Source organism: Burkholderia sp. WAC0059 (genome assembly GCF_002870125.1).
In the GTDB taxonomy this organism is placed as follows: Bacteria; Pseudomonadota; Gammaproteobacteria; order Burkholderiales; family Burkholderiaceae; genus Paraburkholderia.
The window spans coordinates 1-115,343 of the sequence record NZ_PNEO01000014.1; the positions used below are offsets into that span (position 1 = coordinate 1).

Annotated in this window: 90 protein-coding genes, 1 tRNA gene and 4 pseudogenes (1 of these 95 running past the window's edge); 42 read left to right on the forward strand and 53 right to left on the reverse strand. The window is 67.4% G+C overall.

The genetic code is table 11. The features are described 5' to 3' along the window. A pseudogene (locus CY652_RS15165) lies at positions 1 to 133 on the forward strand (IS5/IS1182 family transposase); the annotation flags it as partial. A gap of 26 nt (positions 134 to 159) precedes the next feature. Here the strand turns inward: CY652_RS15165 and CY652_RS15170 are convergent. The 4 genes from CY652_RS15170 to CY652_RS15185 form a co-directional block, all read right to left on the reverse strand. Continuing rightward, complete coding sequence (locus CY652_RS15170) at positions 160 to 1,002, reverse strand: alpha/beta fold hydrolase (protein WP_102131544.1); 843 nt, start codon at positions 1,000 to 1,002, stop codon at positions 160 to 162. Positions 1,003 to 1,165: 163 nt separating this feature from the next. Further along, on the reverse strand, positions 1,166 to 2,746 hold the full coding sequence (locus CY652_RS15175) for an aldehyde dehydrogenase (NADP(+)) (RefSeq protein ID WP_102131656.1): 1,581 nt from the start codon (positions 2,744 to 2,746) through the stop codon (positions 1,166 to 1,168). Positions 2,747 to 2,797: 51 nt separating this feature from the next. After that, positions 2,798 to 3,550: an SDR family NAD(P)-dependent oxidoreductase gene (locus CY652_RS15180; RefSeq protein ID WP_102131545.1), complete on the reverse strand. Its 753-nt coding sequence runs from the start codon at positions 3,548 to 3,550 to the stop codon at positions 2,798 to 2,800. 240 nt (positions 3,551 to 3,790) lie between these two features. Then, a complete protein-coding gene (locus CY652_RS15185) occupies positions 3,791 to 4,126 on the reverse strand; it encodes a hypothetical protein (RefSeq protein ID WP_102131657.1) in 336 nt (111 codons plus the stop codon). Between the two features lie 336 nt (positions 4,127 to 4,462). On the opposite strand from CY652_RS15185, the gene CY652_RS15190 reads away from it, so the two are divergent. Then, the gene (locus CY652_RS15190; RefSeq protein WP_180970626.1) at positions 4,463 to 5,287 is read left to right on the forward strand and encodes a helix-turn-helix domain-containing protein; all 825 of its coding nucleotides are present in this window, start codon (positions 4,463 to 4,465) and stop codon (positions 5,285 to 5,287) included. A gap of 579 nt (positions 5,288 to 5,866) precedes the next feature. Here CY652_RS15190 and CY652_RS15195 read toward each other — a convergent pair. The 4 genes and pseudogenes from CY652_RS15195 to CY652_RS15210 all read right to left on the reverse strand — a co-directional run. After that, a complete protein-coding gene (locus CY652_RS15195; protein ID WP_102131547.1) occupies positions 5,867 to 7,204 on the reverse strand; it encodes an MFS transporter in 1,338 nt (445 codons plus the stop codon). Positions 7,205 to 7,303: 99 nt separating this feature from the next. Beyond that, entirely contained in the window at positions 7,304 to 7,978 is a 675-nt protein-coding gene (gene leuD, locus CY652_RS15200; RefSeq protein ID WP_102131548.1) for a 3-isopropylmalate dehydratase small subunit, read from the reverse strand. Then, complete coding sequence (leuC, locus tag CY652_RS15205; protein WP_102131549.1) at positions 7,971 to 9,389, reverse strand: 3-isopropylmalate dehydratase large subunit; 1,419 nt, start codon at positions 9,387 to 9,389, stop codon at positions 7,971 to 7,973. The genes leuD and leuC overlap by 8 nt, the downstream gene beginning before the upstream one ends. Before the next feature lie 55 nt (positions 9,390 to 9,444). Next, positions 9,445 to 10,111, reverse strand: a pseudogene (locus CY652_RS15210) (alpha/beta hydrolase); the annotation flags it as partial. 118 nt (positions 10,112 to 10,229) lie between these two features. Here CY652_RS15210 and CY652_RS15215 point away from each other — a divergent pair. Further along, a complete protein-coding gene (locus CY652_RS15215) occupies positions 10,230 to 11,144 on the forward strand; it encodes a LysR family transcriptional regulator (protein WP_102131550.1) in 915 nt (304 codons plus the stop codon). Between the two features lie 89 nt (positions 11,145 to 11,233). On the opposite strand, the gene CY652_RS15220 is transcribed toward CY652_RS15215, so the two are convergent. Then, positions 11,234 to 12,811 carry a methyl-accepting chemotaxis protein gene (locus tag CY652_RS15220; RefSeq protein WP_102131551.1) on the reverse strand — a complete coding sequence of 526 codons (1,578 nt, stop codon included), beginning with the start codon at positions 12,809 to 12,811 and terminating at the stop codon, positions 11,234 to 11,236. Positions 12,812 to 13,044: 233 nt separating this feature from the next. On the opposite strand from CY652_RS15220, the gene CY652_RS15225 reads away from it, so the two are divergent. From CY652_RS15225 to CY652_RS24070, 3 genes are all read left to right on the forward strand, one after another. Beyond that, entirely contained in the window at positions 13,045 to 13,338 is a 294-nt protein-coding gene (locus tag CY652_RS15225) for a hypothetical protein (protein ID WP_102131552.1), read from the forward strand. A 155-nt stretch (positions 13,339 to 13,493) separates the two neighbouring features. Beyond that, positions 13,494 to 14,198: an MgtC/SapB family protein gene (locus tag CY652_RS15230; RefSeq protein ID WP_102131553.1), complete on the forward strand. Its 705-nt coding sequence runs from the start codon at positions 13,494 to 13,496 to the stop codon at positions 14,196 to 14,198. Positions 14,199 to 14,364: 166 nt separating this feature from the next. Continuing rightward, positions 14,365 to 15,633, forward strand: coding sequence for a hypothetical protein (locus CY652_RS24070; RefSeq protein WP_146010112.1), 1,269 nt, complete (start codon positions 14,365 to 14,367; stop codon positions 15,631 to 15,633). Positions 15,634 to 15,825: 192 nt separating this feature from the next. On the opposite strand, the gene oxlT is transcribed toward CY652_RS24070, so the two are convergent. The 5 genes from oxlT to CY652_RS15260 form a co-directional block, all read right to left on the reverse strand. After that, positions 15,826 to 17,100 carry an oxalate/formate MFS antiporter gene (gene oxlT / locus CY652_RS15240; RefSeq protein ID WP_102131555.1) on the reverse strand — a complete coding sequence of 425 codons (1,275 nt, stop codon included), beginning with the start codon at positions 17,098 to 17,100 and terminating at the stop codon, positions 15,826 to 15,828. A gap of 130 nt (positions 17,101 to 17,230) precedes the next feature. Next, entirely contained in the window at positions 17,231 to 18,847 is a 1,617-nt protein-coding gene (locus CY652_RS15245) for a gamma-glutamyltransferase family protein (RefSeq protein WP_258002330.1), read from the reverse strand. Between the two features lie 260 nt (positions 18,848 to 19,107). Then, entirely contained in the window at positions 19,108 to 19,827 is a 720-nt protein-coding gene (locus CY652_RS15250; protein WP_258002331.1) for a GntR family transcriptional regulator, read from the reverse strand. A 327-nt stretch (positions 19,828 to 20,154) separates the two neighbouring features. Further along, on the reverse strand, positions 20,155 to 20,481 hold the full coding sequence (locus tag CY652_RS15255; RefSeq protein WP_102131557.1) for a DUF4148 domain-containing protein: 327 nt from the start codon (positions 20,479 to 20,481) through the stop codon (positions 20,155 to 20,157). Between the two features lie 178 nt (positions 20,482 to 20,659). Beyond that, entirely contained in the window at positions 20,660 to 21,502 is an 843-nt protein-coding gene (locus CY652_RS15260) for a glycosyltransferase family 2 protein (RefSeq protein WP_102131558.1), read from the reverse strand. A gap of 231 nt (positions 21,503 to 21,733) precedes the next feature. Here CY652_RS15260 and CY652_RS15265 point away from each other — a divergent pair, with 231 nt between their 5' ends. Next, complete coding sequence (locus CY652_RS15265; protein WP_102131559.1) at positions 21,734 to 23,077, forward strand: O-antigen ligase family protein; 1,344 nt, start codon at positions 21,734 to 21,736, stop codon at positions 23,075 to 23,077. On the opposite strand, the gene CY652_RS15270 is transcribed toward CY652_RS15265, so the two are convergent. Further along, positions 23,063 to 24,169, reverse strand: coding sequence for a glycosyltransferase family 4 protein (locus tag CY652_RS15270; protein WP_102131560.1), 1,107 nt, complete (start codon positions 24,167 to 24,169; stop codon positions 23,063 to 23,065). The two genes, CY652_RS15265 and CY652_RS15270, sit on opposite strands and share 15 nt — an antisense overlap. Before the next feature lie 153 nt (positions 24,170 to 24,322). On the opposite strand from CY652_RS15270, the gene CY652_RS15275 reads away from it, so the two are divergent. Continuing rightward, positions 24,323 to 25,345, forward strand: coding sequence for a glycosyltransferase family 2 protein (locus CY652_RS15275; protein WP_102131561.1), 1,023 nt, complete (start codon positions 24,323 to 24,325; stop codon positions 25,343 to 25,345). 74 nt (positions 25,346 to 25,419) lie between these two features. On the opposite strand, the gene msbA is transcribed toward CY652_RS15275, so the two are convergent. Further along, entirely contained in the window at positions 25,420 to 27,204 is a 1,785-nt protein-coding gene (gene msbA / locus CY652_RS15280; RefSeq protein ID WP_102131562.1) for a lipid A export permease/ATP-binding protein MsbA, read from the reverse strand. A 273-nt stretch (positions 27,205 to 27,477) separates the two neighbouring features. Between msbA and CY652_RS15285 the strand changes: the two genes are divergently transcribed. Beyond that, complete coding sequence (locus CY652_RS15285) at positions 27,478 to 28,272, forward strand: glycosyltransferase family 2 protein (protein ID WP_102131563.1); 795 nt, start codon at positions 27,478 to 27,480, stop codon at positions 28,270 to 28,272. Here CY652_RS15285 and dnaE read toward each other — a convergent pair. After that, positions 28,266 to 31,865, reverse strand: a complete 3,600-nt coding sequence (gene dnaE, locus CY652_RS15290; protein WP_102131564.1) for a DNA polymerase III subunit alpha — start codon at positions 31,863 to 31,865, stop codon at positions 28,266 to 28,268. The two genes, CY652_RS15285 and dnaE, sit on opposite strands and share 7 nt — an antisense overlap. Positions 31,866 to 32,128: 263 nt before the next feature. On the opposite strand from dnaE, the gene CY652_RS15295 reads away from it, so the two are divergent. After that, a complete protein-coding gene (locus CY652_RS15295) occupies positions 32,129 to 33,001 on the forward strand; it encodes a sulfurtransferase (RefSeq protein WP_102131565.1) in 873 nt (290 codons plus the stop codon). A 52-nt stretch (positions 33,002 to 33,053) separates the two neighbouring features. Then, positions 33,054 to 34,001, forward strand: a complete 948-nt coding sequence (gluQRS, locus tag CY652_RS15300) for a tRNA glutamyl-Q(34) synthetase GluQRS (RefSeq protein ID WP_102131566.1) — start codon at positions 33,054 to 33,056, stop codon at positions 33,999 to 34,001. Between the two features lie 86 nt (positions 34,002 to 34,087). Here the strand turns inward: gluQRS and CY652_RS15305 are convergent, their stop codons facing one another. Both CY652_RS15305 and purT read right to left on the reverse strand, forming a co-directional pair. Next, the gene (locus CY652_RS15305; RefSeq protein ID WP_102131659.1) at positions 34,088 to 35,539 is read right to left on the reverse strand and encodes a DEAD/DEAH box helicase; all 1,452 of its coding nucleotides are present in this window, start codon (positions 35,537 to 35,539) and stop codon (positions 34,088 to 34,090) included. 712 nt (positions 35,540 to 36,251) lie between these two features. Continuing rightward, positions 36,252 to 37,490 carry a formate-dependent phosphoribosylglycinamide formyltransferase gene (gene purT, locus CY652_RS15310; protein WP_102131567.1) on the reverse strand — a complete coding sequence of 413 codons (1,239 nt, stop codon included), beginning with the start codon at positions 37,488 to 37,490 and terminating at the stop codon, positions 36,252 to 36,254. 195 nt (positions 37,491 to 37,685) lie between these two features. Here purT and CY652_RS15315 point away from each other — a divergent pair, with 195 nt between their 5' ends. The 4 genes from CY652_RS15315 (at position 37,686) to CY652_RS15330 (ending at position 45,940) form a co-directional block, all read left to right on the forward strand. After that, a complete protein-coding gene (locus tag CY652_RS15315; RefSeq protein WP_102131568.1) occupies positions 37,686 to 38,297 on the forward strand; it encodes an META domain-containing protein in 612 nt (203 codons plus the stop codon). Positions 38,298 to 38,478: 181 nt separating this feature from the next. Then, a complete protein-coding gene (locus CY652_RS15320; RefSeq protein ID WP_102131569.1) occupies positions 38,479 to 42,159 on the forward strand; it encodes an FtsK/SpoIIIE family DNA translocase in 3,681 nt (1,226 codons plus the stop codon). Positions 42,160 to 42,554: 395 nt separating this feature from the next. Beyond that, positions 42,555 to 44,411 (forward strand): glycoside hydrolase family 15 protein, encoded by a 1,857-nt coding sequence (locus CY652_RS15325; protein ID WP_102131570.1) that lies wholly within the window; start codon positions 42,555 to 42,557, stop codon positions 44,409 to 44,411. A gap of 248 nt (positions 44,412 to 44,659) precedes the next feature. Continuing rightward, complete coding sequence (locus CY652_RS15330; RefSeq protein ID WP_102131571.1) at positions 44,660 to 45,940, forward strand: polyhydroxyalkanoate depolymerase; 1,281 nt, start codon at positions 44,660 to 44,662, stop codon at positions 45,938 to 45,940. Between the two features lie 90 nt (positions 45,941 to 46,030). On the opposite strand, the gene CY652_RS15335 is transcribed toward CY652_RS15330, so the two are convergent. Then, on the reverse strand, positions 46,031 to 46,675 hold the full coding sequence (locus CY652_RS15335; protein ID WP_102131572.1) for a TetR/AcrR family transcriptional regulator: 645 nt from the start codon (positions 46,673 to 46,675) through the stop codon (positions 46,031 to 46,033). A 247-nt stretch (positions 46,676 to 46,922) separates the two neighbouring features. On the opposite strand from CY652_RS15335, the gene rsxB reads away from it, so the two are divergent. From rsxB to tal, 8 genes are all read left to right on the forward strand, one after another. Then, positions 46,923 to 47,831: an electron transport complex subunit RsxB gene (gene rsxB, locus CY652_RS15340; RefSeq protein ID WP_102131660.1), complete on the forward strand. Its 909-nt coding sequence runs from the start codon at positions 46,923 to 46,925 to the stop codon at positions 47,829 to 47,831. A gap of 26 nt (positions 47,832 to 47,857) precedes the next feature. Then, the gene (gene nth / locus CY652_RS15345; protein ID WP_102131573.1) at positions 47,858 to 48,502 is read left to right on the forward strand and encodes an endonuclease III; all 645 of its coding nucleotides are present in this window, start codon (positions 47,858 to 47,860) and stop codon (positions 48,500 to 48,502) included. A 113-nt stretch (positions 48,503 to 48,615) separates the two neighbouring features. Beyond that, positions 48,616 to 49,050 (forward strand): DUF1841 family protein, encoded by a 435-nt coding sequence (locus CY652_RS15350; protein WP_102131574.1) that lies wholly within the window; start codon positions 48,616 to 48,618, stop codon positions 49,048 to 49,050. 197 nt (positions 49,051 to 49,247) lie between these two features. Continuing rightward, positions 49,248 to 50,090: an AAA family ATPase gene (locus tag CY652_RS15355; RefSeq protein ID WP_102131575.1), complete on the forward strand. Its 843-nt coding sequence runs from the start codon at positions 49,248 to 49,250 to the stop codon at positions 50,088 to 50,090. A gap of 71 nt (positions 50,091 to 50,161) precedes the next feature. Beyond that, entirely contained in the window at positions 50,162 to 50,761 is a 600-nt protein-coding gene (locus CY652_RS15360; RefSeq protein WP_102131576.1) for a GNAT family N-acetyltransferase, read from the forward strand. A 53-nt stretch (positions 50,762 to 50,814) separates the two neighbouring features. Next, a complete protein-coding gene (locus CY652_RS15365; RefSeq protein WP_102131577.1) occupies positions 50,815 to 51,993 on the forward strand; it encodes a vWA domain-containing protein in 1,179 nt (392 codons plus the stop codon). Positions 51,994 to 52,098: 105 nt separating this feature from the next. Next, positions 52,099 to 53,316, forward strand: a complete 1,218-nt coding sequence (locus tag CY652_RS15370; protein ID WP_102131578.1) for a benzoate/H(+) symporter BenE family transporter — start codon at positions 52,099 to 52,101, stop codon at positions 53,314 to 53,316. Positions 53,317 to 53,582: 266 nt separating this feature from the next. Continuing rightward, a complete protein-coding gene (gene tal, locus CY652_RS15375) occupies positions 53,583 to 54,548 on the forward strand; it encodes a transaldolase (protein ID WP_102131579.1) in 966 nt (321 codons plus the stop codon). Positions 54,549 to 54,639: 91 nt separating this feature from the next. Here tal and CY652_RS15380 read toward each other — a convergent pair whose 3' ends face one another. The 3 genes from CY652_RS15380 to CY652_RS15390 all read right to left on the reverse strand — a co-directional run bounded on the left by CY652_RS15380 (position 54,640) and on the right by CY652_RS15390 (position 58,703). Beyond that, entirely contained in the window at positions 54,640 to 55,794 is a 1,155-nt protein-coding gene (locus tag CY652_RS15380; RefSeq protein WP_308410388.1) for an FUSC family protein, read from the reverse strand. A 161-nt stretch (positions 55,795 to 55,955) separates the two neighbouring features. Beyond that, positions 55,956 to 56,912, reverse strand: a complete 957-nt coding sequence (locus tag CY652_RS15385; RefSeq protein WP_102131580.1) for a spermidine synthase — start codon at positions 56,910 to 56,912, stop codon at positions 55,956 to 55,958. Positions 56,913 to 57,155: 243 nt separating this feature from the next. Then, complete coding sequence (locus tag CY652_RS15390) at positions 57,156 to 58,703, reverse strand: tetratricopeptide repeat-containing sulfotransferase family protein (RefSeq protein ID WP_102131581.1); 1,548 nt, start codon at positions 58,701 to 58,703, stop codon at positions 57,156 to 57,158. Positions 58,704 to 59,080: 377 nt separating this feature from the next. Here CY652_RS15390 and CY652_RS24885 point away from each other — a divergent pair, with 377 nt between their 5' ends. Further along, complete coding sequence (locus tag CY652_RS24885) at positions 59,081 to 60,325, forward strand: phage tail tip lysozyme (RefSeq protein ID WP_258002332.1); 1,245 nt, start codon at positions 59,081 to 59,083, stop codon at positions 60,323 to 60,325. Between the two features lie 475 nt (positions 60,326 to 60,800). Here the strand turns inward: CY652_RS24885 and CY652_RS15410 are convergent, their stop codons facing one another. Then, positions 60,801 to 61,163 (reverse strand): HrpB1 family type III secretion system apparatus protein, encoded by a 363-nt coding sequence (locus tag CY652_RS15410; protein WP_102131585.1) that lies wholly within the window; start codon positions 61,161 to 61,163, stop codon positions 60,801 to 60,803. 240 nt (positions 61,164 to 61,403) lie between these two features. After that, positions 61,404 to 62,282 carry a LysR family transcriptional regulator gene (locus CY652_RS15415; protein ID WP_102131586.1) on the reverse strand — a complete coding sequence of 293 codons (879 nt, stop codon included), beginning with the start codon at positions 62,280 to 62,282 and terminating at the stop codon, positions 61,404 to 61,406. Positions 62,283 to 62,412: 130 nt separating this feature from the next. Between CY652_RS15415 and CY652_RS15420 the strand changes: the two genes are divergently transcribed. Beyond that, positions 62,413 to 63,357, forward strand: coding sequence for an AEC family transporter (locus tag CY652_RS15420; RefSeq protein WP_102131587.1), 945 nt, complete (start codon positions 62,413 to 62,415; stop codon positions 63,355 to 63,357). A gap of 60 nt (positions 63,358 to 63,417) precedes the next feature. Here the strand turns inward: CY652_RS15420 and CY652_RS15425 are convergent, their stop codons facing one another. The 3 genes from CY652_RS15425 to CY652_RS15435 all read right to left on the reverse strand — a co-directional run bounded on the left by CY652_RS15425 (position 63,418) and on the right by CY652_RS15435 (position 66,830). Continuing rightward, entirely contained in the window at positions 63,418 to 63,972 is a 555-nt protein-coding gene (locus CY652_RS15425) for a hypothetical protein (protein WP_102131588.1), read from the reverse strand. 71 nt (positions 63,973 to 64,043) lie between these two features. Further along, positions 64,044 to 65,057, reverse strand: coding sequence for a PDR/VanB family oxidoreductase (locus tag CY652_RS15430; RefSeq protein WP_102131589.1), 1,014 nt, complete (start codon positions 65,055 to 65,057; stop codon positions 64,044 to 64,046). 204 nt (positions 65,058 to 65,261) lie between these two features. Then, positions 65,262 to 66,830, reverse strand: a complete 1,569-nt coding sequence (locus tag CY652_RS15435; RefSeq protein WP_102131590.1) for a Rieske 2Fe-2S domain-containing protein — start codon at positions 66,828 to 66,830, stop codon at positions 65,262 to 65,264. A 272-nt stretch (positions 66,831 to 67,102) separates the two neighbouring features. Between CY652_RS15435 and CY652_RS15440 the strand changes: the two genes are divergently transcribed. Then, positions 67,103 to 67,783, forward strand: coding sequence for a GntR family transcriptional regulator (locus tag CY652_RS15440; protein WP_102131591.1), 681 nt, complete (start codon positions 67,103 to 67,105; stop codon positions 67,781 to 67,783). A 125-nt stretch (positions 67,784 to 67,908) separates the two neighbouring features. Here the strand turns inward: CY652_RS15440 and CY652_RS15445 are convergent, their stop codons facing one another. Further along, complete coding sequence (locus CY652_RS15445; protein ID WP_102131592.1) at positions 67,909 to 69,288, reverse strand: MFS transporter; 1,380 nt, start codon at positions 69,286 to 69,288, stop codon at positions 67,909 to 67,911. A 126-nt stretch (positions 69,289 to 69,414) separates the two neighbouring features. Next, a complete protein-coding gene (locus tag CY652_RS15450) occupies positions 69,415 to 70,257 on the reverse strand; it encodes a class II aldolase/adducin family protein (protein ID WP_102131593.1) in 843 nt (280 codons plus the stop codon). A gap of 120 nt (positions 70,258 to 70,377) precedes the next feature. Between CY652_RS15450 and CY652_RS15455 the strand changes: the two genes are divergently transcribed. Further along, positions 70,378 to 71,298: a LysR substrate-binding domain-containing protein gene (locus CY652_RS15455; RefSeq protein WP_102131594.1), complete on the forward strand. Its 921-nt coding sequence runs from the start codon at positions 70,378 to 70,380 to the stop codon at positions 71,296 to 71,298. 48 nt (positions 71,299 to 71,346) lie between these two features. Here the strand turns inward: CY652_RS15455 and CY652_RS15460 are convergent, their stop codons facing one another. Further along, on the reverse strand, positions 71,347 to 72,288 hold the full coding sequence (locus tag CY652_RS15460) for a LysR family transcriptional regulator (RefSeq protein ID WP_102131595.1): 942 nt from the start codon (positions 72,286 to 72,288) through the stop codon (positions 71,347 to 71,349). Positions 72,289 to 72,436: 148 nt separating this feature from the next. Here CY652_RS15460 and CY652_RS15465 point away from each other — a divergent pair, with 148 nt between their 5' ends. Together CY652_RS15465 and CY652_RS15470 are read left to right on the forward strand one after the other, a co-directional pair. Further along, entirely contained in the window at positions 72,437 to 73,816 is a 1,380-nt protein-coding gene (locus CY652_RS15465; RefSeq protein WP_102131596.1) for an NAD(P)H-dependent oxidoreductase, read from the forward strand. 268 nt (positions 73,817 to 74,084) lie between these two features. Then, positions 74,085 to 75,392: an MFS transporter gene (locus tag CY652_RS15470; RefSeq protein WP_102131597.1), complete on the forward strand. Its 1,308-nt coding sequence runs from the start codon at positions 74,085 to 74,087 to the stop codon at positions 75,390 to 75,392. A 23-nt stretch (positions 75,393 to 75,415) separates the two neighbouring features. On the opposite strand, the gene mdeB is transcribed toward CY652_RS15470, so the two are convergent. Then, positions 75,416 to 78,136 carry an alpha-ketoglutarate dehydrogenase gene (gene mdeB / locus CY652_RS15475; protein WP_102131598.1) on the reverse strand — a complete coding sequence of 907 codons (2,721 nt, stop codon included), beginning with the start codon at positions 78,134 to 78,136 and terminating at the stop codon, positions 75,416 to 75,418. A 160-nt stretch (positions 78,137 to 78,296) separates the two neighbouring features. Here mdeB and CY652_RS15480 point away from each other — a divergent pair, with 160 nt between their 5' ends. Next, positions 78,297 to 78,821 carry an Lrp/AsnC family transcriptional regulator gene (locus CY652_RS15480; protein WP_102131599.1) on the forward strand — a complete coding sequence of 175 codons (525 nt, stop codon included), beginning with the start codon at positions 78,297 to 78,299 and terminating at the stop codon, positions 78,819 to 78,821. 134 nt (positions 78,822 to 78,955) lie between these two features. On the opposite strand, the gene dgoD is transcribed toward CY652_RS15480, so the two are convergent. Next, positions 78,956 to 80,116, reverse strand: a complete 1,161-nt coding sequence (gene dgoD / locus CY652_RS15485) for a galactonate dehydratase (protein ID WP_102131600.1) — start codon at positions 80,114 to 80,116, stop codon at positions 78,956 to 78,958. Between the two features lie 50 nt (positions 80,117 to 80,166). Continuing rightward, positions 80,167 to 81,504: an MFS transporter gene (locus CY652_RS15490; RefSeq protein WP_219723746.1), complete on the reverse strand. Its 1,338-nt coding sequence runs from the start codon at positions 81,502 to 81,504 to the stop codon at positions 80,167 to 80,169. A gap of 274 nt (positions 81,505 to 81,778) precedes the next feature. Here CY652_RS15490 and CY652_RS15495 point away from each other — a divergent pair, with 274 nt between their 5' ends. The 5 genes from CY652_RS15495 (at position 81,779) to CY652_RS15515 (ending at position 85,205) form a co-directional block, all read left to right on the forward strand. Continuing rightward, entirely contained in the window at positions 81,779 to 82,846 is a 1,068-nt protein-coding gene (locus tag CY652_RS15495; RefSeq protein WP_102131602.1) for a LysR family transcriptional regulator, read from the forward strand. Between the two features lie 402 nt (positions 82,847 to 83,248). After that, positions 83,249 to 83,503 carry a hypothetical protein gene (locus CY652_RS15500; RefSeq protein ID WP_102131603.1) on the forward strand — a complete coding sequence of 85 codons (255 nt, stop codon included), beginning with the start codon at positions 83,249 to 83,251 and terminating at the stop codon, positions 83,501 to 83,503. Positions 83,504 to 84,307: 804 nt separating this feature from the next. Next, on the forward strand, positions 84,308 to 84,604 hold the full coding sequence (locus CY652_RS15505) for a hypothetical protein (protein ID WP_102131662.1): 297 nt from the start codon (positions 84,308 to 84,310) through the stop codon (positions 84,602 to 84,604). A 79-nt stretch (positions 84,605 to 84,683) separates the two neighbouring features. Next, complete coding sequence (locus CY652_RS15510) at positions 84,684 to 84,899, forward strand: hypothetical protein (protein ID WP_102131604.1); 216 nt, start codon at positions 84,684 to 84,686, stop codon at positions 84,897 to 84,899. Between the two features lie 90 nt (positions 84,900 to 84,989). After that, positions 84,990 to 85,205 carry a hypothetical protein gene (locus CY652_RS15515; protein WP_102131605.1) on the forward strand — a complete coding sequence of 72 codons (216 nt, stop codon included), beginning with the start codon at positions 84,990 to 84,992 and terminating at the stop codon, positions 85,203 to 85,205. A gap of 105 nt (positions 85,206 to 85,310) precedes the next feature. Here the strand turns inward: CY652_RS15515 and CY652_RS15520 are convergent, their stop codons facing one another. Continuing rightward, complete coding sequence (locus CY652_RS15520; protein WP_102131606.1) at positions 85,311 to 85,535, reverse strand: hypothetical protein; 225 nt, start codon at positions 85,533 to 85,535, stop codon at positions 85,311 to 85,313. A gap of 185 nt (positions 85,536 to 85,720) precedes the next feature. After that, entirely contained in the window at positions 85,721 to 85,924 is a 204-nt protein-coding gene (locus CY652_RS15525; protein ID WP_102131607.1) for a cold-shock protein, read from the reverse strand. A 576-nt stretch (positions 85,925 to 86,500) separates the two neighbouring features. Between CY652_RS15525 and rpsU the strand changes: the two genes are divergently transcribed. Beyond that, entirely contained in the window at positions 86,501 to 86,713 is a 213-nt protein-coding gene (rpsU, locus tag CY652_RS15530; RefSeq protein WP_102131608.1) for a 30S ribosomal protein S21, read from the forward strand. A 202-nt stretch (positions 86,714 to 86,915) separates the two neighbouring features. Here the strand turns inward: rpsU and CY652_RS15535 are convergent, their stop codons facing one another. From CY652_RS15535 to CY652_RS15560, 7 genes and pseudogenes are all read right to left on the reverse strand, one after another. After that, positions 86,916 to 87,257 (reverse strand): zinc ribbon domain-containing protein YjdM, encoded by a 342-nt coding sequence (locus CY652_RS15535; protein ID WP_102131609.1) that lies wholly within the window; start codon positions 87,255 to 87,257, stop codon positions 86,916 to 86,918. A gap of 215 nt (positions 87,258 to 87,472) precedes the next feature. Next, positions 87,473 to 87,866: pseudogene (locus tag CY652_RS24890) on the reverse strand (DNA-deoxyinosine glycosylase); the annotation flags it as partial. A gap of 143 nt (positions 87,867 to 88,009) precedes the next feature. After that, positions 88,010 to 88,315 carry a hypothetical protein gene (locus CY652_RS24075; RefSeq protein ID WP_146010115.1) on the reverse strand — a complete coding sequence of 102 codons (306 nt, stop codon included), beginning with the start codon at positions 88,313 to 88,315 and terminating at the stop codon, positions 88,010 to 88,012. A gap of 674 nt (positions 88,316 to 88,989) precedes the next feature. Further along, positions 88,990 to 89,484 carry a DNA-deoxyinosine glycosylase gene (locus CY652_RS15545; protein WP_102131610.1) on the reverse strand — a complete coding sequence of 165 codons (495 nt, stop codon included), beginning with the start codon at positions 89,482 to 89,484 and terminating at the stop codon, positions 88,990 to 88,992. Between the two features lie 20 nt (positions 89,485 to 89,504). Then, a pseudogene (locus CY652_RS15550) lies at positions 89,505 to 90,056 on the reverse strand (chorismate--pyruvate lyase family protein); the annotation flags it as partial. A 141-nt stretch (positions 90,057 to 90,197) separates the two neighbouring features. After that, positions 90,198 to 92,117 carry a molecular chaperone HtpG gene (gene htpG / locus CY652_RS15555; RefSeq protein ID WP_102131611.1) on the reverse strand — a complete coding sequence of 640 codons (1,920 nt, stop codon included), beginning with the start codon at positions 92,115 to 92,117 and terminating at the stop codon, positions 90,198 to 90,200. A 153-nt stretch (positions 92,118 to 92,270) separates the two neighbouring features. Continuing rightward, positions 92,271 to 93,863, reverse strand: a complete 1,593-nt coding sequence (locus CY652_RS15560; RefSeq protein ID WP_102131612.1) for an aminotransferase-like domain-containing protein — start codon at positions 93,861 to 93,863, stop codon at positions 92,271 to 92,273. A gap of 270 nt (positions 93,864 to 94,133) precedes the next feature. On the opposite strand from CY652_RS15560, the gene CY652_RS15565 reads away from it, so the two are divergent. The 4 genes from CY652_RS15565 to CY652_RS15580 all read left to right on the forward strand — a co-directional run bounded on the left by CY652_RS15565 (position 94,134) and on the right by CY652_RS15580 (position 99,679). Then, positions 94,134 to 95,333 (forward strand): aminotransferase-like domain-containing protein, encoded by a 1,200-nt coding sequence (locus CY652_RS15565; protein ID WP_102131613.1) that lies wholly within the window; start codon positions 94,134 to 94,136, stop codon positions 95,331 to 95,333. 56 nt (positions 95,334 to 95,389) lie between these two features. Then, positions 95,390 to 95,854, forward strand: coding sequence for a RidA family protein (locus CY652_RS15570; protein ID WP_102131614.1), 465 nt, complete (start codon positions 95,390 to 95,392; stop codon positions 95,852 to 95,854). A gap of 137 nt (positions 95,855 to 95,991) precedes the next feature. Further along, positions 95,992 to 96,891, forward strand: a complete 900-nt coding sequence (locus CY652_RS15575; RefSeq protein ID WP_102131615.1) for a PhzF family phenazine biosynthesis protein — start codon at positions 95,992 to 95,994, stop codon at positions 96,889 to 96,891. 523 nt (positions 96,892 to 97,414) lie between these two features. Continuing rightward, positions 97,415 to 99,679, forward strand: coding sequence for a putative bifunctional diguanylate cyclase/phosphodiesterase (locus CY652_RS15580; protein ID WP_258002333.1), 2,265 nt, complete (start codon positions 97,415 to 97,417; stop codon positions 99,677 to 99,679). Positions 99,680 to 99,704: 25 nt separating this feature from the next. On the opposite strand, the gene CY652_RS15585 is transcribed toward CY652_RS15580, so the two are convergent. The 4 genes from CY652_RS15585 to CY652_RS15600 form a co-directional block, all read right to left on the reverse strand. Beyond that, the gene (locus tag CY652_RS15585) at positions 99,705 to 100,163 is read right to left on the reverse strand and encodes a CopD family protein (RefSeq protein ID WP_102131617.1); all 459 of its coding nucleotides are present in this window, start codon (positions 100,161 to 100,163) and stop codon (positions 99,705 to 99,707) included. Between the two features lie 122 nt (positions 100,164 to 100,285). Next, positions 100,286 to 102,604 (reverse strand): DNA topoisomerase IV subunit A, encoded by a 2,319-nt coding sequence (parC, locus tag CY652_RS15590; protein WP_102131618.1) that lies wholly within the window; start codon positions 102,602 to 102,604, stop codon positions 100,286 to 100,288. Between the two features lie 34 nt (positions 102,605 to 102,638). After that, positions 102,639 to 104,636 (reverse strand): DNA topoisomerase IV subunit B, encoded by a 1,998-nt coding sequence (locus CY652_RS15595; RefSeq protein WP_102131619.1) that lies wholly within the window; start codon positions 104,634 to 104,636, stop codon positions 102,639 to 102,641. Positions 104,637 to 104,894: 258 nt separating this feature from the next. Then, a complete protein-coding gene (locus tag CY652_RS15600) occupies positions 104,895 to 106,835 on the reverse strand; it encodes an ATP-binding cassette domain-containing protein (protein WP_102131620.1) in 1,941 nt (646 codons plus the stop codon). Positions 106,836 to 107,079: 244 nt separating this feature from the next. Here CY652_RS15600 and CY652_RS15605 point away from each other — a divergent pair, with 244 nt between their 5' ends. Together CY652_RS15605 and CY652_RS15610 are read left to right on the forward strand one after the other, a co-directional pair. Then, the gene (locus tag CY652_RS15605) at positions 107,080 to 107,217 is read left to right on the forward strand and encodes a rubredoxin (protein WP_102131621.1); all 138 of its coding nucleotides are present in this window, start codon (positions 107,080 to 107,082) and stop codon (positions 107,215 to 107,217) included. A 630-nt stretch (positions 107,218 to 107,847) separates the two neighbouring features. Then, on the forward strand, positions 107,848 to 108,996 hold the full coding sequence (locus CY652_RS15610) for a porin (protein WP_102131622.1): 1,149 nt from the start codon (positions 107,848 to 107,850) through the stop codon (positions 108,994 to 108,996). A gap of 140 nt (positions 108,997 to 109,136) precedes the next feature. Here CY652_RS15610 and CY652_RS15615 read toward each other — a convergent pair whose 3' ends face one another. The 6 genes from CY652_RS15615 to bioB all read right to left on the reverse strand — a co-directional run. Then, the gene (locus CY652_RS15615; protein ID WP_102131623.1) at positions 109,137 to 110,810 is read right to left on the reverse strand and encodes an NRAMP family divalent metal transporter; all 1,674 of its coding nucleotides are present in this window, start codon (positions 110,808 to 110,810) and stop codon (positions 109,137 to 109,139) included. An 82-nt stretch (positions 110,811 to 110,892) separates the two neighbouring features. Further along, positions 110,893 to 111,033, reverse strand: a complete 141-nt coding sequence (locus CY652_RS24525) for a hypothetical protein (protein ID WP_180970628.1) — start codon at positions 111,031 to 111,033, stop codon at positions 110,893 to 110,895. Between the two features lie 856 nt (positions 111,034 to 111,889). Then, positions 111,890 to 111,980: transfer RNA gene (locus CY652_RS15620), tRNA-Ser, on the reverse strand. Positions 111,981 to 112,147: 167 nt separating this feature from the next. Then, a complete protein-coding gene (serS, locus tag CY652_RS15625) occupies positions 112,148 to 113,434 on the reverse strand; it encodes a serine--tRNA ligase (protein WP_102131624.1) in 1,287 nt (428 codons plus the stop codon). A gap of 57 nt (positions 113,435 to 113,491) precedes the next feature. Then, positions 113,492 to 114,814, reverse strand: a complete 1,323-nt coding sequence (locus CY652_RS15630; RefSeq protein WP_102131625.1) for a replication-associated recombination protein A — start codon at positions 114,812 to 114,814, stop codon at positions 113,492 to 113,494. A 311-nt stretch (positions 114,815 to 115,125) separates the two neighbouring features. Then, a protein-coding gene (gene bioB / locus CY652_RS15635; protein WP_102131626.1) for a biotin synthase BioB crosses the window boundary here: on the reverse strand, positions 115,126 to 115,343 show its 3' portion. 844 nt of this gene lie beyond the right edge of the window; only the last 218 of its 1,062 coding nucleotides appear in the window; the start codon falls outside the window, past its right edge — the gene reads right to left on this strand; the stop codon is at positions 115,126 to 115,128.

Here is a 115,343-nt window from a genome sequence, read left to right on the forward strand (position 1 = left end):
TGGATGGCTGAACCGCTTCAGGCGGCTGGCACGCGACTATGAGCGCCTGCCTGAAACCCTGGCGGGCCTGCACTTCGTCGTTTTTGCCATGCTCATGCTCGTCCATGCTGTGCCCATTATCCAAAGTGCCTAACACGCTCTAGAAGTGTCGTTTCAATGCTATTTACCAATCTGACGCAAAAAATCAATAACCAAATCATTAAACATCCCCGGTATCTCTACTGGCGGCGCATGCCCACACTCCTCAAGAACTACGAAGTGGGAACCAGGAATTCCGTCGTGTAAGCGTAGCCCTAGTTGCAACGGAGCAACACGATCATGACGCGACTGAACTATCAGTACAGGGCTATTTCCAAGTCGCCCGAGAATAGAATCGAGCATGTCTTCCCGTCTAGCCCACGACTCTGCAATAGAGTTAATAGCCGATCCATCTCTCACCGCAAGCCGTTGAGCGAAAAACTCGTCGACAACCTGATCCGTAACGAAACGCTGATCATAGAACACTGCCTCTAGTAACAGACGTGACTCGCACCGAGTCGCAGGATTCAAGCGCCATAATCCCCCTGGTTGATCCGCGTGCCCGAGATCCCACACATTGTTTACCTCGGTCAACGCGAGCCCGTATCCTGCGTTAACCAGCATCAACCCATCCACAGATGCGGGAAATTCTGCGGCGAACAATCCTGCAACGTGACCGCCCATTGACTGGCCAACTAACACCACCGAGCTGATTTCCAGAGCTTTCAGCATCGGGCCGATCATGTCCGACAGGGTCCGTGGCTTGATCGGAACATTTGGCTTGGACGACTGACCAAACCCCAGATGATCTGGAGCGATGGCACGATAGCCAAGCGCAGCAAGTGCCAACAATGTCTCGTTCCAATTCGTTGCATCGCTCGTCATCCCATGCAGAAAAAGCACGACGACAGCCCCTTTTCCAGCTTCGAGGAAGCTGATCCGTTGCCCCATTACTTGTATTTCTCGACGAGTGATCGCACCCATAAGAACTCCGCTTCTTTAACGTCTCGGCAAACCGCGCTGCTAACCTCGCAAACGGATATGTCGAGCCTGCGCCCCGACGCTACATAGGCATCGAACATATACCAGACCCGCTGGCTGACACGTCGTTCGTGCCAGCGGACCGGTTCACTGCCTGGCAGGAACGTCAGACCTTGGCAAATTCGCCGTCAACCAACCGCCAAATTCCAAGTGGATTGGCTTCCTGAAGTGCCAACGGCAACAGCTTATCGGGTACGTCCTGATAGCAAACAGGCCGCAAAAAACGCTCAATCGCCGATGCGCCTACTGAGGTTGTGCGGCTGTCCGAAGTTGCTGGGAATGGTCCGCCATGCACCATGGCATAACTGACCTCAACACCTGTCGGAAATCCGTTGAACAGGATTCGCCCAGCCTTGCGTTCAAGTGCCGACAGCAGGGTTCGAGCGATGTTTTCGTCGCCTGATTCGTAGTGAAGCGTCGCAGTCAGCTGTCCCGACATGCATTCCGCCACTAATCGCATTTGATCTGTATCCCGACAACTAACGATGAGAGACGCCGGGCCAAACATTTCTTCATGCATTTTCAACTCTGCCAAGAAATGCTCGGCGCTTGTACGAAACAGCACCGCGTGCGCCTCGAATCGGCCGTGTGGTGGCTTGCCATGCGCGACAACTTCCACCCCCGGTAGTTCGTTTAACTGCTTGGCACTACGGCAATACGCTTCATGAATGTCGGGTGTAAGCATCGTAGCCGCTTCCGATGCACCGAGCGCAGCGCCAGCGTGTCGACAGAACACATCGAGAGCCTCCCCTTCGATGGCAATCACTATTCCAGGATTCGTGCAGAACTGTCCTGCGCCGACTGTCAACGACGCGACAAAATCCTTCGCGATCGTTTCGACTCGCAGAGCAAGCGCATTCGGAAGCAGGAACACCGGGTTGATGCTGCTCATTTCTGCGTAGACGGGAATTGGCTCAAGACGTGCTTGCGCAACTTGCATGAGCGCAAGCCCTCCGCGACGTGATCCGGTAAATCCTACTGCCCGGATTGCGGGATGTCGGACGAGCGCCTCACCGCAGACGTAACTGTCGCCATAGAGTAGTGAAAATATGCCGTCAGGCATGTCGGTCGCAATCACCGCGTTTTGGATCGCCTTTCCAACCAACTCCGACGTCCCAAGATGCGCTCGATGTGCCTTGACCACGACAGGGCATCCGGCAGCAAACGCAGAAGCGGTATCTCCCCCCGCCACCGAAAAGGCGAGCGGAAAATTGCTTGCACCGAAGACGGCGACCGGACCGACCGCAATCCTGCGCTGACGCAAATCAGGGCGCGGCAGCGGATTCCGCTGCGGCAACGCTGAGTCGAGTACAGCGCCGTGCCACCGTCCGCTGCGAACCACGTTCGCGAACAGTCGTAGTTGACCCACCGCACGTGCACGCTCATTTTCAAGGCGCGCCTTCGGCAGCCCGGTTTCCAGATTCGCCCGGTCAATTAGTACTTCGCCGAGAGCAAGAACCTCTTCCGCGATCACTTCGAGGAATGCCGCACGTCGTTCATCTGGCAACTGCCTGTACGAATCGAACGCAACTTCCGCGAGCAGACAGGCACGAGCCACATCTTCTTCGTTAGCCATACCGAAACCCGGCTCCATCTGTTCGCCGCTTGCTGCGTTCAAGGCATAGACAACATCGCTCCCGCCTCGGGATGCACGGCGCCCTTCAATCATTTCTCCGGAAATCTGCATCATCTGTAATTCGTTAAAGAATTGGGAACAAATCCGGGGCACGCCAGACGATCAGCCAACAGCAGTCACGCCACCGTCGACAGGAAGGTCCACGCCGGCAACAAAGCTTGCTTCGTCCGATGCGAGAAACAACGCTGCGGCTGCAATTTCCTCTGCCCGGCCAAGTCGACCGAGGGGTACCACAGCCGCGAAGCTAGTGCGAAGCTTGTCTGCCTCTTCAGGGTTCGGTGCGTGTGTATCCAAGATCGGTGTATCGATCGGGCCTGGGCTAATGGCATTGACTCGAATGCCCCGGCTCTTCAGTTCGGCCGTCCAGGTCCGTACGAAGGACCGCACCGCAGCCTTGGTTGCACTGTAGGCGCTATAGCCCGGGATTCCCTTGGCGGTAGCCATGGAAGTAATTGCAATAACGGCTCCCCCATCACTCATCAAGGGAAGAGCCTGCTTGACCGTGAAAAGCACACCCCGTGCATTGATTGCAAAAAGTTTGTCGAAGTTTTCCACGGTCGTCTCTTCAAGAGTCTCATTGCCGACAATCCCGGCATTAGCGACCACGATTTCGACTCGTCCCTTTTCGTCACGAACCTTGGCATAGAGTCGATCAATGTCTTCGACATTCGATACGTCGCCCTGGACTGCTGCCGTTTGATCCCCCAGTGCGGATACGACCTCCTCCAGCTCGGCCAGACGACGGCCAGTTACGTACACGAACGCGCCTTCGGCAATGAAGCGTCTAGCGATAGCCAAGCCAATACCGCTATTACCTCCGGTGACAACTGCTACTTTTCCTTGAAGCTTTGACATGGATTACTTTGTCCTATTGATCAATTATTCGAGCCATATGAAGCTCGAACGAAGTTTTGGTGGAAAATGACAATAGAGGCAGGCACTGCCTGCCGCAATTTGCGCAGCGCCTGCCTCACTTTAGGTCAAAGAGCACCGTAGCCAATCCTCTCTATCGCGCATTTTCTCTTTCGTCACTTCCATCCAGTAGATTAAAAATTAAATTTACTATGGAATGCGAATTATTTTTATCGTTAATTTTTACTTGTATTCGACCAGAATCTCTCGATAAGGCGTGCCTCCTTCGTTGCGGGCACTGTGCGTAACGGGGAACCGGCTCCCCTTGCCGATATCGGACAACACTTCGATATATCCGTCTTCGACCTTGAGGGAATAAACCGCGCCGGTGGGGACTTCGAAAACGCCGATGTCTTCCCCTTTCTCATTGAATATCCGTAGCGGCGCCCCCTCGATTGCGTACCACATGTACTGCCGAGTATGTGTGTGCACTGGGGATTCCTCACCGGGAGCAAGGACAAAGTTCCAGATAGCGACCTTGTCGTTCTCAAATACCTTTTCGTTACCGATGCCAGCCATTATCATCTCCTTAGTTTGTTCGAATACGAAGACGCAGCGCCCTACACTGAAGCCTACCGTCCCGATCCGGACCTAATCGCATTCTGGATGTCTGATACCAGCGGCGGTGCAATGCGAAGTCCGTGCAATGATGGTAGGGAAACAACCCAGTCATTGGTGCCCCTGATCGATGAGAACTTGTCATGCAAGCACGACACTTATCATTCCGGATGATGCTTTTTTCGCTTGAGTCAGTGACGGAGCATTCGTGCCCGCAATCACGTCAAGATTGTGGGAATAACTGACATGTCGGAACCTTTACGCATCATCCACGGACCGTTCGGAAGAATCGCACTCTTGCTGCTCAACAAGAGCATGACTCTTCATGCTCACCGGGTCTCGCATGTCGTCTTCAAGGAAGGGGGACCAGATATTCTGTTCGGCGTGCGCAACCGCGCTATAGCGCTATCGAACAAGAACGTGCTGCTGGTCAATGCATGGGAGCCACACTTTTACGAGCATCAGCCCAACCCGCAGCCCACTATTCTTCTTGCGCTCTATCTCGAGCCGAGCTGGCTCAGAAACCTTGGTGGAAGGCTGGCCTACAGCCTGCACCCGAGATTCTTTACCGAGTCGTCTTTGCCACTTCGACATCGATTGAGTTCGCTTCATGACCAGTTGCTGGACATTCTCACGGACCGGGAAAGCCGCTCGCTAGAAGCGCTGGAGGGGTTGATTGCCGACACAATCGTTGAACTTGCAGGTCCAACTCCACGGAGAGACCCGCTATCGGCGGCGGCTCTGGTCGGTGGCATCGCATACGATGGCAGAATCCGCTTGGCCATCGACGCAATGAGAAGCCTCAGTGGCATCGCATTAGACTTTGACGACTTGGCGTATAAGGTCGGACTTTCGCGTCCGCACTTCTTCAATCTGTTCCGCAAGCAAACCGGGATAACGCCGGCAACGTTCGGCAGCATGCTTCGAATGGAGCGTTCGATCGAATATGTGTCCGATCCGCAGATGCCTATTCGGGACATTGCGGCCGACCTGGGATTCGACTCTCCGGGAAATTTCACCCGCTTTTTTGTTCATCAACAGGGCGTTACCCCTAGTCAATATCGGCGCAGCGTCCAATTCCTCACCGGCCCGCACCTACCGTTCGATCCAGTTACTCGCTGAGTAATTCAAGGGGGGAAACTCCTTAGCGGGTCGTGACAACATTTCAAGATGGCCGACTCGAACAAGCGACGTCATAAGCTTGTGCCAAAGAAGCTACAAAAAGTGCGCTCCGGACGTCGGTGCGATTTCGGCTCACAGCCGAAAGTTCCGGGGGTACATTTAGGGGTACATTTTCCGGAAAAAAACTTCTTTTTACCTGATATAGCGAGATTTTTCGCTCATTTCGATTCCCGCCGGCCCGCGGACATCCGGGGAAGTCCTGAAACCCGCGACAGCCAAGGCTTCGCGGGTTTTTCTTTTGCTGCGCTGGTCCATATTTTTCCATGTCATTCCGGTGCTGCCTGGAGGTACAACCGGGGGGTATAAGCAACCGGATGAGATGGCAATACCGGCCGCTACCCAATACCGGCGAGTGAATTTCGGCCAATCTGCCCGCTTCCGATACGGCACGAAATCTATGGCGTCTTGAAGTGCACGTGTTTCCCCACCTCGGCGCGCTGCCGGTCGGCAATGTTGTGAGCCACCGTTCGTGGACTCCGTCAACGTCTCACGACAAAGCCTACCGACGTCTTCACCGCGTCAACGCGGCACCGCCGTATCGCCTGCCGGTTGCGCCGCGCGCCGGCTGCGCATGCCGAACGAATACGACAGCAGCGCCGAGACGATCAGCGTCGCGCTGACGAAATAGAGCCCGAGAGAATAGTTGCCGCTGATGTCGCGCAGCCGCCCGATCACCATGGGGCCGAACGTACCGCCGATCAGGCTGCCCATCGCATTGATCAACGCGATGCCCGCGGCGGCGGCCGAGCCCGACAGGAACTGCGTCGGCATGCTCCAGAGCGGCGGCTTCGCCGCGTTAATGCCGAAGTTGGCCACCGACAGGCCGACGATCAGGATGAGCGCACTGGACGCGGAACCGGAGACGAGCATACCGACACCGGCCGCGAGACAGGCTATCGCGACGTGGAGCCGGCGTTCGCCGGTCCGATCCGAATTACGCCCCCACAGGACCATCGTGACGACGGCGAACAGGTTCGGAATCGCATTCATGAGACCCAGTTCGATGTAGCCGAAACCGAAGCGATGGATGATCATCGGCGCCCAGATGCCGATGGCGTAGAGCCCGGTCGAAGTCCCCGCATAGACGAGCGAGAGCAACAGCACGCGCGGGTCCCTGATCGCCCCCCAGATGCCCGAGCGACCCTGCGATGCCCTGGCCTGGCGTTCGCGCTGCATCTCGCCGCTCAGCCATTGACGCTCGGCAGGCTCGAGCCATTGCGCGTCTTCCGGCTTGTCGGTAAGGAAAAAGAACGCAATGACGCCGAGCAGGATGGTCGGCGCGCCCTCGACGAGGAACAGCCACTGCCAGCCGTGCAGATGCGCGACGCCGTTCATGCTCATCAATGCGCCGGAAATCGGCGAGCCGATCATGTTCGAGAGCGGCGCGGCCGTCATGAACATCGCGGTGACGAACGCGCGGTGCCGCGCCGGAAACCAGTAGCTCAGGTAAAGGATGATGCCCGGGAAGAACCCCGCCTCGGCGAGCCCGAGCACGAAACGCAGGCCATAAAAGCTGTACGGCCCGGTGACGAACGCGGTCGCCGCGGACAGGACGCCCCACACGACCATGAGCAGCGAGATCCAGCGGCGCGCCCCGACTCGCTGGAGCGCGAGGTTCGACGGCATGCCGGCCACGATATAGCCGACGAAGAAAATGCCGGCGCCGACGCCGAACATGGCCTTCGTCAGGCCGATGTCGTGATTCATCGTGAGGCCGGCAAAGCCGACGTTCACGCGGTTCAGAAAACTGAGGAAATAAAGGACGATGATGAACGGCGTGATGCGCCGGGATATCTTGCGGACGACGTTCGATTCGAGCGTGGCGTCAACGGCCTGCTGACCTGCGGTTGTGTTCATGAATGTCTCCTGCCATTACGTGGAATACCCGAACGGTCTTTATGGAATCGGGGAGCCCGCATCCGCATGGTCGGCGGCGGGCCCGCCCGAAGGCGCCCGTCAGGCAGTGTGGGGTTCCTGCTGTTCCGCTTGTTCGGTTTGCCGGCTTTGTTGCGCCGGCAAGTCGATACGGCACCACGGCTGTGCCGCCCAATGGCGCGCTTCGAACGCGTCGATCGCGCCGGCCTGGCGCAGCGTCAGGCCGATCGTGTCGAGCCCCTCCAGCAGCATCAGCTTCTGACGCGGCGGGATCGAGAACGCATAGCGCCGGCCTGAAGGCGTCAGCACGACCTCGTTCACGACGTCGATCGACAGTTGCCTGTCGCTGCCGCCCTCCACTTCCGCGACGAGCGCCTCGACCTGCTCCGGCGGCAGCGTGACGAGCAGCAGCCGGTTGTTAGCCGAGTTGAAGTAGAAGATCTCGCCGTAGCTCGGCGCGATGACGGCCTCGAAGCCGGCCTGCTGCAAGCCCCATACCGCGTGCTCGCGGCTGGACCCGCAGCCGAAGTTCGAGCCGCCGAGCAGGATCTTCGCGCCGCGATATTCGGGGCGATTCAGCACGAACTGCTCGCGCGGACGGCCATCCGCGTCAACACGCAGGTCGTACAGCAGCCCCCGCGCGAGGCCCGACTTGTCGATGCCGAGTAGAAACTGCTTCGGCATGATCTGGTCGGTATCGAGATTGTTGACCGGCAGCGGCGCGGCGATGCCCGCGATCACGAACGGCTCAGCCATGAGCGAACTCCTTGCGAATGTCGACGATGCGACCGGCGATTGCGGCAGCGGCGGCCATCGCGGGGCTCATCAGATGGGTTTTACTGTCGCGCCCCTGGCGCCCTTCGAAATTGCGGTTCGTCGTCGACGCGCAGCGCTCGCCCGGTGCCAGCACGTCGTCGTTCATCGCAAGGCACATCGAGCAGCCCGGCTGACGCCATTCGAATCCGGCGTCGATCAGCACCTGGGCGATGCCCTCGCGCTCGGCCTGGTCGCGCACCATGCCGGAGCCGGGCACGACCATCGCGCGCACCGTCGAGGCCACCTTGCGACCCCGCACGATCTGGGCAACCGCGCGCAGATCCTCGATCCGCGCGTTCGTGCACGAGCCGATGAACACGCGGTCGATCGGCGTGCCTTCGATTGGCGCACCGCCCGGCAACGCGATGTAGTCGAGCGCCTTGCGCATGGTCGCGGCGTCGAGACCGGAGCCCTCAGCCGTATCGGGAATATGTCCGTCCACCGGCACCGCCTGGTCCGGGCTCGTGCCCCACGTCACGTACGGCGCGACGCGCGCAGCGTCGAAACGATGTTCGACGTCGAACCGCGCATCGGCATCCGAGCGCAGTTGCGACCACGCCGTGCAGGCCGCATCAAGCGTCTTCGCATCGAGGTCGCGCACCTTGCTGCATACATAGTCGAGCGTCGTGCGGTCCGGCGCGATCAGCGCGGCGCGCGCGCCCGCTTCCACCGTCATGTTGCACAGGGTCATGCGCGCTTCGGCGGACAGCGCGGCAATAGCCTCGCCCGCATATTCGACCGCGTAGCCGCGCGCGCCCTGCGCACCGATCTTCGCGATGATCTGTAGCACGAGATCCTTCGACGTCGTGCCCGTCGGCAGCGTGCCGTCCACGACGATGCGCATGTCCTTCGCGACGCGATAGACGAGCGTCTGCGTCGCCAGCACGTGCTCGACCTCCGACGTACCGATGCCGAACCCGAGCGCGCCGAGCGCGCCGTAGGTGGTCGTGTGGCTGTCGCCGCACAGCACGACCATGCCGGGACGGATCAGCCCGATCTCGGGGGCGACGACATGCTCGATGCCCTGCATCGGATCGTGAACGTCGAACAGATGAATGCCCTGCTCCGCGCAGTTGCGGGTGAAATTCGCGGCCTGCTTCGCGGCGTCGACGATCTCGATCGTGCGTGACGGAACGGGCACCGGACGCGTCGGAATCACGTGATCGACAACCCCCATCTGCTGACGCGGGCGGCGCACGCGTAATCCCTTTTCGTGCAGCCCCGCGAATGCCTGCGGGCTGGTGTACTCGTTCATGATGTGCAGATCGGCGTAGAGCAGCACGTTCTCTGCGTCGATGGTCGACACGGTGTGCGAGTCGACGAGTTTCTGGTAAAGCGTTCGTGAGGACATGGTCTGATTAGACTGGAAAGAATCGGGCCGACGAATCAGCGAGAAGGAAACGGCAAGCCAGCGGATCGAAGCGCTTGCCGACCACGCCGTCCGCGCCCCACAACGCGAGGAACGGACGAACGACGCGCCTCGCCGCCGCAGAATCTGTGCGATCGTGCTCGAGGTCGGTGGCGATCGACGCGCGGTAAGTCTTCGCAGATCCCGTGTGCGGCCGCCGGGTCCAACAGGCCGCGCAGATATGCTGCGCAGGCTTCGGGCGTGAACGGTTTCAGCCCTGCGCTACGCGCGCCGATGCGCTGCTTCAGATAGCGATCGGGGTCGGCGTGAATCGGGGTTTCGGGAAACGGCGCCGGGCGCACGAGGAAAAACCGGTGCCAGCCGGCGCGGGCGAAATCGACGGAAGTCCGTTCGTCCATCGCGAGCGTCGGCGCGACGTCGAGCGTCACGAGTTGCGTGACCGAGCCCGGATGATCGAGCGCCATCCCGCGCTTCGAGTCATTCGAATGGCGCGCGGCGCCCGCCGGCTTTCCGCTATCGCCGCAACCGCGCAGATCGGCCGCGATCACCGTGAACCGTTCGGCCAATGCCGGCGCAACCTTGTGCCAGATCGCGCGAGTTTGCGGATGGCCGTGCAGCGGCAATACCGGGCCACGTCCTCCTTTCACTGCATGGATCTCGATGCCGTCGACCGTGGTCGACGCATCGGCAAAGCCTTCGAACATCCTTGTCTCCTGATATGCGATGGATTCTAATTGATACCTTTAGCGATATGGATTCCATTGAATTACTCTTGTCGTAACTTTAAGGAACGAATCGCACGCCGATATCGGAGGAGAAAGGATGGACGGTTTTTCGGATCTCAACCTGTTCACGCTGGTTGCCCGACACCGCAATCTCGCGGCCGCCGCACGGGAGCTCGGCGTCACGCCGCCCGCCGTCAGCAAGCGTCTGGCCCAGTTGGAGAAGCGGCTCGGCATACGCCTGATGAATCGCACGACGCGTCGCTTGACCTTGACGCCCGAAGGCGAGCTCTACCTGTCCAATGGTTCGCGTATCCTCGACGAACTTCAGGAGCTCGAACAACTCGTCACGCGCAGCCGCGCGGAGCCGACCGGGTTGCTGCGCGTGAACGCCTCGTTCGGATTCGGCCGCACGCGCATCGCGCCTGCGATATCGGAGTTCGTCGAACGCTTTCCGTCGATGCGCATCCAGTTGCAGCTCACCGACCGTCCGTTGAGTCTTCAGGAAGAGGGCTTCGATCTCGGCGTCCGCTTCGGCGAGGCGCCCGATGCGCGAATCAACGCGCGACTGTTGTTGCCGAACCGGCGCATCGTCTGCGCGTCGCCCGCCTACATCGAGCGGTACGGCACGCCGGCCATGCCGCACGATCTGGCGCGTCACGCCTGCCTCGTGCTGCGCGAAAACGACTCGGCGTACGGCACGTGGCATTTGCTGCGCGGCAAGCGCATGGAAACGGTAAAGGTCAGCGGGGCGCTGTCGAGCAACGACGGCAATACCGTGCTGCAGTGGGCGCTCGACGGTCGCGGCATCGCCGTGCGTTCGGAGTGGGAAACCAGCGCGCACATCGCGCGCGGCGAGCTCGTGCCGCTCCTGACCGAGTGGTCCCTGCCCAACGCCGACATCTACGCGATCTATCTGGAGCGCAACAGGCTGTCCGCGAAACTGCGCGTCTTCGTGGAGTTCCTCGCCGGGTATTTACAGTCCTGCCCCGACCTCGCCCCGCAGGGGCGCTAACCCTCCGGTCCGCGTTGCGCGCGCGAGGCCCATGCCGACGCCTCCCGCGCGCGGCTGCGGCATGACGGCGTCGACGCGCAACGGGCGGCTCAAACCGCCGGCAGCACGAATACGTCGGCCACGTCGAGCAACCCCCGCGCGCGGTCCTGCAGGCTCTGGGCCGCGGATGCCGACTGCTGCACGAGCGCCACGTTCTGCTGCGTGTTGCGCTCGAGCGTGCCGATGACGTCGCGGACCTCGCCGATCTGGCGAGCCTGCGCGCGGCAGGCCTCGTGTATCGCCTCCATGATGTCGGTGACGCGGCGCGAAGCCTCGACGACGTTCGAGATCGTCGCGCCCGTCGCGTCCACCTGGACGGCGCCCTCGTCGACGCGAGCGTTGCTCGTGCCGATGAGCTCGCGGATCTCCTTCGCGGCGCTGGCGCTACGCTGCGCGAGCACGCGGACCTCGCCCGCGACGACCGCGAAGCCGCGGCCCTGGGTGCCGGCGCGCGCGGCTTCGACCGCGGCGTTCAACGACAGCAGGTTGGTCTGGAACGCGATCGAATCGATGACGGCGATGATGTCCTTGATCCGCGTGGACGACTCGCCGATGGCGCGCATGGTCCCGACGACGCGCGCCACGGCGTCGCCGCCCTGCGCCGAGGCGGCCGACGCCTGCTTGGCCAGCGCGTCGGCGCTGCCCGCGCTTTGCGCGTTGGCCGCGACGCTCGCGTCGAACTCCTCGAGCGCGCCGCTCGCCTGTTCGAGCGCGGAAGCCTGGCGCTCGGTGCGCAGACTGAGATCGGCGTTGCCGAGCGCGATCTGCCCGGTCGTCGTGGCCACGCTCTGGGCGGCGTCGCGCATCTGCGTCACGATTTCGGCGAGACGCTGCTGCATGCGCGCCATCGCGGCCATGACGCTCGACGTGTCGCCGGGGCGCAGCCGGATCGGCATGGCGAGGTTGCCGGTGCGAATCGATTCGGCGACGGCGACCACTTCGTCGGGCTCGGCGCCGAGCGCCCGCGTGACGTAGCGCACGAGCAGATAGACCACGAGCGCGCCGACCGCACAGGCCGCGACGGTCAGCATGCTCATCAGCAGCTTGAAGTCCGTGCTGATCCGGCGTGCTTCGGCAGCCTCCTGCTCGCTGGCGTGTTCCTGAAAGTCGATGAGCGCGTTGACGGCGGCGAGCCACTCGACGAGCGCCGGACGCGCATCGTCGAGCAGCGCCCGGCGCGCGCCCTGGGTATCGCCGGCCTGCTGCAGCGCGATCACCTGGCCGATCAGCGGCATGCTGCGCTCGCGCGCCGCGTTCACGCGCGCGTAAATCGCCTGCTCCTGGGGCGTCGTGTCGGTGCGCCCGGCGTAAAGGGCGGAGAGCTGCCTGTCGTTCTCGTCGTACATGTCGGCCAGCGACCGGATGTGGCCGATCACGCCCGGCAACTCCTGCGGGTCCACGAGCACCACGTCGCGAATGGCGATCGAGCGGTCGTGCACGCTGCCGCGAAAGTTGATCGCATAGCGCTCCTTCACCCCGTTCACGTCGATCACGTCGTCGAGCCGCGCCCGGACGGTCTCGACGCGGGCGATCGCGATGGCCGTCAGCGCGACGAGCGCGGCCAGCACGATGCCGAACCCCAGAATCAATCGTATTGCGACGGTCAGCCTTCTCTTTCCGGTTTGCATAGGTCACCTTGCGCGGTCGTGATGTTGTCGCTGTACGTTAACAAGGCACTATGAAAATTAACATTCGATTGATTTCATTGATTGAATTGGACGAATCTATCGTGGGCAAGAAGGCCCGCGCGAGAAGACAGCCCGGCATCGGGCCGCCGCCGATTTCGCCGACGCAGTAGCCCGGAACGAAATGATCGGTTACAGTCCGGCGCACGCCATCCTTACCCCAAACACAACGACGCATGATCCGGATTGCCCGACGCCTGCTTCCCGCCAGCCTCGCGCTGCTCGCCCTCTCCACCGGAGCACGCGCCGTCGAGCGCCCCGACTCCGATCTCGCCCAGGCGCAACGGCTCGTCGTCCAGAGCCGGCAACTGATTCGCGACGCGCACCGGCGCAACCCGCATGAATTCGGCGGCCACGAAGCGAAGGCCGCCGCGCTGCTCCGGCTCGCGTCTGTGCAGCTCGACGAAGCGCACGACTTCAGGGCGTTCAACGCCAGCCGCGCGCGCCGGCATCGCCCCGTCGCCCGATGACGATCCCGGCCTGAGCGACGCGCGCGCCGTCGCGGCGTCGGCGTCGACAGATTGCCGAAAAACCGCTGTGATACATTCCGGGCACCTGTCGCCCGACGCGAGCGTCCCGCTTCGCGCATGACGGCGGACCAGGAAGCGCTCAAACGAATCCGGACATGACGCTGGAACTCACGCTAAGACTTCTCGCCGCCTATGCCTTCGGCTTCGTCATCGGCCTCGAGCGCCAGATGCGACAGCGCACGGCGGGCCTGCGCACGATCACGCTCGTCGCGAGCGGCGCCTGCCTGTTCGTCCTGCTCGGCGTGTTGAGCGGCAACGGCACGGCGGGCGTCACGCAGATCACCGCCTACGTCGTCTCGGGCGTCGGCTTTCTCGGCGGCGGCGTGATCATGCGCGACAAGGGCGCGATCCAGGGCATCAACACGGCCGCCACGCTCTGGTGCTCGGCCGCCGTCGGCGTGCTGTGCGGCTCGGGGCACTTCGGGCCGGCCGCGGCCGGCACCGTGCTCGTGCTGCTGACGAACACGGTGCTGCGCGAAATCAGCCGCGCCATCAACACGGCGCCGGTCTCGAGCGCCGACCTGATCCGCGAATACACGCTCACCGTGGTCTGCCGCGAGAAGGACGAGATCCACGTTCGCGCCGTGCTGTCCAATTCGATGTCGTCGACACCGCTCTCGTTCCAGAGCCTGACGAGCCGCGACGTCGACGACGGCGAGCGCGTCGAGGTGACGGCGACGCTGAAGCTCCATCCGAAGGATCAGCCGAAGCTCGAGATGATCGCGAGCCGTCTCAGCATGGAACAGGGCGTATCGGGCGTGAGCTGGGCGGGCCAGCAGGCGGAACCGGCGCCGGAATAAACGCAGATGCTGCGCGGCGCTTATTCTCCTTGACCCGTTGCGGAAAACGGGCCGGATATTCGCGTCGAACCCGGACGAAAACGCGCAACGCGCAGACACTGGGGCATCGGGCAGTCCATTCCGACGACCGCCTCCCCGTTCTTCGTTGTCCGGAGATCATGCCGCCATGGATCTGACCGTCTCTCGCCCGCACGCCCCGGGAAACGCCGCCCCGTCTTCGGCGGACGGCGCCCGCACGCCGGAAACGCCGACGTCGCCGGCCGTCGGCCCGTTGCTCTCCCGCCAAAGTTCGACGGCCAGCAGGCTGACGATCAGTTCTTATTATTCCGCCAGAACGACACCCGGCGAACCGGAACACCACGCGCGATTCTCCGCGCGCCCGTCCGGCGAAACATCGGAGGCAGGCAACGGGTTGCCCGCCCTCCCGTTCCGACACTACGACAATCGCGTCGTCAAGGACGACTTTAAGGAGCGGCTCTCCCAATCCCAGCATCCGGATGTCCGCAAGCTCTCGGAAACACTCGAAGCGTTCGACAGGCGGGCATACGAGTTCGACGAGCAGGCACACCTCCCGCCCACCAGGGCCGAGGCAGAAACCCGCAAGGGTCTGCTCAGGCAACCGGCCCACGAACTCATCGAAAATTTGACGGAAGCGGCAGAGGAAGGATTGATCGCGGAACATGACCTCAATATGGCGTCGACCTACGTCATGTCCGTCTGGAATGGTTCCACTGGTCGGCGAGATTTGCGTGCGGATACTGCGGCACGTCCGCAGTCGCGCCAACCGAGCTACTGGGACGTGAAGATGGCTCAGAAGGTGCTGCGGCATCGCCAGACCGACGGACTCGACGCGTCCGAACTGGAGGTATTCCGGGCCCAACTGGACCGGGCATTCACGGATCAGGGCTTTCAGCCCGTCAGCCGCTATCTCGACGCGAACGGGAATTTCACGGCAGGAAACGGCCAGCGGCTCCGGCAGTTCCGCCGCTCCACCGACGACGCGGAGCAGACGCGGGCGCACCCGTCGATCGCGCAAGCCCTCGCGCCGCACCTTCCCGTGCGGTCGATGAACATCAACGAAATCCGCACGGCCCAGGCCGCGTTGCGCAACGGCACGCACACGCTCGAACAACTGAACGATCTGGCAGATCAGGCCGGCCTCGAACGCGCGGATCGCTACGTGACCGAAAACGGCAAAACCACCCGCCTCGGCAAAACGGTCAAACGGCGAATCGGACTGGCCCACGCCGCCGAAAGCGTGGCCAAAGCCGGTTCGGCGCTCATGACCGTCGGCTCAGCCTTGACCTGCGACTCGCCGGAAAGCAACCGGATATGGAACCGCATGTCGAGCAGGCGGGCCAATCCGGACAGGGAAAACGACAACCTGAAAACAGCGATGGAGAACGGCGACACTCCCGCGGCTACCGCAAACTAGCGGAATACTGCGGGGGGCGGCGGCGGGCGTAACGACCTCCGCTCCGTATCGCAGCAAAGCGCTCGAGCCCCGTCGCCGGTTCGCCCGCTCCCGACAAAGAAACGAAAACGGCCGCCATCCCGCTCGGGGACGACGGCCGCGCGATCCGGCGCGGACGCATCCGGCACCGAAGATACAGCCTCTATCGCGATATCACCCCCGCGCGACGAACCGCGCGCGCAGCGGCTTCAGCACCAGGAGCGCGAGCACCGCCGTCGCGAGATCGAGCGCGATCGCACAGCCGAACACCGGCACCCAGCTCCCCGTGTGCTGGTGCAGGAGCGCCGCGAGCGGACCGCCGAACACCGAACCGACGCCGAACGAGATGTAGAGCCACCCGTAGTTGGCGGTCGCGAAGCGCGTGCCGAACGTGTCGGTCAGCGTCGAGGGGAACAGCGAGAAGATCTCGCCCCAGCCGAAGAACACGACGCCCGAGAGCAGCACGAACAGCACGGCGTCCGAACGCGTGAGCAGCCACAGCGCCATCGCGATCCCTTCGAGCGCGAACGCGAAGCCCATCGTGTTCTCGCGGCCGAAGCGGTCGGACACCCAGCCGAACAGCGGCCGCGTGAGACCGTTGGTGAAGCGGTCGATCGTCAGCGCGAGCGGCAGCGCGGCGAGGCCGAACACGACCACCTTGCTCACGCCGAAGTCGGTCGCGAAGATCGCCATCTGCGAAGTGACCATCAGGCCCGAGGTCGACATCGCCGTCATCATCACGAACATCAGCCAGAAGAGCGGCTGCTTCAGCACCTCGGACGGGCGATAGTCGCGCACGCCCGGCGCGTCCTGCTGCGCATCCGCCGCGGCCGCTTCGACCGGCACGCGCAGACCCTGCGAGGCAATAAAGCCGATCACCGCGAAAATGATCCCGTAGAGCGCGAGCGTGCCGTCGACGCCGCGCGCTTCGAGCGAGGCCGAAATCGGGAACGTCGTGACGATCGCGCCCATGCCGTAGCCGGCCGCCACCATGCCCGCCGCGAAGCCGCGACGGTCGGGGAACCAGCGCACCATCAGGCCCACGACACCAACGTAGACGATGCCCGTGCCCAGCCCGCCGATGCCGCCGTAGGTCAGGTAGAGCGCCGTCGTGCTCTGCGCGTGCGCGGCGAACACCCAGCTCAGGCCCGAGAGCAGCGTGCCGATCGAGATCAGCGTGCGCGGTCCGAAGCGGTCGATCAGCGCGCCCTGGAACGGCGAGAAGAACGCCTGCAGCAGCACGAGGATCGAGAACGTCACCTGCAGCTCGGGCAGCGCGATGCCGAGCTTGGCCATCAGCGGCTTCGTCATCAGCGTCCATACGTACTGCGGGCTCGAGATCGTCATCATGCAGACGAGACCGAGGCCGAGCTGAATCCAGCGTGTGCGTGCGGCGGGTCGCGCAGCGCGCGCGGCCGCGCCATTCAACGACTGCGTGGGCGTGTTCATCGTGTTTCTCCGGGTCGGGACGGGCTAAAACAGATCGATCGGCACGGCGGCTCCGTCAGCGTCGTGACCGATGGCATGAGAAAAATCGAATCGGCGGCGCGGGCACGGCGGCCTGCCCGCGCCGCGTGCGTTACCAGCCGATGGCGGCGCCGTCGCTGCGCGGATCGCTGCCGCCTTCGAAGCAACCGTTCGGATAGCGGACGATCGCGCCGGCATGGCCCATCGCCTCGTCGTAGGGCTGCATCCGCTCGACGTCGTGGCCGAGCGCGCGCAGCGCCTCGAACGTAGCGTCCGGAAAGCGCGCCTCGAGCTTGAGCGTCTCGTTCGTCTGGCCCCAGGTGCGACCGAGCAGCCAGCGCGGCGCGTCGATCGCGGCCTGCGGATTCCAGCCGAACTGCGCGACGCGCGAGAACACGGCGCTCTGCGACTGGGGCTGGCCGTCGCCGCCCATGTTTCCGTAGACCATCGTGCGGCCGTCGGCGAAACGCGCGAGCGCGGGGTTCAGCGTATGGAACGGCCGCCGGCCCGGCGTGAGCGGATTGCGCGCCTTCGGGTCGAGCGAGAAGCTGCAGCCGCGGTTCTGCCAGTTGATGCCGGTCTGCGGCAGCACGATGCCGCTGCCGAACTCGTGATAGATGCTCTGGATGAAGCTGACCGCGAGCCCGTCGCCGTCGATCACGCCCATCCAGACCGTATCGGCCGGGCCGAGGCCGTTGCCCCACGGCGCGGCCGCGGACATCGACACGCGCGCGGCCAGCGCGTCGAGCGAGGCCGGCTCGAGCAGCGCCCGCGGGTCGACGTCCATGTAGTCGGGATCGGTAATGTGCCTGTCGCGCAGCGCGAACGCGAGCTTCGTCGCCTCGACGCAGGCATGCACGTACTCGGGACCGAGCGGGTCCATGCCGGCTTTCAGCACGCGATCGAGCACGCCGACGATGAGGAGCGAAACGAGCCCCTGGGTCGGCGGCGGCATGTTGTAGACAGTGCCGAGCGAATGCGCGAGCGCGAGCGGTTCGCGCAGGCGCGCGCGGTGCCCTTCGAGATCGGCGAGCGAGACCGGGCTTCCGAGCGCGTCGAGATCGGCCGCGATGCCGCGCGCGAGATCGCCGCGATAGAAGTCGTCGAGACCGGCGCGCACGAGATGCCCGAGCGTCGCCGCAAGGCGCGGCTGCACGAAGCGATCGCCGCAGGCCGGCACTGCGTGCGCCTCGCCGGGGAGAAACGTCTCGGCGAAACCGGCAACCGACAGCAGCTCGTCGCGCTTGGCGGCAATGCACTGCGACTGGCTGCGCGTGACCGGGATGCCCGTGTTCGCGTAGGCGATCGCGTCTTCGAGCAGACGCGCGAGCGGCAGGCGGCCGCCGTGCTGTTCGCGCGAGACGCGGTACGCGAGATCCCAGCCCGAAATCGTGCCCGCGACCGTGTTGGCCGCAAGCGGTCCGCGAAACGGAATCGACTGCAGCCCGCGCGCGCGATAGGCCTCGATCGAGGCCGCGGCGGCGGCGGCGCCGCACGCCTCGATACCGATCGGCGTGCCGCCCGGCGGGGCGACGAGCCAGAAGCCATCGCCGCCGATGCTATTCATGTGCGGATAGACGACGGCGATGGTCGCGGCCGCGGCGATCATCGCCTCGATCGCGTTGCCGCCGTCGCGCAGAATCGCCTGCGCACTCTGCGCGGCAAGCGAATGGGGCGCGACGGCCATTCCCCGAACGCCGCGCGAAGGATTCAGAAAGTTCGACAGCATGACACTCACATTCAATGCGTGCGCGCCGCGGCACGAAGCAGACCGGGTCCGGTCCGCGGAATCGGATCGGCCCGATTTTTCAGCGACGACGCACGCTCATACCCTTGTATACGTGCTTGTCGACAAAAGCCAGATTCGTGCCAGAAATAGATAAAGAAAGGGAGGGCAAACCCGGGGGCCTTGCGGTCCGGGCATTTCGGCATAGAAAGACGAAGGAAAGCAAAACGCTTGCCGCGCCGCTAAAACGGGGCGCGGCAGGTTCAGATGGTGCGCAGGCTCTTCGCTGGTGCAGCGCTACCCACATTGGTGCGCACGCTATGGAGACGATGGACGGTCAGCTTGCGGACTTCGGCCCGACTGCCCTGAATGTGCCCCGAAATGCAGGAGACCGCGGCCTCGACGTCGGAGGCGCGGATGGCCCGGAGAATCGCCGCGTGCTCCGCGTAGGTCGCGTCGATGCAGTTGCCGTATACGAGATCGAGCCGCCGAACCACGCGAATCCGGTCCGTCACGCGTTGCAGCGCGGCCGCCAGTTCGTCGTTGCCGGCCGCCGCGACGAGCGCATGGTGAAACGCCTCGTCGAGTTCGGCCACGGCGCGGCCGTCGCCGGGCCGGTCCGCGACCGGCGCCCGCCAGACGGCATCGAGCCGCTCGAGCATGCGCAGCACGTCGACGGACGGCGGCGCGCCGCAAAGCTTGCGCACGGCGAACGTCTCGATCAGCTCGCGCATTTCGTAGAGATCGTCGAAGCGCTTGAAATCGATCGGCACCACTTCCCAGCCGCCGCGCACGTAGCCCTGCATAAGGCCGTCGCTCTGCAGCCGCTGCAACGCTTCGCGCGCCGGCGTGCGCGAGACGTTGAAGCGCTCCGCGATGTTGCCTTCGGTCAGACGGTCGCCGGGCAGAAGACGCAGCTCGAAGATGTCGTCGCGCAGACGCCCGTATACATAGTTCGCGCGCGACGCGCCGCTTGCGGTCACAGGCTCGCCTCGCCGCGAAGACGCCGCAGCGGACTCGCTGCTGTCGGCCAGAGGAGGTTGAAGAATGTCGCCCATGGTCGTCGAGGATACCAACAAACGGGCCTGCCCGGCAGTCAGGACAAATTGGACTCGGCGAAACGGGGACGAGAAAAGTGGCGGATAAAGCGTGAAAACGAATCCATCGCGAACGCGAATCCGCGGGACGGAAAATGGGCGGGAGAGAAATGAAACGGCCCGCCGGCAAGTTGCGCCTCGATGCGCGCTAACCTGCAGACGGGCCGACGGCTCCGGACGAATGCCCGGCGGACCGGGCACCCGCAATGCGCATTAGTGGCTGTACATCGCGTTCCAGTCGGCGGCCGACACGTTACCGGTGCCGCCGCGCACGCCCGACTCCGACGAGGCGCCGGCTACGCCGCCATAGGCGCTCGACGAGCCGTTCGCGGCGTCCACGCGCGCTTCGGCGGCCTGGATGCCGGCGGGGTAGTAGGCGTTGTCGTCGGCGCTCGGCTGATAGCCGACCCGCTGAAGCTGGGCGAGATCGGCGTTCACTGCGGAGCGGGTGACGGGACTGTCGGGGTTCTCCTGGGCGAACGACACGGCGGGAACGGCGAGGACTGCGGCGATGGCAACAGCTTGAATCAGTGACTTCATGGTACTTACCTCCAATCGACTAGCATGGCCGCGTTAAAGACGTAATGATTGCGGCCGATGCAAGTAGTCTAGGAGGTATCACCTAGAGGGTTAACACCTATCTTCTCAAGTAAGTGTTCCTGTATGAAGAAGAATCTTTGAGAAACGAACGGAGTCAACCCGATGTCCGACCGGGCATTTAGCCGAGCGCGCGCTTGACCTTCGACTTGAGGAGCGCCCGCCGCAGCCGCCAGCCCGGTTGCGGGTCGGCCACCGTCGCCGCGCCGTCGACGGGCTGTCCGCGGCGCAAATAGAACCGGTCGAACGTCGCCTGCGTCATGCCCCATTTGTTGAGGAACTGGCGGCGGCCGTCGTTCTTCACGACCTTGCCGGTGCTCTTCTGCTGGAAGTGATAGACGAGGCTGTCCCCCACGCCGAGAAACAGGCGGCAGCCCGCGTCCCAGAGCTTCATCGAAAAATCGTTGTCGCTGCTCATGCCCGGGCTCAGCTCGCTGCTATAGCCCCCCACCCTGTTCCACCAGTCGCGATGCACGAGCGTCGGCGGCCAGGTCGCGCCGCGCCAGTCCGCGCGCACAAGCGACGGCGCGCCCGCCACGAGTTCAGCCTCGCGGAACTGCGCGACGTCGCGGCCGAAATCGCGGACCACGACGCAGGGATTGCCGGTGTCGACGGGCTCGATCATCGTGCCCGACAGCAGGAAGCAGTCCGACGGCATCTGCGCGATGCGCCGCGCGAGCGCCGCATCCCAGCCGGGGCAGCAGTACATGTCGTCGTTCATGTAGACGACGTAGTCCTGGCTCGCGCGCGCCGCCGCCAGATTGACGGCGTGGCAGATGCCGATGTTTTCGGGCGACGCCGTATGCTCGACCCCCTGCTCGCGCACCCAGGCGAGCGTGCCGTCCGAGCCGTCGTTGACGTGGACGACGATCTGGTGCGTGTGCGCCGAATTCCGGCTCAGGCTCTCGATGACCAGCTTCAGGTAAGGCAGGTTGTTCCAGGTCGGGATGATGATGGAAAACATTGAAGGCCCGGTTGTTTGAAGTCCGCGCGGAGGAAGGGGGCGAGCGCGACGTTGCGCATTGTACCGTCGCGCGGCGGTCCGGCCCTGTGCGCGGCGGGGACGCCGGCCGCCTTCTGAGTGGCCGTATCGCGCGCGGTTATAATCGCGGGCACCTCCCGTATCGAAGAAATGCACGTACGCGCCATGCCACGGGAGCCCGGCTAGCGAGCGTGCCGCCCATCCACTTTGCCCATGATTTTTTCACGTCGCCTCGTCTGGCCCGTCAGCATCCTGTTGTTTCTCGCTCCTGCGGTCAACCTGATGTGGCGCGGCGGCACCGGCTACTGTTACTTTCTGTTGCTTCTGCTGGCGCTCGTCGCCGCCATCGTCAACCGTCGCGACCGCTCGTACTTCGCCCCGCTGTACGCCTATCGCTGGTACACGCTCGGGATGACGGCCCTGCTGATCGCCGCGGTCGTCCAGCAGGCCGTCGACGGGTACTGGATGCCCCACCAGTTCGACTCGATCTCGCGCTTCGCGCTCGCGCCGTTCATCTTCCTGCTGCTGTGCCGCATGCCTGCACGCACGCTGCGCGCCGTCGGCTGGGGCTGCGCAACAGGCGCGCTGGCCGTCGGCTGCTGGGCGCTCATCGAGCGGCCCACCGGCGGCTGGACCGACGCGACGCGGCTCGACAACTACTACACGAACGCCATTCCGTTCGGCGACACGGCCCTGCTGCTTGCGTTCCTGTCGATCTTCACGTTCGGCTGGAACCCCACGCGCAGCAAGACGATCCTCGTCGTCAAGCTGCTCAGCCTCGTGGCGGGCGGTTTCGCATCGTACCTGTCGGGCACGCGCGGCGGCTGGATCGCCGTGCCGGTGTTCGCGGTACTGCTCGGCGCGCAGTACCGCTGGTTCGCGCACTGGAAACGCATCGGTATCGCGGGCCTCGGCATCGTCCTCTGCGCGGCCGTGCTGCTCTCGACGCAGCGCATCCATTACCGGCTCGTGGCGGCCGAAGGCGATGTCACGCAGATGCACCAGGGCAACGAGGACACGCCGGTCGGCCTGCGCATCCAGCTCTGGCAGGCGTCGCTGAAGCTGTTCTCCCGCCATCCGGTCTACGGCGTCGGCAAGGGACACCTCGTCAACGCGCTCGGCGAGCTCGCGGCCCACCACGAGGCCAGCGAGGCAATCGTCAACGAACGCGCCCACAGCGACTTCTTCTCGACCATCGCCGAGATGGGCACGATCGGCGCGCTATGCCTTTTCACGCTCTACGCCGGCATGACGGTGTACTTCTGGCGCGAGCGGCATTCGGGCGATCCGCTCGTCCGCACCGCCGCCTACAGCGGGCTCGCCCTATCCGTCAGCACGATCCTCTACGGCCTGACCATCGACGTGCTGGCCCCGATCATGGTGACGGTGCTCGTCGCACTGCTCACCACGACGTTCCTCGCCACGATCGTGGCACGCAAGCGAGAGTTGGCCGAAGCCGCCGCGCTGGCCGACTCGGTCACGGCACGCCGCCAGACCACTGCGGCGGGTGCATCCCACTCCCCCGCGAAAAACCAGGCGCAACTACGCGCGCAGTGAGGCCATCAACGCGTAAAGCCGGGCCACGTGCGCATCGACGCCGGGCTCGTAGACGAGGCTGCGCAGCGGATCGGCAACGCGGGACTCGCCGCCGCGCACACGCTCGATCGCGCAGTGCATCGCGCGCTCGAAGCTGCCCGGTTCGCGCCGCGAAAACACGATCTTCGCGTCGTCGGTCACGGCCTCGGCCGAGCCGACGTTGTCCGCGATGACGAGCGGCGTGCCGCACATCACCGACTCCACGCCGACGAGCCCGAACGGCTCGTAGAGCGACGCCACCACCGTGAAGTCGGCCGCTGCGAACAGGCTGCCGATGTCATGGCAATACCCGACGTAGCGAATCGTCTCGCTCGTCTTCGGCACCGGCCGGCCGGCGACGGCAAGGCACACGGGCAGATCCGTCTCCGCAAAGAACCGTTCGAGCAGCGCATAGCCCTTGCGCTCGTGGCTCGTCGACGAGAACACGAACACGACGCGGTCCTCGGGCAGACCGAAGCGGCGGCGCGCCTCGCTGCGCGCGTCGGGGTCGAGCGGACGAAAGCGCGCGGTATCGACGGGCGGATAGATCACGCTGATCCGCGCTTCGGGCACGCCGTAGAAACGCTGCAGCTCGCCGCGCATCAACTGCGAATGCGCGACGATCGCGCGGGCGTTAGCGTAGGTGCGTCGCTCGAGCTCGATCTGCCACGCGTCGCTGCGGCGCGTCGGCCGGCCCGCCGCCTCGAGCGAGCCCGGGTGCGTGCCGCCGCACAGCGCGACGTCGGCGTGAGGCGAATGATTGATCGCGAACACGCACTGCGGCCGGTGCCGCCGCAGCCGGCGCGCGAGCCGCCAGTTGAACGCGAGGTTGCGCAGCTTGCGCGGCGCCCAGCGCACGCCTAGCGGCTGCGCGTCGATCCAGCGCGCCTCTTCGAGCGACGCGTCGATTTCGCGTGCGAAGAGGGTCGGCACGAGGCCCATCCGGTGCAGTCCCGCAATGACGTCGCGCGTGTAGCGTTCCGCCCCGCCGCTGTTTTTGAGCGCCTGGGCGGTCAGCGCGAGATCGGTGAGCGGCCGCGCCGGGGGCGGCGCCGATACGGTTGAATCGGACAAGAATCGGACCTCTGGCAAGGAGTGGGCGGCCGTCGCCCGGGCTGACGCGAAACAGACACCGGGCAGGCCGCGCGGACCCACGATTGTAAAAGAACCGGCCCCGGAATCGACACCGATTAGAATTGAGCCCGTTCAATCCTCCGCCGACGTTTCATGAACGCTCCCGTTTCGCCGTCCGACGCCGCGCCCGCCGTCAGCCCGACGGACCGTCCGCTCGTCTCGGTCCTGCTGATCGCCTACAACCAGGAGCGCGTGATCGCCGACGCCGTGCGCAGCGTGCTCGCCCAGACCTGGGAGCCGCTCGAGATCATCGTTTCCGACGACGGCTCGGGCGACGGCACCTATGCAGCCATCGAAGCGGCCACGCGCGGCTATCGCGGCCCGCACCGGCTCGTCGTGCGGCGCAACGAGAAAAACGAAGGAATCAGCGCGCACCTGTCCCGGCTCGCGGGCATGGCGTACGGCGAACTGCTGTTCGTGGCGGCCGGCGACGACGTCTCCGTGCCCGAGCGCTGCGCGCGCGTCGTCGAGCACTGGCTCGCGCGGGAACGCCGACCCGACCTCATCGCCACCGACCTCGCCGACATGGACGACGCGGGCGATCTTCACGGGCGCATCGCGCCCGATGCGCTGGACGAGTATCGCCGCTTCGAGGACTGGGCGACGAAACGCCCCTACCTGATCGGCGCGGCGCACACATGGTCGCGCCGGCTCTTCGAGCGTTTCGGCCCGATGCTGCCCGGCACTGCCGCCGAGGACCAGATCATGACGTTCCGCGCGATCGTCTCGGGCGGCGCGTCGAGCCTGCGCGAACCGCTCGTCCGGTATCGGCGCGGCGGCCTCTCGCGCAAGCGCCGCTACCGTTCGGTCGCCGAGTTTCTCGCGAGGAAGCGCCAGAGCAATCGCTTCGCGCTGGCGGAAGCGCGGCAGCTCCAGCACGATGCCGAGATCGCGGGCCTCGGCGAGAAAATGCACGAGGCGCTGGCAGCCAAACTCTCGCGCGAACGGTTCATCGAGGCCATGTTCGAGGCGCCCGGCTTCTGCACGCGCGCCGCGCTGGCCGTACGGGGCCGCGGCGTCGATTTCGGGCTGCGACTACGGATGTTCCTCTACACCTGCAGCCCCGCCGTCTACGCGCCCGTGCTCTGGGCCAAGCGCACGTTCGGGAAACGCTAGGGCGGGCCCCGTTCAGACCTGCAACGGGGCCGCGAACGCGCCTTGTTTGCGCCCGCACGATGCCTGGCGGCAGCTCAGGCCGCGCTCTGCTGAAACTGGATCCGGTGCAGATGCGCATACAGACCGCCCTGCTCGATCAGCTCCCGATGATTGCCCCGCTCGACGATGCGCCCCGCCTCCATGACCATGATGCGGTCCGCGCGCTCGATCGTCGACAGCCGGTGGGCGATCACGAGCGTCGTGCGCCCGGCCATCAGCGTTTCGAGCGCGGCCTGCACGTGGCGCTCGGACTCCGAGTCGAGCGCCGAGGTCGCCTCGTCGAGAATCAGGATCGGTGCGTCCTTGTAGATCGCGCGCGCGATCGCGAGACGCTGCCGCTGGCCGCCCGAAAGCCGCATGCCGTTGCCGCCGATCAGCGTGTCCATGCCCTTCGGCAGCGCCGCGATCGTGTCCCACAGGTTCGCCGCGCGCAGCGCCGCCGTCACGCGCTCGCGGTCGATCGCCTCGCCGTAGGCGACGTTGCTCGCCACCGTGTCGTTGAACAGCACCACGTCCTGGCTCACCATCGCGATCTGGCTGCGCAGCGCGTGCACGTCGTAGTCCGGCAGCGACACGCCGTCGACGAGAATCTCGCCGCCCGTCGGATCGAAAAAGCGCGGCAGCAGATTGACGAGCGTGGTCTTGCCGCTGCCCGACGGACCGGCGAGCGCCACCATCTCGCCCGGCGCGACGCGAAAGCTCACGCCCTGGAGCGTGGCGCCGAGGCTCGCGCCGTAGGCGAACGACACGTTGCGGAACTCGATCTCGCCGCGCGCGCGCGCGAGCGGCCGGCCGCCGCCGGCGGCCTCGGGCGGCTCGTCGATGAGGCCGAAGATGAGTTCGGCGGCCGTCATGCCGCGCTGCAGCGGCTGGTTCACGTCGATCAGGTGCTTGAGCGGCGAGATGACGAGCAGCATCGAGGTGACGAACGCGACGAAGCCGCCCACCGTCGTCTGGTCGTGCGAGGCCTGCACGACCGCGATCGTCACGACGAGCGCGAGCGCGATCGAGGCGAGGAACTGCGTGAGCGGCTGCGCGAGCCCGCCCGAAACCGTCATGCGCATCTGGTAGCCGCGCAGCCGGCGGCTCATCTCCCCGAAGCGGTTCTTCTCGTAGGTCTCGCCGTTGTGGACCTTGACGACCTTGTAGCCGCCGACGGTCTCCTCGACGATGTAGGACAGATCGTTCGTGAGCATCTGGTACTCGCGGTTCAACCGCCGCAGCCGGCGGTTGATCTTGCTGACGAGCCAGCCGATGCCGGGCAGCAGCACCGCGACGATCAGCGTGAGCCGCCAGTTCAGGTAGAACAGGTAGCCGAGCAGGAAGACGACCGTCAGCGAATCGCGCACGAGCGTCACCATCACGCTCATCAGCACGTTCAGGATCTGGTTGACCTCGAAGACGATCGCGTTGATGACGGTGCTCGCCGTCTCTCGCTGGAAGAACGCGACGCTCGCGTGGATCATGCGGTCGAACATCCTGAGCCGCAGATCGAGCAGGATGCGGTTCGACACGTACTGGAGCAGATAGCCCGACGCGTACTGGGCAAAACCGCGCACGAGCGAAAGGCCGATCACGGCGGTGGGCACGAGCCACCTCGCGCTCGGGCTGCCGCGCGTGCCGAAGCCGTGGTCGAGCAGCGGCTTGAGCAGGGCGGGAATGCCGGCCTCGGTGGCCGCGACGAGGGCCATCGAAAGCACGCCGGCAATGACAACCCACAAAAGCGGCTTCAGATACGGCCACAGACGCCGGCCGACGGCGGCCGCAGACGAAGCCGTGCCCTTGCCGACCGGCTTGCTGATGGTGGACTTCTCGCTCAAGACTTCCTCTGGAGATGCGAACGGAAACGCCGCCCGCAAACGGGCGGAAATCGGGGTACCGCATTGTAAACGTTTGGCGACGGCAGACCCGGAAGCGCCGCGGAGGCAGGCCGGGCGGGCTTCGCGCGGGTTCCATGCGGCGCCCCGGGCGGGATTCCCGCCGCGCGGCCCCCTCCTACCCGGGGGCACCCGCTGTGTTTATACTTGCGCAACATTCCGGTCCCGATCCCGCTTTTGCCGCGCCCGTTGCGCGCTTCTTCCCGATCACGCAGCATGAATCGTCCCACGCTCGGCGTCGCCATCATTACCCGAAACGCCGGCGCGCGGTTCGCGCAATGCCTCGAAGCCCTCTCGTTCGCCGACGAGATCGTCGTCGTCGACGGCGGCAGCACCGACGCCACGGCCGACACGGCCCGCACGCACGGCGCGCGCATGATCGTGCGGACCGACTGGCCCGGCTTCGGGCCGCAGAAGAACCGCGCGCTCGACGCGCTCGCGACCGACTGGGTGCTTTCGATCGACGCCGACGAAGTGGTCACGCCCGAGCTGGCGGCGTCGATCCGCGCGACGCTCGCGGCGCCCGGGGCCGACGTCTATGCGCTCGACCGGCTGTCGAGCTTTTGCGGACAGTGGATTCGTCACGGCGGCTGGTATCCGGACTGGATTCCGCGGCTTTTCCGGCGCGGGGCCGCGCGCTTTTCCGACGATCTCGTGCACGAACGGCTCGTGTTCGACGGCGCGGCGAAACGGCTGACGGGCAAGCTGCTGCACTACTCGTACGAGGACGTCGATACGGTGCTGCACAAGCTCGCCGCTTACGCGGACGCCGGCGCGCGCCAGCGCGCGGCGGCAGGCGGCCGCGGCAGCTTCGGCAAGGCGCTCGCGCGCGGCGCCTGGGCCTTCGTGCGGACCTACCTGCTGCGCGCCGGCTTCCTCGACGGCCGGGCCGGCTTCATGATCGCCGTCTTCAATGCCGAAACCGTCTACTACCGCTTCCTGAAGCTTGCGCTCCTCAACACCCGCGAACGCGAAACGCCGAAGCGCCGCAACCCGGCGGCCCGTCAGTAGACGATCTCGATCGCGCTGTCCGCGAACGCACCACGCAACGCCGCCAGCAGATCGTCGGTCGGCTTCACGCGCCATGCGTCGCCGAGCCTCACCTCGCCCTGGGCGCGGTCGTTGCTGTAGGCGATCTGCACGGCGAGGCCGCCCGGAATCGTGACCGCCGCGCGTTCGCGGCCGCCCTGCCCGCCGCCGTAGCCGCCTCCGTATCCGCTGCCCTCGCCGCGGCCGTTGCCGCGCGCGGGCGCGGCCGGCGTCATCGTCAACGCGTCTTCGGGCTTCGCGCAGTGCGCTTCCAGCACGCGGCGCAGCGCCTGCGCGTCGGCGTTGCCGTTCATCTGCACCTTCACGGCCTGCGCATAGCGGCGGCGCGCGCGTTCGAGATCCATCACCGCGTCGACCGTGAAGCGGAGGCCACCCGTGAACGAATCGTTGCGCGCCTGGCCCTGCACGACGAGCAACTCGTCCTCCTTGAACAACGCCCGGTTCGCCTCGTACTGCTCGTTGAACACGGTCACCTCGCACTGGCCCGTGCCGTCGTCGACGAGCGCGATCAGCATCTTGCCGCGCTGCGTCATCTGCGTGCGCAGCGACGAGATCACGCCGGCGATCAGCTTGTCCCGCCCCTCTTTCAGATCGCCGATCTTCTGCCGCACGAAGCGGCGGACCTCGTCCTTGTAGGCGTCGAACAGGTGCCCCGACAGGTAGAAGCCGAGCGCGCCCTTCTCCTCCTGGAGCTTGCGCTTCTCGGGCCACGCGGGTTCGTCGACGAGTTCGTGCGCCGCCAGCGGCGCGTCGCCCATGTCGAAGAGTCCGGCCTGCATCGCGTTCGCTTCGGCCTGGTCGGCCGCTTCCATCGCGAGCCCAACCGACGCGATCAGTTGCGCGCGATTCGCGTGCAGCGCGTCGAATGCGCCGGCGCGGATCATCGCCTCGACCGTGCGGCGGTTCACGACGCGCCGGTCGACGCGCGCGCAGAAGTCGAACAGGTCCTTGAACGGGCCGTCGGCGCGCGCGCGCAGGATTTCCTCGATCGCACCCTGGCCGCTGCCCTTGATCGCGCCGAGTCCGTAGCGGATCGTGCGCGAGCGCGCATTTGCATTCTGCTCGCCCGCGTCGGCCTCGGCGACCGGCTCGAAGCGGTAGGCGGACTGGTTGACGTCGGGCGGCAGCACGCGCATGCCGTTCGCGAGGCAGTCCTCGAACAGGATCTTCACCTTGTCGGTGTCATCCATCGCGAGCGAAAGGTTGGCCGCCATGAATTCGGCAGGATGGTGCGCCTTCAGCCACGCCGTGTAGTAGGCGAGCAGCGCGTAGGCGGCCGCGTGCGACTTGTTGAAGCCGTAGCCCGCGAACTTCTCCATCAGGTCGAAGATCTCGTCGGACTTCGCGCGGGACAGGCCGTTCCGCGCCGCGCCTTCGGCGAAGATTTCGCGATGCTGGGCCATCTCCTCGGGCTTCTTCTTGCCCATCGCCCGGCGCAGCAGATCGGCGCCGCCGAGCGAGTAGCCGCCGATGATCTGCGCCATCTGCATCACCTGTTCCTGATAGACCATGATGCCGTAGGTCTCTTTCAGGACGGGCTCGACGCGCGGATCGGGGTACTCCACCGTCTCGCGGCCGTGCTTGCGCGCGCAGAAGCTCGGGATCAGGTCCATCGGGCCCGGACGGTACAGCGCGACGAGCGCGATGATGTCCTCGAAGCGGTCGGGCTGCGCGTCCTTCAGCATGCCCTGCATGCCGCGGCTTTCAAGCTGGAACACGGCGACCGTGTTGGCCTTCTTGAGGATCTGGAACGAGGCGGGGTCGTCGAGCGGCACCTGGGCGAGCGACCAGTCCGCTTTCGACGGATCGAGCATGCGGATGTAGCGCTCGGCCCAGTCGAGGATCGTGAGCGTGGTCAGGCCCAGAAAGTCGAACTTCACGAGGCCGACCGCCTCGACGTCGTCCTTGTCGTACTGGCTCACGACGCCGCTTTCGTCGCCCTGCGTGTAGAGCGGGCAGAAGTCGGTCAGCTTGCCCGGCGCGATCAGCACGCCGCCCGCGTGCATGCCGACGTTGCGCGTCAGGCCCTCGACGCGCTGCGCGAGGTCGAGTAGCTGGTGCACCTCGTCCTCGTTGTCGTAGCGCTCCTGCAGGAGCGGCTCCTCCTTCATCGCGTCGGCGATCGTCACGTGCTTGCCGGGCTTGAACGGGATCAGCTTCGCGACGCCGTCGGTGAAGGTGTAGCCGAGGTCGAGCACGCGGCCGATGTCGCGCACGGCGGCCTTCGCGGCCATCGTGCCGAACGTCGCGATCTGCGAGACCGCGTCGGCGCCGTACTTCTCCTTCACGTACTGGATCACGCGATCGCGGCCGTGCTGGCAGAAGTCGATGTCGAAGTCGGGCATCGACACGCGCTCCGGATTCAGGAAGCGCTCGAACAGCAGGTTGTAGCGCAACGGATCGAGGTCGGTGATGCCGAGCGCGTAGGCGACGAGCGAGCCCGCGCCCGAGCCGCGGCCCGGGCCGACCGGCACGCCGTTGTTCTTGGCCCAGTTGATGAAGTCCGCGACGATCAGAAAGTAGCCCGGAAAGCCCATCTTGACGATCGTGCCGCACTCGAACTCGAGCCGCTCGTAGTAGCGCGCGCGCTCCTGCTCACGCTCAGCTTCGTCGGGATAGAGCTGCGCGAGGCGCTTTTCGAGCCCATCCTTCGAGAGCTGCACGAGGTAATCGTCGAGCGAAAGGCCGTCGGGCGTCGGAAAGAGCGGCAGCTTCGGCTTGCCGAGTTCGAGCGTCAGGTTGCAGCGCTTCGCGATCTCGACCGTGTTCGCCACGGCCGAGGGCAGGTCCGCGAACAGCGTGGCCATCTCGTCCTGGGTGAGAAAACGCTGGCCGGTCGTGAAACGTTTCTGCCGACGCGGATTCGCGAGGATGTCGCCCTCGGAAATGCACACGCGCGCCTCGTGCGCGGTGAAATCGTCGTCGGTCATGAACTGCATCGGATGCGTCGCGACGACGGGCAGCTTCAGTTGCGCCGCGAGCGCGACCGCCTGCTGCAGGTACGCCTCGCCGCCGGGCTGGCCGCAGCGTTGCAGCTCGATGAAAAACCCGTTCGGGAACAGCGCCGCCCAGCGCTGCGCGTTGCGCTTCGCGGCTTCGGCGTTGCCCGCGGCGAACGCAAGACCGATGTCGCCCTGCTGCGCGCCCGAGAGCGCGAGCAAGCCCTCGGCGAGCCCGGCCTCGAGCCAGGCCGCGTCGATCTCGGCGCGCCCCCGGTACTGGTTCGTGAGCCAGGCCTTCGAGAGCAACTCGCAGAGATTCAGGTAGCCGCGCCGGTCCTTGACGAGCAGCAGCAGCCGGGAAGGCTTGTCGCGGTCGGCGGGATTGGTGATCCAGGCGTCGCAGCCGGCGATGGGCTTGACCCCTTTGCCGCGGGCCTCCTTGTAGAAGCGCACGAGGCCGAACGCGTTGCCGAGATCGGTGAGCGCGAGCGCGCCCTGACCGTCGGCCGCCGCGGCCTTGACGACGTCGTCGAGACGCACGATGCCGTCGGCGATCGAAAATTCGGAGTGGACGCGAAGATGGACGAAGCGGGGATCTGACATGGGCGTCATTGTACCTCCACCCTCCCGCGAATTTGGACGGGAATCGGGCCTGGTTGAGGCCGAATCCGACGCCCGATTCCGTGCTTTCCGCGCGGCGCGGGCGGGCGGCGCCGGCCAGAACCGGCCCGCCCCGGTCTCCGCCTTCGCCCCTCCCCCGCGCCCGGCCGGCCCACGGCGCCGACGGCGGCCCCGGCCGCCCGCGTTGAGCGATAATGACGGGCTCGCGTTTGCCCGCCTTTCGCGCCGCCCCGTTTCATTCTCGCCGAACCATCATGCGTATCCTGAACCTCGCCGCCTATCTGTTCGCGACGCTCGAGCGCGTCGCCGACTGGCGCGCGCCCGTGCTCGAGCGCTGCCGCTCGCTCGATCTGCGCGGCACCGTCCTGCTCGCGCCCGAGGGCATCAACCTGTTCGTCGCCGGCGAACCGGAGGCGGCCCGCGCCTTCGTCGACTATCTGCGCCGCGATCCGCTCTTCGAGGGCAAGTTCGCAAACCTGCGATGCAAGGAAAGCTACTCGGAAACGCAGCCGTTCAACCGGATGCTCGTGCGCCTGAAGCGCGAAATCATCACGATGAAGATGCCGGCCATCCAGCCCGGGCTGGGCCGCGCGCCGTCGGTCGACGCGCACACGCTCAAGGCGTGGCTCGACCGCGGCCACGACGACGCGGGCCGCCCCGTCGTGATGCTCGACACGCGCAACGCGTTCGAGGTCGACGTCGGCACCTTCGACAACGCGATCGACTACCGGATCGAGCGGTTCAGCGAGTTTCCGGCCGCCGTCGAGGCGCACCGCGCGGACCTGGAAGGCAAGACCGTGGTGTCGTTCTGCACGGGCGGCATCCGCTGCGAGAAAGCGGCCATCCACATGAAGGCGGTCGGCATCGAGCATGTTTATCAGCTCGAAGGCGGCATCCTCAAGTATTTCGAGGAAGCCGGCGGCGCGCACTACCGCGGCGAATGCTTCGTATTCGACCAGCGCACGGCGCTGAACCCGCGGCTCGAACCGACGGCGACGACGCAATGCTTCGCCTGCCGCGCCGTCGTGACGCCCGAGGCCCAGCGCTCGCCGCTCTACGTCGCCGGCCAACACTGCCCCGCCTGCCACCCGCAGCGCGAGGGCGCGCGCACCGCCCGCGCGGCCTGAAGAAAAGCCGGACCGGGACACCGCCCGAAAACGGCCCCGTTCGACGCGCACCATGACCCAACCCTACCGCGGACGCTTCGCGCCCTCGCCGACCGGACCGCTGCACTTCGGCTCGCTCGTCGCGGCGCTGGCGAGCTACCTCGACGCGCGCGCGCACGCGGGCACGTGGCTCGTGCGCATCGAGGACGTCGACGCGCCGCGCACGGTCCCCGGCGCGGCGGACGGAATGCTCGCGACGCTCGCGCGCTTCGGCATGCGACCCGACGAGCCGCCCGAGCGGCAGAGCGAACGCACGGGCCCCTACCGGCAGGCGCTCGACGCGCTGCTCGACGCCGGCTTCGTCTATCCGTGCGGCTGCACGCGCCGCGAGATCGCCGATTCGCAACTGCGCACGCACGCGCGCAACACCACGCTGATCTATCCGGGCACCTGCCGCGCGGGCCTCGCCGGCAGGAGTCCGCGCGCCTGGCGGCTGCGCGTGCCCGACGGCGAGGCGGCGACGATCCGTTTCGCCGACCGCTGGCAGGGACCGCAGGAACAGGATCTCGCGACCGAGGTCGGCGACTTCGTGCTGCTGCGCGCAGACGGACAGTGGGCCTACCAGCTTGCGGTGGTCGTCGACGACGCGGCCGCCGGCATCACGCACGTCGTGCGCGGCGCGGACCTGCTCGATTCGACGGCGCGGCAAATCCATCTGCAGCACTGCCTCGGCGTGCCGACGCCGGCCTGGCTGCACGTGCCCGTCGTCGTCAACGAAGACGGCGAAAAGCTCAGCAAGCAGACCGGCGCGACGGCGCTCGACGCCTCGCGGCCGCTCGACGCGCTCGGCGCGGCGGCCCGCCACCTGGGGCTCGAACTGCGCGAGCCCGCCCCCGCGTCGCTCGACGCGTTCTACGCCGACGCGACGCGCGCCTGGGAAAAGCGCCTCGCGCCCTTGCCGCCCTTGCCTCAATTACCGGCGAATGCGCCGGGCGCACCGGACCGGCCGTCGCGAACCTGACCGGTCGCTCGCGCCCGAAAGCAAAACGGCGTGCCGCTTGCGCGCGCACGCCGTCGGGCACCGTCCGGTGCGAACGAAATGAAAACTCAGGAAGACGGCTTGCGCGGCGCCCCGAGCCCGCCGAGCAGCGCCGCGAGCGGCTGCTTCGACTGCGGCTTCTGCGGCGCGGACGCGCCGCTCTCGTCGTCGGCCTTGCGCGCCGACGCGGGCGACGGCTCGTAGGGTTTCAGGAAGATATCGTCGACGGGCTGTGCCGGACGGTGCCAAGTCCGCTCCGACGACCCCGCGCGGCGATGCCCCGACCGCTCGCCGCGGCCGTCGTGGCCGTCGCGCTCGCGCCGGCCACGCCCTTCGTGGTGAGGCGCGGCCGGCGTGTCGACGGTCAGCGTCTCGACGTTGAGCGGCCGCTTGATGAGCTTCTCGATGTCCGCGAGCTGCTTGCGCTCGTTCGGGCTGCACAGCGAGATCGCGTCGCCCGACGCGCCGGCCCGCCCCGTGCGGCCGATCCGGTGCACGTAGTCCTCGGCGTTGAACGGCAGGTCGAAGTTGATGACGGCCGGCAGCTCGACGATGTCGAGCCCGCGCGCGGCCACGTCGGTCGCGACGAGCGCCTCGATCTCGCCGCGCTTGAAGCCGTCGAGCGCCTGCATGCGCTCGCCCTGCGTGCGGTCGCCGTGGATCGCCGTCGCCACGACGCCGCTCTTTTCGAGCTGGCGCGCCAGCCGGCTCGCGCCGATCTTGCTGTTGCAGAACACGATGACCTGCTTGAGGCTGCGCTCGCGGATCAGCTTCACGACGGCGCCCGTCTTGTCGCCCTCGGCGACCTCGTAGACCACCTGGGTCACGTTGGTCGCCGTCGAGTTGCTGCGCGCGACCTCGATCGTCTGCGGGTTGCGCAGGTAGGTCGACGCGAGCTTCTTGATCTCGGCGGAGAACGTCGCCGAGAAGAGCAGCGTCTGGCGATCCTTCGGCAGCAGGTTCAGGATGCGCTGCAGGTCGGGCAGAAAGCCCATGTCGAGCATGCGGTCGGCCTCGTCGAGCACGAGCATCTGCACCTGCGAAAGATTGGCCGTCTTCTGCTGCACGTGGTCGAGCAGCCGCCCCGGCGTCGCGATCAGGATCTCGACGCCGCGCCGCAGCTCCGCCGACTGCGGGTTCATGTCCACGCCGCCGAACACCACGGCCGAGCGCAGCGGCGTGTGCTGAGCGTACGAGCGCACGTTGGCGGCGACCTGGTCGGCCAGCTCGCGCGTCGGCGTGAGGATCAGCGCGCGCACCGGATGGCGCGCCGGCGACGCGCTCGTGCTCGCGGTCGGCAGGAGGCGCTGGAGGATCGGCAGCGAGAAGCTCGCGGTCTTGCCGGTGCCGGTCTGCGCCGCGCCCATGACGTCGCGCCCCGTCAATACGACGGGAATCGCCTGCTCCTGGATCGGCGTGGGCGTCGTGTAGCCCTGCTCCCGGATCGCCTTGAGGATGTCGGGAGCGAGGCCGAACTGGTCAAAAGTCGCGGGGCTGGGCGTAACGGCTGTGTCGGACATGATGGCTTCGCTATAAAGGCGGCGCGCCTTCTGCGCGCGGCACGCATGCGCCGAATGACGGCGGAAGGCCGCGCGCAGCGCGGCAGGGACGGACCTCGGCAATGCGGCCGATACGCCCGCTTTCGCGAAACGCGTCCGTCGCATGAAGGATCGGACGCCTGAAATGCGCGGGATACGCCGCCCCGGACGATGGAGGCGACCGGCTCGAAAGTCGCGCCGATCCCCGTCGAAAGCCCGCCATTGTAGCACCGGCCGTCCATCTCCATGGCATTGGAACACAGGAACGGCGCACCGCGCGCGAAATGCGAAAGGCCGGCGAAAGGCCGGCCGGGCCGGCCGGGCCGACAGCGCCGCGGCCCGTACGGCATCGCGACGCACGCGCTGTGCCAGCCGCGCCGGCTCAGCGCGTGGGCGTCGCAAAGCCAGCCGGCGACGAGTGGCGGGCGCGTTCGCGTCCGCCATCGCGCCGGCATCGTAGAGGTCCGCGCGCGGCCCCTTCGTCCGCCAGACGTAGCGGCCGGCCTCGCATCGCGCGCCCGCAAAGCCGGCAGGATGCCGACGGACGGTAGCTGGCGCCCGCTCGCGCGCCGCCACGAGCGCGAAGCGCTGGCCGCATTTCAGGCCAATCACGCTGAAAGTCTTTCCGTCGGAGCACGCGCAGTGCCAGGTCTCGTGCGGCCGCGCGCGGATTTCGGGCGGCGCCAGCCGGCAATCAGCGTGAACCGGCCGGGTCCTCGGCCCGCCCCGACACCGGCCGCACCGCCGCCGCGGCCGCCTTCGCGCGGCCGCGCGCCTCGTCGACGCTCGCGCCCGTCGCGAGCGCCACGCCCATGCGGCGCTTCGCGAAGCTCTCGGGCTTGCCGAAGAGCCGCAGGTCCGCGTCCGGCACCGCGAGCGCCTTCGCGACGCCCTCGAACGCGATGCCCGGCTCGTCGAGCCCGCCGTAGATCACAGCCGACGCGCCCGGCGCGCGCAGGGCCGTATCGACGGGCAGGCCCAGAATCGCGCGCGCATGCAGCTCGAACTCGGAGAGGCGCTGCGAGCACAGCGTGACGAGGCCCGTGTCGTGCGGCCGGGGGCTCACCTCGGAGAACCAGACCTCGTCGCCGCGCACGAACAGCTCCACGCCGAACAGGCCGCGTCCGCCGAGCGCCGCCGTCACCTTGTGCGCGACGTCGCGGGCGCGCGCGAGCGCCGTCGCGCTCATCGGCTGCGGCTGCCACGACTCGACGTAGTCGCCCGACACCTGCAGATGGCCGATCGGCTCGCAGAAATACGTGGCCGTCTCGCCGCTCGCCGGGTCGATCGCGCGCACGGTGAGCAGCGTGATCTCGTAATCGAACTCGATGAAGCCCTCGACGATCACGCGGCCCCGGTTCACCCGGCCGCCCGCGAGCGCGTACTGCCAGGCGGCGTCGACGTCGGCGTCGCTCCTGAGCACCGACTGCCCCTTGCCCGAGGACGACATCACCGGCTTCACGACGCACGGATAACCGACCTTCGCGATGCCGGCCTTCAGCTCGTCGAGCGAATCGGCGAACGCGTACGGCGAGGTCGGCAGGCCGAGCGCTTCGGCGGCGAGACGGCGGATGCCCTCGCGGTTCATCGTCAGTTGCGCGGCCCGCGCGGTCGGGATCACCTCGGCGAGGCCCTCGTCCTCGATGGCCGCGAGCGCGTCGGTGGCGATCGCCTCGATCTCAGGCACGATCAGGTGCGGCCGCTCGCGCTCGACCAGCTCGCGCAGCGCCTCGCCGTCGGTCATGTCGATCACGTGCGCGCGGTGCGCGACCTGGTGGCCCGGCGCATGAGCATAGCGATCGACGGCGATCACTTCGACGCCGAGCCGCTGCAGCGCGATGATGACTTCCTTGCCGAGCTCGCCGGCGCCGAGCAGCATGACGCGGGTGGCCGAGGCGGAAAGCGGCGTGCCGATGCGGTGGCCGATCTGCATGGGGTCTCCAGAATGAGGAATGGCGTGGAACAGGTGAGACGCCGATGTTAACATGCGGGCCCCCGCGTTCCGCGGCCGGACGCCCGCCGTCGCGCCATGCGCCATGCGCCATGCGCCGGGCGACGTTCGCGCTCGCGTCGCGCCCCGCGACTGCGTTACCCTTACGCCTTCGCCAGACCGAAGAGGATCGTCGTCATGCACCGAGGCTTCCGCGCGCGCCGTCTTGCCGGCCGGATCGCATCCTGCGTCGCGCGCCGCGCCATGCCGCTCATCGCGGCCGCGCCGCTCGCGGCCTGCGTCCTGCCCACTCATCCCGACGCCTCGGCGCCGCCGCCCGATCCGTTCAACCCCGCCGCCACGCAGTTGCTCGACAACACCCGGTGGCAATTGGTCGAATGGAAGCATGCCGACGGCACCTTGCTGGCGGTGCCCGGCGCGCCGGCGGATTCGAACAGCCAGCCCGGCGCGGCCGGCAAACCCGGCGACAAGGCAGACGACGGAGCGAACGGCACGGGTCGGCCCGTCACGCTCGATCTCTCCACGGCGACGGGCCAGCGGCACGCCAGCGGCTTTTCCGGCTGCAACCGCTATGCCGGCACCTACACGCTGAAAAACGGGCTGCTGTCGTTCGGCCCGCTCGCCGGCACGCGCATGGCCTGCGTCGGCGCCGGCGGCGAGATCGAGCAACCGTATCTGGACGCGCTCGCCCACATCTCGCGCACCGGCGTGCAGATGCGAGCGCCCCGGCAATTGCTGCTGTTGCTCGCGAACGGCGACCGTCTGACGTTCGCGCAGCGCGGCCAGTGAAGCGCGAGCTGGGCGCACCCCGCCTCGCGGGCGCCCGCGGCCGGCCTTTTTCCCGCGGCGGGGGCGGGCCCCGCGCGCGCCGGGCCGACACGCTCGCGACATCGTCCCGACTTCGGCGCGGCACGCCGCTCCGGTTACACTCGGCAGGTTGCCCTTCCTCCATTCGTTGACGTTTTCTGGCATGCACACGGTTGTCCCCGGCTGGTTCGGCCTGTCGGCCGTCTGGTTCCTTCCCCTCGTCTGGCGCCTTGTCAGGGCCGTTCTGCCGGGCGGCGCCGGCCTGCGCGGGCCCGGCACGACGCGGCTGTGGCTCGGCTTCGCGGGAGTGCTGTTCGCCAGTTGCGTGCTCGAAGGGCTGTTCACGAATCTCGCGGGTTTCGACGCGTTCGGCCACTTCGTCGGCGGCCTGCTCTCGAAAGGGCTCGGCCATGTCGCGCCGCCGCTCGTCATGGCGCTGCTTCTGGCGGTCGGCCTGCCGTTGCTGTTCGATTTCGGCTGGATGGACCTGCTGGCCTGGGCCGACCTGTCGCTGGGACTCGGGCTCGGCATCGGCGCGCGGCGCCTGCGCGGCGAGCGGCGCGAGCGGCCGGAGCGGCGCGTGAGTCGTCGTTACGACAGCCGCCACGACAGGACGGGCGACGAGGCCGACGACGCTCCGGCCACGGCGATCGCCTTCCCGGGCGCGACCTTCCCGACGACCGGCGGCGGCTGGCGCGACAGCAAGCGTCGCGTGCGGCCGACCGTCTGGCGCGCGCCGCCGCGCAAACACCCGGGGAAAGCCGGCGCGGCCGCTGCCGCGGCCGGCCTCGCCGGGACGGCGGCAACGCCCGCCGCTGCATCCGGGACGGCCCCTTTCCCCGTCGAACCGACATTCGACGCAACCGTGATCGCGCCGTGGGAACGTGCCGAGCGCACCAAACCCATTGCGACGGCCGGGTGGCAACGCGCAACGCCGACCGCAACGCAAGGGCCGTCGGCGCGTACGCCGACGGGTCACGCGGGCACGACGAACGCGGCAGGCGCGGCCGGAAATGCCCCCGGCGCGAGAACGACCGGCCGCCCTGCCACCCCCAACACGTGGCGTCCGGATACCGCGCGCAGCAGCGTGCCGGCCGGGAACGCGGCCGTCGCGTCGGCCGGTATGCCGCCACCACGCAATTTCGCGGCGCCGCCGGCCACGCCGATCGAACCGTCGCCGTTCGTCCCCGCCGCGCCGCGCGCCCGCAGCGGACCGGCGCCCGTCGCCGGCAGCACCGCTGCGCGGGCGGCGGCGGCCGTGCCGCCCGCGCAGCGCCCCAAGCCGCCCCGTCCGTTCGTGTGGCCGACGAAATCGGCCCGCCAGGCGACGAATGCAACGCCCGCCGCGCCGACGCCGAACCGGGCCGCCGAATCGTCTCCGGCCGCACCGGCTTTCTCGCGGACCGACCCGGCGCCGGACGCGCGGCCCCGCCCCGAAATGTCGGCCGACGTGCGCGAAACGCTGCGCACGATCGAAAAGAACGCGGCGCGCTGGGCCACGCTCGCAGGTTCCGGCGCCGACCGCCGCGCTGGCGTGCCCGACGTGCCGTCGATCGGCGCCGTCCCGGCTTCCGTTTTGGGCAGCGTGCCGACCGGAATGCCGGCCTCAACCGTCGCGACGACGGCGAATGCCGTGCTGACGGCGGCCACGGCGATTCTCCCTGCAACCGCGACGGCTCACGCGAGCGCCGCCGCCTTGCCTGCCGTCCTCGCCGCGACGCCGGTCGAATCGGCCCCAGCCGCCGACACGACTCGCGCGGCACCGCTGCCGTGGGTTCTGCTCGACGACGATGCGCCGTCGCCCGAAGCCGCCGCGGCCGGCTCAGGCCGCGAAGCCGGCGCGATCGAAACGTCACCGCTGCCCGATTCCGTGGCGACGGCCGATAACGAAGCGGCCGAAGTCGGGGCTCGGCCCAAACCGACGGCAACACCGGCGTTCACCGAGTCCGCCCCCGAGCCGTTGCCGACGGCCGAAGCGGCCATGGCCACGCCTCCGACGCCCAGCGCCACAACCACCCCGACCGCCCCGCCGACGTTAGCCGACAGCGCCCCCGATCCGGCGCCCGTCGTGCCCGAAATGCCCGCGTATCAGGCCACGCCGACGGCAAGCGCCGAACCGCCCGACGACGACGCCGGGCCTGCGCGGACGGCAACCGCCGCGCCGACGCCGACGAATCCCGCCGAATCCGCGGAACCGCTGCCGGACAGCGCCCCGTTCCCGCGCCTCGCGTCTCGCGAAGCGCCGGACACGCCGGCCCCGGCCAACGAACCCGCCGCAGCGCCCGACAACGAAGCCCCGCCGGCCGCCCCGCGCGTGAGCGGCCATGCGCCGGCGAGCTTCGAATTCCGCCCACTCGCCGCCTCGGCGGTCGAGCTGCCGCCCCTCGACCTGCTCGAACCCGCCTCGACCGACGTCGAACCCGTCTCCGAGGCCAGGCTCGCCGAAACCGGCCAGTTGATCGAGCAGCGGCTCCAGGAGTTCAAGGTGCCGGTGACGGTCGTCGGCGCGTCGGCCGGGCCCGTCATCACGCGCTTCGAGGTCGAGCCCGCGCTCGGCGTGCGCGGCAGCCAGATCGTCGGGCTCATGAAGGACCTCTCGCGCGGCCTCGGGCTCACGTCGATCCGCGTCGTCGAGACGATTCCCGGCAAGACCTGCATGGGGCTCGAACTGCCCAACGCGCGCCGCCAGATGATCCGGCTCTCGGAGATCCTCGAATCGGCGCCGTGGCAGCGCTCCGAGTCGAAGCTCACGCTCGCGATGGGCAAGGACATCGTCGGCCTGCCCGTCGTCGCCGACCTCGCGAAGGCGCCGCACATGCTCGTCGCCGGCACGACCGGCTCGGGCAAGTCGGTGGCGATCAACGCGATGATCCTCTCGCTGCTCTACAAGGCGACGCCGGCCGACGTGCGGCTCATCATGATCGATCCGAAGATGCTGGAGCTGTCGGTCTACGAAGGCATTCCGCATCTGCTCGCGCCCGTCGTCACCGACATGAAGCTCGCCGCGAACGCGCTCAACTGGTGCGTCGGCGAGATGGAGAAGCGCTACCGGCTCATGTCGGCCGTCGGCGTGCGCAACCTCGCGGGCTTCAACCAGAAGATCCGCGACGCCGAAAAGCAGGACAAGAAGATCGGCAACCCGTTCTCGCTCACGCCCGACGCGCCCGAACCGCTCTCGCCGCTGCCGACGATCGTCGTCGTGATCGACGAGCTGGCCGACCTGATGATGGTGGCCGGCAAGAAGATCGAGGAGCTGATCGCGCGGCTCGCGCAGAAGGCGCGCGCGGCCGGCATCCACCTGATCCTCGCGACGCAGCGCCCGTCCGTCGACGTCATCACGGGCCTCATCAAGGCGAACATTCCGACGCGCGTCGCGTTCCAGGTGTCCTCGAAGATCGACTCGCGCACGATCCTCGACCAGATGGGCGCCGAGTCGCTGCTCGGCCAGGGCGACATGCTGTTCCTGCCGCCTGGCACCGGCTACCCGCAGCGCGTGCACGGCGCGTTCGTCGCCGACGAGGAGGTGCATCAGGTCGTCGAGTACCTCAAGCAGTTCGGCGAGCCCGAATACGTGGAAGGCATTCTCGACGGCCCGGCCGCCGACGGCGTGCAGCCGGACCTGTTCGGCGACGCGCCCGACGCCGAGGCCGACCCGCTCTACGACGAGGCCGTCGCGTTCGTCGTGCGCACGCGCCGCGTGTCGATTTCGTCGGTGCAGCGGCAGTTGCGCATCGGCTACAACCGCGCGGCGCGGCTCGTCGAGCAGATGGAGACGGCGGGGCTCGTCTCGGCCATGAGCCTGAACGGCAGCCGCGAGGTGCTGGCGCCGGGACCGGCGGAATAGATTCCGGGCGGTTCCGGGCGAAGGACGTCGGGCGGCGGCGATCCGCCCGGCAACCCTTCATTTAGCCGACAAAAACCGACGGGGTCCGCGCGGGAAGGGACATGGGCACGCTCATGCCTCGCCCTGGGCGGCCACTCCGCCCAAGGCGTGAATCCCGCGCCCGGCGGGCGCGGCGCCGCCGCGAGGCGCCCGGCGCGCGCACGGAACCGCGAACCAAACGGCTGCCCGACCGGTCATCAAAAGGGAAACGCCGCGCGTCAAAGCCGTCCTGCCCGGCTCGCGCGTTCCGCCGGCACGCGAAAACCGCAAAACGGCGTTGCGCATGCCGCCCCCTAACCTCTAAGCTGTGCGTGCACCGCATCGCATTGCCCGTCCCGACATTTCGAGCGCCCGCCATGCCTGCTCTCATTGAAGACTATGCCCTGATCGGCGACGGCCACACGGCCGCGCTCGTGTCCCGCGCCGGTTCGATCGACTGGCTCTGCTGGCCCCGCTTCGATTCGGGCGCGTGCTTCGCCGCGCTGCTCGGCACCGAGGACAACGGCCGCTGGCTGATCGCCCCCGAGGCCGAATCGGCCGACGTGAAGATCACGCGCCGCTACCGCGGCGAGACGCTGATTCTCGAAACCGATTTCGAAACGCCCGAAGGCGCGGTCACGCTCGTCGACTTCATGCCGCCCGGCAACGGCTGGTCGGAGCTCGTGCGCATCGTGATCGGCCGGCGCGGCACCGTGCGCATGCACATGGAGCTCGTGCTGCGCTTCGACTACGGCTTCTCGGTGCCCTGGGTGAGCCGCCTCACCTACGAAAACGGCCTCAAGGCGACGGTCGGTCCCGACACGGCCGTGCTGCGCACGCCCGTCGACCTGCAGGGCGAGAACATGCGCACCGTCGCGCAGTTCGAGGTGAAGGCCGGCGAGCGCGTGCCGTTCTCGCTCTCCTACGCGCCCTCGCATCTGCGCATTCCGCCGCCGCGCGACCCGCACACGGCGCTCGCGCGCACCGAGAACTTCTGGGACGAGTGGTCCTCGCGCGGCACCGTCGAAGGCCGCTGGGCCGCGCCGATCCGCCGCTCGCTCATCACGCTCAAGGCGCTCGCCTACGAGCCGACGGGCGGCATCGTCGCCGCGCCCACGACCTCGCTGCCCGAGCAGCTCGGCGGCACGCGCAACTGGGACTACCGCTACTGCTGGCTGCGCGACGCCACCATCACGCTGCTCGCGATGATGCGCGGCGGCCACTACGACGAGGCGCGCGCCTGGCGCGTCTGGCTCGGCCGCGTGATGGCGGGTTCGCCCGAGCAGTTGCAGATCATGTACGGCATCGCGGGCGAACGGCGCCTGCCCGAGTTCGAGGTCGAATGGCTGCCGGGCTACGAAGGCGCGCGGCCCGTGCGCATCGGCAACAACGCGGTCGGCCAGCTCCAGCTCGACGTCTACGGCGAGGTGATGAACGCGCTGCACCTCGCGCGCATCGGCGGCCTGCAGGCGGACGACACCGCCTGGTCGATCCAGTGCGCGATGCTCGAGCACCTGAAGCAGATCTGGCGCGAGCCCGACGAGGGCATCTGGGAGACGCGCGGCGGTCGCCAGCACTTCACGTTCTCGAAGGTGATGGCCTGGGTCGCGTTCGACCGCGCGATCGCCTCGGCCGAGACCTTCGGCCTGCCGGCGCCGCTCGACGCGTGGCGCGCCGAACGCGAGACGATCCACGCGACGGTCTGCGAGCATAGCTGGAACGCCGCGCTCGGCACGTTCACGCAGGTCTACGGCGGCACCGAGCTCGACGCGAGCCTGCTCCTGATCCCGCTCGTCGGCTTCCTGCCGGCCGCGGACCCGCGCGCCGTCGGCACCGTGGCCGCCATCGAGCGCGAGCTGCTCCACGAAGGTTTCGTGATGCGCTATCGCACGACCGGCTTCGACGACGGCCTGCCGCCCGGCGAAGGCACGTTCCTCGCGTGCAGCTTCTGGCTCGTCGACAACCTCGCGCTGCAGGGGCGCATGGACGAGGCCCGCGCGATGTACGAGCGGCTGCTCGCGCTCGCGAACGACGTGGGATTGCTCGCCGAGGAGTACGACCCCGTCGCCGGGCGGCTCGTCGGCAATTTCCCGCAGGCGTTCTCGCACGTCGCGCTCGTGCACACGGGGTTGAACCTGATGCGGCACGAGCAGGAGATGGCGAGCGCGACAGGTCATCCGGCCCGCGAGGAAGTCGACGCCGAGACCGCGCCCGACGCCGATCTCACGACCTGAACGCCGTCCCGGCCGGCCCGCCGGACCCGGCCTCGAAGGCCGCGCGGCAAGCAACGCCCCAGGGTGGCGGGAAAGCATCAGAAAAGCGCCCGCGCGCGCCGCCAGTGTTGCATTGCACCACCCTGCGCACTCCGATATGATCGGCGCAAGGCCCGAAGCCGAAAAATACCCGATCCCCTTTGTCGGGGCCGCATCCGCCAGGGCAGCGCCGCCGCGCCCGGCCCGCGCCGCCCTATGCTGGAGCGCCCATGCTCTACCAGATCCACGAATACCAGCGCGCGCTGCTGAGCCCGCTGACCGCCTGGGCCCAGGCGGCGTCGAAATCGTTCTCCAATCCCGCCAGCCCGCTCTCCCTCGTGCCGGGCGCGGCCCGCCTCGCGGCCGGCTACGAGCTGCTGTACCGGCTCGGCAAGGACTACGAGAAGCCGGAGTTCGACATTCACCAGATCGTCAAGGACGGCTTCAACATCCCCGTCGTCGAGCAGACGATCGTCGAGAAGCCGTTCTGCCGGCTGCTGCGCTTCAAGCGCTACGCGGACGACACCGGCGCCGTCTCGCAACTCAAGGACGAGCCCGTCGTGCTCGTCTGCGCGCCGCTGTCGGGCCACCACGCGACGCTGCTGCGCGACACCGTGCGCACGCTGCTGCAAGATCACAAGGTGTACATCACGGACTGGATCGACGCGCGAATGGTGCCGCTCGAGGCGGGACCGTTCCATCTCGACGACTACGTCGCCTACATCCAGGCGTTCATCCGCCACATCGGCGCGCGCAACCTGCACGTGATCTCGGTGTGCCAGCCCACGGTGCCCGTGCTCGCGGCCATCTCGCTGATGGCCAGCCGCGGCGAGGACACGCCGCTCACGATGACGATGATGGGCGGCCCCATCGACGCGCGGCGCAGCCCGACCTCGGTCAACTCGCTCGCCACCCAGCACTCGCACGAGTGGTTCGTGAACAACGTGATCTACCCGGTGCCGTCGAACTATCCGGGCGAGGGCCGCCAGGTCTATCCGGGCTTTCTCCAGCACACCGGGTTCGTCGCCATGAATCCGGAGCGCCACGCGGCCTCGCACTGGGACTTCTACAAAAGCCTCCTGCGCGGCGACGAGGAGGACGCCGAGGCGCACCGGCGCTTCTACGACGAATACAACGCCGTGCTCGACATGGCAGCCGAGTACTACCTGGAGACGATCCGCATCGTGTTCCAGGAGTTCCGTCTCGCCGAGGGCACGTGGGACGTCGCAGGCGAGCGCGTGCGTCCGCAGGACATCACGCGAACGGCACTCCTCACGATCGAGGGCGAGCTCGACGACATCTCGGGCAGCGGCCAGACGCACGCCGCCCACGACCTGTGCAGCAGCATCCCCGAACAGAACCGGCATCGCCTCACGGTCGAGAAGTCCGGCCACTACGGCATTTTCGCGGGACGCCGCTGGCGCACGATCATCTACCCGCAGTTGCGCGACTTCATCCAGCGGCACGAGAGCACGGCGAGACGCGACGCCGCCGAGGACGTGACGGCCTGAAGCGCGCGACGGCGGCGCGCGAACGACAACCGGGCCGCCAACCCGCCCGGCCCTCTCTCCGGCCGACCCGCACAACGCGGCGCCGCGCCGTCAGTCCGCTGCGGGCCGGCGCATCAGGTACGCAAGCAGCAGCTCGGTGTTCAGCCTGACGATCCCGGCGCGTTCGTCGGGCTCGCTGAAGTCGCGGCCGAGCGTGGCGGCGAGCGTATGGCGATTCGACACCACGTAGTAGCCCATGCCCGAGAGCGTCACGTAAAGGCGCAGCGGATCGACGCCGGCGCGAAAGAGCCCCGCCGCCTCGCCGCGCTCGAGAATGCCGCCGAGCGTGGCGACGATGGGCGAGATCATCTCGCGGATGCGCGGCGACTTCTGCATGTAGCGCGCCTCGTGCAGGTTCTCGTTGTTCACGAGCCGCAGCAGCTCCGGGTGATCGCGATAGTAGTCCCAAACGAAATGGGCAAGCCGCGTGACGGCTTCGACGGGCGCGAGCCCCGAGAGGTCGAGCGTGCGCTCGGCCTCGGTGAGCGCACCGAACGCGTGCTCGAGCACGGCCGTGAAGAGCTGCTCCTTGCTGCCGAAGTAGTAATAGAGCATGCGCTCGTTGGTTTCGGCGCGGCGGGCGATCTGGTCGACGCGCGCGCCGAACAGGCCACCGCCGGCGAACTCCTCCGCCGCGGCAAGCAGAATGCGGCGGCGCGTGCCTTCAGGATCTCTTTTGATTTTCGGCTGATTCATGGTGGCCAGTCGCTTTACAAGCCGCGTTTTCCGGAAAGGCGCCGCCGGGCCTCCCGCCCCGCGCGCGCAGCGCCTGCTTTCCTACGGTCTTTCATTAAAGCGTTTTGATTATGGCATATGGCCCACCGATGGCAATTGGGGAAATCGGCGATAATGCGGTCTTTGGCACAGGCGGCGCGAGCAGGACCCGAAGGCGCGCCGCGCCGGCCGGACGGCGCGCCGGGCGGCCTGCCCGGATGTGTTGACCGTGACCGATTCCAAGACCCTCGCAGATCGCATCGAAGATCTGCTGCCCCAGACGCAATGCACGAAGTGCGGCTACGACGGCTGCCGGCCCTACGCCGAAGCCATCGCCGCCGGCACCGCGAACTACAACCAGTGCCCGCCCGGCGGCGCGCAAGGCGTCGCGCGGCTCGCGCGCCTGCTCGGCCGCCCCGTCATCCCGATCAATCCGGTCCACGGCGCCGAGCGTCCCCGGCCCGTCGCGTTCATCGACGAGACCCTCTGCATCGGCTGCACGCTCTGCATGCAGGCGTGCCCCGTCGACGCGATCGTCGGCGCGCCGAAGCAGATGCACACGATCGTGAAGGACCGCTGCACCGGCTGCGACCTCTGCGTCGCGCCCTGCCCCGTCGACTGCATCGCGATGATTCCCGTCACGGGCAACGCCACGGGCTGGCAGGCCTGGACCCAGGCGCAGGCCGACGACGCGCGGCAACATCACGACCGGCACCTCGCGCGGCTGGCGCGCGAGCGCGGCGCGGCCGAGGCGCGAGCCGCCGCGCGCCGCGCCCAGCCGGCCCGGCCCGACGACGTTCGGGAGAAACCCGCCGATCCCCCGCCCACCCCGTCGGCACCGCCGACGAGCGGTAGCGAGGCTCCGGCGCCCAGCGACGCGGAGGCGAAAAAACGCGCGATCATCGAGGCCGCGCTGGCGCGCGCGCGCGCGAAACAGGCCAACCTCGCGCAGCGCGGCGAGGGCCCGCGCAACACCGAAAACGTGAGCGCCGCGGTCCAGGCCCAGATCGACGCCGCCGAAGCGCGGCGGCGCCGTCTCGGCATCGGCGCCGCAAAAGACGCCGGAAACGGCGACGACGCACCGGACGACACGCCATCCGCCCAACCCGGCCCGGACACCCCACCTTCCCGGCGCTGACGCGCCAGAGCACGCCGAACGACAACATGAACGCCAACAAACGTCGCGCCCTCTTCGAAACGCTGCAGAGCCTGAACCCCCACCCGACCACCGAGCTCGAATACACGACGCCGTTCGAACTGCTCGTCGCGGTCATGCTGTCGGCGCAGGCCACCGACGTGTCGGTCAACAAGGCCATGCGCAAGCTGTTTCCGGTCGCGAACACGCCGCAGCGAATCGTCGAACTGGGCGAGGAAGGCGTGACCGGATACATCAGGACGATCGGGCTCTACCGGACGAAGGCGAAGAACGTCGTCGCGACGTGCCGCATCCTGCTCGAGCAGTACGCCGGCGAGGTGCCGCAGACGCGCGAGGCGCTCGAGAGCCTGCCCGGGGTCGGCCGCAAGACCGCGAACGTGGTGCTGAACACGGCGTTCGGCCATCCGACCATCGCCGTCGACACGCACATCTTCCGCGTGGCGAACCGCACGGGCCTCGCGCCCGGCAAGGACGTGCGCGCGGTCGAGGCCGGGCTCGAGAAGTTCACGCCGCCCGAGTTCCGCCACGACGCGCACCACTGGCTGATCCTGCACGGACGCTACGTCTGCAAGGCGCGCCGCCCCGAATGCTGGCACTGCGCGATCGAGCCGCTTTGCGAGTTCAGGCCCAAGACGCCGCCGCCCGACCTCTGAGGCCGGGCCGTCGCCGGCATCGCACGCGCCGAAGCGCGGCCGGCAGCCCCGGGCCGCGCGGCATAGAATGACGGTTCGCCGCCGTCCCCACGTTTTCGTTTTCGCATCCGACGATGTTCAATCCCAGCCGCGACGAAGTCCGCCGCTTTTTCACCGAGGCCTGGCGCAAGCAGCGCGCGGGCGAGATTCTCACGCCGCTCGAATCGATGGCGGCCGACTGGATCGCCGGGCATCCCGAGTATCACGCCGCGCTCGCCGACGCCGGGCGGACCGTCGACGAGGATTACTCGCCCGAGCGCGGCCAGACCAACCCGTTCCTGCATCTGTCGATGCATCTCGCGATCAGCGAACAGCTCTCGATCGACCAGCCGCCCGGCATCCGCGCCGCCCACGAACGGCTCGCGGCCCGGCTCGGCTCGGCGCACGACGCGCAGCACGAGATCATGGAGTGCCTCGGCGAGACGATCTGGGAAGCGCAGCGCAGCGGCATGCCGCCCGACACCGACGCCTATCTCGCCCGCATCGAGCGCCGCGCCTCGCGCCACTGAAGGCCGACGAGAGGGCCGATGACGGTCATCAAGGGCCGCCCCCGGGAGCCGCTGAGCGCGGACGAGCGCGGACGAGCGCGGACGAGCGCGGACGAGCGCGGCGCACGCCGCCCGCGCCCGCCGCGCCGGGGCGCCCCGACGCGCCCGGTCTTCTGTCTTATACTGGGCTTTCCTTTTCCCCAAGCGGGCGGTCCGCCATGCGCTTCGAAGGCTCCTCGCAGTACGTCGCCACAGACGACCTCAAGCTCGCCGTCAACGCCGCGGCGACGCTCCGGCGTCCGCTCCTCATCAAGGGCGAGCCGGGCACCGGCAAGACGATGCTGGCCGAGGAAGTGGCGGCCGCGCTCGGCATGCCGCTGCTGCAGTGGCACATCAAGTCGACCACGAAGGCGCAACAGGGCCTCTACGAATACGACGCGGTCTCGCGCCTGCGCGACTCGCAGCTCGGCGACGCGCGCGTGCGCGACATCGCCAACTACATCGTGAAGGGCGTGCTCTGGCAGGCCTTCGAGGCCGACGCGCCGACCGTGCTCCTCATCGACGAGATCGACAAGGCCGACATCGAGTTTCCGAACGACCTGCTGCGCGAGCTCGACCGCATGGAGTTCTACGTCTACGAGACGCGCGAGCTCGTGCGCGCGAAGCACCGGCCGCTCGTCATCATCACGTCGAACAACGAGAAGGAGCTGCCCGACGCGTTCCTGCGCCGCTGCTTCTTCCACTACATCAGCTTCCCGGACCCGGCGACGATGGAGCGCATCGTCGAGGTCCACTATCCGGGCATCCGCCGCGAGCTGCTGCGCGCCGCGCTGGAGAGCTTCTTCGAGTTGCGCGGCGTCGCCGGCCTCAAGAAGAAGCCGTCCACGTCCGAGCTGCTCGACTGGCTGAGGCTCCTGCTCGCCGGGGAGATTCCCGCCGATGCGCTGCGCGCGCCCGACGGCCGGCCCGCCATGCCGCCGCTCGCGGGCGCGCTGCTGAAGAACGAGCAGGACGTGAGCCTCTTCGAACGCCTCGTCCAGATGAACCGCAATCACCGCTGAACACGGCACGACCGGGCCGCCCGGCCCCCTACGATTTTTTCGACCCCAACCACGATCAGGAGACCCGGACGATGAGCCGCTGGATCGAACCCGTCACGCTGCAGGGCCGACACGTCAGCCTCGAACCGCTGGCCCCCGAACACGCCCCGGGGCTGGCGGCAGCCGCCGCCGACGGCGCGCTCTGGAACCTCTGGTACACGAGCGTGCCCACGCCCGGCAACGAGCGCGCCTACGTCGACGCCGCGCTCGCGATGCGCGAGCAGCTCGGTGCGATGCCGTTCGCGGTGCGCGATCTCGCCTCCGGCGAGATCGTCGGCACGACGCGCTACTTCAACGTGGAAGCCGCCCATCGCCGGTTCGAAATCGGCCACACCTGGTACGCGAAGCGCGTGCAGCGCACGGCGCTGAACACCGAGGCCAAGCTGCTGCTGCTCGGGCACGCGTTCGAAACGCTCGGAGCAATCGCCGTCGAGTTCCGCACCCACTTCATGAACCAGCAGTCGCGCGCGGCGATCGCGCGGCTCGGCGCGAAGCAGGACGGCATCCTGCGCAGCCATCAGATCGGCCGCGACGGCGTGGTGCGCGACACGGTCGTGTTCTCGATCATCGCGCCCGAGTGGCCCGCCGTGCGCGCGAACCTGACGTTCAAGCTCGCGCGCGCGTCGAGCTGAACGCCACCCGAGCACGCCCCAGGCGCCGCGATCCGGCACAGGAGCCCGCCGTCATGCTGATCGACTTCTTCTACGCGCTGCGCGACGCGAAACTGCCGGTTTCGGTGAAGGAGCTCCTGACGCTCGTCGAGGCGCTCCGCGAACGCGTGATCGCGCCGTCGCTGGACGAGTTCTACTACCTCGCGCGCATGACGCTCGTGAAGGACGAGCAGTATTTCGACCGCTTCGACGCGGCGTTCGGCGCGTGGTTTCGCGGCGTCGAGGCGCGCTCGGATCTCGCGCTCGACGTGCCCGGCGAATGGCTCGAGCAGCGCATGGCGCGCGACTTCACGCCGGAGCAGAAAGCGCAGGTCGAGGCGCTGGGCGGGCTCGACAAGCTGATGGAGCGCCTGAGGCAACTGCTCGACGAGCAGAAGGAGCGCCACGAGGGCGGCAGCCGCTGGATCGGCACGGGGGGCACCTCGCCGTTCGGCAACGGCGGCTACAACCCCGAGGGCATGCGGATCGGCGACGGCGACGCGAACGGTCAGCGCAGCGCGATCAAAGCCTGGGACGCGCGCGCCTTTCGCGACTACGACGACCAGGTGGAAATCGGCACGCGCAACGTCAAGATCGCGCTGCGCCGGCTGCGGCGCTTCGCGCGCGAGGGCGCGGCCGAGGAGCTCGACCTGTCCGGCACGATCCGCAGCACGGCCGCCAACGCGGGCTGGCTCGACCTCAGGATGGTGCCCGAGCGCCGCAACGGCGTGAAGGTGCTGATGCTGCTCGACGTCGGCGGCTCGATGGACGACCACGTCCGCCGCACCGAGGAACTGTTCTCGGCCGCGAAGGCCGAGTTCAGACATCTGGAGTTCTACTACTTCCACAACTGCGTCTACGACTATCTCTGGAAGCACAACCGCCGGCGCCATGCCGAGCGCACCGCGACCCGGGACGTGCTGCACCGCTTCCCGCCCGACTACAGGCTGATCTTCGTCGGCGACGCGACGATGAGCCCCTACGAAGTGCTGCAGCCCGGCGGCTCGACCGAGTACCACAACGCGGAAGCCGGCGCAGTCTGGCTGCGCCGCCTCGCCGACCACTTTCGCCATTTCGCCTGGCTCAACCCCGAGCCCGAACGGCTCTGGGAATACCGGCAGTCGGTGTCGATCATCCGCGAGGTGCTCGGCCACCGGATGTATCCGCTGACCGTCGCCGGGCTCGAAGCCGCGATGCGCGCGCTGAGCCGGTGACGGGCCGCGAAGCCCGGCGTGCTTCAGGCCCGCCGCCGGGCCTGAAGCACCCGGCGGGGCTGATATGATCTCCTTCCTTTAGAACCGGAACAGGAGACCCCCAGCATGACCCCGCCTTCGTCCCCCGAATTGTCGGCAACCCCGAAGCCGGGTCCGCTGCGGCCGCTCGCGGACACGTCCGTGCCGGCCGTCGTCGCCGGCTTCGTCGCGATGATGACGGGCTACACGAGCTCGCTCGCGCTGATGTTCCAGGCGGGCGCGGCGGCGCACCTGAGCGCCGCGCAGATTTCGTCGTGGATCTGGGCGCTGTCGGTCGGCATGGCGGTCACGACGATCGGGCTCTCGCTGTGGTTCCGCGCGCCCGTCGTCGTCGCGTGGTCGACGCCCGGCGCGGCGCTCCTCGTCGCCTCGCTGCCGCACGTGCCCTATGCCGACGCGATCGGCGCGTTCGTCGTCTGCGCGCTGCTGCTCACGGCCGTCGGCCTCTCGGGCGGGTTCGACGCGCTGATGCGGCGCGTGCCCGCCGGCATCGCGGCTGCGCTGCTCGCGGGCATCCTGTTCGAGATCGGCATCGGCATCTTCCGCGCGGCGCAGTACCAGACGCCGCTCGTGCTCGTCATGTTCTTCGCCTGGCTCGTCGTCAAGCGACTCGCGCCGCGCTACGCCGTCGTCGCGTCGCTCGCCGCCGGCACGGCCGCGGCCGCCGCGCTCGGCCTGCTCGACTTCAGCCACTTCCGCGTCGCGCTCGCGCATCCGGTGTTCACGAAACCGTCGTTTTCGCTCGCGGCGACCGTCAGCATCGGCATTCCGCTCTTCGTCGTCGCGATGGCCTCGCAGAACGTGCCCGGCATCGCCGTGCTGCGCGCCGACGGCTACACGACGCCCTCCTCGCCGCTCATCGCGACGACCGGCCTCGCCTCGCTCGTGCTCGCGCCGTTCGGCTCGCACGGCATCAATCTTGCTGCCATCATCGCGGCGATCTGCACCGGCCCCGAGGCCCACGAGGACCGCGGCAAGCGCTACACGGCCGCGCTCTGGTGCGGCGCGTTCTATCTCGTGGCCGGCGTGTTCGGCGCGACCATCGCCGCCCTGTTCGCGGCGCTGCCGACGGCGCTCGTCGTCTCGATCGCCGCGCTCGCGCTGCTCGGCTCGATCATGAGCGGCCTCGCGAGCGCGATGCAGGACGTCAAACAGCGCGAGGCGGCCCTCGTCACGTTCATGGTGACGGCCTCGGGGCTGACGCTGCTTTCGATCGGCCCCGCCTTCTGGGGGCTCGTCGCGGGCGTGGTCACGCAGATCGTGTTGAACGCGCGGCGCGCCTGAGCGTCTCAGCCATGCGAGGCGCAGACAACCGCCGCCCGGACGGCAGGTTGCCTGCGTCATCGCAGCGTCCGGTGATCCGCCCTAGAATGGCGGCATGGGACTTGCGCCGCCGGTCCCGACCCGGACAGCGGACACCGCCCTCCCAAACGCACGACGGGCGGGGCAAAGCAGGACGAGGCAGGACACCCTCAGGCGGCAGACCGGCCGGCAACGGCGGCCGCCCGACCGATTTTCGATCATGGCGCGCATGCGCCCCAAGGCCTGACATGACTACCGCACTCGATCAACTCAAGCAGTACACGACCGTCGTCGCCGACACGGGCGACTTCCAGCAACTCGCGCAATACAAGCCGCAGGACGCGACCACCAATCCGTCGCTGATCCTGAAGGCCGTGCAGAAGGCCGACTACCGGCCGCTGCTCGAGAAAACCGTGCGCGACCACGCCGCGAAACCGGTCGGCGCGATCATCGACCATCTGCTGATCGCGTTCGGCACCGAGATTCTCAAGATCATCCCGGGCCGCGTCTCGACCGAAGTGGACGCGCGCCTCTCGTTCGACACCCACGCGTCGGTGGAAAAGGCGAAGCAGCTAATCGGGCTGTACGAGGCGGCCGGCATCGGCCGCGAGCGCGTGCTGATCAAGCTGGCCTCGACCTGGGAAGGCATCCGCGCGGCCGAGGCGCTGCAGAAGGAGGGCATCCACTGCAACATGACGCTGCTGTTCTCGCTCGTGCAGGCCGCGGCCTGCGCCGAGATCGGCGCGCAGCTCATCTCGCCGTTCGTCGGCCGCATCTACGACTGGTACAAAAAGGCGGCCGGCAGCGCCTGGGACGAGGCGAAGAACGGCGGCGCCAACGATCCGGGCGTGCAGTCGGTGCGGCAGATCTACGCGTACTACAAGAAGTTCGGCTATCGCACCGAGGTGATGGGCGCGAGCTTTCGCACGACGAGCCAGATCGTCGAGCTGGCCGGCTGCGACCTGCTGACGATCAGCCCCGAGCTGCTGCAAAAACTCCACGACAGCACGGAACCGGTCGGACGCAAGCTCTCGGCCGACGCGTCGGCCGGCGAGACGATCGAGCGCGTGAACGTCGGCGAGCCGTCGTTCCGTTTCCTCCTCAACGACGACGCGATGGCGACCGAGAAGCTCGCCGAAGGCATCCGCACGTTCGCGGCCGACGCGGTCAAGCTCGAAGGCCTGATCGAAACGATCCGGCAGGGGCTGAAATAACGGCCCGCGCAGTCGCCGTCGCCGTTGTCCCTGCCCCGCCGCCGTAACCGCGCGCGGCCCAGGCTGGAAGCCGAAGCGGCATGACCGCCGCTCAGGCCGCGCGCTCGATGTTCCAGTGTGACTCGGTCGCGAGCAGCAGCGCGCGTAGCTGATCCACCTGGGCCTCCACGCGCAGGCCCAGCCAATACGGTCCCTGAAGATCCAGCGGCAGCGGGCTCGCATGCTCCGCCGCCGTCTCCGGCGGCGCCGGGTCGTGCGCCGGCAGGCGCAGCGCGCCGGAGCCGGCCCACGCCTCGTTCGCGCCGCCGAAGCGCAGCGCCCGCGCCGTGGCGAGCAGCATCGCGCGCACCGTGTCGCCGCCCGCCGCCCCGTGCCGCGCGAACGCGGCGCGCACCGCCGCGCGCTCGTAATGCCCCATGCCGTCCGACATCATTTCGAGCGCGCTCAGGAGCGAGCGGTGCAGCCGCTGGATCTCGTCGAGCTTCGCGGGCGGCAGGTCGATTTCCTTCGCCACCGAAGGCATGAGCCCGCGCAGTTGCACGAGCCGCTCGCCGAGCCGCTGGAAGGTTTTGGTCTGCGCGGCGGCATCGACGGGCTCGCCGCTCACCACCCGGCGGTAGATGCGCGCGAACTCGCGCAGGTTGTCCGCGAGGCCGTAACGCCAGGAGTAGGTGGCGTGCAGCGGCAGCGCGAACGAGAACGCCAGCGCGATCACGATGCCGATCATCACGTTCAGCGTGCGCCACAGGCCCGTGTCGATGAGGTTGTCGCCGTGGCCGGCCACGATGCACATCGTGATCGCCGTAAGCAGCGCGATGTAGGCCGGCTTGCCGATCGCGTAATAGCCGCACACGCCCGCCACCACCGACATCAGCACCCAGGTGAGCGGCGAGACATCGGTGAGCACCTGCACGATGATGAGCGCGAGCCCGATCAACGCGCCGATCAGCGTGCCGAGCGCGCGCTCGGCGGCCCGCTTGCGGATGTTGCCGTGATGCTGGAGCCCGCCGATCACGACCAGCAGCGTGACCGACGCCCAGATGCCGTGCGGAATGTCGATGCCCGTGGTGGCGAGGATCGAGGCAAGCATCGCGAGCCCCACGCGCACGCTGTGAATGACCTTCGCGTTGCGATAGCGATAGAACGGCGAGGTGACCGCCCGCTTCATGCGCGCGAACCGCGAGCGCCGCCGAGGGGCCGGCGCGACGGCCGGCTGCGTGTGGACGTAGGGATCGGAGCGATTCATGGGTGCCGGGCCATCGCGCGCCGCCGGGACACGACCCGGGGCGCAACCATACCGTAGTGACGACAACGGCTATCGTGCACCATTAACGGCCCGGCCCGCAACGCCGCACCGCCTTCGGGGCGGGAAAGCCCTGGCCCGCGGCGCGCAGCGGACCGGACACCTCAGATCGAGAACGACTCGCCGCGATTACCGGGCGTCGCGCGCAGCCCCTTCACCCAGCTACGGGCGGGCAGGCCGAGCTTCGTCTCGAGCAGGCGCGCGCGCGTCTCGAGCCGCGCCCACGACACGTCGAGCGACGGACCGGAAAACGCGATCGCGATGCGGTTGCCGTCGTGCACTTCGGGCAGCGCGACGACGCGGCCCTCGAACGCCTCGTTGAGACGCTTCATGTTGCGCACGAAGCTCGGATGATCGCCGAACAGATTGATCGTCGCGACACCGGCCGCGCCGAGGCAGGCGCGCACGGCCCGATAGAACGCGACGCTGTCGAGCACCGGGCCGCGCGCCGTCGCGTCGTAGACGTCGATCTGCAGCGCGCCGACGGTGCCGTGATTCGCGCGGTCGTTGACGAAGTCCCACGCATCGCGCTCGTGCACCGTGAGCCGGGCGTCGTCGGGCGGCAGCTCGAACATCGTGCGCGCGGCCACGACGACGGCGGGATTGAGCTCGACGGCCTCGACCTTCGCCGGGCGCAGGAAGCGGTGCGCGAACTTGGTCAGCGCCGCCGCGCCGAGACCGAGCTGGACGATGCGCGCGGGCGTCGCCAGAAACAGTAGCCACGCCATCATCTGCTGGGCGTATTCGAGCTCGATGTGCTGCGGCTTCCTGAGCCGCATCGCGCCCTGCACCCATTCCGTGCCGAAATGCAGGTAGCGCACGCCGCCCTCCTCCGAAAACGTGACGGGCGCGAAACGGGGCCTGCGCGGCGCGTCGATCAGGACGGCGGCGTCGAAATCGTCGGCGCGGCGCGTCCGGGCACGCGTGGCGGCGCGGCCCGCGCGATCCGGGCGGCCCGACGGCAGGCGCGCGCCTTCGTCGGAAGAATCGGATGAAACGGAGGAACGGTTACGGCGAAATGCGCGGGCCTCGGCGGACGCGCGCTTGATCAGAGTCGTCATGAAGAAAGGCAGGGAGTGTCGCGCGGGATGCGCGGTTTTTGAACGAACGAGAGCATAGCACCGGCGCGCGTCGACACCGGAAACATCGGCGCCTGCCTGCCGCCTGCCTGCCGCGATGGTCGCCTACGATTGCCGACTACGATTGCCGACCCGCCTCCGCCGGGCGCGACGGCGATCCCGCGCGCGATCGGCAGCGAAGCAGGGCAAAACACGCCCGCGCCTGCCGGCCTGTCCGTTCAGGGGTCAGGCGGCGTCCGCTCCCTGCGTCTGACCGAACCCGGCCGACAGCGCCGGCCCGAGCCCGTCGAGCAGCGGCTGCAACAGCGCCTGCTGCGGCCGCCAGCGCTTGAGCGAGGTCCGGTACAACGGCGTGCGCACCTGCACCGAGCTCGCCGTGCTGACCTGGCGCTTCGCCTCGTGAAACGCGAGACAGCGCTCGTCCCACTCGAGGCCGCAATGCGCGAGCAGACGCCGCACGTTGCCTTCGAGATCGTCGACGAGGTCCTCGTACTGCACCTCGAGCATGACGCCCTCGGGCAGCACGCGGCGCCAGTGGTCCATCAGCGCGTCGTAGGCGCGGCAGTAGCGGCCCAGCTCGCCGAGGTCATAGCCGAACGGCACGTCGCGGAACGGCCGCGAGAAAATCGACAGACAAGTCTCCACCGCCGAGCGCCGCGTGTGGATGATGCGCGCGTTCGGCAACGCCAGATGGATGAAACCGAGGTTGACGAAGTTGAACGGATACTTGTCCACGATGCGGCGATGGCTGCCGCCGGTGCCGCCCGCACCGGCCGCGAAGCCGATGCGCCGCAGATAGTCGGCCCCGAGCCCGGCCAGTTGCTCGCGCGACAGGTCCGCCAGCGTGTCGAGGCTGATCCTGCCCGCCGGGTCTTCCCCGTCGCGCACGACCCTGGCGCCGAGCGCCAGGCCGAAGTCGGCCCGCTCGCCGGCGCCGAATACCTGCGGATGGCTCGCGAGAATCTGCTCGACCAGCGTCGAGCCCGAGCGCGGCATGCCGACGATGAAGACCGGCGAATCCGACGGATCGCCGAGACCGCGCTTCGCCGCCAGCAAACCGGTCGTGAACCGCGAGGGCAGTTGCGCGAACACGTTGAGCGTCGCGGCCTCGTCGTACTCCACGCCGAGCCGCCCCTGCGCATTGGCGATCATGAAGTGCCCGAAGGCCCGCTCGTCCTGCCCGAGGTCCGACAGCGCCTTGCCGAACGCGAAATGCAGTTCGGACTGGTCCTGCGGCTTCAGCGTCCCGGCCCGCGCGACGCGCGCTTCGAGCGCGACGAAATACGGATCGTCGGGCGCGAGCCGCTCCACCTGCACGAGATTGCGGTAATAGAGCGCGCAGTCGGGCGCGATGTCGATGGCCTTGCGATACACCTCGCGAGCCTCGTCGAAGCGACCAAGCGCCTGCAGGCAATTCGCGAGATTGTTGTACGAGCCGTCGGCGCGCGGATTGAGCTGCACCGCGCGGCGAAAGCAGCGCGTCGCGTCCTCGAGGTCGAGCAGTTGTTCGAGCAGCCAGCCGAGCTGGTGCTGGATGTCGGCGTTCTCGGGCAGGATGATCGCCGCACCGCGAAAGCACGTGAGAGCGTCCTCGAACCGCTTCATCTTGATGAGCGTGAGGCCGTAGCTCTGATGCGCGATCGCATCCATCGGACGCAGCACGCGCGCCTTGCCGAAACATTCGAGCGCCTGCTCGAGCTCGCCGCGCCCGGCATGCGCGGTGCCTCGCAAAAACCAGTCCTGCGCCGTCCCCGGCAACGGGTTGATCGTCATGAGCAGTCAGACCTGTCTCGAAAAATGGATACCCGCGAGCTTAACAGGAGACTCGCCCGCTCCGCCGTTCGGGCCGGGAATCGATGAACCGCCCGCCGCCGCATTTCCGGGGCGCTGCGTTTCCGCGGTCACGACGGATTCACCGCGCCGGCATCGGACCAACCCTCGCCGGCCCTGCCCGCGCGCCGCCAATGCCGGCCGCCCGCCGGACCGGACTATTGGCCGGGCCGCCCGGGAACTTCGCCATTCAGACGATAACTTCGTGTCCAGCGCGTCGTTCGCCCCGTCCCGCTCATACATTAAATCCCGTAAATGGCCCGGCCATGAAACACCGGCTCGCCAGTCCAATTTCGCGTATTGCTATCAGGGAGAACGACGTGTCCATTTCGTCACTGCAGACAGGCTATTCGGCGGGCTTGGTGAGCGGGGGTTACGCAGGCGGCACCTACGGCGCATCGGGCGCCGGAGGCGCCGGCGGAACGGACCCGAACCAGTTGGCCAACTTCCTCCTGACCATGATGGAAGAACTGGCGCAGATGCTCGCCGCATCGCAATCGGGTTCCGGCGGGACGGGCAACGGTTCGTCCGTCGGCGGCCTCGGTGGCGGGTACGGCGGTAGCGGTAGCGGCGGATATGGCGGCGGTCTGGCCGGCATCGGCAGCGGCGGCGGATATGGTGGCACGTCGGGAATCGGCGGCGGCGCATACGGCGGAACGTCAGGAATCGGCGGCAGCGGCACATACGGGACCGGCGCATACGGGACCGGCGGCAGCGGCCAGGGCAACGGGCAAAACCTGCTCGAAGAAGCCATGGAGCTGCTCGCGCTTCTATCCCAGATGGAGCAGAACAGCGGCAGCGGTGGCGGCTACGGTGGCGGCACGTCCGGAGCCGGCGGCGGGTACGGCGGCGCGCCCTCGGTCGGCGGCGGCGGATATGGCGGCGCGCCCGCAGTCGGTGGCGGCGGATATGGCGGCGCGCCCACGGTCGGCAGCGGCGGGTACGGCGGCGCGCCCGCGGTCGGCGGTGCCGGCAGTGACGGGGGCGGCAGTACGCCCAGCGGCAGCGCACCGGCGGCCAGCACCGGCGGCAGCGGCATCATCGACGACGTCTCGCCCAGCAGCGGCGCCAGCTCGGGTTCCGGCAGCAGCTCGGCATCGGGCAGCGTCGACAGCAGCGACCCGGCACAGGCGATCGCGCAGAACCTCGAAAGCACGTTCGGCCTGAACCAGGCCCAGGTGGCCGGCGTGCTCGGCAATCTGCAGCAGGAAAGCGGCCTTCAGGGCGACGTCAACCAGGGCGGCGCGACGGGCGCGCCGTCGAGCGACGACGCCGACGACAACGAGAACGGCTGGGGCCTCGCCCAATGGGGCGGCGCGCGCAAGGAAGGCGAGATCCAGTACGCGGACGAGAACAACGAAAGTCCGGGCAGCCTGCAGGCCAACCTCGGGTACATGGACCAGGAGCTCGAAGGGCCTTACAGCCAGACCATCACCGCGCTGAAGGGCACGTCGTCGCCCGACCAGGCCGCCCAGGTCTGGGACGAGGACTACGAGCAGGCCACCGACCCGCAAATGAGCAATCGCGACCAGTACGCGCAGCAGTTCTACAGCGAAGGGCTCTGACGACGGATGACGTATCGGGACGGCACGAAAGCCGTCCGGAAAACGGACCGGAAACCGGCCGTCTCCCGAAAGGGGACGGCCGGTTTGGCGTTAACGGGGGACTGGGGAGCCGGGCAGCGGGCGGGACGAGAAACCTGGGCGGACAAACCCCGGGCGAGCAGAACGGACAGGCGATCGGAATGCCGGCCGGAAGGGGCGAAATGCCGAAACGACGAGGCGCCGAACGCCTCGACGGCCCCGCTCAACCGTGCGGAAGCGGAATCGTTCGCGACGCCTTCGCCTTACCCGCTGCATGAAAAGGCGGCGCCGGAATCCGGCCGTCAATCATGCTTCGGCCATCCGTGAAGAAAGCACGGGAAGCGCGCGCATCAAAGCCGCGTCCCGCCGACCGGAACGCAGAAAATGCAGAAAACGCCGCGACGCCGGGCCCCCTCCTGGGGGAGCCCGGCGTCGCGCGCCGCAGTCCGCTCGCCGGTCAGCCGCCCGACTTGCCGAGCAACTGCCGCATCGTCTTGCGCACGTACACGTTCTGGCTGTCCTCGTGCGACGTCGCATAGCCGTGCCACGACGGGTCGTTGAGCATGCGCAGGCAGAGCGCCTTGAGCTCGGGGCAGCGGTCGTCGGGCAGCCCGTTCACGAGCTGCCATGCCTCGTGCACCCGTCCGCGCTTGAGGGCGATCGTGACGGGGAAGGCGAGAATCTCGCGGCTCGCCGGGTGGGCGCGGTGCATGCATTCGAGCAACGCCTCGGCCTCTTCGAGCCGATCCGCCTGAATGCAGGCGACGATCGCCTGAGCGAATTCCAGGGTGCCGTTCTTTCCGGGTTGAATGTCGATCATGCCGTTACCACACGTGTCAGGTTGTCAATCCGTTCGATAACCCGCATGGGCGACCGGTCCGCCGACAAGGACCGCCGAAGCGCGGCCGGCCGGTCCCCATGCGTGAATGGATGTGCCTGTGCCGCAAGTCCGGTTGCCCCGGCTTCCGGCAGAAAGCGCCTGTCATCAAATGTAACGAATGCCGGTCCGGCCGCCTGGGCGTTTGCGAAGCCATGCCGTGAAATGCGAAGCGCCGCCCCTTCACGCCGCGCCGCCGGCCAGCTCCAGAAACCGCGCGAGACACGGATTGCGGTTGCCCGGCGACCAGACGAGCACCTGCTCGATCGACGGCGCGTCGGCCAGCGGCCGGAACACCACGCCGGGCAGTTGCGCCTTGCACATCGACTCGGGCACGAGCGCGACGCCCACGCCCTCGTCGACGAGGCTCAGCACCGTCTGCTGCAACTGCACCTCGAACCGGACGTCGGGCTCGAAGCCGCCGGTGCGGCAATGCCCGACGATCGCGGCGCGCAGCGTCGGCGCGACTTCCTCGGCCGCCAGCACGAACGGCTCGCCCGCGAGCTGCCCGATCTTCAGCCGGCGCGCGCGGGCGCGCGGATGGCCGCGCGAGAGCGCCACGCACAGCGGCTCGGTGACGATCGTGCGCGAGGCGAGCCCCCGGTCGCCCGTGCCCGGGAACATGATGGCCGCGTCGATCTGGCCGTTGAGCACCTGGGCGGCCAGATCGTTCGACACGACCTCGCGCAGATGCAGCGTCACCTCGGGCCAGGCGGCGCCGAAGGCCCGCGCATAGCCGGGCACGACGCTGTAGGCCGCGCACATCGTGAAGCCGATCGCGAGCGCGCCGGCCGCGCCCGAGGCGGCGGCCCGCGCGTTGTGGGCGGCCTGCTCGATGGCGGCGAGGATCGCGCGGGCGTCGGCGTAGAAGCGCTCGCCTGCGGCCGTCAGCGTCACGCTGCGCGGGCTGCGCTCGATCAGCTTCACGCCGAGGCTCGCCTCGAGGGCGGCCAACTGCCGGCTGAGCGGCGGTTGCGAGAGGTGCAGGCGTACCGCCGCCCGGCCGAAATGGCGGGTTTCGGCCAGCGTCACGAAGTAGCGCAGGGGCTTGACGTCTATCACGATGCAGGAAAGGTATTGCCGGGCGTCCGAAACAGTATTGGATTGTATCGCCATGAAGCACTACCCTTGCGCATCGTCCTGTTCGCGCCCCGTCTTGCGCCGTTGTTTCACGCCTTCGTCCCGCCCGCCGATGTTATCGACCCTCGAAATCCTGCTGCCCGTCTTCGCCCTGATCCTCGCCGGCTTCGTCTGCCGCCGCCGCGGCGTGCTCGGCCCCAACGCGGCCTCGGAGCTGAACCGCTTCGTGGTCTGGCTCGCGCTGCCCGCGCTGCTGTTCGACACGATGGCGCACGCCACCTGGCTCCAGCTCGACCAGCCGGCCTTCATCGCCGTCTTCTCGATCGCCTGCGCCGGCGCGTTCGCGTTCATCCTCGCCGTGCGGCTCGCGCGCGGCCTGCACCTCGCCGACGCCAGCATCGACGCGATCGCCGCCGCCTACCCGAACACCGGCTACATCGGCTTCCCGCTCTGTCTGATCCTGTTCGGCGCAAGCAGCCTGACGCCGACGACGATCGCCACGATCATCGTCGCCTGCGTGCTCTTCGCCATCGCCATCGTGCTGATCGAAATCGGCCTGCAGACCGAACGCGCGCCGCACCGGCTCGGCCTGAAGGTGCTGCGCTCGCTCTCGCGCAATCCGCTCATCGTCTCGCCGATCGCCGGCGTGGCGCTCGCCGCCGCGCACGTCGCGGTGCCGGCCAGCGCCGAGACTTTCCTGAAACTGCTGAGCGGCGCGGCGAGCCCGTGCGCGCTCGTGAGCCTCGGCCTCTTTCTCGCCGAGCGCCGCCCGGCCGGCGACGCCGTCCCGCGCAGCGCGCTGCTGCTGACCGGCACCAAGCTCGTGGTGCAGCCGGCGCTCGCCTGGTGGCTCGCGGCGCGCGTGTTCGTGCTGCCCGCCACGCTCGTCGACATGACCGTCGTGCTGGCCGCCCTGCCGACCGGCACCGGGCCGTTCATGCTGGCCGAGTTCTACCGGCGCGAGGGACAGGTCGCCTCGCGCACCATCCTGTTCTCGACGCTCGGCTCGCTGGTCTCGCTCTCGGCGCTGCTGCTCTACCTGCACCTCCACGCCTGAGCGCTTCGCGCGCGAAGAAGTCAACCCAGGCCGGACACCGGCCGCCAGGCGACAGACGGATCAGGCCGGCGGCCCTGCCGAAAGCCACGCGTAGCTCAGGCCGACGCCGTCGTTCTCCGCCGCGTCGTAGAGCCGGTCCGGCTCGACGCCGTCCCGCCCGAACGCGCGGACGAACAGGTCGGCCCCGGGCGCGCGCTCGCCGATTTCGGGCGACTGGAGCAGCACCGCGGCCCGGCGGGCACAGTAGCGTTTAGCCTGGATCCGCGCGAAGCGCACGTCGTCCTGGAGCTGCGCCGCGCTGCACCCTTGCGCGTCGCGCACCACCACCGAGGCCAAGCCGCCCGACGCGCGCGCGAGCACCCATGCCGCGCGATATTCGCCGAACGCGTCGGGCTCGGCGAGCACGCCGATCAGGCCCGTGATGTCGCGAAAGTGCGCGTCGGATTCGAGCAGCGCGCGGGCGCGCGCGGGGATCGCGCCGTCGCGCATCCAGCCGGCGAGCGGCGAAACGGGCCGCTCGCCGCGGCGCAGGACCATTCCCGTCTCGCCCAGCAGGCAGGCCAGGCCGCCGGAATCGACCCGCGCGGGGATCGTCAGATAGTCGGGCAGAACCATGTCGTCTCCATCTTTCTTGTCGGTATCGTCGTCGGTCCGTCCGCCGGCAGAGCCGCCGCGGAAGGCCGCCGCTACAGGTCCAGCACGAGCGACCCTCCCTTCGCCCGCGATACGCATACGGTCATGAAATCGCGCTGCTCGTCCTCGCTGAGGATGCAGTCGCGATGATCCACTTCGCCCTGCAGATAGCGAACCTTGCAGGTGCCGCAAAGTCCCGCCTCGCACGACGTCTCGACGCCGATTCGCGCATCCCGCAGGACCTCCGCGATACTACGCCCAGGCGGCACGGCAAGCCGCTGCCCCGTACTCGCGATCTCGACCGTGAAGTCGGCGCCGTCGGTTTCGTCCGCTGCTTCGTCGCCGCCGGCGGCCGGCCGGGCCGGCGCCGCGAAATGCTCGCAGTGCACGCTCCCCTTCGGCCAGTCCGCGGCCGCTTCGGCGCAAGCCTTCATGAAGCCGGCCGGCCCGCAGTAATAGACGTGCGTGCCCTCGCGCTTCTCTTCGCGCAGTAGCCGCGCGACGTCGAGGCCTCGCGACGGGTCGCCGCCATCGAAATGCAGATGAAGCCGGTCCGCCGGGAACGCTTCGCGCAGTGCCGGTTCGAACGCGACCGCCTCGGGATCGCGCGCGCAGTAATGCAGCGCGAAATCCGCGCCGCGCCGCTGGAGTTCGTGGGCCATGGCCTTGAGCGGCGTCACGCCGATGCCGCCGGCCAGCAGGACGACGCGCTGCGCCCGCCCGTCCAGTTCGAAATGATTGCGCGGCCGGCCGATGCGCAGGACGTCCTGCACGCGCACGCGCTCGTGCATGGCCTTCGAGCCGCCGCGGCCGCGTTCGTCGCGCAGCACCGCGATCACGTAGCGTCCGCGCTCGTGCGGCGCATTGCATAGCGAATACTGGCGGACGATGCCGTCGCCCGCATGAACGTCGATGTGGGCGCCGGCCGCAAACGGCGGCAGTTCACCGCCGCCGGCCGCGACGAGTTCGTAGGACTGGATGTTGCGGCCTTCGTAACGAATCTGCCTCACGAATACTTCGAGTGTCGAGGTCGCCGGCGCGACCGGCTCCAGACTCCCTTCTGCCATGATGCCTCCGGGGCGGCCCGGACGTGCCGGGCCGCCGTGCAATCGTATATGGGTGGCGTGCGAAGGCAGCGGGCGTTTGCGCCGCGCCGCCCCGGCACGATCTCCGCATGGGTCCGCCCGCAGGCCGACTCGCGGTCCGCGCGCGGGGAGGTGGGTTCCCGCCCGCCATGCCGGCGGGCAGCCCCGCGCGCGATCTACCGCCGCCTATGAGCGCGGCGCCGACGACGCCGCCGTGCCCCGTACCGCCTGCTCGAGCGCCTCCATTTTCTCGCGCACGAACGCCGTACGCGCCTCGCCCCTGAGCGATTCGCTCTCGTTCAGGATCGCCACCACGCCCTTCGAGAGCTTGCGGCGCCGCTCGATTTCCTCCTCGACGGAATCCGCTTCCGGCAGGTCGAAGACGTTGCCCGAACAAAAGCTGTTCGGCGTGCCGCCGACCGTGCGCAGCCACTCGGCGAACTGCACCGGCCCCGCCGCCGGATTGCTGCCGCGCACGGCGTCGCGCAGCATCTTGCGGAACAGGTAGAGGCCCGCGTCGAGCTTGGTCGGATGTTCGAGCGTATGCACCGCGATCGGCCGCTGGCTGATGATCGCCTCGTAGTCGCCGGGCGCGTACTGCGCGTCCTTGTAATGGGCGCGCTCGCGGTGGTTGGGCGGGATCGGCGGCATGTCCTCGAGCCGGTACTTGCCGAAGCGCTCGGGCCGGCGCATCGCGACCTGCCCTTCGAGAAAGTCGATCGACTCGTAGCCGACCCATTCCTTCTTGCCCACGCCGCGCGTGTCGATGCCGGGGCCCATCACGCGCCAGCCGATCATCTTGCTGTTCTCGTCGTCGACGGGCACCGTCCAGCGGATGATGTGGAAGCGGCTGAACAGCTTCTTCGCGGAGCCGTCCTCGGACGTGTACGCGTGCAGGCTCAGGTTCGGCAGCACCTGGTGCTGCACGCGCACGAACATGCGCTCGCGGTCGACGCGGCGCGCGCCCGCGCAGGCGAGCCCGCGCCCCTGCTGGACCGGAATGAACTGCATGTCGGGCGCGACTTCCATCGAGGCCGCGCCGACCTCGTCGAACGTCGTGCCCTGATAGTGGCCGTCCACGACGTTCCTCGCGGCGTGCAGCGCCGCCGTGTGGAAGTTGTCGGCGGCGTTGTCCTGCACCTGCAGCCAGTTGCAGTGCTGGAAGTTGCTGTAGGCGACGAGTTCGTCGCCGGGCAGCACCGTGAAGTCGCCCTCCCACTCGGGAAACGGCGGCTCCTCTTCGGGCGGCCCCATGTAGGCGAACACGAGGCCGTTGCGCTCGATGGCCTTGTAGGCGCCCTGGCGGATCGAGCACGCGTACTTCGCGGCCTCGGCTTCCTCGCCCTTCGGATAGGGCACGTGCAGGCAGGTGCCGTCCACGTCGAACACCATGCCGTGATAGCAGCACTGGATGCCGCGCTCCTGGATCGCGCCGTACTCGAGCGACGCGCCGCGATGCGTGCAGTGCGCGTGCAGCACGCCGACGCGGCCGCTGCCGTCGCGGAACGCGACCAGCTCCTCGCTGAGGATCTTCAGGAAGCGCGGCGTGTCGGTCAGTTCCATCGACAGGCAGACCGGATGCCAGAAGCGCCGCATATACTCGCCCATCGGCGTGCCCGGCCCCGTCTCGGTGAGCTCGGGATCGTGCTGCGGCACCCGGTTCGTGTAATAGCCGCCGTACGGAATCAGCTTCTTGACCGCCGCCGTTCCGCCCGTGCTACCGCCCTTGTCCATCTTTTCCGATTTGATCGTCATGGGGACTCCTTCTCAGTTGACCCGGATCGCCGCCCTCCGGCGGTCGTCCGCATTCGCCGCTTCACATTTTCCAGCTTTCTGAACTCCGAACTCTGTATACAGAGATTAGGAGCACTCGAACGCCGCGCCTATATGGGTTAACACTCACCATCGTCACTACCGCAACCCGTTCGCACTTCCAACGAATTGACGTACATCAAACTCAAAGCACAAGGCCGCGTTGACCTGGACCGAGGGCCACTGTAGTCTGTATTCAAAGTACAGAGATCGCCATGCCCGTCAAATTCGAAAAGCTCCAGGTCCGTCCCGATTACGTCGAAGAGGTCTACCGCGCCCTGCTCGACGCGATCAGCGACGGCTCGCTCCCGCCGGGCACGCGGCTCACCCAGGAGGACATCGCCGAGCAGTTCGCGGTGTCGCGCTCGCCCGTGCTGCAGGCGCTGCGGCTCCTCAAGAAGGACGGCCTCGTGCAGGACGCGCCGGGCCGCGGCGTGCTCGTCGCGCCACTCGACGTCGAATGGATCGGCCGGCTCTACGAGGTGCGCGGCGCGCTCGATTCGCTCGCCGTGAAGCTCGCCGCGCAGCGCGGCAGCAAGATCGACCCGGCCCTCGTCGCGCAGGGGCGCCGCGCCTCGAAGGGCAAGGACGTCAAGGCGATGATCGACGCCGACGCCGCGTTCCACAACGCCATCTACCAGGCCTCGGGCAATCCGCTCATCGGCGAGAGCGCGCATCTGCACTGGGTCCATCTGCGCCGCGTGATGGGCGCCGTGTTGCAGTCGTCGAAGCTGCGCGACTCGATCTGGGACGAGCACGCCGCCATCGCCCAGGCCATCGCGGCCGGCAACGTCGGGCAGGCGGTCGAACTGACCGAACTGCATACCGACCGGGCGCGCAGCAATCTCGTCGCCCGGCTCGGCGACGTACTCGGCGTCGCGGCCGGCGAGGCCTGAGCCATACTTGTCGTCGCCCGGCGCGAGCCCGCCGGCGGGCTCGCGCGACCGCCCCGTCGCCTGCGGACCGGGGGCCAGGACGTCGCCTCGCTCCCGGCCCGACGAACCGCCGTTGCCTTTCAACTTCAGGCGCCCGGCCGCGAGGCGCCCGACGGCAACGCCGCCGACACCTCCGCGCTCCCGTCCTCGCGCGCCGGCACGAACCCGCTGCTGTTCACGGTCCGCGCGGGCAGCGTCAGCGTCAACGCGCTCGCGATCACCATGCTCACGGCGAGGCCGAGCACGCCGTTGCCCGTCGAGCCCGTCGTCGTCTGCAGCACGCCGATCACCCACGGACTCACGACGCCGGCGATACTGCCGACCGAGTTCGCGAGCGCGATGCCGGCCGCCGCGGCCGCGCCGCCGAGCACGGTCGGCGGCAGCGCCCAGAACTGCGAGATGGTCGTCAACACGCCCATCGTGCCGATGGTCAGCGAGATCATCGCGAGCACGATGCTGTGCGCCCACGCCACGCTCATGCACAGGCCCACCGCGCCGACGACGCCCGGCAGCGCCAGATGCCAGCGGCGCTCGCCGCGGCGATCCGACAGGTAGCCGACGACGATCATCGCCACGGTCGCCGCCGCGTACGGCACGGCCGAGAGCAGCCCGATGTCGAGCGGATTGGCCACGCCCGCCGCCTTGACGAGCGACGGCAGCCAGAACGACACGCCGTAGAGCCCCATCTCGAAGAAGAAGTAGATGGCGGAAAGCTTCAGGATGCGCGGGCTCATGAAGCCGTCGCGCAGCGAATGGAGCTTGCGCGCGGCCATGTCGCCCTCGAGATTGCGCGCGATCGTGGCCTTCTGGCCGGCCGTGAGCCAGGCCGCGTCGGCGACGCGGTCGTCCAGATAGAACCACGCGGCGATGCCGACCGCCACGGTCGGCACGCCTTCGAGCAGAAACAGCCACTGCCAGCCCGCGAGGCCGCCGTGGCCCGACACCGAGTGCATGATCCAGCCCGACAGCGGCCCGCCCACCACGCCCGACATCGGGATGCCGGTCAGGAACAGCGCCGTCACCTTGCTGCGCTGCGAGGCGGGAAACCAGTACGTGAGGTAGAGCAGGATGGCCGGAATGAATCCGGCCTCGGCCACGCCGAGCAGAAAGCGCATGGCGTAGAACGCGGCCGGCGTCTTCACGAACATCATCGCGGCGGCCAGCACGCCCCACGTCACCATGATCCGCGCGATCCAGCGGCGCGCGCCGACCTTCAGCAGCACGAGATTGCTCGGCACCTCGAACAGCAGATAGCCGACGAAGAAGATGCCCGCGCCGAGCCCGTACACGGCGTCGCTCATGTGAAGGTCCTGCAGCATCTGGAGCTTGGCGAAGCTCACGTTGATGCGGTCGAGATAGGCGCAGAGATAGCAGAAGAACAGGAACGGCAGCAGGCGCCACATCACCTTCGCATAGGTGGCCCGCTCCGTCGGCTCCGGGTGGAGAGCCGGACTGGTGGTGTTCATGGGGTGTCTCCGTCATGTTTTATGTATGCCGGCAGGTCGGCGGATCGTGTCGTCCGTTGGTTCCTTTGCCTGTCGGGTCGCGCCGGCCCTCGATGCGGGGCCGGCGCACGGGCCGCTCGACCGGGATCAGTCGAACATGTCGGGCTGCGTGTGGACGAACTCGTCCCAGAGCGTCTGGAAGTGCAGCCAGCCGATGTACTCGCTGCCCACGTGCTCGCGGCTGTAGCGCGCGCGGTCCGCCGGGACGAGCCTCGGCTTGATGCCCGTGGCCTCGACCGCCAGTTGCTGGCGGCAGCAGCGTTCGAGCGCGATGAACCAGAACGCGGCCGAGTCGATGCTGTGACGGCTCGCCGTCAGCAGGCCGTGGTTCTGATGGATCGCCGCCTTCACGCCCTTGAACGCATGCGCGACCTTCGGGCCGGCCTTCACCTCGACCGCGACCTGGCCGGCCTCTTCTCCGATCACGACGTGGTCCTCGAAGAACGCGGCCGCGTCCTGGCTGATCGGCTCGAGCGGACGGCCCAGCGCCGAGAAGGCCGTGCCGTAGACCGTATGCGCGTGGCACATCGCCACGATGTCCTGATGCATCTCGTGCACGGCCGCATGCAGCACGAAGCCGGCCCGGTTGATCGCGTGGCGGCCCTCGACCACGGTGCCCTTGTGGTCGGCGCAGATCAGGTTCGACAGCTTGACCTGCGAGAAGTGGATCGCCATCGGGTTGGTCCAGTACAAACCCGGATTCTCGGGGTCGCGCACCGTCAGGTGGCCGGCGAAACCGTAGTCGAAACCGTGCTGGGCAAAGGCGCGGCAGGCGCCGACGAGCCGCTCCTTCAGATGCTGGCGCTGCGCCGCGGGGCTCGCGAACGTCGGCAGTTCGGGAAAGATCAGGCCCTTCTGCTCGGGCTGGTAGATCGAGACGCGACCCTGCAGGTCGATCGTCTTCGCGGGGGCTTCCATCACTTCGGACATGTCTGCTCCTTGTTCGTCTCCGTATGGGGTGATTCGATGATCGCGCCCGCGCCAGTTGTTGACAAACGATGACTGTTCATGAAAGCATGAACCACACTCACCTATTCCGAAGAACGACCCATGAGGCGCATGCCGAACTTCGTGCTGCTGCGCACCTTCGAGGCGGCGGCGCGGCTCGAAAGCTTCGCGCGCGCCGCGCAGGAGCTGCACCTGACGCCGTCGGCCATCAGCCATCAGGTCAAGGAGCTGGAGGAATATTTCGGGCGGCCGCTGTTTTTGCGCCGCAACCGGCGCATCGAGCCGACGCCGGAGGCGCTGCGCCTGCTCGAAAGCCTGAGCCGCGTCTTCGACGTGGTCGAGGCGGCCTGCAACGAAGTGGCGCTCGCGCCCGACGCGCAGGTGCTCGTCGTGCACTGCGCGCCGAGCCTCGCCGTCAAATGGCTCGGGCCGCGCCTGCCGGCGTTCGCGCAGGCCTTTCCGCGCATCACCATCCGCCTCTCGACGAGCCCCGAGCCCATCGACCTGACCCGCCTGCAGGAGGTCGACGTGGCCATCTCCTACGGCAGCGCGCTCGAGCGCGCGGGCATCGACGTCGTCGCGCTCGGCCGCGAGCCGATCGTGCCGCTCTGCGCGCCGTCCCTCGTCGACGGCGCGCAGCCCGTCGCGCCGCAGATCGGCCGGCTCACGCTGATCGATTCGCAACTGAGCCGCGTTACCTGGCGCGACTGGTTCGACGCGAACGGGCTCGACCTGCCGGCTCATCCGCGGCCGTCGTTCGACCGCGCGGCGCTCGGCATCTCCGCGGCCGTCGACGGCATGGGCGTCGTGCTCGAAAGCACGCGCCTCGCCGAGCGCGAGATCGCGCGCGGCGAACTGGTCGAGGTGGGTCGCGATCTGTTCGTACGCTTCGAACGCGAAACGCATTTCGTGTCGTGCCGCAGGAACGAGCTTCGGCACCGCAAGGTCGACGCGTTCAGGCAGTGGCTGTTCGAGCAGGCAGGCGTCGAGGAAACGCCGGACGATCGGCCGGTGGCGGCCTGAATTTTTAGACTTGCCGCGGGTCGTGGCGCATCGCCCGCCGGGTAAACACTAGCTCGCCGCCTTCGCCGCATAAGTCGGCATGAACAGCGCGCGATGCGTCTCCACGCTTTCGAGCAGGAAGGTCGTCATCGCGCGGATGCGGGCCGGCGCGCGCATCTCCGAATGCGTGACGAGCCAGTACGAACGCGTGAAGCGGACCTCGCCGGGCAACAGCCGCACGAGTTCCGGATGCTGCGCCGCCATGAAGCACGGCACGATGCACAGGCCGAAGCCGTCGAGCGTCGCGCTCAGTTGCGTCAGGATGTTCGAGACCTGCAGATCGACCGACGGGTCGTCGATGATTTCCTTCAGATAGTCGTGAGCCGGCGTCGGCAGCAGGTCGGGGATGTAGCCGATCAACCGGTGCCGACGGATGTCGTCGCGCTCGACCGGCGCGGGGTGGCGGCTCAGATAGGCCTGCGAACCGTATAGTCCGTACTCGTAGTCGAGCAGCTTGCGCGCGCGCAGCGGACCCTTTTCGGGGCGGGACATCGTGACCGCGATATCGGCCTCGCGCTTGGTCAGGCTGACGATCCCGGGGTTCGAGATCATTTCGAGCGTCACCTCCGGATGGTGCTCGGCGAACTCGCGAACGTGCCGCGCCAGAAAGTACGTCCCGAATCCCTCGGGCGTCGCGAGACGGACCGCGCCGCGCATCCGCGCGCCCTCCTCCGGGAGCTGCGACGCGATCCGGATCATCAGGCTCTCGACGTGCTCGGCCTCGGCGACGAGGCTCTCGCCCGCCGACGTGAGGACGTAGCCCGTCGGCAGCCGGTCGAAGAGCCGCACGTCGAGCGCTTCCTCGAGGCCGACGATGCGCCGGCTCAGGGTCGAATGGTCGATACCCAACCGCAGTGCAGCAACGGTCAGTCGTCCTGTGCGAACCACGGCAAGGAAGGCACGCAGATCGTTCCAGTCGAACTCGCGCGGCACATTCGATTTTTTGCACATCCGTGTTGCTCCCTTGCGGATTTACACAGGCCGATCCTATTGAATAAGCTGCATGGAAACAAGGCTGGCCCGAGCGCGCGGCGAGCGGCAACGCTACTTGCCCGGCATCGGCGCCCGCATCCATGAGCCATGATGATGGAGGAGTCAGATGTCGATGTTCAACGAACTGAAAGCGCGCGCCCACAGGAACGAGCCTGTGCGGGTCGGATTGATCGGAGCCGGCAAGTTCGGCTCGATGTACCTCTCGCAGGCGTTCCGCACGCCCGGCATTCATCTCGTGGGCGTGGCCGATCTCTCGCCGGCGCGCGCGCGCGAATCGCTGCTGCGCGTAGGCTGGAGCCGCGAGCGCTTCGAGGCCCGCTCGCTCGACGAGGCGCACCGCGGCGGCACGACCCACATCACCGACCATGCCGACGGGCTCATCGCGAGCCCGTTCGTCGACATCGTGATCGACGCGACGGGCAGCCCCGCCGCCGGCATCCATCACGTGCTGAAAGCCTGCGAGAACCGCAAGCACATCGTCATGGTCAACGTCGAGGCCGACGCGCTCGCCGGGCCGCTCCTCGCGCGCAAGGCTGCCGAAGCCGGCATCGTCTACTCGATGGCCTCGGGCGACCAGCCCGCCCTCATCGCCGAGCTCATCGACTGGGCCCGCACGATCGGCTTCGAGGTGATCTGCGCGGGCAAGGGCACGAAGTACCTGCCCATCTATCACCAGTCCACGCCCGAGACGGTCTGGGGCCACTACGGCTTCACGCCCGAGCAGGTGGCCGGCGGCGACTTCAATCCGCAGATGTTCAACTCGTTTCTCGACGGCACGAAGTCGGCGCTCGAAATGGCCGCCGTCTCCAACGCCTGCGATCTGCTTCCGCCCGACGACGGGCTGGCGTTCCCGCCCTGCGGCGTCGACGATCTGCCCGGCGTCCTGCGCCCGGCCGCCGACGGCGGCATCCTCGCGAAGCGCGGCACCGTCGAGGTCGTCTCGTCGCTGGAGCGCGACGGACGGCCCGTGTTCCGCGATCTGCGCTGGGGCGTCTACGTCGTGTTCGAGGCGCCGAGCCGATACGTGAAGGACTGCTTCGCGCAATACGGACTCAGGACCGACAGCACGGGCCGCTACGCGGCCATGTACAAGCCCTACCACCTCATCGGGCTCGAGCTCGGCACGTCGATCGCGAACATCGCGCTGCGCGGCGAGGCCACGGGCTCGACGGCCGACTGGAAAGCCGACATCGCGGCCGTGGCGAAACGCGCGCTCAAGGCCGGCGAGAAGCTCGACGGCGAAGGCGGCTTCACGGTCTACGGCAAGCTGATTCCGGCGAGCGAGTCTTTGCGCATCGACGCGCTGCCGATCGGCCTCGCGCACGACATGGTGCTCAAGAACGACGTCCCGGCCGGCCAGCCCGTGCGCTGGAGCGACGTGAGCTACGACGCGTCGAAGGAAGCGATCCGCGTGCGCCGCGAGATGGAGACCCTGTTCCGCGGCGAACGGGACGCGCGGCAGCCGAAGCACAAAGTCGCCGCCTGACGGGAGGATAAGGCGCGAGACGAGCGGGCGGGCGAACGGGCGAGACCCACGCTCGCCCGCGCCCGCCAGGCGACGGCCGGACGAAACGCGGCGCCCGCGCCGGCCGCCGCCCCGCCTTCCGGCGTGACCCTGCCCCGCCCGCCTTTCCCGCCGCCCGCTTCCCGACCGGGACGACGCCCCGCGTCCCTTCATTCGACAGGAATCCCTCCGACACAAGACGCCTTCCCGAGAACCGAACCCATAAATTCACTCCAAACATGGAGGAGACATGAAGAGCTCTGCTGCCGTCTCTCTGGACACGAAGTTTTCCGGGCAGACCGACGTCTACCGCAAGATCGCGTGGCGCATCATGCCGCTCGTGGTGCTCTGCTACATCGGCGCCTATCTCGACCGCGTGAACGTCGGGTTCGCCAAACTGAAGATGCTGTCGGACCTCGGCATGAGCGACGCCGTCTACGGTCTCGGCGCCGGCATCTTCTTCATCGGCTACTTCGTCTTCGAAGTGCCGAGCAATCTCATCCTGCACAAGGTCGGCGCGCGGCGCTGGATCGCGCGGATCATGGTGACCTGGGCCATCATCTCCGCGGCGACGCTGTTCGTGCGCACGCCGATGCAGTTCTACGGCGCGCGCTTTCTGCTCGGGCTCGCCGAGGCCGGCTTCTCGCCCGGCGTCATGCTTTACCTGACCTACTGGTTTCCTTCGAAGAAGCGCGCGTTCGCGCTCGCGATCTACTACATCGCGATTCCGCTCGCCGGCGTGATCGGCGGGCCGCTGTCGGGCTGGGTCCTGGACGCGTTCTCGGGCTCGACCGTCATGAAGGGCTGGCAGTGGCTGTTCCTGATCGAGGCGATTCCGACGCTCGTCATCGGCATCGTCGTCTACTTCTTCATGGTGGACCGCCCCGACGACGCCACATGGCTCAGCGAGCGGGAACGCGCCGAAGTGACGGAAAACCTGCGCCGCGAGGACGCCGACAAGGTCGTCCACGCCAGCTCGCTCGCGTTCATCGCCGACCGGCGCATCTGGAAACTCTCGGCCATCTACTTCATGACGATCATCGGCCTCTACGGCATCACGTTCTGGCTGCCGTCCATCGTGAAGGAGTCGGGCGTCTCGAGCATGTCGCTGATCGGCTGGCTCTCGGCGATCCCCTACGTGGTCGCCATCATCGCGATCGTGCTGACGGGCATGAGCGCCGACCGCACGCGCGCGCGGCGGCTGCACTTCGCGATCGCCATGGCCGTCGGCGCGGCGGGGCTGGCCCTGAGCGGCTACGTGGGCCACAACCCGGCCTCGGCGGTCCTCTGGCTCTGCGTGGCCACGGCGGGCATGCTCTCGGGCCTCTCGCTCTTCTGGGGCGTCCCGTCCTCGTTCCTCGCGGGCACCTCGGCGGCGGCCGGCATCGCGACCATCAACTGCATCGGCAATCTCGCGGGCTTCGTCGCGAACTACCTGGTCGGTTGGCTCAACGTGCTGACGGGCAAGCCGGCCATCGCGCTCTACGTCGTCGCGGCCTCGATGCTCGTCGCGGCCGGAATGATCTACATCATTCCGGCTCACGCGGCGGATCGCTAGATCGTCGGCGCTTCAGTGCCCCTTCAGCGCCGCCACGGCGGCGCCGCGCGTTCGCCGTCGGCGCGCTTGCCGTAGCGTTCGACGGCTTCGCGCGCGACGGCGCGCGGCAGCGCCCCGTCGTCGGCCAGCGCCTTCAGCGCCGCGATGACGATGGAGGCGCGGTCCACCTCGAAGAACGCGCGCAGCGCCGCGCGCGTGTCGCTGCGCCCGAAGCCGTCGGTGCCGAGCGTCACGTAGCGGCGCGGCACGTATGCGCGAATCAGCTCGGGCAGCGCGCGCACGTAGTCGGTGGCCGCGACGACCGGGCCGTGCGACGCGCCGAGCGCCTTCGTCACGTAGGGCACGGCGTCGCCATCGGCAAGACGCGTTTCGCGCTCGACCGCCAGCGCCTCGCGCTGCAATTCGGTGAAGCTCGTCACGCTCCAGACGGCCGCGTGGATGCCCCAGTCCTCCTCGAGGAGGCGCGCCGCGGCCTGCGCCTCGCCGAGGATCGCGCCCGAGCCCAGCAACTGGACCTGCGCCGTTTCGCCCGCGCGCGCATCGAGCGGATATAGCCCGCCGAGAATGCCCTCGCGCAGCGTTGGCCCGGCATCGGCCGGCATCGACGGCTGCGCGTAGCTCTCGTTCGTCACGGTCAGATAGTAGAAGACGTCGCGCTGTTCTTCGACCATCTCGCGCATGCCCTCGTCGACGATGACGGCCACTTCGTAGGCGAACGCCGGGTCCCAGGCCCGGCAGTTCGGAATGGTCGAGGCCGCGAGATGGCTCGTGCCGTCCTGGTGCTGGAGCCCCTCGCCGCCGAGCGTGGTCCGGCCCGCCGTCGCGCCGATCAGGAAGCCGCGGGCGCGCTGGTCGGCAGCGGCCCAGATCAGGTCGCCGATGCGCTGGAAGCCGAACATCGAGTAGTAGAGATAGAACGGCAGCATCGGCAGGTCGTGCACGCTGTACGCCGTGGCCGCCGCGATCCACGACGACACGGCGCCCGCCTCCGAGATGCCCTCCTCGAGAATCTGCCCGCGCGTGTCTTCGCGGTAGTAGAGCATCGAGCCCAGATCCTCGGGCTCGTAGAGCTGGCCCTGCGGCGAGTAGATGCCGACCTGGCGGAACAGGTTCGCCATGCCGAACGTGCGCGCCTCGTCGGCGACGATGGGCACGACGCGCGGTCCGAGCGCCGCGTCCTTGAGCAGCGCGCCCAGCATCCGCACGAGCGCCGTCGTCGTCGACATCGACTTGCCGTTCGCCTCGAGCGCGAACCGGCTCCAGTCCGCCATCGGCGGCACTGCGAGCGCCTGCGAGGCCTTGCGCCGCCGTCTCGGCAGATAACCGCCGAGCGCCTCGCGGCGCGCGTGCAGATAACGCATCTCCGGGCTGTCTTCGGCCGGCCTGTAGAACCTGAGCGCTTCGACGTCCTCGTCCGACAGCGGCAGGCGGAAGCGGTCGCGGAACGCCTTCAGCGCGTCGGCGTCGAGCTTCTTCTGCTGGTGCGTCGTCATCCTGCCCTGACCGACCGCGCCCATGCCGAAGCCCTTCATCGTCTTCGCGAGAATCACGGTCGGCTGACCCGCGTGATCGAGCGCCCGGCTGTAGGCCGCGTGAAGCTTGCGCGCGTCGTGGCCGCCGCGGTGCAGACGGTCGATCTCGTCGTTGCCCAGGTGCTCGACGAGCGCCGCGAGTTCCGCGTTCTGGCCAAAGAAGCGCGCGCGGTTGTAGGCGCCGTCGTTGGCCGAGAAGGTCTGGAACTGGCCGTCGACGGTCTGCGCGAACGCGCGCGCGAGCGCCCCCGTGTGGTCGCGCGCGAACAGCGCGTCCCAGTCCGAGCCCCAGAGCACCTTGATGACGTTCCAGCCCGCGCCCGAGAACTGCGCCTCGAGCTCGTCGACGATGCGGCCGTTGCTGCGCACCGGCCCGTCGAGCCGCTGCAGGTTGCAGTTGACGACGAACACAAGGTTGTCGAGCTTCTCGCGCGCGGCCAGCGAGAGCGCGCCGATCGACTCGGGCTCGTCCATTTCGCCGTCGCCGAAGAAGCCCCAGACCTTGCGCCCCTGCGTCTGCAGGAGCCCGCGGTTCTGCAGATAGCGCATGAAGCGCGCCTGGTAGATCGCGTTGATCGGACCGATGCCCATCGAGCCCGTCGGGAACTGCCAGAAGTCGGGCATCAGCCACGGGTGCGGATACGAGCAGAGCCCGGGCCCCGCAATCTCGCGCCGGTAGTGTTCGAGATCGGAAGCGTCGAGAAAGCCCTCGAGAAAGGCGCGCGCGTAGACGCCCGGCGACGAGTGCGGCTGGAAATAGACGAGATCGCCGCCGCCGGTCGCGCCCGGCGCCGCCGCGCGGAAGAAGTGATTGAAGCCGACCTCGAACAGATCGGCGGCCGACGCATAGCTCGCGATGTGGCCGCCCAGCTCGCCGTAGGCGCGGTTCGCGCGGACCACCATCGCGAGCGCATTCCAGCGCAGCGCCGCGGCGAGCCGCGCCTCGATCCCGAGGTCGCCCGGATAGGGCGGCTGGGCCTCGACGGCGATCGTGTTCGTGTAGGGCGTGACGTTGAGCCGTTTCGCGACGACGCCATGCGCGAGCCCGCGTTCGGCGAGACGGTCGAACAGATACCGGGCCCGTTCGGTGCCGGCATGCTGGACGACGCCGTCGAGCGCCTCCAGCCATTCGGCGGTTTCCTGCGGGTCGCTGTCTTCGCGACCTTCGTTGGCAGCGGCGATCGCCCTGCCGATGCCCGACAAGTCCGTCATGGCGCAAGCTCCGGTGGAGTTCGACGCGGGCGCGAGGCGCCCGTCCGTATCCATCCAAGCTTATCTACTCGGGACCAGAATTTCTCTCCTTATTGCCCTTCTGTCGTTCGTCGTATAGGGTATTTATTCCGATAAAACACGACAAACCGGAATTTTTCTCATGAGCTCGCCCAACCGCCTCGACCGCACCGACATCGGCATCCTGAACCAGCTCCAGCAGAACGCGCGCATCACGAACGCCGAGCTCGCGCGCGCCGTGAACCTGTCGCCGACGCCGTGCTTCAACCGCGTGCGCGCGCTCGAAAAGCTCGGCCTGTTCAGGCGGCAGGTCACGCTACTGAACGCCGAGGCGCTCGGGCTGCGCATCAACGTGTTCATCCAGGTGAGCATGGCGAGGCAGGACGAGGACGCGCTGCAACGCTTCGAAAGCGCCGTCGCCGAACGGCCCGAGGTGATGGAGTGCTATCTGATGACGGGCGACGCCGACTATCTGCTGCGCGTCGTCGTGCCCGACATGCGCTCGCTCGAACGCTTCATCCTCGAGCGGCTGACGAAAATTCCCGGCATCTCGAACATCCGCTCGAGCTTCGCGCTCAAGCAGGTCCGCTACAAGACCGCGCTGCCGCTGCCGGCCGGTGGCCTGACGCTGAGTCAGAGCGACGAGACGCACGACGACTGGGCCTGAATCGCGGCGGTGGCGGCGGGAGTGGGCCGGCGCCGGAAGACGGTGGCCCATGACGAGCCCATGACGGCGGAAGACAGCCCGTTGCGCGCCCCGGACGCCGTACGGCTCGTTCGTCCGGGGCGCGCAACGGAGGCTCAATCGTCGACGACGGAGCCGTCCACGTGCGGCCGCATGGCGACGGTCATCGAGCGCCGCGGGAAGCGGGCCGCGGCATCCTCGGGCAAATCGATGCCGAGACCGGGACCGTCGGGAATCTTGATGAACCCGGCCTCGGGCGCGGCCAGCCCCGGCACCACGCGGCTGCCGCGCAGCCCTTCCGAGCCCTCGATCTCGGCGTTGTCGAACGGATACTCCTGCACCGCGAAGTTCGGGATGCAGGCGTCGAGCTGCAGACACGCGGCCAGATTGATCGGCGAAAGCGGATTGTGGAAGACGATCTGCGCGTCGTAGGCCTCGGCCAGCGCGGCGATCTTCTTGCCCGCCGTAATGCCGCCGCACACGGAGATGCAGGGCCGCAGATACTCGACCCCGCGCCGCGCGAGCAGCGTCTGGAACTGGTGCAGGTTGATGAAGCGCTCGCCCGTCGCGACCGGCACCGGCACGTGGTCGGCCACCCACGCCATCGCGTCGGGGCTATAGGGCCGCACCGGGTCCTCGATGAACATCGGGAAGAACGGCTCGATCGCGCGGCCGAACGTGCGCGCCTCGGCCGGCGTCATGCGGCTGTGGATCTCGACGCACAGGTCGACCTCGGGGCCCACCGCCTCGCGCACGCGCCGCACGGCGTCCACCGCGTCCTGAATCTTGCTCGCCTGCGACTTGAACCACGGGTCGCGCAATCCTTCTTCGAGCAGTGGGTTCATGCAGCCGAGCGCCGTGAAGCCCTCCTCTTGCGTCATGCGCTTCGCGCGGGCCACGAGCTTGTCCGTCGTGCGGCCCTTGCAGTGGCTGTAAAGCCTCGCCTTCGTGCGCATCGCGCCGCCGAGCAGCTCGTAGACGGGCACGCCGTAAAGCTTGCCCTTGATGTCCCAGAGGGCGACGTCGATCGCCGAGATGGCGCCGCTGATCGCCGCGCCCGAGAAGTGCTGGAAGCGCAGCATGACGTTCCAGTGATGCTCGATGGGCCGCGGGTCCTTGCCGACCAGATACTCGGCGAACTTGCGCACGGCTTCGGCGCTTGCCTCCAGATGCCCCCACGCGCCCGATTCGCCGTAGCCGACGTAGCCCTGATCGGTCTCGACGCGCACGAACAGGAAGCGGTCGATGAAAAGCGGTTCCACCTTCGTTATCTTCATTGCAGATTTCCAGTATGACTAACGGATTGATTCACTCGTTCGGCCACCGTTCAGGGCCGTCCGCGCGAAGCCGATGCGCGACGGTCGTAGCGCGCGAGCAGCAGCAGCGCGACGATGGCCAGCAAGGCGAGCGCAACGAGCGGCAGCAGCGCGATGGGGTAGCTGCCCGTCGCGGCCTTGATGACGCCGAGCAGCCAGGTGGCGCCGAATCCGGCCAGATTGCTGAGCGCGTTGATCTGCCCGATGGCCGCCGCGGCGCCCGCGGCCGGCACCCAGTCGCTGACCAGCGCCCAGAACGGCCCCTTGATCGCGTAGGTGCCGATCAGGGCGAGCGAGAGCAGCACGAGCGTCGGCACGAGCGAATGCGTGAACAACACGGCCGCGAGGCTCGCGCTCATCACCGCGAGCGGCGCGACGGTGCGCCAGAGCCGCTCGCCGGCGCGGTCGGACGCGCGCCCCCACCACACCATGACGATCGAGGCGATGCCAAACGGCACCATGTTCAGGAGCCCCGTTTCCATCGTGCTGAGATCGAACGACTTGAGAATCTGCGGCAGCCACAGGCCGAGCCCGACCGTCGCGCCCGCCGTGCCCGAATAGACGAGCGCAAGGCCCAGCACGTGTCGATTGGCGAGCACGCGCCACGTCGAGCTCGCGCCGACGGGGCGCGCCTGCTGCGCCTCGGCCGCCAGCTCGGCGACGAGCCATTGGCGTTGCTGCGGGCTCAGCCAGCGCGCCTCGGCCGGCCGGTCGACCATGACCGCGAGGAACAACAGGCCGAACGCGACGGCCGGCAGGCCCTCGAGCACGAACAGCCACTGCCAGCCCTTCAGGCCGAGATAGCCGTGCAGTTGCAGCAGTGCAGCCGAAATCGGCGAACCGATGAACACCGACAGCGGCACGGACACGCCGAAGAGCGCGATCATGCGCGCCCGGTAGCGGGCCGGAAACCACATCGTCAGGTAGAGAATCGCGCCCGGATAGAAACCCGCCTCGGCCGCGCCGAGCAGAAAGCGCAGCAGATAAAGCGAGCGCGGCCCCACGACGAAGGCCATGCACATGCCGACGATGCCCCACGAGATCATGATGCGGGCCAGCCAGCGCCGCGCGCCGAAGCGCGCCATCGCGAGATTGCTCGGCACTTCGAGCAGGCAGTACGAGATGAAGAAGATGCCGGCGGCAAAGCCGAATTGCGCGGGGCCGATGCCGAGATCGCGATTCATCTGCAGTGCGGAGAATCCGACGTTGACGCGGTCCACGTACGAGATGAAGTAGCCGAGCGTCACGAACGGCATGATGCGCCAGATCACGCGGCGCATCGTCGAGCGTTCGAGTTCGCTCGCGGAAGCGGCAAGCGATGCCCCGGCGGCCGACAGTTGATCACTCATTGCGTCCACTCCTCTTGCGGTGACTGCATCTGCGGGACGCGCGCGAAATCCCGGCGTCCCGGCCACGCGGGAAAACCCCGCAAAAGCCGTATCCGACCCGTACCCCAGACGACGACCGATTGTAGGTTTCGCCATTACGGCCTGTACAATTCGAATCGCGCATGTGCCATGCAAAAGTCGCATTATTTTTCTGTTGCTTTTATTTTTGACGCTCTGCACCCTGCCTCTTCCGTCGTGAGCCCGCCGTGCGGGCGAAACAGCAGAGGATGACGCAATGGAGCTTGCCTGGCTCGAGGACTTTCTGGCGCTCAGTTCGACGCTCAACTTTTCCCGGGCCGCCGAGATGCGCAACGTCACGCAGCCGACGTTCAGCCGCCGTATCCAGAATCTCGAACTGTGGGTCGGTGCACCGCTCGTCGATCGCAGCACGTTTCCGGCTGCGCTGACCGAGCAGGGCAAGAGCTTTCGCAAGGCCGCCGAGGAAGTCGTCCAGACGCTTTACCGGGAGCGCGATCAGTGCAAGGGCATCGCGCGGCCCAGACGCACGTTTCTTTCGTTCGCCATGCTTCAGACCGTGGCGATCAGCTTCTACCCGGAATGGCTGCGCGGCCTCGAGGCGCAGATCGGTTCGCTGCGCACGCGCGTTTCGTGCGCGAACCTGCACGACTGCGTGCAGACGCTCGTCACCGGAAGTTGCGACATCATGATCTGCTACGCGTGGCCGTCGAGCCCGCTGCTGCTCGACGGCGGCCAGTACCCGTCGCTATGCCTCGCCGACGAATACCTGCTGCCCGTCTCGGCGCCGCAGCGCAACGGCCAGCCGCTGCACGACCTCGATCGCGGCGATGGGCGGCCCGTGTCGTATCTGGCCTATGCGGGCTACGCCTCGCTCGCGACCATGGTGGACAGCATCGTCTCTTCGCAACCCGACGCGCCCACGCTCGACCTCTGCTACGAAAGCGCGCTCGCGGCCGCGCTCAAGTCGATGGCGATGGCGGGCCACGGCGTCGCGTGGCTGCCCTATCACGTGGTGAAAGCGGAACTGGAAGGCGGCCTGCTCGTGCCGGCGGGTGCCGGACGCTGGATACGAAAAATCGACATTCGCGCCTATCGCGCCAGCGACTCCGACAGCCGCGAAATCGAACGGGTCTGGGACTTTCTCGCCGAAGCCGGCCCGATGCCGAGCGACTTCACAGGCTATGCGGAATCCGCCGCTGCCGCGCGCGAGGTGACCACGCGCGCGGTGCGGCCGATCAAACCGCACCGGGCCGCCGGGCACGGCCGCCGCGCGCGCGGCGGCGATACGGGCACCAACGGCGCGAGCGGCACCCGGCACAGCTAACGCCGCGCGCACCAGGAGCGCGTACCGATCGCCGCCGCCGTGCCGTCGCCGAACGCGATGGCAATGGCGATGGCAATCAACGCGGGAACGTATCGACGAGTTCGACGAACTCGTTGCCCGCGCGATCGGAAATAGCGCTATCGCGCTATCGGGGCCGCGGGCGCAATCCGCCTCGGCCGCCGCGCCCCACACCGCGTGATTGAACAACGCGCAGGCGCCCGGCACGGGACATCGCGACAAGAACCACGCCGACGACGCCGGCGAATGCCAGATCGAGCACGGCTCCACCGCCCCGGAATCGACAGCGGATATCCGCGCCGTTACGAGTACAATGCAAAGAGATCATCCTTCGCATAACCCCGACAAGAGGCGCGTCGGCTCGTCAACCAGACGGAGCGCCCCATGTACCGAATGATCCCGTATCGGGGTTTCGAGATTCATGTCACCCTGAAGTCCTCGGCAGAGGATCTTTACGACGTCAGCTTCCAGATAAAAGGCGGCCATAATCTCGCCCTCATTGGCAACCGAAGCGGTCGTATTCCCCTACGCAACGGCCCATTTACCCGGCGCTGGGCTTACCTCATCGCGGAAGTGGCGGGGCAGGCGGCGATCGACGTGCTGCTCGGGATCCCCACCGACGATCAGTCGGTCGCGTGATCTGATCTGCCCGTCGTTCGATCGAAATAATCCGGCATGACAAGTGGCAGGAGTCAGCCAGGGCCGATCCGGGCGTCGGGCCAGATTGCGTCGCCGGCTGGCCGGACTGCTGCCGAACCGGCGGTGCCGGCTGATTCCACAGCGGGCGAAACGCCTCGTCCTTCCGTTGCCCCATATCGTGCGAGCGTTCGCTGCAGCGACGCTTACGGTTTTTTCCCGCCAGACATGGCGAAACGACATTCGCCCATCACTCAGTAATCCTTTATATCATTCCGTGACAAGGACAAGTGGAGCATCGGTGCGGCGCGAGAGTTGCATTGCGCCGTCGTCGAGAGATGGCGGTGAGTCGGCCGCAGCGTTTCCCGGGTTTTCGCAACGTGCATCTTGACGGCTAAGGTTCGAGCCCGCGTACCGCGCGCAGTATCGACGAACGAGCCCCTCGCCGACAGTCGGATGCACCGGTCGACTGACCCGCATCTGACCCGCATCCGACCGGCACTACGGGCCATGGGGACCGAATTGCGTCGCGCGCGTCCCGTATTTCGCTCGCGACGCGGAAAGCAGGAGTTTTCGCTGTACAAATCCGTCAATGGGCGTAGCATTGGATCGCCGATTGCCTCGCCCTTACGCCCGCATCCGTTCCCGACGCCGCTGCCGTCGCCCTGTCCAGCAGAACGGAGTTGCCCCTTTTTCACCGAAGACCGCGCGATGCGGTCGATTGCGTGAGCACTGCCGATTGCAGTCGCCCACCTCTCCTCGCCCTCTTTTCCGCCGCACACAGTGATGCGGCTTCAAAGGTATCTCATGACAACAGGTTTCCGTCTCTACCGTGGGCTGGAAGTTTACCCACTGGTCTATCCGCACCGCGCAACAACGCCCGGATCCGGGCACAACTACGACGAAGGATTCGACGCCGCCGTCCGTATCCAGGAGCCAGGGGATGCGGTCAGCACGTCGCGAAGCCGTGTTTTCCGGCTCGAGGTTCACCGTCCATTCCAGAACGCCGGCGACGCGCGGCGCGCATCGACCGCCTATGCGGAACACCTCATCGACACCTGTCCGCAGGACACGAACATCCTGGACCTGGCTCTGGCGTCCTGATTTCGGCTCGCTCCCGCGTCAGCTTCTATCGACATACGTCGGCGCGCACGCGGCACCCGAGCCGCCCAGGAGGTTCGACATGGGCAGGAATGAGCGGCTGAAACGGATTCGGCGCAATGGCTCCGGTCTCGTCGAACAGTTTTTGCCGACAGGAGCACGGGACGAACTCGCGGACGTCATCCGCGACCGCCGTCCCGAGATCGATACCGCTTCGTTTCCGATGTTCTTGTCAATTCGTGTGCTGCTGCGCGAATACGGCATGGCGAACTGCGAGCCGGACCGCGAGGCCAGGTAGATCATGGTCGTGCCGAACGCCTGACGCTCCTGCTCCGCCCCATCTTCTGCCGATGGTCACGGCAACGCGACCACCCTAAAAGGAAAGCAAATGCGCTTCAATTCGACCCGAATCGTTATCGATCCGACGCCCCGCCGGGCCGACGGCGAATATATGGCCCACGCGCGCATCAGTAGCAGCCGCACGGACGGCACTGGATACGACATTCATCTGAGCGGCGACCTTGCAGGCTTCGACGCGCGCGAAGACGCAATCGCCTATGCAAAAAACTGGGCACGGGAGTGGCTGGACGCACGTTTTGGCTGAGGTGCTCTTCGGCTATCGAAGCGCGGGAGAAACCGCGGTCGGGCCGGTTGCGGAACCCGTGGTAATTCGCGCCGCCAGACGCACACGAGAACGCAGCAGGGATGTTCAGCCGCGAGTATCGATCCAGTCGCGCGCCCACCGGGCCGAATAGCCGAGCGCATCTTCCTGACTGTCGAAGTACCCGAGCGAGTAGAACTCGTAATGCGTCGGCCCGGTGTGGACATCGGACCGCCCGAGCGTCAGGTTTGAGGAAAAGGAGCCGTCAGGCAGGCAGTGAGCCGACGGCCTGACCGCGTAACCGCGGTATTGCGTGGTGACAGATGTTTGCATCGTTACTTGTAAACCTGAATATGAACATGAGACTCCGTAGTCCCGCATGGGGACACTGATCCGTTCGAAACGGAGATGAAGCCTGGGAATGCAGATCGGCGTCGTCCCGGCCGACGAGTGAAACCGGCCGGCACGACAGTGCTGCGAGACAGCGCCCGGGGCCGGAAGCCCCGACGCCCGGGTGATTACAGCGGCTTGATATTCGATGCCTGCAGGCCCTTCGGGCCGTGCTTCGTCTCGAAGCTGACCTTCTGGTTTTCAGCCAGCGTCTTGAATCCGTCGCCGGCAATTTCCGAAAAATGCGCGAAGAGATCTTCGCCGCCTGCGTCGGGCGTGATGAACCCGAAGCCCTTGCCCTCGTTGAACCACTTGACCGTACCGGTATCCATGATAAATCCCTCAAAAATAAGAAAATTGACTGTTCCCGTCCCAGCATGGCGACGGGGAAGCATCAAGAGGGAGAAATAAGGAAACGAACTCCGCGCAAATGGCGGACATCAGACGAACACCTATTGGACTTCCTGAATACTTCTGCGGCCGACAATACGCGGATAGTCCGGCCCGGTCAATCGAATTCTGCACTACGAATGTAACAGCATGAAAGCCCCGGAATTCGCCGGTCATTGGAATGCGGTACACGGCGAGTCGCGAAGCGTATAGTGGTCGTTTTCCGGCTACCGCCGGCATTCAATGCCGGCCCGAATTGCAATTCAAGGATTGCAATTCGGGCCATCTCCGGCGCACGCATGTCATTCATGTCATGCGCTTCCAACCCGAAGGTGTGGTGAACTCCCGAGCACGCGCCGCGACTCCGGATTGCTCCATCAGACGCCATTCAGTCTCGACGGAACGAAACTGCGCACACCGTTGAAGACATCAAGACGATCCACCGTGCCAGCGGCAAGCCGCAGATGCGTTCAAGACCGCATGTGCAGCGTCCATCCGGATCACAACCAGGAAAAGAATTGACTACTGTCATCCCCAAACTCAACGAACCCGTGGAAGTCGCCTTGCGCCGTTTTCGACGCTCGATCGAGAACACGGGTCTGCTGAAAGAACTGCGGGCCAGGACGGCCTACGAAACGCCGACGGCCAGGCGCAAGAGAAAAAAAGCGGCGGCGGTGTCAAGGCTGCGCAAACAGATAAAACGTTCGTTACCGCCCAGGAAGCTGTACTGACTTCAGGCCGCCGGCGACCGCAGTCGTGCGGTTCCGCCGACGGGGAAAGCGGCATGGAATGTCTGGCGTCGACTCTGCCGATGGCCGGGCATCCTTCGACAAGGCGGCGCAGTCACGTCGTCCGGCAAGCAGGACCGGTCGCATCCGATGGCGACCGACTGCTTCGCTCCAGTAGCGCCACCCCACCGATCTCCACAGTGGCTCAGACCTTTCGGACGAACTCGGATTTCAGGCTCATTGCGCCGAAACCGTCGATCTTGCAATCGATGTCGTGGTCGCCGTCGACCAGCCGAATGTTCTTGACCTTGGTTCCCATCTTGATCACGCCACCGGAGCCTTTCAGTTTCAGATCCTTGATGACCGTGATCGTATCGCCGTCCTGCAGGACATTGCCGGCCGAATCCCGATAGACCTTCGCAACCGCTTCAACGGACGCGCTCGCCTCGGCCGACCACTCGTGAGCGCACTCCGGACAGACGAACAACCCGCCATCCTCGTAGGTGAACTCGGACTGGCATTGCGGGCAGGCGGGCAAGGTGCTCATGGGATTTCCTTCAGAAAACGTAGAAGATTGACCGTACAAAGTATACCGTCGCTCTCTGCGCGACGACCTGGCAGACGGCTGTTTTGCACCAGAAGCCCTGGCTGCCGCGCGAATTCCGGTGTGACGCCGTCTGATACCTGAGATCTGCCGTTGCCACCCGCAACGGTAACGGGGAACGTCCGGGAAGAGTTGAGCATCGACATTCGGAATCAGGGCTACTGTGGTCCGCTCCGTAGCCACTCACTCAACTGCCGCCATAACGCCAGCTTCCCGGCATAAGGCACAGCCGCATGCGCTGGACTGCTCGACGGCAAATTTACAAGTTGATATCGCTTTGCCGTCTCTCCAAGCGTCTTCGTTCCAATCCTGGCGGCGGTGCCGCCATTGAAGGCCACCGCAACCAGATTAGGCAGGGGCTCTACAAGGGCGATGAGATCGTTACTCTCGTGGCTGCGTATATTGCTGTCGAGACTGCCGACAACGTCGAGCTTCCGCTACGACGTCCCATAATCCGATGCGATGTGCGAGCAGCGTAGCGAGACGATTCTGATATTCCATGCCGACCAGATCCCGCTCGATCACCTCGCCGACCAGATGCCAGAAGCGATTGGTGTTTTGGTCAATTTGACATCATGGCGCCCCGCCCCGCGAGCGTGTAGGGGTCGCGATAACTGCTGCGCCAATACCGCCCTGACCGGGAGCCTTGATGCGACCGTGCTGTTCTAGAGTCACAGCAGGACATTCAAACCAGTTCATGAATAATCGGGCATCTGCATTGGTGGACGACGTGGTCCGCCTTGTGGACGACTAAGCTGGAGCAACAGCAAGGCAATAGCGCCGATTAGCACGCAATAACCGATCAAGACATTCCACGGGATAGAACCGTATATTTTTGGATCCGGCATGTATTTGTATAACCGCGTACTGACCAAAATCTGGGCAACAAGTTGAGAGCCCAGGGCCGCGCAAACGGTCATCAACGCGACACCGGAGTGCCACACGCGTGACCTTGCTGGAGCAAGCGCGACGCCGATTACGAACAGGATCGCTGCGGCCATGAGCAAATCAAGGGGGCGTCCGTGGGAAATGAGTTTCCAGACCCATAAACTGCGAGATATGATTGCCAACAGCGACCAGAAGTGGAGTGCACACGACCCCGCGAGACAAATGAAACACGCGAACTCGCGCCAATTAAATCGGCGGACCGCATGCGGCCGAGAGAGAAACTTACTGTTGGGTCTGCTATACAGCAACGCAATCCTGAGAGCATTCACTGGCAGCGCCACGAGCACGGGAAGCCAGTACGACAGCATAACCAATAGTACCAACCACACGACTGTCAGCCAGACGATCAAGGTGCGCCCCCATTTCAGTCCACATGCCAGGCCAATGCAACTCGCGAGCGTAATGAGTTCCCCGACTAACGAGATTCCTTGTATGGCCCAACTCCGCAATGGCATAACCTGCACGATAGATTGCCAGTTCCTGTAGTAGACAATTCCAGTGTCACAAAACTGTAGTGCCCAAGTGGTGGCAAAGAGGATTCCGCTATACGCGATCACTCTGAGTACCGTAAGGCGCCGTTTCGCTGAATACGATGCATATGCCGACATGTCAAGTCGTTCCAATTAGAGCCCAGATTAATATGGGGCGCCCAGCTAAAGGGTTCCTACGGAGTCGTACCGCGGCATTCCGGATGGCCTCTCTGTGGTTGAAACCATTGAACGCCCGATCAAATCGACTGCCGTAGCTGCCGCCAAATGGCCAGCTTTGCTGCATAGGAAACGGAGGCGTGGGCAGGACTGCTTGATGGCAAGCGGAGAAGTCGATATTTATCTCCGCGCTCACCAAGTACCTTCACCCCGATTTTCGCAGCCGTCCCACCATTGAATGCGATCGCAACCAGATCCGGTAGCGTATCGATGAGGGCGATCAGATCATTGCTCGAATGATCTCGAATGCGGCTATCAAGGCTGCCGGTTCGTCGTGCTTCCGCCATGACGTCCCATAATCCGATGCGATGTGCGAGCAGCGTAGCGAGACGATTCTGATATTCCATGCCGACCAGATCCTGCTCGATCACCTCGCCGACCAGGTGCCAGAAGCGATTCTGCCGATGCGCGTAGTACTGGCTATGCGCGAGCGAAACCTCGCCCGGCAAGCTACCGAGTATCAGCACCCGCGTATGATGGTCCACGACCGGAGGAAAGCAGCGCTTGAGCGTCATGAAGACGACGCGCCGTCGCGCGCGAGCCGCGCCCAGAGCGCGGGCAGCAGGCATTCGGTCACGACGAGCGGCGTGCCGCGCCGCCCGAACACCGACCGACGGGCCACGCAGGCGTGTGGCACAACCCCCGCGATTTCTCGCACAGCCAGCGCATGAAGCGGATGGCGAGCCGTCACGCGACGGCTCGCGAGCGCCGAGCGCGCCACGCTGCTGTCGCTGTAGAGCAACTCCGCGAGCGGACGCGTGCGCAGCCGGCGTATCGCCTGCCAGACGCCCCGGCTTGCGGCGAGCGGCACGACGCTGTGCGCGGCGACGTACGGTACGCCGTCGACCTCCAGCACGACCTCGCGCACCCACACCGGCGCGCGCGGCACGAGCCGCAGCGCCGCGCGTTCGTCGGGCCAGGGCAATCCGACCGCCTCGCGCGTGACGCGCACGCGCACCGCGCCGAGCGTGCGCAGATGCGCGGTGAGCGAGCCGCCGCGCGTGAGCCAGTCTTTCTGGTAATCGGTAAAGTGAGGCCGGGGCGCGACGCGCCAGTGCGCATCGGCGGCATCGAAACGGGTAGGCATGCGGCGCATTATAGGACGCGAGCGCGGCGCGGCGTCACGGAAACCGCAACGATCGCCGCGCCGCGCGCAGCCCCCCAAAAAAACGGACGGACCGACCGCGGCGGGCCAGATAGCGGCCCACCACAGCCCGCCGCCCGAAGATCAACCCTGCCCCGCGCGCGCGAGCAGCAGCGCGTTGGTCCGCTTCACGAAGCTCGCCGGATCGTCGAGCGCCCCGCCCTCGGCGAGCAGCGCCTGATCGAACAGCAGGTGGCACCAGTCGGCGAAATCGGCGCCGTCGGTCTTGAGCCCCTTGACGAGCGGATGCTCGGGGTTGACCTCGAGAATCGGCTGGAACGCCGGCGCCTGCTGGCCGGCCGCCTTCAGCATCCGCTGCAGGTAGCCGCTCATCTCGCCTTCGTCGGCAACGAGGCACGAGGGCGAATCGGTCAGGCGGAACGTCAGGCGCACGTCCTTGGCCTTGTCCTTCAGCGCCTCCTTCATCCGCTCGACGAGCGGCTTGAGCTCGTCGCCGACCTTCTGCTGCTGCGCCTTCTCCTCGTCGTCGAGCGCGCCGAGGTCGAGGTCGCCGCGCGCCACGCTCGCGAGCGGCTTGCCGTCGAACTCGTTGAGGAACGACAGCATCCATTCGTCGACGCGATCGGTCAGCAACAGCACCTCGACGCCCTTCTTGCGGAACACCTCGAGATGCGGGCTGTTCTTCGCGGCCAGCCAGGTGTCGGCGGTCACGTAGTAGATCTTCGTCTGCTCGGGCTTCATGCGCGCGACGTAGTCCGCGAGCGACACGTTCTGCGCGTCCGAATCGCCGTGCGTCGAGGCGAAGCGCAGCAGTTTCGCGACGCGCTCGCGGTTCGCGAAGTCCTCGCCGATGCCTTCCTTGAGCACCTGGCCGAACCCGGTCCAGAAGCCCGCGTACTTCGCCTTCGCCTCGTCGCTCGCCGTCTCGTCGGTCTGCGCGTTCGCCATGTCTTCCAGCATCGAGAGCACGCGCTTCGTGACGCCCTCGCGGATCGCCTTCACGTCGCGGCTTTCCTGCAGGATTTCGCGCGAAACGTTGAGCGGCAGGTCGCTCGAATCGACGACGCCCTTCACGAAGCGCAGATAGGCAGGCAGCAGTTGCTCGGCGTCGTCCATGATGAACACGCGCTTCACGTAGAGCTTCAGCCCGCCGCGATGCTCGCGGTTCCACAGGTCGAACGGCGCGTGCGCGGGCACGTAGAGCAGTTGCGTGTACTCGCTGCGGCCCTCGACGCGGTTGTGCGTCCAGGCAAGCGGATTCTGCGTGTCGTGCGCGAGGTGCTGGTAGAACTGCTGGTACTGCTCGTCCGTGATGTCGCTCTTCGGACGCGTCCACAGCGCGCTCGCCTGGTTGACCGTCTCGTCCTCGTCCTTCGCGACCATCTCGCTCTTTTCCGCGTCCCACTCCTCCTTCGTCATGAGAATCGGCAGCGCGACGTGGTCGGAATACTTCTGGATGATCGACTTGAGCTTCCAGGCGGAGAGCAGCTCGTCCTCGCCTTCGCGCAGGTGCAGCGTGATCGACGTGCCGCGCGCGGCGCGCTCGACGGTCTCGACCGAGAAGTCGCCCTCGCCCGCGCTTTCCCAGCGCACGCCCTCGGCGGCCGGCAGGCCCGCGCGGCGGCTTTCCACCGTGATGCGATCCGCGACGATGAAGCCCGAGTAGAAACCCACGCCGAACTGGCCGATCAGCGCGGCGTCCTTCTGCTGGTCGCCCGAGAGTTTGCCGAAGAACTCCTTCGTGCCGGAGCGCGCGATCGTGCCCAGGTTCGCCACCGCCTCGTCGCGGCTCATGCCGATGCCGTTGTCCTCGATCGTGATGGTGCGCGCGGCCTTGTCGAACGACACGCGGATGCGCAGGTTCGGGTCGCTCTCGTAAAGCGCGTTGTCCGCAATGGCCTCGAAGCGCAGCTTGTCGGCCGCGTCTGACGCGTTCGAAATCAGCTCGCGCAGAAAAATTTCCTTGTTGCTGTAGAGCGAATGGATCATCAGGTGCAGAAGCTGTTTCACTTCTGCCTGAAAGCTCAGGGTTTCCTGTGCCACGGTCGGGTTTCCTCCTTCGTTGCTGATCTGATTCCGGCCGCCGGCTACCGGGAGCCCGGCGGCGTGCCGGACGCGCAAATGGGGGCACGCGCGGCGTTTTCAAGAGCGGCCCGCCGCGATGCCGAAGCGCTCGTCATCCCGGGTTCCGTCGAATCACGCCGGGGCACGGGCGCCGGCCTCGCCCGCCGCCGGGCCCGCGCCGTTCGCCGCGCGCCGGCCCACGCCGTCCAGATAGCGCGCGAGGAACGCCGGCAGGGCCGGATCGCCGCAATTGGCCACATTGAAGCGCAGGAACGTGGTCGGCGACTGGTACGGCGAGAACAGGCTGCCCGGCGCGAGCAGGAAACCCGCTTCGTGGCCGGCGGCGGTCAGCCCGTCGGCGTCGACGCCCGTGTCCGCCCACAGGAACATGCCCGCGCCCGGCGTACAGAAGAGCCGCATGCCCACGCGCTCGAGCATCCGCGCGGCCTTCTCGCGCACGCCGTCGAGCCGGCCGCGCAGCCGCTCGACGTGGCGCCGGTACTGGCCCTCGGTCAGCACGCGGTAGAGCACGCGCTCGTTGAGCTCGGGGCTCGTCATGCCGACCAGCATCTTCTGGTCGGCCACGGCCTTCGCGAGCCCGGGCGCCGCCGCGATAAAGCCGACCCGCAGGTTCGGCGCGAGCGTCTTCGAGAAGCTGCCGAGGTAGATCACGCGCCGCAACTGGTCGAGGCTCGCGAGACGCGTCGCCGGATAGCCGGCCGGGCAGAGGTCGCCGTAGATGTCGTCCTCGACGACGATGAAGTCGTACTGCTCGGCGAGCCGCAGCACGCGGAATGCCTGTGCCGCGGAGAGCGACGTGCCGGTCGGGTTCTGCAGCACCGAGTTGATGACGAGCATTTTCGGGCGCCAGGCCGCGACGAGCGATTCGAGTGCGTCGAGGTCGGGCCCCTCGGGCGTGTAGGGCACGCCGACGAGCCGCGCGCCCTGCGACGCAAAGCGGCCGAACATCTGGAACCAGGCCGGGTCGCCGACCAGCACCATGTCGCCGGGCGCGACGTACAGGCGCGCGAGCAGGTCGATGGCCTGGGTGACGCCGGAGACCGTCACGATCTGCTCGGGCGCGGCGCCGATCTCGAGCTCGGCGAGGCGCGTCTGCAACTGCTGGCGCAGCGGCAGGAAGCCTTGCGGCGTGCCGAAGCTGAGCTGCTGCGTGCCGCTTTGCCGGCCGAGCGAGCGCAGCGCGCCCGTGATCAGCTCGCCGTCGAGCCAGCGGGCCGGCAGATAGCCGAGGCCCGGCCCCTTTTCCGGCCGCGTCGACGAATGCAGCATGTTGCGCAGCAGCCAGACCACGTCGATCGCGCCGGGCACCGGTCCGGCCTCCGCCGGCGGGCTGCCTGCCGCCGCCCCGGCCCCGCCCGCGCCGGTCCCGCCCCCGCCTACCCGGCCGTCTGCCCCGCCGTCGGTCGGGTTGCCGCCACGGCCCGCGCCCGGCGCGGCAGCGGCGACGCGCTCGCGCACGTAGAAACCCGAACCGCGCCGCGAATCCAGATACCCCTGGGCGACGAGCCGCTCGTACGCCTCGACCACGGTGAAGCGCGAGACGCCCTTGTCGAGCGCGAGCTTGCGGATGGACGGCATGCGCATGCCGGGACGAAACACGCGCTCGTCGATGCGATGGCGTCCCCACTGCACGAGCTGATCGACGAGCGTGAGCGTGGCGGCGTCGTGCGGTGCGGGAATCTGGTCGAGCGGAACGGAGGACATGGCATCTCCAACTGTACCGAAAAGTATCGGAGCAATTGTACCGTTACCGTGCAGGTCCGAGCCGTTACAGTCAATCCATGCTGGCGCTCGTGCCCCTCCCGTGCCCCCGTGCCCCTGCCTGGCCGCGGGCCGGCCCGCATCGCGCCGGCGAACGAATCGCGCCATAATCGGCGGCCGCCCGGACCCGCCAGCGCCGTTTTGGCCGATACCGCTCCAAGCGCACCCGTTTCAGCACGTCATTCACCCGGCCCAGCCCGACGAGGAGACCTCATGGACCACAGCGACCTTCACGCTCCGCCCGCGTGGCAACTGTCCGAACGCGCACGCAAGCTGACCAGTTCGGCCATTCGCGAGATTCTCAAGGTCACGGAACGTCCCGACATCATTTCGTTCGCGGGCGGCCTGCCCTCGCCCGCCACGTTTCCCGCCGAGGCGATGCGCGCAGCGGCCGAGCGTATCCTGCGCGACGCGCCCGCGGCCGCGCTCCAGTACAGCGCGACCGAGGGCTACCTGCCGCTGCGCGAATGGGTGGCCGCGCGCCACTCGGGCGACGGCGTGACGATCCGGGCGTCGCAGGTGCTGATCACGACGGGTTCCCAGCAGGCGCTCGATCTGCTCGGCAAGGTGCTCATCGACCGGGACAGCCCCGTGCTCGTCGAAACGCCGACCTACCTCGGCGCGCTGCAGTCGTTCTCGATGTACGAGCCGCGCTACGTGCAGATGCCGACCGACGACGCGGGCCTCGTCCCCGAGGGCCTCACGCCGGCGCTCGCGGCCGGCGCGCGCCTGCTCTACGCGCAGCCGAATTTCCAGAACCCGACGGGCCGGCGCCTCCCCGTCGAACGCCGCCGCGCGCTGGCCGACTTCGCGCAACGCGCGGCCTTCCCGGTCATCGAGGACGACCCCTACGGCGCCCTCGACTACGCGGGCACGCCGCTGCCGACGCTCCTCTCGCTCGCGCCGGAACACATCGTCCATCTAGGCTCGTTCTCGAAGGTGCTCGCGCCGGGCCTGCGCATCGGCTACGTGATCGCGCCCGAGGACCTGCACTTCAAGCTCGTGCAGGCCAAGCAGGCCACCGACCTGCACACGCCGAGCTTCACGCAGCGCGTGGCCTTCGAAGTGGTCAAGGACGGCTTTCTCGACACCCACGTGCCGACCATCCGGGCGCTCTACCGCGACCAGTGCGCGGCCATGCTCGCCGCGCTCGAGCGCTTCATGCCCGCGGGCGTGAGCTGGAACCGTCCGGAAGGCGGCATGTTCGTCTGGGCGACGCTGCCCGAATCGATCGACACCATGAAGCTGCTCGAGGAGGCCGTCGCGCAGAACGTCGCCTTCGTGCCCGGCGCGCCGTTCTTTGCAAACGAGGCGCGGCACAATATGCTGCGGCTGTCGTTCGTCACCGTGCCGCCCGCGCAGATCGACGAGGGCATCGCCACGCTGGCCGCGCTGATCCGCGGGCGGCTCTGAACGGCGGGGCCTGGCGCCCCTTTTGTTTTGACATTTCCAGCAAGGACTTACCGATCATGGCTCAAACCAGCATCTACGACCGGCTCGCGCAACTGGGCATCGCGCTGCCCGAAGCCGGCGCGCCCGCCGCCGCCTACGTGATGAGCGCGCAAAGCGGCAACACCGTCTACCTGTCCGGCCACATCGCGAAGAAGGACGGCAAGGTGTGGGCCGGCAAGCTCGGCGACACGCTCGCGACCGGGGACGGCAAGGCCGCCGCGCGCGCCGTCGCGATCGACCTCATCGCGACGCTGCACGCGCACACGGGCGACCTGAACCGCGTCACGCGCATCGTCAAGCTGATGAGTCTCGTCAACTCGACGCTGGCGTTCACCGAGCAGCACGTCGTGACCAACGGCGCCTCGGAGCTCATCGTCGAGGTGTTCGGCGAGCGCGGCAAGCACGCGCGTTCGGCGTTCGGCGTCGCGCAGATTCCGCTCGGCGCCTGCGTCGAGATCGAACTGATCGCCGAAGTCGCGTAACGCGCGTCGAAGCGAACGCCGGGTCCCGCGCGACAGGACGCGTGGGGAACGGCGACTCGTCCCGCATCCGAAGCACGCCGCGGCACGAGGCCGATGCCCCGCGTCACTCGCCCATCGTTTGTCCGGAGCCCGCCGCCATGTCCGTGCGCACCGTCCGCTTCAAGCAGATCGACGTCTTCACGCAAGTCCCGTTCAGAGGCAATCCGCTCGCCGTCGTGTTCGACGCCGATGCGCTCGACAGCGACGAGATGCAAACCATCGCGCGCTGGACCCAGCTCTCGGAAACGACGTTCCTCGTCGCGCCGACTGACCCGCAGGCCGACTACCGCGTACGCATCTTCACGCCGGCCGGCGAGCTGCCGTTTGCCGGCCATCCGACGCTCGGCACCGCGCACGCGCTGCTCGACAGCGGCTACCGGCCGAAGACGCCGGGGCGGCTCGTACAGCAATGCGGCGTCGGCCTCGTCGAGCTGGCCGGGCGCGAAGACAGCACCTGGGCGTTCGCCGCGCCGCCCGCACGCGTCGCGCCGCTGCCGGCCGAACGCCACGACGCGCTATGCGCTGCGCTCGGCACGAGCGCGCTGGACCCCGGCGCGCCGCCCTGCGCCGTCGACAACGGCGCGCCGTGGCTCGTCGTGCGCCTCGCCTCCGCCGCGGACTGTCTCGCGCTCGACCCGGACCTGCCCGCGCTCGCGCGGATCGCGCACGAGGCGGGCACGCACGGGCTCGCCGCCTACGGTCCGCATCCGGCCGACGGCCCCGCGACGTTCGAGGTCCGTTGCCTGATGGCGGGCCCGATGTTCGGCCAGGGCGAAGACCCCGTGACGGGCAGCGCCAACGCCGCGATCGCCAACCTGCTGACGCATCAGAACCGGCGCCCCGGCCCGCGCTACACGGCACGCCAGGGCACCGTGCTCGGCCGCGATGGACGCATCGTCGTGGACTACGACGATGCCGCCGGACGCACCTGGATCGGTGGAGCCTCGGTGACGGTCGTCGACGGCACGTTCCGTCTGCCGGACCGGCTTCAATCCTGAATCGGGCGGACCCGATCCGCCCCGCAGCCCATCGTCCCGGCCTGTTCCCGGCTCGACTTCCGGCGCAAGCCGGCCCGGCCTGAGCGGCTCAGCCGAACCGATATTCCCGGGATCGCGAATGGACCGGGACACCGGGTAAACAGGTACATGGCCCGCCGCGCCTGCGCCCGACCATGCGCGACGCATCACACAACCGGCACCGGACGCAAGTCTCATCGCGCCCATGTTGCGGCCAGGCCGCAACCCTTTCTTAATCCATTTCCATTCAGTAATATCGAGACGAGGGGCGCAATGTGCGCCCCGTTGCTCCTTTCGCGCCCGCGACACGCGCGTTTCAACCGGCCGTCCCGCCTGTCATGCCGCCGATCAAACCGCCTGCCCGATTGCCATTGCAGTCCTCACCATCGCAGCCGCGACGCGACGCCCAGCGCGCGCGGCTTCCCCGATGAAGCGACCGCCGCGAGCGTATCATCCTGCACAAGGCATCCGGCCCGGGTCGGAGCCGCCCTCGGCGCATCCGCGCATGCTGTTCGCCATTCCGGCGCTCGGTCTTCTCGTCGTGATCCTGATCTGGGCCGCCGTTTTCGCACGGCTCTCGGGCGAGCGCGATGCCGCGCTGCGCGAGGCCCGCGCTTCGGCCTCGACGCTCTCCGCCGCGCTCGAACAGCACACGGTCCGCACCGTCCGCCAGGTCGACCAGATCACCCGCTTCATCCAGTACGAGTACGAGAAGTCGCCCGATCGCTTCGATCTCGCGCGCATCGTCGCGCACGGCACGGTCGGCGACGACTCGCTCGCGCGCGTATCGGTCGTCGACGCGCACGGCCGGCTCGTCGCCACGACGCTCGATCCTCACGCGAAGCCCATCGACATTTCCGACCGCGACTACTTCGCGCTGCATGCGCGCGAAAACGACGACCGGCTCGACATCGGCCGGCCCACGACGGGCCGCATATCGGGGCGCACCGTCCTGCAGATGACGCGGCGTCTGAATCATCCCGACGGCTCGTTCGCGGGCGTCGTCGTGGTGTCCGAAGACCCGGGCTACTTCACGAGCGACTTCTACGACGACACCGCGATCGGCCACGACAGCGTGATCGCACTGATCGCCGACGACGGCACCGTGCTCGCCCGTCGGGCCGGCGCCGGCGCCGACTCGACGGGCGGCTTCTATCCGGCGCAGGAACGCGCCTCGGGCATCTACGCCGACCCCATCGACCACGTCACGCGCATCGTTTCGTACCGCCATCTCGACGGCTATCCGCTCGGCGTGCTGGTGGGGCTCTCGCAGACCGGCCAGTTGGCCGACTACCGCCGCGCCCACCGGACCTATCTGCTGACGGCAAGCGTCATCACGCTGGCGATCCTGGTGTTCTCGATCGTCGCGACGGGCTTGATCGCCAGGCTGATGCGGCGCGAGCGTGAAATGCGCGAGCTCGTCGAGCGCGACCTGCTGACGGGCCTGCCGAACCGTCCGGCGACGCTGCAACGGCTGCGCGAGGAAGTGGCCTCGCCGGCCAATCTCGGCCAGCTCGCCATCCTCTTCATCGACCTCGACAACTTCAAGACCGTCAACGACACGCTCGGCCACAACACCGGCGACATCGTGCTGCAGATGAGCGCCGCGCGTCTCGCGGAGGCTGTCGGCACGGCAGGCGTGCTGAGTCGCATCGGCGGCGACGAGTTCGTCGTGATCGTCAAGGGCGAGCGCATCGAGACACGCGCGAGCGCGCTCGCCGAGGCCGCCAGTGCAGCGTTCGCGCGGCCGTTCGAGGTGCGCGGCAGCACCTTCGTGCTGCACATGAGCACGGGCATCGCGCTGCACACGGTCGGCAACGAGAGCGAGATCGACCTGCTGAAGAAGGCCGACCTCGCGATGTACGCGGCCAAGGAGGCGGGCCGCAACTGTTTCCGGTTCTACTCGCCGCAGTTCGCGTACCGGGCCGACCATCTGATGAAGTGGGAACAGCAATTGCGCGTCGCGCTCGACGAGGGCCAGCTCTTTCTCGCCTACCAGCCGAAGATCGATCTGCACCGGCGCTGCATCACCGGCTTCGAGGCGCTCGCGCGCTGGAGCCATCCGCAATACGGGCTGATCCCGGCCGGCGAATTCATCCCCGTCGCCGAATCGACGGGGCTCATCGTGCCGATCGGCGACTTCGTGATCCGCACCGCGTGCCGCCAGCTCGCGCAGTGGCGCGCGGAAGGCCACGACACGCTCTCGCTCGCGGTCAACATCTCGGCCGTGCAGTTCTGGCGCGGCGACCTCTACGAAACGGTCGCGCAGGCCATCGCCGAAACCGGCATCGACGCGCGCCGGCTCGAACTCGAAATCACCGAGACCGGCATGATCGAGTTCCCCGAACTCGTCTCGGAGAAGATCGCCGCACTCAAGCGGCTCGGCGTGCGCATCGCGCTCGACGACTTCGGCACCGGCTACTCGTCGCTGTCGTATCTGAACCGCTTCGCCGTCGACACGCTGAAGGTGGACCGCTCGTTCGTCCAGGCGATTCCGAAGGACCGCAGCGTCTGCGTGATGGTGTCGGCCGTCGTCAACCTCGCGCGCTCGCTCGGCCTGACGGTCGTGGTCGAAGGCACCGAGACCGAGGAGCAGGTGGCATGGCTATCGGCGCTCGCGCCGATCGAGGCCCAGGGCTTCCTGTTCTCGCGCCCCGTGCCGGCCGACGGCGTGCCGAGCCTGATCGAGCGCTTCGGCGTCTGCGCGAACGAACTGGTCGAGACGCGCGCGCACGCGGGCGGTCAGGCCGGCGACGCGGCGCGTCGGTAAGGCAGGGAAAAGAAAACGCGGCGCGTCAGAAGCCGCGCGAGAGGACGGCCACGCCGATCGTCACGACGCCGAGCACGATGTTGACGAGCACGAGCCGCCGCACGGTGGCGACCGAACGCGCGCCGTCGGGCCAGCGCTGCGACTGCACCGCGCGGCGAATGCGCGGAAAGAGCGCGAAGCGGATGTGGCCGAAAGTCAGCATCATCAGCACGCCGAGACCCGCCATCGCATTCAGTTGCCACGGCGCATGGCCGCCGCCGAACTGCGAAAGCAGGCCGCCGCCCGTCGCCAGGATCACGATCACGGAGACGCCCACCCAGTTGAAGAAGCGCCCGAACACCGACTCCCAGAGCGGCAGCCGCAGTTGCGGCGAAAGATCCTCGAGCGCGGGCCGCAGGCAGAAATGGGCGAAAACCATGCCGCCGACCCAGACGGCGACGGCCAGCAGATGCAGGAACAGCTCGACTTCGATGATTTGGCCCATGGCCCTGTTTTCCTCTTTCGTGAATCCGGACGATCCGCCTGACATAGCCGGCGGCCCCGGAGAACTGTATTCGACCCGTCATGCCGCGCGCGGTTCGACCGGGCGCGGCATGAACGTGGGCATCATGGCGCGAGCACCGGCCGCAGGCCGTTGAGCTTGAGCCGCGTCTGCGGCGCGCGGCCCTTGCGCGCGCGCTTGCCGACGTGCGGTTCGAGCGCCTCGCCGCGCAGCGTTTCCTCGCCCGGCTTGCCGCCGCGACCCGTACCCGTCAGCACGACGCCGGCCCCGGTGACGGCGAGCGCCTGCACGAGCCGCTCGGCGGGGTCGAGCGCCATCAGCGTGACGCCGCGGCCGCCGCCCGCGAGCGTCTTCATCTCGTCGAGGCCGAACACGAGCAGCCGGCCACCGTCCGAGAGGCACGCCACCTGAGTCGCGTCGGGCAGCATCGGCATGGGCGCGAGCGGCGCGGCGCCCTCGTCGATCGTCATGAACGCCTTGCCGGCCTTCACGCGGCTCACCATGTCGCCGATCTTCGCGACGAAGCCGAAGCCGTTGCTCGACGCGAGCAGCAGCGCCTGCCCGGCCGCCGCCGCGAAATAATGCACGAGGTGCGTGCCGGCCTCGAGCTCGACGAGCGAGGTGATCGGCACGCCGTCCCCGCGTCCGCCCGGCAGCGGCCCGACCGGCACCGAATAGACGCGGCCGTTGCTGCCCCAGGCGATCAGCATGTCGGGCGTGCGGCACTGGAACGCCGCATAGAGGCCGTCGCCGGCCTTGAACGTGAAGCCCGCGACGTCGAGCCCGTGGCCCTTCAGCGCGCGCACCCAGCCCTTTTGCGACACCACGACCGTGACGGGCTCGTCGACTACGCGCGCCTCGAACGTCGCGCGCTTTTCCTGCTGGATCAGCGTGCGGCGCGCGTCGCCATACTGCTTCGCGTCCGCCTCGATCTCCCTGACGAGCAGGCGCTTCATCGACGACTCGTTGGCGAGCAGTTCCTCGAGCTTCGCCTTCTCGTCGCGCAGCTCCACGAGCTCCTTCTCGATCTTGATCTTTTCGAGCCGCGCCAGTTGCCGCAGCCGGATTTCCAGAATGTCGTCGGCCTGGCGCTCGGAGAGGCCGAACGCCGACATCAGCGCGGCCTTCGGCTCGTCCGCTTCACGGATGATGCGGATCACCTCGTCGATGTTGAGGAAGACGATCATCCGCCCTTCGAGGATATGGATGCGGTCGTCCACCTTCGCGAGCCGGTGCCGGCTGCGCCGCGTGACGGTCGCGAAGCGAAAGCCGATCCACTCGTGCAGGATTTCGCCCAAACCCTTCTGCCGCGGCCGGCCGTCCGCGCCGATCATCACGAGGTTCAGCGGCGCGTTCGATTCGAGGCTCGTGTTCGCGAGCAGCGACGTGACGAACTCGGCCTGCTCGATGCGGCTCGACTTCGGTTCGAACACGAGGCGCACGGGCGCGTCCTTGCCCGACTCGTCGCGCACGGCGTCGAGCAGCGCGAGCATCGACTGCTTCGTCTGCAACTGCTCGGGCGTGAGCGTCTTCTTGCCGAGCCTGAGCTTCGGGTTGGTCAGCTCCTCGATCTCCTCGAGCACGCGCTGGCCCGAAGTGCCGGGCGGCAGCTCGGTCACGACGAGCTGCCACTGGCCGCGCGCGAGCTCCTCGATCTTCCAGCGCGCGCGCACCTTCAGGCTGCCGCGCCCGGTCTCGTAGGCCGCGGCGATTTCCGCTTCGCTCGAGATGATCTGGCCGCCGCCCGGAAAGTCCGGCCCCGGCACGTACGCCATCAGCTCGGCGTGCGTGAGCTTCGGGTTGCGGATCATCGCCACGGCCGCCGCCGCCACTTCGCGCAGGTTGTGCGACGGCATCTCCGTCGCGAGCCCGACCGCGATGCCCGACGCGCCGTTGAGCAGCAGCATCGGCAGGCGCGCGGGCAACTGCCTCGGCTCCTCGAACGAGCCGTCGTAGTTCGGCATGAAGTCGACGGTGCCCTGGCCGATCTCGTCGAGCAGGAGCTTCGCGATCGGCGTGAGCCGCGCCTCGGTGTAGCGCATCGCCGCCGCGCCGTCGCCGTCGCGCGAGCCGAAGTTGCCCTGACCGTCGATGAGCGGATAGCGCATCGAGAAGTCCTGCGCGAGCCGCACGAGCGCGTCGTAGGCGGACTGGTCGCCGTGGGGGTGATACTTGCCGAGCACGTCGCCGACCACGCGCGCCGACTTGACGGGCTTCGCGTTGTCGGCAAGCCCCATCTCGTTCATCGCGAAGAGAATGCGGCGCTGCACGGGCTTCTGGCCGTCGCAGACGTCGGGCAGCGCGCGGCCCTTCACGACGCTCACCGCGTAGTCGAGATAGGCGCGCTCCGCGTAGTGGCCAAGCGTCAGGAAATCGCCGTCGGGCCCGGCCGCCGGCGCGGTAAAAAGATCGGGTTCGTTCATTCAGTCCGTCCGTGTGCAGAGTCGCGCGGCATGCTCAGATGTCCGCCTCGACCTCGTTGCCCTTCTCTTCGAGCCAGCTACGTCGCGACGCGGCCTCGCCCTTGCCCATGAGCATCGTCATCCGCGCGACCGTCGCGTCGAAATCGAGGCCGCCCAGCGCGACGGGCGAAAGGCGCCGCGTGTCGGGGTTCATCGTCGTGTCCCAGAGCTGTTCGGCGCTCATTTCGCCGAGGCCCTTGAAGCGGCTGATGGTCCATTGCGACTCGCGCACGCCGTCCTTCCCCAGTTTGTCGAGCGTCGCCTCCAGCTCGCCCTCGTCGAGCGCGTAGAGCTTCTGCGCGGGCTTCTTGCCGCGCGCGGGCGCGTCGACGCGAAAGAGCGGCGGCCGCGCGACGCAGACATGGCCGCGCTCGATCAGTTGCGGGAAATGCCGGAAAAACAGCGTGAGGAGCAGCACCTGGATGTGCGCGCCGTCGACGTCCGCGTCCGAGAGGATGCAGATCTTGCCGTAGCGCAGGTTGGAGAGATCGACGACGTCGTCGGGACCGTGCGGATCGACGCCGATCGCAACCGAAATGTCGTGCACCTCGTTGTTGGCGAACAGGCGGTCGCGCTCGGTCTCCCACGTGTTGAGCACCTTGCCGCGCAGCGGCAGGATCGCCTGATATTCCTTGTCGCGGCCCATCTTCGCCGAACCGCCGGCCGAGTCGCCCTCGACGAGGAAGAGCTCGTTGCGCGCGATGTCGGTCGATTCGCAGTCGGTCAGTTTGCCGGGCAACACGGCGACGCCCGAGCTCTTGCGCTTCTCGACCTTCTGGCCCGCGCGCGTGCGCGCCTGGGCCTGCTTGATGACGAGGTCCGCGAGCTTCTTGCCGTGTTCGACGTGCTGGTTCAGCCACAGCTCGAGCGCGGGCCGCGCAAACGACGAGATGAGCTTCACGGCGTCGCGGCTGTTGAGCCGCTCCTTGATCTGCCCTTGAAACTGCGGGTCGAGCACCTTTGCCGAGAGCACGAACGAGACGCGCGCGAACACGTCCTCGGCGAGCAGCTTCACGCCCTTGGGCTGGAGGTTGTGCAATTCGACGAAGCTCTTGACGGCCTGGTAGAGCCCGTCGCGCAGGCCCGACTCGTGCGTGCCGCCGGCCGGCGTCGGGATGAGGTTCACGTAGGACTCGCGCATGAGCGGCCCCTCCTCGCTCCAGGCGACGACCCAGGCCGCGCCCTCGCCCTCGGCGAACGCCGTGTCCTCGCCGGCACGCGCGCCGTCCGCGTAGCGTTCGCCCTCGAAAAGCGGAATCAGCAGTTCGCCGCCGCCCATGCCTTCGAGCAGATAGCCGCGCAGGCCGTCCTCGTATTTCCAGCCCTGCCGCTCGCCGGTCTTCTCGTTGACGAGCTCGACCTCGACGCCGGGCAGCAGCACGGCCTTCGAGCGCAGCAGACGCTGCAGTTCGCCCAGCGGCAGGTTCGGCGAATCGAAATACTTCGGATCGGCCCAGACCCGCACGCGCGTGCCGCTCTTCTTGTCCTCGCGCGTCGCGGCGCGCGTGACGAGCGGCTTCGCCACGTCGCCGTTCGCAAAGCCGAGTTCGGCTACCTTGCCGTCGCGCCAGACGGTGACGTCGAGGCGCGTCGCGAGCGCGTTCGTCACCGAGACGCCGACGCCGTGCAAACCGCCCGAGAACGTGTAGGCGCCGCCGGCTGCCTTGTCGAACTTGCCGCCCGCGTGCAGGCGCGTGTACACGATCTCGACCACCGGCACCTTTTCCTCAGGGTGCAGGCCGAACGGAATGCCGCGGCCGTCGTCCTCGACCGAGACCGACTGGTCCGGGTGCAGCGTGACGGTGATGCGCTTGCCGTAGCCGCCGAGCGCCTCGTCGGAGGCGTTGTCGATGACTTCCTGGATGACGTGCAGCGGATTCTCGGTGCGCGTGTACATGCCCGGCCGCTGCCGGACGGGCTCGAGGCCCTTGAGCACCTTGATCGACGCTTCGCTGTAGGTTGCGCTCGCGGCGGTTGACTTCTTCGTAGACATGGGCGAATCCGGTCCGTCGGTCCATCGCACCTGTCCACAAGTCCTGTGGACAGGTGCGTGGACAAGGCGTTGAGTGTTCAAAAAAGGCGAAACGAAACAACGGGATGCATTGCGTTGCCCGCAACGCGGGCAGGGGCGGCGGGCAGGTTCGCGAGGTATTGTACTGATTTCGCCCCGGCCGGCAATTCGGCCGTCATGGCTGCCGGCCGGGCGCGGCGGCAAAAGAGGACGCGGAAGGCGCGGCGGCGCGGGCCCGGCTCACGTGCGCTTGCTCTCGAGCGCCTCCCAGCGTTCGAGCACGGCGAGCAACTCCTCCTCGATGGCCGCGTAGCGCGCGGTGAGACGCGCGCCCTCCTGCGCGTCGCGCGCGAACACGGAGCCGTCCTCGAGCTGCGCGCCGATCGCCTTCTGCTCGGCCTCGAGCGCCTCGATCTGCGCGGGCAGCGCCTCCAGTTCGCGCTGCTCCCTGAACGAGCGCTTCGCGGCGCGCGGCGCGTTGCGGCCCGCCGTGCTGTCCTTCGGCGCGCCCGCCCCCGCGCCGGTCGCGGCGGCGCTCTCCTTCGGCGCCTGCGCCCCGGCGAGCTGCCGCGCGCGTTCGCGCTGCGTCTGCCAGTCGCTGAAGCCGCCCACGTATTCGCGCCACCGGCCATCGCCCTCGGCCGCGACCACCGAGGTCACGACGTTGTCGAGAAACGCGCGATCGTGGCTCACCAGCAGCACGGTGCCCCCGAAGTCGTCGAGCAGCTCTTCGAGCAGTTCGAGCGTCGGGATGTCGAGGTCGTTGGTCGGCTCGTCGAGCACGAGCACGTTGGCCGGCCGCGCGAAGAGCCGCGCGAGCAGCAGCCGGTTGCGCTCGCCGCCCGAGAGCGACTTCACAGGCGAGCGCGCGCGTTCGGGCGCGAACAGGAAGTCGCCGAGATAGCTCATGACGTGCTTCTTCGCGCCGTTGATCTCGACCCAGTCGCTGCCGGGGCTGATCGTGTCCGCGAGGCTCTTTTCGAGGTCGAGCTGCGCGCGCATCTGGTCGAAGTAGGCGACCTGCAGATTGGTGCCGACGCGCACGGTGCCCTCGTCGGGCGTCAGCTCGCCGAGAATCAGCTTGAGCAGCGTGGACTTGCCCGCGCCGTTCGGCCCGACGAAGCCGATCTTGTCGCCGCGCATGACCGTCGCCGAGAAGCGGTCGATGATCGCCGCGCCGCCGTAGCGCTGCGTCACGTCGGTGAGCTCGGCGACGATCTTGCCGGACTTCTCGCCCTGCGCGACGTCGAGCTTTACGTTGCCCTGCACGTTGCGCCGCCCGGTGCGCTCGCGGCGCATCTGCTCGAGCCGCGCGATGCGGCCCACGCTGCGCGTGCGGCGCGCCTCGACGCCCTTGCGGATCCACACCTCTTCCTGGGCCAGCAGCTTGTCGAACTTCTCGTTCTCGACGCGCTCCACTTCGAGCTGCTGCGCCTTGCGCGTCTGGTAGGACGAGAAATTGCCCGGATACGAAAGCAGCCGGCCGCGATCGAGCTCGACGATGCGCGTCGCGACGCGATCGAGGAAGGTGCGGTCGTGAGTGATGAAGAGCAGGCTCGCGCGCTGCGAGACGAGCAGTTCCTCGAGCCAGCGGATGCCCTCGAAGTCGAGATGGTTGGTCGGCTCGTCGAGCAGCAGCACGTCGGGCTGCACGACGAGCGCGCGCGCGAGCGCGGCGCGCTTTTGCATGCCGCCCGACAGCGAGGCGACCGGCGCGTCGCCGTCGAGGCCGACCTGCGCGAGCGTCGTCGCGACGCGCGTGCGCCAGCTCCAGGCGTCAGTCGTATCGAGCGACGATTGCAGCGCGTTCATGCGCGCGAGGAGCGCATCGTGCCGCTCGCCTTCGGGCGTGTCGGCGAGCTGCTGCGCGACCGCGTCGTATTCGTCGAGCAGCGCGCGCGCCTCTCCGAGGCCCGAGGCCACCGTCTCGAACACCGACGCGCCGGGCTCGAACTCCGGCTCCTGGGGCACGTAGACGGCCGAGAGGTTCTGCTGGCACGAGACGAGCCCGTCGTCGGGTTTCGCGAGACCGGCGACGATCTTCAGCAACGAGGACTTGCCCGCGCCGTTGCGGCCGATCAGCCCGACGCGCTCGCCCGCCTCGAGCGAGAAGTCCGCGCGATCGAGCAGCGCGACGTGACCGAACGCGAGCTGCGCGCCGGAGATGGAATAAAGCGACATGGAGGAAAAGGGAAAACCGCATTGGGCCGAAGCGGGCATTGTACCGGGTACCGGGCCTCGGCTCGGCCGGCCGGGCGGCGCAAGGCGCGACGGCGGGACCGCGCCGGCGCGCGGTCCCGCCCGCGTCCGGAGCGGGCCGCCGAAATCCGGTAACATCGCGAACCGGCCTGCTTCCTGCTGTCGCCCGCTCAAAAAAGGGCGGAATGCGGGCCGCGAGCATCGAGTTGAATCCGGAAGGTATGCAGTGAACGACGTCATTGAAGTAGTCGAGTACAAGAGCTGGATCTGCCTCATCTGCGGCTGGATCTACAACGAGGAAGAAGGCCTGCCCGAAGACGGGATTCCGGCCGGCACCCGCTTCGCGGACATTCCCGACGCCTAGCGCTGCCCGCTATGCGACGTCGGCAAGGCCGAATTCACGGTCGTGGAGTTCTGAACGCGGCTTCGGTCCCCGTCACTTCGCCCCCGTCCCGTCCGCCGTTGCCCTCGCCGTTATGGCCGCCCACCCGATGCGCCGCCGGGCGCCGATGCGGCTTCGCATTTTCTTCCCCCCGGCTTGACCGGGCGCCGAGCCCGATCGACCGACACCGGCTTGAGTCCCGCCCGCGGCCGGCCGCCTCTGCTCGCCCATCCCCTTTTACCCTCTGCCTGTTGCACGAGATCGATTGACGACACGCTCATGCGTTTCTATTGTCCGGACGCGAGCCGTCGGAAAATCGCCGATTCGATGGAATTCGATATGACGTAATGCGGTTAATTGCCGCATATCGGAATGAATACGGCATAAAAATCAAAAGACCATTTCTAATCTTAAAAATTAAATATCCGAAAAATCGACAGAAATCTGTTCTATTTCAAGGCTTCACGTTGTCCCTCCGCAACAGCCCAGGCGCGACCAGACGGGTGCGTTACGCTGCCGTACCAACTCATTCATCTATTGATCCGGGCTAATCGGATTTCCATTGAGCATGATTTGTTGGGCGCAGTTTTATCTGTCAGTCAAGGAAACAACATGAAACTCACGAAAACGCTCATTGCTGCTGCCATCGCAGGCGCATTCAGCGCGGGTGCCTACGCGCAAAGCAGCGTCACCCTGTATGGCTCTCTCGACGCCGGTATCGGCTACGTGAACAAGGTCGGCGGCGGCGCGCTGTGGGCGCAGACCAGCGGCGCCATGTCGGACAACTACTTCGGACTGCGCGGTTCCGAGGATCTGGGCGGCGGCACCCACGCCATCTTCAAGCTGGAATCCGGTTTCAACATCGGCAACGGCAAGATGGGAAGCTGGTTCAACACGAACAACGGCACGCTGTTCAACCGCGAGGCCTACGTCGGCCTGTCGAACAACCAGTACGGCACGGTCACGCTCGGTCGCCAGTACGACTCGGTCGTCGACTATCTGCGCCCGCTGTCGCTGGCCGGCAAGGGCGTCAACCTCGCGGCCCACCCCTTCAACAACGACAACATCGGCGCGCAGTACTCGATCTCGAACGCGATCAAGTATGAAAGCACCAATTACGACGGCTTCCACTTCGGCGGCATGTACAGCTTCAGCAACTCGCCGGGCGACTTCAGCGGCGGCCGCCAGTGGAGCGTGGGCACGGGCTACGAGAACGGTCCGCTCAAGGTGGCCGCCGTCTACGACCAGTTGAACAACAACTACACCGGCGCGCTGACCGGCGCGGCGCAGGACGACGGCGAGTCGATCTTCTGGGCCCAGACCCAGCGGACGTTCGGCGTGGGCGGCAACTATACGGTCGGTCCGGCGACGCTCGGCCTCGTGTGGACGCGCACGAAGCTGCAAAACGGTTTCGGCTTCGGCAACATGCGTTTCGACAACATCGAGGCCAACGGCGTCTACAGCCTGACGCCGTCCCTCGCGCTGGTCGGCAACTACACGTTTACGTACGGCCGCGCGAGCGACCTGAACGGGATGACCCAGGACGCCGTCGAGCGCTGGCACTCGGTCGCACTGGGCGCGGACTATTCGCTCAGCAAGCGTACCGACGTCTATCTGGCCGGCGTGTATCAGCACACGTCGACGGGCTATCAGGGGCCGGCAAGCGGCGACTACTTCCAGACCAGCATCGCGGGCATGCTCCCGGCCTCGGGCACGCCGAACCAGGTGGGCGCCGTGACGGGGATTCGCCACCGCTTCTGATGGCAGGCTTCGCGCGAATCGGCGCAATCCGATGATTCGCGCGACCTGTCCGGCAAGCAAAAATCCCGTAAGCCTCGCGGCTTACGGGATTTTTTTCGTCTTCCGGACGGCGGGCCGGCCATGACGCGAATCAGCCGCGCTCAGTGCATCGCCATCTGCACGACCTTGACGATCACGAGGCCCACGGCGATCGCCAGATAGCCGCGCAATGCCCCCATCCACACGCGTGTCGCGAGCGTGAGCCGAGGTGCGGGCAACGCGTCGAGCGACGGCATGCGCCAGGTGTCGCGCGCGTCCGCGGCGTCGTGTTCGGCCGCCGTATTGCGCGCGGCTCTCAGCGCAGTCCCGCTACGCCGGCGCTGCACGATCTGCGTTGCCGTATAACCGACGGCGAAAAGCGCGATACCGCCGACGAGAATCATCATGATCGCGTTGCCGCCGATGTCGGGGAAGACGGTGGCGGCTGTCAGGATGATCGAAAGCACGACGAGAATCGCGATCACGCTGCCCGTGAAGATGTTGAGCCGCTTCGAATTCACCCAAGGACCCAGCATCGCCTTGTCGTTGCAAAGCAGCAGCAGGAACACGGTCGCGCTCGGCAGCAGCACGCCGGCAAGCGTCTGCACGGCTTCGGTCAGGAGGCCAAGCGGGCTACCCGGAATCAGCACGAGCACGGCGGCGAGCGCGATGAGCGCGAAGTAGACGCAATAGAACCACTTCGCGTCGAGGACGCCGCGATGCAGCGAATGACGCACCTCGAACGCGTCGCCGGCCGCGTAGGCCGTGGCGAGCGAGACGGCTGCCGCGCCGATGATCGACGCGTCGAGCAGCGCCACGGCGAACAGCGTGGCAGCCGTCCGGCCGACGTACTTCTGCAGCCCGTCGATTACGCCGCCCGCGTCGGTGAAGTTGCCGAACTCGGGATGACCAGCGAACAGCGCGGCCGTGAACGCCATCATCGCGACGGCGCCGATGATCACAAAAACGATCCCGATCCACAGATCCGCCTGCTCGTACTTGATGAAGCGCGGCGTGATGCGCTTGTCGATCACGTAGCTTTGCTGGAAGAAAAGCTGCCACGGCGCAACGGTCGTGCCGACGATGCCGATGACGAGCAGCATGACGTCCGAAAGCTTCGCGCCTTGAGGCCAGCCGGGCACGATGAAGTCATGGGCGATCACGCCGACGGGCGGATGGATCGACACGAGCACGGGCACGAGCAGGAGGCTCAGCAGGCAAAGCACGATGGCAAAGCGCTCGAAGCGCCGGAAGTTGCCGGTGCTGACAGCCGCCATCGTCAACACGGCGGCCGCGCAAACGCCGACGATCTTCGACACGCCGAGGTACTGCAACGCGAACGTGATGCCGATGAACTCGGTCACGATCGTGAGCGCGTTGAGCATGAACAGGTCGATGACGCTGAACGCGCTCCAGAACTTGCCGAAGCGCTGGAAGATGAGTCGCGCGTGGCCGACGCCCGTCACGGCGCCGAGCCGCAACACCATTTCCTGGTTCACGTAGAGCACTGGGATCAGCAGCGCGAGCGTCCACAGCAGCGTCGTGCCGTAGTTCTGGCCGGCCTGCGTGTAGGTGCCGAAAGCACCGGCGTCGTTGTCGCCAACCATCACGATGAGGCCGGGGCCGAGAATGGCGAGCAGCGTGCGCAGACGCGCCAGCCAGTTGGTCCGCGGGGCGACGTCGTCAAGCGCGATGGTACCGAGCGCGCCCTTGATGTCGCCGACGTGAGCTTCGTCGAGCACGGCGCTGCGCCCGAGCGGAGCATCGCCTTTTATATATTCAGGTTGCCTTATCATTTTTATTATCCCCTAGATAGAAGAGTGGATCGTGTGGCCCGCGCGACGCCGCCGCCTGACGTAGACGGGCGAGCCCGGAGGATCAGGAAACGAGCCCCTTGAGGCGCTGCCAGAGGAGGCCGATGCGCGGCGCACCGGGAGGCCGTAGCGACAGCATGGCGTCGTAGTGGCTACGTGATTCTTCGACGTGCGGCAGCTTCGAGAGGAGAAGAGCGAAATACATGGTGAGACTCCGTGCGTCTGATCTGACGCGTAATCGTCGAAAGCCGGCAGACACGGAAAGCCCACACATCACGGGCGGGGCGACGAGGGTCCGCCGGTTTTCTTCAGTTGAATGTGAAGTAAGCGGCATAAGGGATGACTGTCACTGTCGGGCATGTCGGCTCCTTTCTTTTCCGTGCGGCGACGCGATGGCGACGCGCGTGAATCCACACGCCCGTTTGCGAAGGCAGACGACGGGCGCGAACGAACGCGGCCGCGAGCGATGGGCTCGCGACGCGGTGCCTCGAGGCACGGCTTTCGCGCGGCACACGAAAAGCGTGCGCGTGCTAACGCTGCGCGTTGATGGCGCGAATTAAAAGGTGCACGGGGATACGACTATGGCGCGCACCGTCTGCCTGCTGGCTGGACGGCGGCGTAGTGAAACGGGGCGCAGACGTCTGGTCGGTCAGGCAGGGAAGTTCGAAGATCGACTACTGCAAGAGTCCAAGGCTGGGCCCCTGTAATGAAGATGGCGCGATTCTAAGTGATCGCGAAAACGCAAGTCAACTGTCTTTTCTAAGCAGAACAAAGATAATTTTCGAAAGCCGCCGACGCACCGCGCACAGCCCGTCGCGCCGGCGCTCAAGTCTTTCATCTTTCCTTCGCCGGAATGGGGATGAAAGATGAATGCGCCTGCAGAAATACGAAGCAGACGCATTCCTTACCGCGAGCACGCAACCATTTGGACTGCGATGTTCGCTTGCGGTTTCAAGTCAAGGCCCGAAGCCCTTCGGCCTGACATCGGACCTGTACTGGGGCGCGCCGCAAAAGAAAAATCCCCGCAAGTCGTCGGGACTTGCGGGGATTTCTTGACTACCTGGCGGAAAGGGTGGGATTCGAACCCACGGTACGGTATAACCGTACACCGGATTTCGAGTCCGGCGCATTCGACCTCTCTGCCACCTTTCCTGATCTGGGATTCACTAGGCTCGCCAACCGGGTCGCTGATCGGCGAAGCGAAGATTATAGAACATTCTGGCCGTATTTCCAAGCCTCGGCCTGAAAAATCCTCGCAGGCCGGAACGGTCAGGCGGCAGGCGCGCGCTATTCGCCTAAAGCTCAAGCCGCCTCGACGCTCAGGCCGCCAGCCGCGCGACGCCGCCCATGTAGGGCTGCAGAACTGCGGGCACCGTCACCGAGCCGTCGGCGTTCTGGTAGTTCTCGAGGACCGCGACGAGCGTGCGGCCCACCGCGAGCCCCGAGCCGTTCAGCGTGTGCACGAGTTCCGGCTTGCCCTGGGCGTTGCGATAGCGGGCCTGCATCCGGCGCGCCTGGAACGTCTCGGTGTTCGAGCAGCTCGAAATTTCGCGGTAGGTGTCCTGCGCCGGCAGCCAGACTTCGAGGTCGTAGGTCTTCGCCGCCGAGAACCCCATGTCGCCCGTGCAGAGCGTGATGACCCGATACGGCAGGTCGAGCTTCTGCAGAATCGTCTCGGCGTGCCCGACCATCTGCTCGAGCGCGTCGTAGGACGTTTCGGGCGAGACGATCTGCACCATCTCGACCTTGTCGAACTGATGCTGGCGGATCATTCCGCGCGTGTCGCGCCCGTAGGAGCCCGCCTCCGAGCGAAAGCACGGCGAATGCGCGGTCAGGCGAACGGGCAGCGCGCCCGGCTCGAGAATGCTCTCGCGCACGGTGTTGGTCAGCGGAATCTCGGAGGTCGAGATCAGGTATTGCGTAACCGGATTGTCGGCCCCGCCCTTCTCGACGCGAAACATGTCCTCGGCGAACTTCGGCAGTTGGCCCGTGCCGTAAAGAACCTCGGGATTGACGATGTACGGCGTGTAGACCTCGGTGTAGCCGTGCTGCTGCGTGTGCGTGTCGATCATGAACTGCGCGAGCGCGCGATGCAGTCGCGCGATCTGGCCGCGCAGCATCGTGAAGCGCGCGCCCGAGAGCTTCGCGCCGGTCTCGAAGTCGAGCCCGAGCGGCGCGCCGACGTCGACGTGATCCTTCACCGCGAAGTCGAACTGGCGCGGCGTGCCCCAGCGGCGCACCTCGACGTTGTCGTGCTCGTCCTTGCCCACCGGCACGCTCTCGTGCGGCAGGTTCGGCACGCCGAGCAGCAGCTCCGACAGGCGCGCCTGGATCTCGTCGAGCCGCACCGCCGACAGCTTCATCTCGTCGCCAAGGCCGCCGACTTCCGCCATCACCGCCGACGTGTCCTCGCCGCGCCCCTTCATCGCGCCGATCTGCTTCGACAGGCTGTTGCGGCGCGCCTGCAGTTCTTCGGTGCGGGTCTGGAGCGTGCGGCGTTCGGTTTCGAGCGCGGCGAAGGCCGCGACGTCGAGGGTATAGCCGCGATCGGCAAGGCGCTTCGCGACGCCGTCGATGTCTTTGCGCAGCAACTGGATGTCGAGCATGGATGGGGCGGGAATTCGTTGTCTGAGGCGGTAATTCTAGCGCACCCGGACGTCCGCTCAGGACTTGCCGCCCTCGCCCGCGCCGTGCTCGCTGCGCCACGCGTCGTCGAGTTCGGCGAGACGCGCGAGCTTCTCGCCGATCTTGCCTTCGAGCCCGCGCGGCGTCGGCACGTACCAGCGCGGCTCGCGCATGCCGTCGGGCAGATAGGTCTCGCCGGCCGCATAGGCGTCGGGCTCGTCGTGCGCGTAGCGGTACTCGTGGCCGTAGCCGAGTTCCTTCATCAGCTTCGTCGGCGCGTTGCGCAGATGGATGGGCACCGTGCGCGACTGGTCCTTGCCGACGAACGCGCGCGCCGTGTTGTAGGCCATGTAGCCCGCGTTCGACTTCGGCGCGACGGCGAGGTAGATCAGCGCCTGCGCAAGCGCGAGTTCGCCCTCGGGCGAGCCGAGCCGCTCGTAGGTCTCGGACGCATCGAGCGTGATGCGCGCCGCGCGCGGGTCGGCGAGGCCAATGTCCTCCCACGCCATGCGCACGATGCGCCGCGCGAGGTAGCGCGGGTCCGCCCCGCCGTCGAGCATGCGGCAGAACCAGTACAGCGCCGCGTCCGGGTTACTGCCGCGCACGGACTTGTGCAGCGCGCTGATCTGGTCGTAGAACGCGTCGCCGCCCTTGTCGAAGCGACGCAGATTCTCGGCGAGCGCGCTGCCGAGCAGCGCGCCGTCGATCTCGCCGGTTTTCTGCTGCGCGGCCGCGCGCGCGACGATCTCGAGGTTGTTGAGCAGCTTGCGGCCGTCGCCGTCGGCCGAGGCGACCAGCGCGTCGCGCGCCTCGTCGGTGAACGTCAGGTTGCCGAGCTCGCCGCACGCGCGCTCGAGCAGCTCGCGCAGTTCGTCGGCGTCGAGGCTCCGGAGCACGTAGACGGCGGCCCGCGAGAGCAGCGCGCTGTTGACCTCGAACGACGGATTCTCGGTCGTCGCGCCGACGAACACGAACAGGCCCGATTCGACGTGCGGCAGGAACGCGTCCTGCTGGCTCTTGTTGAAACGGTGGACTTCGTCGACGAACACGAGCGTCTGCCGCCCGTGCGCCCGATGGATCTGTGCGGTCTCGACGGCCTCGCGAATGTCCTTCACGCCGGACAGCACCGCCGAAAGCGCGATGAACTCCGCGTGAAAGGCGTCGGCCATCAGCCGCGCGAGCGTCGTCTTGCCGACGCCGGGCGGCCCCCAAAGGATCATCGAGTGGGCCTCGCCCGATTCGAAGGCGACGCGCAGCGGCTTGTTCGGGCCGAGCAGGTGCTTCTGGCCGATGACGTCGTCGATGGCGCGCGGACGCAGCCGTTCGGCGAGCGGGACGTTGGCACGGGGTTCTTCAAACATGGCGGTTTCGCGATAATGTCGGCATTCCGGCGCGGGCGGGCGCTCGCCCGGGCCGATCCGGTGCAGACCGGAGGGGATCACGCATTATGACAGCGCGCGCCGGTGCCCGCCGCGCGCCGCCGCTTTCGTGCCGGCGAGGCCTTTCGCCCGATGAGCTTCACATGGGCTGCGCCCGGCATCCGCCGGCCCGTGACGGGCTTTCCGTCGACCGGACTGGCCAGCCGACGCGCGCGGCCTTCGCCCGAAACGAAAAGGGCGCGCCGGTCCAGACCGGCGCGCCCCGCTCCCTGCCCCGCGGACGTCCTCAGGCTTCAGCCACCGCAGCCCTGCCGCCCGGCGTCGACGGGCAGTTGCTGCGCAGCTTCCGCATGCATGCCGAGTCGCTCGAGCAGCTTGCGATCGGCTTCGGCCTGCGGGTTGCTCGTCGTCAGCAGTTGATCCCCGTAGAAGATCGAGTTCGCGCCGGCAAGGAAGCACATGGCCTGCAGCGCCTCGTCCATCTGCTCGCGTCCGGCCGACAGGCGCACCA

What these genes read in the sequence shown, in the direction of transcription:
- CY652_RS15245 (WP_258002330.1), bottom strand. Translation starts at nt 18,847, where the DNA reads ATGCTGTCGAACTTTCTGAATCCTTCGCGCGGCGTTCGGGGAATGGCC.
- CY652_RS15535 (WP_102131609.1), bottom strand. Translation starts at nt 87,257, where the DNA reads ATGAGCACCTTGCCCGCCTGCCCGCAATGCCAGTCCGAGTTCACCTAC.
- CY652_RS15285 (WP_102131563.1), top strand. Translation starts at nt 27,478, where the DNA reads ATGAATCGTCCCACGCTCGGCGTCGCCATCATTACCCGAAACGCCGGC.
- parC (WP_102131618.1), bottom strand. Translation starts at nt 102,604, where the DNA reads ATGAACGAACCCGATCTTTTTACCGCGCCGGCGGCCGGGCCCGACGGC.
- CY652_RS15180 (WP_102131545.1), bottom strand. Translation starts at nt 3,550, where the DNA reads ATGTCAAAGCTTCAAGGAAAAGTAGCAGTTGTCACCGGAGGTAATAGC.
- CY652_RS15610 (WP_102131622.1), top strand. Translation starts at nt 107,848, where the DNA reads ATGAAACTCACGAAAACGCTCATTGCTGCTGCCATCGCAGGCGCATTC.
- CY652_RS15500 (WP_102131603.1), top strand. Translation starts at nt 83,249, where the DNA reads ATGTACCGAATGATCCCGTATCGGGGTTTCGAGATTCATGTCACCCTG.
- CY652_RS15510 (WP_102131604.1), top strand. Translation starts at nt 84,684, where the DNA reads ATGGGCAGGAATGAGCGGCTGAAACGGATTCGGCGCAATGGCTCCGGT.
- CY652_RS15185 (WP_102131657.1), bottom strand. Translation starts at nt 4,126, where the DNA reads ATGGCTGGCATCGGTAACGAAAAGGTATTTGAGAACGACAAGGTCGCT.
- CY652_RS15215 (WP_102131550.1), top strand. Translation starts at nt 10,230, where the DNA reads ATGGACGGTTTTTCGGATCTCAACCTGTTCACGCTGGTTGCCCGACAC.
- CY652_RS15600 (WP_102131620.1), bottom strand. Translation starts at nt 106,835, where the DNA reads ATGTCGCTTTATTCCATCTCCGGCGCGCAGCTCGCGTTCGGTCACGTC.
- CY652_RS15440 (WP_102131591.1), top strand. Translation starts at nt 67,103, where the DNA reads ATGCCCGTCAAATTCGAAAAGCTCCAGGTCCGTCCCGATTACGTCGAA.
- serS (WP_102131624.1), bottom strand. Translation starts at nt 113,434, where the DNA reads ATGCTCGACATCCAGTTGCTGCGCAAAGACATCGACGGCGTCGCGAAG.
- CY652_RS15260 (WP_102131558.1), bottom strand. Translation starts at nt 21,502, where the DNA reads ATGTTTTCCATCATCATCCCGACCTGGAACAACCTGCCTTACCTGAAG.
- CY652_RS15175 (WP_102131656.1), bottom strand. Translation starts at nt 2,746, where the DNA reads ATGCAGATTTCCGGAGAAATGATTGAAGGGCGCCGTGCATCCCGAGGC.
- dgoD (WP_102131600.1), bottom strand. Translation starts at nt 80,116, where the DNA reads ATGAAGATAACGAAGGTGGAACCGCTTTTCATCGACCGCTTCCTGTTC.
- CY652_RS15495 (WP_102131602.1), top strand. Translation starts at nt 81,779, where the DNA reads ATGGAGCTTGCCTGGCTCGAGGACTTTCTGGCGCTCAGTTCGACGCTC.
- CY652_RS15170 (WP_102131544.1), bottom strand. Translation starts at nt 1,002, where the DNA reads ATGGGTGCGATCACTCGTCGAGAAATACAAGTAATGGGGCAACGGATC.
- leuD (WP_102131548.1), bottom strand. Translation starts at nt 7,978, where the DNA reads ATGGCTGAGCCGTTCGTGATCGCGGGCATCGCCGCGCCGCTGCCGGTC.
- CY652_RS15450 (WP_102131593.1), bottom strand. Translation starts at nt 70,257, where the DNA reads ATGTCCGAAGTGATGGAAGCCCCCGCGAAGACGATCGACCTGCAGGGT.
- CY652_RS15480 (WP_102131599.1), top strand. Translation starts at nt 78,297, where the DNA reads ATGAGCTCGCCCAACCGCCTCGACCGCACCGACATCGGCATCCTGAAC.
- CY652_RS15505 (WP_102131662.1), top strand. Translation starts at nt 84,308, where the DNA reads ATGACAACAGGTTTCCGTCTCTACCGTGGGCTGGAAGTTTACCCACTG.
- CY652_RS15265 (WP_102131559.1), top strand. Translation starts at nt 21,734, where the DNA reads ATGATTTTTTCACGTCGCCTCGTCTGGCCCGTCAGCATCCTGTTGTTT.
- leuC (WP_102131549.1), bottom strand. Translation starts at nt 9,389, where the DNA reads ATGTCCTCACGAACGCTTTACCAGAAACTCGTCGACTCGCACACCGTG.
- CY652_RS15370 (WP_102131578.1), top strand. Translation starts at nt 52,099, where the DNA reads ATGACCCCGCCTTCGTCCCCCGAATTGTCGGCAACCCCGAAGCCGGGT.
- CY652_RS15425 (WP_102131588.1), bottom strand. Translation starts at nt 63,972, where the DNA reads ATGGTTCTGCCCGACTATCTGACGATCCCCGCGCGGGTCGATTCCGGC.
- CY652_RS15595 (WP_102131619.1), bottom strand. Translation starts at nt 104,636, where the DNA reads ATGTCTACGAAGAAGTCAACCGCCGCGAGCGCAACCTACAGCGAAGCG.
- CY652_RS15565 (WP_102131613.1), top strand. Translation starts at nt 94,134, where the DNA reads ATGGACCACAGCGACCTTCACGCTCCGCCCGCGTGGCAACTGTCCGAA.
- CY652_RS15230 (WP_102131553.1), top strand. Translation starts at nt 13,494, where the DNA reads ATGACGCTGGAACTCACGCTAAGACTTCTCGCCGCCTATGCCTTCGGC.
- CY652_RS15490 (WP_219723746.1), bottom strand. Translation starts at nt 81,504, where the DNA reads ATGAGTGATCAACTGTCGGCCGCCGGGGCATCGCTTGCCGCTTCCGCG.
- CY652_RS15330 (WP_102131571.1), top strand. Translation starts at nt 44,660, where the DNA reads ATGCTCTACCAGATCCACGAATACCAGCGCGCGCTGCTGAGCCCGCTG.
- CY652_RS15195 (WP_102131547.1), bottom strand. Translation starts at nt 7,204, where the DNA reads ATGAACACAACCGCAGGTCAGCAGGCCGTTGACGCCACGCTCGAATCG.
- CY652_RS15350 (WP_102131574.1), top strand. Translation starts at nt 48,616, where the DNA reads ATGTTCAATCCCAGCCGCGACGAAGTCCGCCGCTTTTTCACCGAGGCC.
- CY652_RS15335 (WP_102131572.1), bottom strand. Translation starts at nt 46,675, where the DNA reads ATGAATCAGCCGAAAATCAAAAGAGATCCTGAAGGCACGCGCCGCCGC.
- CY652_RS15585 (WP_102131617.1), bottom strand. Translation starts at nt 100,163, where the DNA reads ATGGGCCAAATCATCGAAGTCGAGCTGTTCCTGCATCTGCTGGCCGTC.
- CY652_RS15385 (WP_102131580.1), bottom strand. Translation starts at nt 56,912, where the DNA reads ATGACGACTCTGATCAAGCGCGCGTCCGCCGAGGCCCGCGCATTTCGC.
- CY652_RS15295 (WP_102131565.1), top strand. Translation starts at nt 32,129, where the DNA reads ATGCGTATCCTGAACCTCGCCGCCTATCTGTTCGCGACGCTCGAGCGC.
- CY652_RS15630 (WP_102131625.1), bottom strand. Translation starts at nt 114,814, where the DNA reads ATGTTTGAAGAACCCCGTGCCAACGTCCCGCTCGCCGAACGGCTGCGT.
- CY652_RS15220 (WP_102131551.1), bottom strand. Translation starts at nt 12,811, where the DNA reads ATGCAAACCGGAAAGAGAAGGCTGACCGTCGCAATACGATTGATTCTG.
- CY652_RS15225 (WP_102131552.1), top strand. Translation starts at nt 13,045, where the DNA reads ATGATCCGGATTGCCCGACGCCTGCTTCCCGCCAGCCTCGCGCTGCTC.
- CY652_RS15305 (WP_102131659.1), bottom strand. Translation starts at nt 35,539, where the DNA reads ATGTCCGACACAGCCGTTACGCCCAGCCCCGCGACTTTTGACCAGTTC.
- CY652_RS15465 (WP_102131596.1), top strand. Translation starts at nt 72,437, where the DNA reads ATGTCGATGTTCAACGAACTGAAAGCGCGCGCCCACAGGAACGAGCCT.
- CY652_RS15570 (WP_102131614.1), top strand. Translation starts at nt 95,390, where the DNA reads ATGGCTCAAACCAGCATCTACGACCGGCTCGCGCAACTGGGCATCGCG.
- CY652_RS15615 (WP_102131623.1), bottom strand. Translation starts at nt 110,810, where the DNA reads ATGATAAGGCAACCTGAATATATAAAAGGCGATGCTCCGCTCGGGCGC.
- CY652_RS15520 (WP_102131606.1), bottom strand. Translation starts at nt 85,535, where the DNA reads ATGCAAACATCTGTCACCACGCAATACCGCGGTTACGCGGTCAGGCCG.
- CY652_RS15315 (WP_102131568.1), top strand. Translation starts at nt 37,686, where the DNA reads ATGCACCGAGGCTTCCGCGCGCGCCGTCTTGCCGGCCGGATCGCATCC.
- tal (WP_102131579.1), top strand. Translation starts at nt 53,583, where the DNA reads ATGACTACCGCACTCGATCAACTCAAGCAGTACACGACCGTCGTCGCC.
- CY652_RS15460 (WP_102131595.1), bottom strand. Translation starts at nt 72,288, where the DNA reads ATGTGCAAAAAATCGAATGTGCCGCGCGAGTTCGACTGGAACGATCTG.
- CY652_RS15430 (WP_102131589.1), bottom strand. Translation starts at nt 65,057, where the DNA reads ATGGCAGAAGGGAGTCTGGAGCCGGTCGCGCCGGCGACCTCGACACTC.
- purT (WP_102131567.1), bottom strand. Translation starts at nt 37,490, where the DNA reads ATGCAGATCGGCCACCGCATCGGCACGCCGCTTTCCGCCTCGGCCACC.
- CY652_RS15275 (WP_102131561.1), top strand. Translation starts at nt 24,323, where the DNA reads ATGAACGCTCCCGTTTCGCCGTCCGACGCCGCGCCCGCCGTCAGCCCG.
- CY652_RS15255 (WP_102131557.1), bottom strand. Translation starts at nt 20,481, where the DNA reads ATGAAGTCACTGATTCAAGCTGTTGCCATCGCCGCAGTCCTCGCCGTT.
- dnaE (WP_102131564.1), bottom strand. Translation starts at nt 31,865, where the DNA reads ATGACGCCCATGTCAGATCCCCGCTTCGTCCATCTTCGCGTCCACTCC.
- CY652_RS15560 (WP_102131612.1), bottom strand. Translation starts at nt 93,863, where the DNA reads ATGTCCTCCGTTCCGCTCGACCAGATTCCCGCACCGCACGACGCCGCC.
- CY652_RS15435 (WP_102131590.1), bottom strand. Translation starts at nt 66,830, where the DNA reads ATGACGATCAAATCGGAAAAGATGGACAAGGGCGGTAGCACGGGCGGA.
- gluQRS (WP_102131566.1), top strand. Translation starts at nt 33,054, where the DNA reads ATGACCCAACCCTACCGCGGACGCTTCGCGCCCTCGCCGACCGGACCG.
- CY652_RS24075 (WP_146010115.1), bottom strand. Translation starts at nt 88,315, where the DNA reads ATGGCCGCAGCGATCCTGTTCGTAATCGGCGTCGCGCTTGCTCCAGCA.
- CY652_RS15355 (WP_102131575.1), top strand. Translation starts at nt 49,248, where the DNA reads ATGCGCTTCGAAGGCTCCTCGCAGTACGTCGCCACAGACGACCTCAAG.
- CY652_RS24070 (WP_146010112.1), top strand. Translation starts at nt 14,365, where the DNA reads ATGGATCTGACCGTCTCTCGCCCGCACGCCCCGGGAAACGCCGCCCCG.
- mdeB (WP_102131598.1), bottom strand. Translation starts at nt 78,136, where the DNA reads ATGACGGACTTGTCGGGCATCGGCAGGGCGATCGCCGCTGCCAACGAA.
- CY652_RS15580 (WP_258002333.1), top strand. Translation starts at nt 97,415, where the DNA reads ATGCTGTTCGCCATTCCGGCGCTCGGTCTTCTCGTCGTGATCCTGATC.
- CY652_RS15575 (WP_102131615.1), top strand. Translation starts at nt 95,992, where the DNA reads ATGTCCGTGCGCACCGTCCGCTTCAAGCAGATCGACGTCTTCACGCAA.
- oxlT (WP_102131555.1), bottom strand. Translation starts at nt 17,100, where the DNA reads ATGAACACGCCCACGCAGTCGTTGAATGGCGCGGCCGCGCGCGCTGCG.
- CY652_RS24525 (WP_180970628.1), bottom strand. Translation starts at nt 111,033, where the DNA reads ATGTATTTCGCTCTTCTCCTCTCGAAGCTGCCGCACGTCGAAGAATCA.
- CY652_RS15515 (WP_102131605.1), top strand. Translation starts at nt 84,990, where the DNA reads ATGCGCTTCAATTCGACCCGAATCGTTATCGATCCGACGCCCCGCCGG.
- CY652_RS15445 (WP_102131592.1), bottom strand. Translation starts at nt 69,288, where the DNA reads ATGAACACCACCAGTCCGGCTCTCCACCCGGAGCCGACGGAGCGGGCC.
- CY652_RS15380 (WP_308410388.1), bottom strand. Translation starts at nt 55,794, where the DNA reads ATGAATCGCTCCGATCCCTACGTCCACACGCAGCCGGCCGTCGCGCCG.
- CY652_RS15525 (WP_102131607.1), bottom strand. Translation starts at nt 85,924, where the DNA reads ATGGATACCGGTACGGTCAAGTGGTTCAACGAGGGCAAGGGCTTCGGG.
- CY652_RS15420 (WP_102131587.1), top strand. Translation starts at nt 62,413, where the DNA reads ATGTTATCGACCCTCGAAATCCTGCTGCCCGTCTTCGCCCTGATCCTC.
- CY652_RS15325 (WP_102131570.1), top strand. Translation starts at nt 42,555, where the DNA reads ATGCCTGCTCTCATTGAAGACTATGCCCTGATCGGCGACGGCCACACG.
- CY652_RS15410 (WP_102131585.1), bottom strand. Translation starts at nt 61,163, where the DNA reads ATGATCGACATTCAACCCGGAAAGAACGGCACCCTGGAATTCGCTCAG.
- CY652_RS15390 (WP_102131581.1), bottom strand. Translation starts at nt 58,703, where the DNA reads ATGACGATCAACCCGTTGCCGGGGACGGCGCAGGACTGGTTTTTGCGA.
- CY652_RS15470 (WP_102131597.1), top strand. Translation starts at nt 74,085, where the DNA reads ATGAAGAGCTCTGCTGCCGTCTCTCTGGACACGAAGTTTTCCGGGCAG.
- CY652_RS15365 (WP_102131577.1), top strand. Translation starts at nt 50,815, where the DNA reads ATGCTGATCGACTTCTTCTACGCGCTGCGCGACGCGAAACTGCCGGTT.
- CY652_RS15545 (WP_102131610.1), bottom strand. Translation starts at nt 89,484, where the DNA reads ATGACGCTCAAGCGCTGCTTTCCTCCGGTCGTGGACCATCATACGCGG.
- CY652_RS15320 (WP_102131569.1), top strand. Translation starts at nt 38,479, where the DNA reads ATGCACACGGTTGTCCCCGGCTGGTTCGGCCTGTCGGCCGTCTGGTTC.
- CY652_RS15360 (WP_102131576.1), top strand. Translation starts at nt 50,162, where the DNA reads ATGAGCCGCTGGATCGAACCCGTCACGCTGCAGGGCCGACACGTCAGC.
- nth (WP_102131573.1), top strand. Translation starts at nt 47,858, where the DNA reads ATGAACGCCAACAAACGTCGCGCCCTCTTCGAAACGCTGCAGAGCCTG.
- CY652_RS15455 (WP_102131594.1), top strand. Translation starts at nt 70,378, where the DNA reads ATGAGGCGCATGCCGAACTTCGTGCTGCTGCGCACCTTCGAGGCGGCG.